Here is an 89,808-nt window from a genome sequence, read left to right as displayed (position 1 = left end):
CGCTGTGCCGCCAGGCCGGGTTCAGCCCCCTGGTGGGCTTCGAGGGCGAGGAGGTCGAGACGCTGCGGGGCCTGGTCACGGCGGGGCTCGGCGTCTCCCTCGTGCCGGCCCCGCCGGACACCACGGCGCCGTCACCGGGCTCGGACCTGCCGATCCGCTACCTCCGGGTGACCGACGTGAAGGCGGTCCGCGACATCGGCGTCGCCTGGCTCGCCTCGCGCACCCTGCCCCCGGCCCCGCGGCGCTTCCTCGACCACGTGCTGAGCGAGTCGGGCGCCGCGGAGCGCGTCCCCGCGGGCCGGGCCTGAGACGGCCCGCCCGTTCCCGAGCCCCGTTCCCGAGCCCCGTTCCGGCGTCAGTGGCGGGCCGGCTGGCCCTCCGCGAAGTAGCGCGCCAGCTCGGGGTCCAGGGGCGGCACGTCGCGCGGGGTGCCTCCGTCACGCAGCGACTCGGTCGCCAGGACGCCGGCGGCGACGGCCATGCGCGCCGCGACCGGCGAGGTGTCGGTGCGGCCGCCATGCCGGGCGAACCGCAGGAACTCGTCGACGAGCAGCGGGTCGGCGCCGCCGTGGCCCGCGTCCGACGCGGCCTCGGGCACGCGGTGCACGGCGTCGGCGTCCGCGCGGTGGCCGGAGCGGCGCGCGTTCCAGACCCGCACCTCCGCGCCGGGGCCGTCGCCGGCGTTCTCCAGCCGGCCGGCGTCACCGATCACCGTGTAGTTGCGCCAGTAGTCGGGGGTGAAGTGGCACTGCTGGTAGGCGGCGAGGACGCCGTTGTCGAGCCGCATGTTGACCAGCGAGACGTCCTCGACGTCGATCACCGGGTTGAGGTCGCGCTGCGTGGCGGGCGGCCAGTGGCCGTCGGCGGTGTACCAGTCGTCGGTCTTCGGGGCGCCGGGCGCGCGCCGGTGCGGCAGGTCCCCGTAGACCATCAGGTCGCCGAGCGCCTGCACCCGAGCGGTCCAGCCGCCGGCCAGCCAGTGCAGGACGTCGATGTCGTGTGCCGCCTTCTGCAGCAGCAGCGAGGTGGTGTACCGGGACTCGGCGTGCCAGTCCTTGAAGTAGAAGTCGCCGCCGTAGCCGACGAAGTGACGCACCCACACCGTCTTGACGGTGCCGATGTCCCCGCGAGCGATGATGTCGCGCATCAGCCGGATCACCGGCATGTGGCGCATGTTGTGGCCCACGTAGAGGCGGCTGCCGGTGTCGCGGGCGGTGCGCAGGATCTCGTCGCAGCGTTCGACGGTGATGTCGAGGGGCTTCTCGACGAACACCGCCTTGCCCGCGGCGAGCGCCTGGCAGGTGAGGTCCGCGTGGGTGTGGTCGGGAGTGAGGACGAGGACGGCGTCGACGTCCGGGTCCTCGACGACCGCGCGGTGGTCCGCGGTCACGGACGCGCCGTGGAACGCCTTCGCGGCCTGCCCGCGGCTCCGTTCGTCGGGATCGGCGACCGCGGTGACGCACGCGCCCGCCCCCGGCCGGTGCGCCGTGCGCGCGAGGTTGCCGCGCATGCCGTAGCCGAGGACGCCGAGGCGGAGGTCGTTCATGGTGGCTGTCTTCCTTTGCTGGACGGGGAGTTCGTGGGGGATGGCGGGGCGGAACGAGGGCGCCCGCGGGCCGGCCGGCGGCCCCGGCCAGCAGCGTAGGCCGCGCCACTCCCCCGGTGACCCGACCGGTGGGCGTGGCGCGGACCCGGACGCCGCGAGGAGCACCGGGTTCGCGACGGCCGGTGCGCAGCGGGGCCGCAACCGCGGTGCGCGGCGCGGGCGCTGCCTCTAAGGTCTGCGCATGCGGCTCTACCTGTCCTCGTTCCGGCTCGGCAACCGTCCCGAGCGGCTCCTCGGCCTGCTGCCCGGTGGGCGCGCGGACGGCCCGGTGGCGGTGATCGGCAACGCGCTCGACGCCGAGAGCAGCGAGGTGCGCGCCGCCGGGGTGGAACGGGAGACGGCGGCGCTGCGCGCCCTGGGCCTGGAGCCGGTGGAGGTCGACCTGCGCGACCACGCCGGCGGCCGCGCGCGGGACCTGGCCGGCCTGCTGAGCGGCCACCCCCTGGTCTGGCTGCGCGGCGGCAACGTCTTCATGCTGCGGCAGGCGATGGCCCACAGCGCGGCGGACGCCGCCTTCACCGCACTGCTGGAAAGCGACGCCCTCGTCTACGCCGGCTACAGCGCCGGGGCGTGCGTCCTCGCACCGTCCCTGCGCGGCCTGGAGCACTGCGACGACGCCACGGCCGTCACCCGCGTCTACGGCGAGGAACCGCTCTGGGACGGACTCGGCGTCCTCGACCGCCCGTTCGTCCCGCATCTCGACTCCCCCGGCCACCCGGAGACGGTGCTGCTGGGCGAGGTCTCCCGGGCGTACGGCGCGGCGGGCGTCGACCACCACCGGATGCGCGACGGCGAGGTCCTCGTCGTCAACGGCGGTGACCTCCACCGGTGAGGTTCAGCACGGCATGAACCGGCCCAACTCCCGCACACGGTCACGGAGGGCGGCGGCCCACGCGTCCCCGCCCGCCGGCCCTGGCCCCAGCCCCGCGGAAGCGGGCACCTGGACATCTCTCGGCGCACCGACGTCAGCCGCCTCTCCGGCGGTCAAGTCGACGGCGAGGCCGGCGCGCTCGGCCAGCACGAGCACCGTGGCGACGAATCCGTCCGACAGCGCGACGATCACCTGGTGGCTGATCCTGCGGTGCCGCGCCACCAGGGCGTTGACGAAGAGGGAGAAGGCGGCGACGTCGATCGCGCACTCGTCGGCCCCCATCGGGCCGATGCCCGACGGCAGGCCGAGTTCGGCCTCGAAGACGGCGACCTGATGCCGGAACAGGCGTGAGGCGCCGTTCGACGGGTTCCACAGCGTCCGGTCACCGACGTCGTAGTACTGGCTCATCGCGCTCCTCCCGCCTTCCGAGGCAGGAGCGTACCCAGGGGTGCCGTGGTCGGGCACTCCTGTTTTCCGTGGGCGGCCGGCCCAGCCCGGCGCACACCGTGCCTCCCGGCCGCTGGCCCAGGGTGGCCGGGCATGAACCACACCGAGGACGAGATCACCGCGGAGCTGATGCGCTCGCTGCTGGAGGACCAGCACCCGGACCTGGCCGGCCGGCCCGTGCAGCTGGGCGCCCACGGCTGGGACAACCAGATGTGGCGGCCCTGCGCCGCCTGACCGCCATCCCCGCGGCCCTGACGGCAACGAGCACTGAAGTCCTGCCTGTTGGGCGACGCGCCCCGGCCAGATGAGGTGCGGGCCAGGGGCAGCGGGCGGCCCGGCGGGCCCGGCCCGATGCCCCTGACCCGCTGATACAGCGTCAGCGGCGCGTCAGCGGTAGACGTGGAGGTCCGCCACGCTCCACCAGTTGCCGGCGGTGCCGGTCTGGGTGACGCGCAGGTAGCGCGCCCGGGTGAGCGGCACGTCGACGGTGGTCAACTGGCCGGTACCGGCACCGGCCCGTACGTCCCGCCACGTGGTCCCGTCGTCGCTGACGGACAGCCGCCAACCGCGGGCGTAGTCGCCGAGGTTGTCGCCGCTGTCCACGGTGACCCGCCGGAAGGAGGTGGCGCGGCCCAGGTCCAGCTGCACGTACTGGCCGGGGGTCTGGGCGGCGCCGCTGCTCCAGCGGGTGCTGCCGTCGTCGTCGGCGGCCAGCTGCGGGGAGCCCTGTCCGGCCGGGGACGCGGTGGCGGTGGCGCCGGTGAGCGGGATCTCGTGCAGCCGGCTGGTGAGCACGCCGGACGCGGGCCACGTGAAGGTGGCGAGCGCCCCGCCGGGCAGCGTGTACGGGAAGCTCTGGTCGCCGACGGCGACGGAGAACGACCGCGGATCGTCGTTCTCGTTGTGCACGACGAGCGCCGTGGATCCGTCGGGGTTGGTGAACGCGACGTCGGTGAGCTGGCCGTTCCAGCCGGTCGTGCCGTAGTTGCTGCTGCCGATGCGGACGGCGCCGGGCTTCACGAACTTCGACAGGTGCCCGATCGTGTAGTACTCGGCGTTGGTGGTGACCGTGTGGTCGGGCGCGACCGTCAGGAAGGCCGAGCAGGTGTCGCAGCCGCCGTTGTGCGGACCGCCCTGCGGGTCCAGCGCGAGGTTCCAGTCGGCCACGGACTTGGCCCAGTTGCGGGTGGTGCCCACCGTGATGGTGCGCGCGTGCCAGGTGAGGGTGCCGCGGAAGATCTGCGGCGGCGTGTCGGTGGCGCCGTGCGAGCCGGAGCACTCGGTGAACCAGATGCCCTTGTCCGGGTGCGCGTCGTGCAGCGCGGTCTGGGCGCTGGGGTCGCCGGAGTAGCAGTGGTAGGCGGTGCCGGCGATCCACTTGGCCGCGGGGCTGTCCAGGACCTCGTACGGGTAGTCCGTCTGCGGGTCCTCGCCCAGTTGCTGCGCGGTCTTGATGTCGTCGGGGTGGGTGGTCCAGTTGTGGTCGTACGCCAGGATCCTGGTGTGCGGGCTGGCCTCGCGCAGCAGCGGGCCGAGCGCCTCGATGACCGCGGTCTCCTGCTGGACCGGCAGGTCGGTGCCGGGGTACGCGTTGGGCCTGCGGTTCTGCGGCTCGTTCTGGACGGTCAGGTAGTCGACCGGGACGCCGGCCGCGGCGTAGGCCTGGACGAACTTCACCAGGTAGCGCGCGTACGCCTGGTAGACCTTCGGATCGTCCTTGAGGTGGCCGCCGACGAGCGAGTCGCCGTCCTTCATCCAGGCCGGCGGGCTCCACGGGGTGGCCATGACGGTGAGCTGCGCGTTGAGCTTCTTCGCCTGGCGCAGCAGGGGCAGGATCTGCCGCTGGTCGTGGGCGACGCTGAAGTGCGTGAGTCCGAAGTCGGTCTGCCCCGCGGGCATGTCGTCGTACGTGTAGTGGGTGGGCGAGGCGGTGAAGTCCGAGGACCCGACGGGCTGCCGCAGGAAGCTCACGCCGATGCCCTGCCGCGGGTCGAACAACTGCCGCATGGCCGCGTCCCGGTCGGCGGCGGGCAGCGAACTCAGCACCGCCGCCGAGGAGTCGGTGAGGGCACCGCCGAAGCCGTCGATGCTCTGGTAGCGCCGGCCGGGGTCGACGGTGATCGTGGTCAGGTCGGATCCGCCGGGACGGAACGCGACGGGCGCCTGCGGCTGCAGGTGCTCGGCGCCGTCGGCGGTGGTGACCCACACCGACGCGGCCGGGGCCGTGACGCCGGGTGCCGCGGCCGCGCCCCGGTGGTCGGCGGCCGGAGTCTGGGCGACGGTCGGGACGGCCGGCACGCAGGTCAGGCCGAGGGCTGCGGCGGTGACCGCCGCAGCGGCGAGTGCGCGTCTCCTCATGGTTCTCCTCGCTCGGATCGGTTGCCGATGAAACATGAAACAACCTGTAACGTTTTCTGCAACGTGACTGCGGGAGTCAGACAAGCGGCCTCCGTGCGGCCTGTCAATATCGGGGTCGCCATCCACGACGAAACCCGTGCCATGACAACGGATGGGCCGGTAGGCTGCCGCTATGAAACGGAAGCGTGTAACACGTGGCTAGGCCGGGGAACCGGGCCACCGTGCGCGCCATCGCCGCCGAGGCCGGTGTGTCGATCGCGACCGTGTCGCGGGTGATGAACGGCCACGCCCACGTCGCACCCGACACGCAGGAGCTGGTGCGCAAGGCGGTGGCACGGCTCGGCGCACCGGCCCCCGCCCGGCGCGGGAGCGCGACCGGCGCGATCTACGTGCGCTGCCCGTACGTGCTGACCGACTACTTCGGGGTGATCGTCTCCTCCGTCGCGGAGACCCTGGACCTGTACGGCAGGCGGCTGGTGCTCAGCGCGGGCGACGCCGCGCGCGACCTCCAGGTGCTGGCGGGCCTGCCCGGCGACCCGGGCATCGCCGGCGCCGTGCTGATCGTCCCGCCGGAGCCGGAGCGGGAGTTGGAGGCGCTGCGGTCGCAGGACTTCCCGTTCGTGGTGGTCGACCCGCGCACCCCCCTCCCCCGCGACATCGCGTCGGTGTCCGCCGCGAACCTCACCGCGGCCCGGAGCGTGACCGCGCACCTGGTGGAGCTGGGCCATCGCCGGATCGGGGTGATCGGCGGCCCGGGCGACTGGCTCGCCAGCCGGTCCCGGCTGGCCGGCCACACCTCCGCGCTGGCCGACGTCGGTGTTCTGCCTTCCCCGGAACTGCTGCGCAGCATCGAACCCACGGCGGACTGGGGCTACGGCGCCGCGTGCGAGCTGCTGGACCTGCCCCAACGGCCCACCGCGCTGGTGGCGTTCAACGACAAGGCGGCGGTGGGCGCGTTGCGGGCGGCGTACGAGCGCGGTCTCAGGGTCCCCGAGGACCTGTCGATCACCGGGTTCGACGACATCGATCTGAGCCGCAGCACCGTGCCGCGGCTGACGACGGTCCGCCAACCGCTCGAGGAGATGGGCCGGATGGCGGTGTCGCTGCTGATGCGGCTGCTGGACCGGCACACCGTGGACACCCTGCACGTGGAGCTGGCCACGCAGTTGGTGCTGCGGGGCTCCACCGGTCCCGTGCCGGGCGACGCGTCGCGGGAGGCCTGAACGGCGGCCCGGCCCGGGCCCGCGCGACGGGCCGGCCCGCTCCGGCCGGCCCGTGACGGCTACTCCAGCGTCCGGATCACTCGCGCCGGGTTGCCGACGGCGACGACGCCGGACGGCAGGTCCCTGGTGACGACCGATCCCGCGCCGACGACGGTGCGCGCGCCGATCGTCACGCCCGGGCACACGATGACCCCGCCGCCGAGCCAGACGTTGTCCCCGATGGTGATCGGCAGCGCCTTCTCCCAGCCCTCCCGGCGCCGGGCCGGATCCAGTTCGTGGGTGGGCGTGAGGAGTTGGACGTTGGGGCCGATCTGGACGTCCTCGCCGATGCTGATCGGCCCGGCGTCCAGGAAGACCGCGCCGAAGTTCACGAAGGTCCGCGCGCCGATGCTGATGTAGGTGCCGTAGTCGCACAGGAACGGCGGCCGGATGCGCACGTCCTCACCGACCGCGCCGAGCAGCTCCTTCAGCACGGCGGCGCGCTCGGCGCGGTCCGGCGTCGTGTTGTAGGTCCGGCACAGCTCCTCGCGCCGCACTGTGGCGGCGCCCAGCTCCTCGTCGTCCGCGATGTACCAGTCGCCGGCCAGCATGCGTTCCTTGTTCTCGCCCATGCCTTCAGTCTGGGGCACACGACAGCCCCTAGGCCCGGGGTTCGGGGGCGCCGATCTCGATCTCCACGTGCTGCGGGTAGAAGGCGACGTGCCCGGCGATCACGTCGACGGCGTCGTACGGCTTGTCGTACGTCCAGACCGCGTCGGCGACCTCGCCGGCGGCCCCGGTCAGCGCGTAGTAGGAGGCGTCGCCCTTGTAGGGGCAGTACGTGGAGGTGTCCGTGCGGCGCAGAGCGCTCTCGGCGACGTCGTCGAGCGGGATGTACTGGACGGCCGGGTAGTCGGCCTCGCGCAGGGTCAGGGCGCGTGACGTGTCGGCGACGACGCGGCCCCCGGCCCGCACGACGACCCGCGTTCCGGTGGGCTCGACGGTGATCGGGTGGTCGGGACCCGGTGTCCTGACGGGACGTGCGGTGCGGTCCATGGGTGCTCTCCCCTGGGAATGGTCGGTCGCGGTGCCCGCGGCGGGTCGCGGGGCGGTGCCGCTCTTCAGTGCAGCACACGCGCCGCGCCGTCCATTCCCCTCCCGGGCCCGTGTCCGGCGCGTGTTTCCGCGACGCGCCGGTCTCACGTCCGCGTCCCCAGCCCGGACAGGCGCCGCTGCACCTGAAGGAGGTACTCCTTGCGGTGCAGCGGGTTGTGGTCGGTGCGGGCCCGCTCCGGCGCCGGCCCGCGCACCTCGTCGTAGTGGTCGAACGCCGTCTCCAGGACGCCCTCGCCACCGGTCAGGGTCGGCAGCTGCTGCTCCAGCGCGTGCACCCGCACGGCGGGGACGTCGCCTTCCACGACGTACCCGTCGCCCTGCGGGACCGTGCCGCGCGGCACCGCCCGCAGCCCGGCGAGCCCGGGCAGGACGGTGCCGAGCAGGCCGGCGGGGATGTCCAGCCGGAAGCGGTGCATCGGCTCGTGCACCCGCGTACCCGCCCTGCGCAGTGCGGTCATCAGCACGAGCGGGGTCAGGTTGCGGAAGTCCCCCGACGTGCTCGACATGCTCTTGTCGAACACCGCGTGGGCGTGGCTCTGGCGGGCGTTGTAGCCGGAGTGCGTCATGGTGACGACGCAGTCGGTGACCTGCCATCCGTGCAGTCCCTGCCGGAGGGTCTGCTCGACGGTCTCCTCGACCGCCTTGAAGAACGCGTAGGGCAGCGAGCCGAGTTCGACCTCGCGCCGGAACTCCACGCCGCTGCCCGCGGGCGCGGGCTCCACGCGCAGGCCGATGGTGGCGAGGAACGGGTTGCCGTCCTTCTCCTTGACCTCGACGGCCTCACCGGTGCCGCACGGGCGCTCGATGTGCAGGGTGGTCGTGCCGTGGAAGACTGCGTCCACCCCGAACTCCTCGGCGAGCGTGGCCTGGATGACCTCCTTCTGCACCTCTCCGTAGAGCGACACCGCGATCTCCTGGCGGACCTCGTCCCGGCCCAGGTCGATGAGCGGGTCCTGCTCGGCGAGCAGGGTGAGGGCCGTGTGCAGGGCGCCGCGGTCGGCGGGATCGCGGGCGGCGACGACGGTCTCCAGGGTCGGCGGCGCGAAGTGGTGCTCGTGCGGCGCGTCGCCGGGCGGAACGCCGAGGATGTCGCCGATGCGGACGTCGCCCAGACCCCACACACGGGCGATGCGTCCCGCGGCGACCTCGCCGGACCGTACCTCGGTGCCGTGGTCGAAGACGCCGAGGGCCGTCACCCTGCCCTCTCCGGCCACCCGGCCGGCCCGCAGCACCGGCAGCCGGTCGCGGGTCCTGACCGTGCCCGACACCAGCCGGAGGTAGGTGATCCGCTCCCCCGCCGGGCCGCGTTCCACCTTGAACACGCTGCCCGAGGCCGGTGCGGCGGGGTCACGGCGGGGGGCGGGCAGCAGTTCCCGCAGCCCGCCGATCAGCTCGTCCACCCCGGCGCCGGTGACGGCGGACCCCGCGTACACCGGGTGCACGAGGCAACGCGCGGTCTGCTCGGCGAGCACGGCGCCCAGCCGGTCGCCGCCGACGGAGGCCTCGTCGCGCACCCATGCGGCGAGCAAGGCCTCGTCGCGCTCCGCCAGGACCGCCAGGAGGTCCGTCCGGAAGGAGTCGTCCGCGAGGGAGCGTGCCGCGGTGCGGGCGTCGCGGCCGCCCTGGTGCGTCGCGGTGACCATGGGGACGACGTCCGGCGTGAGCCGGGCCCGGATCCCGTCCAGCGTGCGGTCGAGGCCGGCTCCGCCGCGGTCGAGCTTGTTGACGAAGACGAGGGTGGGGATGCGCAGCCGGCGCAGGGTCCGCAGGAGGATCCGGGTCTGCGGCTGCACGCCCTCCACGGCGGACACGACGAGGACGGCGCCGTCGAGCACGCCGAGCGCCCGCTCCACCTCGGCGATGAAGTCGGGGTGGCCGGGCGTGTCGATGAGGTTGACGGTGCGCCCGCCGAGCGGGAACGAGACGACCGCGGACTTGATGGTGATGCCGCGCCGGCGTTCCAGGGCGAGCGAGTCGGTGGTGGTGCTGCCGTCGTCGACGCTGCCGACGGCGTCGATGACGCCCGCCGTGTGGAGCAGGCGCTCGGTCAGGCTGGTCTTACCGGCGTCGACGTGGGCGAGGATTCCGAGGTTGAGCGAGCGCACGAAGCGTCATGTCCTTCAGAGAGGGGGGTGATTCCTGTCCGGGGGTTCATGACGGTTCCGCGCATGATCAGCGCTCCTCGGTCGGCGGCGGTTCTCCTCGACTACAGCAGAGCCCGCCGCCGCCCGGCAAAGGGATTTCCGCCCGTGCCGGCCGCCGCGCGCCCGCTCCGGGGCCGGAACGGGGCCGGTGGGTACGGCGCCGGGTGGCGCCGGATGGCGCGAGGCCGCTCAGTTCCGGGAGACCTTGCGGTTCGCCCGCAGCCACTCCTTGTTCATCGAGGTGATCGACATCAGCGGGATGCCCTTGGGGCAGGCGGTGGCGCACTCGCCGGTGAGCGTGCAGCCGCCGAACCCCTCGGCGTCCATCTGCGCGACCATGTCCAGCACCCGCGTCTCGCGCTCGGGCGCGCCCTGCGGGAGGACGTTGAGGTGGTTGACCTTGGCCGAGGTGAAGAGCATGGCCGAGCCGTTGGGGCAGGCCGCCACGCACGCGCCGCAGCCGATGCACTCGGCGTGCTCGAAGGCCAGGTCCGCGGCGGCCTTGGGGACCGGTGTGGCGTGGGCCTCGGGCGCGGCGCCGGTCGGCACGCTGACGTAGCCGCCGGCCTGGATGATCCGGTCGAACGCCGAGCGGTCCACCACCAGGTCGCGGACCACGGGGAACGCGGCGGCGCGCCACGGCTCGACGTCGATGGTGTCGCCGTCGCGGAACGACCGCATGTGCAGCTGGCAGGCGGTGGTGCGCTCCCGGCCGTGGGCGTCGCCGTTGATGACCAGGCTGCACGCGCCGCAGATGCCCTCGCGGCAGTCGTGGTCGAACGCGACGGGGTCCGCGCCCTCCAGCGTCAGCCGTTCGTTGAGCGTGTCGAGCATCTCGAGGAACGACATGTCCGGCGAGACGCCGTCCACGTCGTACTCCTCCATGGCGCCGGGCGCCCGGGTGTCTTTCTGGCGCCAGACGCGCAGGGTGAGCTTCATGCGTAGCTCCGCTGGGTGGGGTGGACGTGGTCGAAGACGAGGTCTTCCTTGTGGAGCACGGGCGGCTGGCCGGTGCCGGTGAACTCCCAGGCGGCGGCGTAGGAGAACGCGTCGTCGTCGCGGGCGGCCTCACCGTCGGGGGTCTGGGACTCCTCGCGGAAGTGGCCGCCGCAGGACTCGGCTCGGTGCAGCGCGTCCAGGCACATCAGCTCGGCGAGTTCGAGGTAGTCGACGACGCGGTTGGCGCGTTCCAGGGACTGGTTGAACTCGGCCTCGGTGCCGGGCACCTTGATGCGCCGCCAGAACTCCTCGCGGATCTGCGGGATGCGGTCGAGCGCCTTGCGCAGGCCCTCCTCGTTCCTGGCCATGCCGCAGTACTCCCACATGAGTGCGCCGATCTCGCGGTGGAAGGAGTCGGCGGTGCGGTCGCCGTCCACGCTGACCAGGCGGTGCAGCCGGTCCCCGGTCTCGGCGAGGGCCGCGGTGACCTCCGGGTGGGTGGGGTCGACGGGGTCCTGGTGCGGATGCCGGGCCAGGTAGTCGTTGATGGTGGCCGGCAGCACGAAGTAGCCGTCGGCCAGGCCCTGCATGAGCGCCGAGGCGCCCAGGCGGTTCGCGCCGTGGTCGGAGAAGTTGGCCTCGCCGATCGCGAACAGGCCGGGGACGGTGGTCTGCAGGTCGTAGTCCACCCACAGGCCGCCCATCGTGTAGTGCACCGCGGGGTAGATCCGCATCGGCACCTCGTAGGGGTCCTCGGCGGTGATCCGCTGGTACATCTCGAAGAGGTTGCCGTACTTCTCCTCGACGGCCCTGCGGCCCATGCGCGCGATGGCGTCGGCGAAGTCCAGGTAGACGCCCTGGCCGCCGGGGCCGACGCCGCGGCCCTCGTCGCAGACGTTCTTCGCGGCACGCGAGGCGATGTCGCGGGGCACCAGGTTGCCGAAGGAGGGGTAGATCCGCTCCAGGTAGTAGTCCCGCTCGGCCTCGGGGATGTCGCCGGGCGCGCGGGTGTCGCCCTCGGCCTTCGGCACCCAGATGCGGCCGTCGTTGCGCAGCGACTCGCTCATCAGCGTCAGCTTCGACTGGTGCTCGCCGGTGCGCGGGATGCACGTCGGGTGGATCTGCGTGAAGCACGGGTTGGCGAACTGGGCGCCGCGGCGGTGGGCCCGCCAGATCGCCGTGGCGTTGGAGTTCATCGCGTTGGTCGACAGGTAGAAGACGTTGCCGTAGCCGCCGGAGGCCAGCACGACGGCGTCCGCGAAGTACGTGCCGATCTCGCCGGTGACCAGGTCGCGGGCGACGATCCCGCGGGCCCGGCCGTCCACCACGATCAGGTCGAGCATCTCGGTGCGCGGGTGCATCTCGACGGTGCCGGCCGCGATCTGCCGGGACAGCGCCTGGTAGGCGCCGAGGAGCAGTTGCTGTCCGGTCTGGCCGCGGGCGTAGAAGGTGCGGGAGACCTGCACGCCGCCGAACGAACGCGTGTCGAGCAGGCCGCCGTACTCGCGGGCGAACGGCACGCCCTGCGCCACGCACTGGTCGATGATCTCCACCGAGATCTGTGCCAGGCGGTGGACGTTGGACTCGCGGGCCCGGAAGTCGCCGCCCTTGACGGTGTCGTAGAAAAGGCGCTGGATGGAGTCGCCGTCGTTGCGGTAGTTCTTCGCCGCGTTGATGCCGCCCTGCGCGGCGATCGAGTGGGCCCGCCGCGGGGAGTCCTGGTAGCAGAACTGCACGACGTGGTAGCCCTGTTCGGCCAGCGTCGCGCCGGCGGATCCGCCGGCCAGGCCGGTGCCGACGACGATCACGGTGTGCTTGCGGCGGTTGGCGGGGTTGACGAGCCTGGCGCCGAAGCGGCGTGCGTCCCAGCGCTCGGCGATCGGCCCGTCGGGGGCCTTGGTGTCGGCGAGCGGGGCACCGGTCTCGTACTGCGTGTAGTGGTCCATGTCTCCTCGCTGGCTCACGGCTCAGCTCACGATGCCGGTCATCACACCGACGGGTACGGCGATGAAGCCGGCGGTCAGCACCAGGGCGAGCCCGTTGGCGGTGGCCTTCAGGACGCGGTCGCGGGTCCGGCTGCCGGCGCCGAGGGTCTGGGCGGCGCTCCAGAACCCGTGACGGATGTGCAGGCCGAGGGCGAGCATCGCCACGATGTAGATGACGTCGCCGTACCAGGTGTGGAAGGTGGCGACGACGTTCTCGTAGGGGTGGCCGGGTTCGGCGTTGCGGTTGACGGTGAGCGTGGTCAGGTCCAGCAGGTGCCAGACGATGAAGAGCCCGAGGATCACCCCGCCCCACCGCATGGTGCGGGTCGCGTAGCTGGCCCTGGCCTTGCGGTGGGCGTATCCGACCGGGCGGGCCCGCAGGTCGCGGCGGCTGAGCTGGTAGGCGCACACCGCGTGCGCGATCACGGCCACCACCAGCCCGGTGCGGATGATCCACAGCGCCCACTCGTAGTGCAGGAACGGCTCCCCGACCGTGCGCAGCCAGTGGGCGTAGCCGTTGAACGTGCCGGGGCCGAAGAAGATCTTCAGGTTGCCGAACATGTGGACGACGAGGAACGACAGCATCACCAGGCCGCTGACCGCCATGATCGTCTTCTTGCCGAGGGTGGAGTCCCAGACGGTCCGCACCACCGTGGGGCGCCGGTCCGGGCGCGTTGCCAGTGCCATGCACACGACCGTAGGACCAGACCCGTCCAGTGGTCCAAGACATGATCAGGCTCGACTCGATAGCTCTCGCCTATGGAGCGGTAGGGTGGGGACGTGCAGTTCCAGCAGCTTGCCTACTTCGTCGCCGTGGCCGACGCCCGGCACTTCACCCGTGCCGCCGAGGCGGTGCACGTCTCTCAGCCGTCGCTCTCGCAGCAGATCAGGACGCTGGAGAACGAGCTGGGCGCGCCGCTGTTCAGCCGCGCGCGGGGCAACATCACGCTCACCGACGCCGGCGAGGCGCTGCTGCCGCTGGCCCGGCGGATCCTCGCGGACGCCGACACCGCGCGCCACGAGGTGATGGAACTGGCGCAGCTGCGCCGCGGCCGGGTCCGGCTGGGCGCGCCGCCGAGCCTGTGCACCGGCCTGCTGCCGGACGTGCTGCGCGAGTTCCACGACCGCCACCCGGGCATCCAGCTGCTGGTCGAGGAGGGCGGCTCGCACGACCTCGTCCGCGAGCTGGCCCGCGGCTCGCTGGACCTGGCGCTGGTCGTGCTGCCGCTGCCCACGCCCTCCCCCGCGCTGACCACGGTCGAGCTGTTCCAGGAGGACCTGGTGGTGGTCTCGTCCGTCGACGCCGAGGTGCCGCCCACGCCGCTGCGGATCAGCGACCTGGCGGGGCGCCCGATGGTGATGTTCCGGCACGGCTACGACCTGCGGGACCTGACGCTGGCCGCGTGCCGCGCGGCGGGCTTCGAGCCGTACTTCACCGTCGAGGGCGGCGAGATGGACGCGGTGCTCGGCTTCGTGCGGGCGGGCCTGGGCCTCGGCGTGGTGCCGACGATGGTCGCCGCGCGGGCCGGCGGCGAACTGCGGGTGACCCCGCTGGCCCGCCCCGGCCTGCGCCGGACCGTCGCCCTCGCCCACCGCAGCGACGTCGCCCCGCCCCGCGCCGCCCGCGTCCTCCAGGACGTGCTGATGACGGCGGCCCGCCGGGCCGTCACCAGCGACGGCTTCCGCCCCGCGGGCCCCGTCACCTGACTCCGCCCGGCGCGGGGCCGGCCGTCACCCGGAGGCCGCGCCGGTGGCGAGCCCGCCGCCCGCGCCGGAAGTGGCGCCCGCGCCCGGGCGGGCGTCCTCACCAGGTGCGGGGTCCTCGTCCGATGCGGCGCCCTCATCCGTCGCGGGTTCCGCGCCCGATGCGGCGTCCGCGCCCGGTGCCGGGTCCGCGGGAGGTTCCGCGGCGGACGCGGGGCGCATCGTGGGGAGGAGCAGCGCCGCCAGCAGGAGGCCGGCGAAGGCGAAGCAGGCCGCCGCGAAGAAGGCGTGGTGGAAGCCGGAGGCGCGGGCCGCGCGCAGTGCGGCCGGGGCCGGGTGCGGTCCTGCGGTGGCCAGCGCGTCGCCGATCCGGGTGAGGGCGAGGGTGGAGACCACCGCGACGCCGAGCGCGCCGCCCGCCTCCTGGCTGGTGTTGATCAGCCCGGCGGCGACGCCCGCCTCGCGTGCCGGCACCCCGAACGCCGCGGCGATCTGCAGCGGCACGAAGGAGATCCCCAGGCCCACCCCGACCATCACGAAGGGCGGCAGCAGACCGTCCGCGTAGCCAGCGTCGACCGGCAGCCGGGCGAGCAGCAACAGGCCGCCGACGGCCATCGCCAGGCCCGCCAGGAGCACCGGCTTGGCCGGGACGCGGGTGATCAGCCCCGACGCGACGCCGGCGCCGATCCCCACGGACACGGCCAGCGGCACGTACGCCAGGCCGGTCCGCAGGGCGTCGTACCCGAGCACCTGCTGCATGGTGAGGCTGGCGTAGAAGAACAGCGTGACCATCGCGCCGAAGGCGAGGACGGCGGTGGCGTTCGCGGTCCGCAGGGCGGGCAGCGCCAGCATCCGCAGCGGCAGCAGGGGCGCCGGGGACCGCAGTTCGACCACCACGAACGCGCCGAGCAGGGCCACCGCGCCGGCCAGCCCGCCGATCGTCCTGGCACTCCCCCAGCCCGCGGTGACGGCTGCGTCGAGGGTGTGGATGAGCAGCAGCAGGCCCGCGGTCAGGGTGACGGCGCCCGCGGTGTCGAAGCGCCGCTCCCGCCCGGCGCCCCGGCTCTCCGGCAGCACCAGAGGTGCGAGCGCCACGGCGACCACGGCGACGGGCACGTTGAGGAGGAACACCCAGCGCCAGCCGGGGCCTTGGGTGAGCAGGCCGCCGAGGACGACGCCGAGGACGGACGCGATGCCGGCCAGGCCGCCCCAGATCCCCAGCGCCTTGGTACGTGCGGCCGGCTCGGTGAAGGTCGTGGTCAGGGTGGACAGCGCGGCGGGCGCGGTCAGCGCCGCGCCCAGGCCCTGCACGGCCCGGCAGGCGATGAGCAGTCCCGCGGCGTGCGAGAGCCCGGCGGCCAGCGACGCGGCCCCGAACAGCACCATGCCGGTCTGCAGCAGGCGGCGGCGCCCGAGGACGTCGGCGAGCCGGCCGCCGAGCATCAGGAAGCCGCCGAGCACGGTGCCGTAGGCGGTGACGACGAACTGGAGGTCGCCGTCGCGCATGTGGAGGCTCGCCTGGATCGAGGGCAGGGCGACGTTCACGATCGTCACGTCGAGGTAGACCATCGACTGGACGACGCACAGGAAGGCCAGGATCAGGCCCGGTCCGGCGGCCGGGCGACGGGGCGAACGGCCCCGGAGTGAATCTGCGACTGAGGTCATGCCGCCGACGCTAACGGCCTGGATATAGTAGGTACCTAGAAGATAGTGACGCACCGGAAGGTAGGGGAGGCGGTCATGGGGAGCACCACGACGGCGAGTTCGGCCACCGCACGCCGGTCGGCCACGGCGGCGGTCGTGCCCGTGGAGTGCACCGTGACGCCGTTGCTGGACGTGGCGTTCAGCCGCTGGACCACTCCGGTGCTGTGGACGCTCAACGAGTTCGGCCGGCAGCGGTTCGTGGAGCTGGAGCGCCGACTGGGCGGCATCACCCCCAAGGTGCTCACCCAGCGCCTGCGCCAACTCGAGCGCGACGGCCTGGTGATCCGCACCTATCACCCGGAGGTGCCGCCCCGCGTCGAGTACGAGATCAGCGAACTCGGCCGCACCCTGGGGCCGTTGTTCGCGACCATGGCGGCCTGGGCGCAGGAGCACATCGGCGAGGTCGAGGCCGCCCGCGTGGTCTACGACGAGGACGGGCGTCCGGGCCCGTGAGGCGCCCCGGGCCGTCAGGCCCGCCCAGGCCCCTCCGCCCCCTCCGCCCCTTCTTCCAAGGCCACGGGTTCCTTGGTGCGCGGGCCGCCGACGTTCCCGGTGTTCCGGGTACCGGCCGGCTCCAGCAGCACGACCGCGGCCTCCTCCTCGGCGCGCGGGCAGTGCTCCACCCCCTTGGGCACCACGTAGAGGTCGCCCGGGCCCAGTTCCACGTCACCGCCGCGCAACTGGATCGTCAGCCGGCCGGACACGACGAGGAACAGCTCGTCGGTGTCGTCGTGCCGGTGCCAGACGAACTCGCCCTGCAGCTTGGCGACCTTGACCTCGTAGTCGTTGAGACGGGCGATCCTGCGCGGCGCCCACTGGTCGGTGAACCGTGCGAAGCACGCGGCGAGGCTGACGGCACCGGCGGAGGCGGCGGGGTGCCCGGCGTTCGGGGAGTCGGTCATGCGTCCGATCGTGCCCTGGACCGCGCGGGCCCGTCTTGTACATTCCTGACGTGAAGGCTTCACGTCCCGGGACCCACGAGGTGCACGCCTGGCAGCCGGCCGTGGCGGGGATCACCGAGGTGCTGCACGCCCGCTTCACCGACCACGCCTATCCGCGGCACACCCACGAGACGTGGGACCTCATGATCCTCGACGACGGCGCGGTGGACTTCGCCCTGGACCGGCGCCGCCACGGCACGTCGGACGCGAGCCGGGTGGTGCTGCTGCCGCCCGGGGTCCCGCACGACGGGCGGACGGTCAACCCGGGAGGCTTCCGCAAGCGGGTGCTGTACCTGACCACCGACGTGCTGCCGGAGCGGCTGGCCGGGCCCGCGGTCGACGGACCCCTGCTGGGCGACGCGCTGCTGCGCCGACGGGTCCACCAGCTGCACGCCGCGCTGGAGTTCGACGACGACGTGCTGGAGGCGCAGTCACGGCTGGCGTTCGTGCGCGAGCGGCTGCTGGTGCGCCTGGACGCCTACCGCGTGCGGCGGCCCGGACGCGAGTCGGACCGGCTCGCGGAGCGCTTGCGGGAACTGCTGGATGCCCGGGTGCGCGGCGGCATCACACTGGACGAGGCCACCGGCCTGCTGCACGCCCATCCCACTCATCTGATCCGCTCGTTCAGCCAGGCCTACGGGCTGCCGCCGCACACCTACCTCACCGGGCGGCGGATCGACCAGGCGCGGCGGCTGCTGCTCGCCGGCGAGCGGCCGGCCGACGTGGCGGCCGCGGTCGGCTTCTACGACCAGGCGCACCTGAGCCGCCACTTCACCCGCCATCTCGGCGTGCCGCCGGCCCGCTACGCCAGGACGGCGCGCGACCGCGCGCGGTGAGCCCTTCCGGACCCACCCCGCGGCGGCCGCGCGCCGCCTTCCGTCCCGCGGTGCTCAGCCGGTGATGATCGCCGGGTCGCTGACGCCGGGCCGGCCGTTCTCCACGTGGCCCGCGAAGCGGCGCGCGAAGGCCGGGTCGTGGTCGGAGGTGACGGTCAGGTCGTACCAGCGGTCGCTGTGCGCGAGATCCACGGTGTGGCTGCCGCGCCGCCCGGCGCGGACCGCGAACGTCTCCTGGTGGCCGTCGTAGGCGCTGCGGACGGTCAGCCGCACGTCCTGGTGGCCGGCGTTGACCAGGGTCAGCTCGAGCCGGCCGGACCCGTCGTGGCGGGCGGTCACCTCCGGGCCCGCCTTGGCGGCGGTTCCGGCGAAGGCGCGCACGAAGCCGTTCGGGCCGTGCACGGTCAGGTCGTAGGCGCCGCCGGACGACGCGGTGTCCCAGCTGCCGGAGATCTTCCTGCCGGCCTCGGTGGTGTACGTCCAGGGGCCGTCGGTGCGGTGGCCCGCGGTGACGTGGAAGGCGGCACCGGCGCCGACCCCGCCGCCGAAGGTGAGGGTGACGGTGCCGGCCGTGGCACTGACGGCCGCGTCGGTGAGCGGGGCGTAGCGCAGCGGGCGGGTGGGCCGGGAGCCCTTCTCCTGCCGGGGCAGGACCGGCTGGGCCGGGGGCACGGGCACGTAGCTGTCGTGCCGCTTGTCGTCGGTGGGCCGGTAGCCGTCGGTGCCGGGCAGGCGGGCCGGCTTGTCGTGCTGGAGGCCGAAGTCGAAGGCGGAGGTCAGGTCGCCGCAGACCGCGCGGCGCCACTCGGAGATGTTGGGCTCGCGCACCCCGAACCGGCGTTCCATGAAGCGCAGGATCGAGGTGTGGTCGAAGGTCTCCGAGCACACGAAACCACCGGTGCTCCACGGGGAGACGACGATCATCGGCACGCGCTGGCCGAGGCCGTAGGGGCCGGCGGCGTAGGTGGAGTTGCCGGCGAACAGCTCGCCGTCGGTGCTCACCGTCGAGGCCCCGCGGCCGGCGGCGGGCGCGAACGGCGGCACGACGTGGTCGAAGTAGCCGTCGTTCTCGTCGTAGGTCAGGAACAGCGCGGTCCTGCTCCACACGTCCGGGTTCGAGGTGAGCGCGTCGAGCACCTGCGAGACGTACCAGGCGCCGTAGTTCGCGGGCCAGTTGGGGTGCTCGGAGAACGCCTCGGGGGCGGCGATCCAGGAGATCTGCGGCAGCTTCCCGGCCTTGACGTCGGCGCGCAGCTCGTCGAAGAAGCCGTCGCCGGCCGCGGCGTTCGTGCCGGTGCGGGCCTTCTCGTAGAGGGCGTCGCCGGGCTTGGCGTTGCGGTAGTTGTCGAAGTACAGCAGCGAGTTGTCGCCGTAGTTGCCGCGGTAGGCGTCCTCGATCCAGCCCCAGGAGTGCGGGCCGTCCAGGCCGTCGCCGATGTCCTGGTAGACCTTCCAGGTCACGCCCGCCTGCTCCAGGCGCTCGGGATACGTCGTCCAGGCGTAGCCGGCCTCGTCGTTGCCGAGGACCGGGCCCTTGCCCTTGCCGTCGTTGCCGGTGTACCCGGTCCACATGTAGTAGCGGTTGGGGTCGGTGGCACCGATGAACGAGCAGTGGTACGCGTCGCAGATGGTGAAGGCGTCGGCGAGCGCGTAGTGGAACGGGATGTCGTCGCGCGTCAGGTGGGCCATCGTGCCGGTGCCCTTGGCGGGGATCCAGCGGTCGTACTTGCCGCCGTTGAAGGCCTGGTGGCCGCCGATCCAGTCGTGGTTGAGGCCCTCGATGAACTGCATGCCGAGGTCCTCGGCGTCCGGGTGGTAGGGCAGCACGTCCTTGGTGCCGTCGCTCTGGTGCCACACGGACTTGCCCGACTCCAGCGTCACCGGGCGCGGGTCGCCGAAGCCCCGCACCCCGCGCAGGGAGCCGAAGTAGTGGTCGAACGACCGGTTCTCCTGCATCAGGACCACGATGTGGTCGACGTCCTTGAGCGAACCGGTGCGGCGGCTGGCCGGGATGGCGGCGGCGCGGGCGATGCTCTGGGACAGGGCCGAGAAGCCCGCGGTGGCGCCCGCGATCTGGAGGAATCGCCGCCGGTTGAGTTCGGACATGTCTGACCAGCCTCTTCGCTTGGTGGGAACGGTGAGTCGGTGGTCCCCACAGCAGCGACAGCAGGCGACCGCCCGGTGTCGGCCGCGTGACCGCCGGCGGTACGCGGCACGAACAGCCTCGGCCCGCACCGCGCGTCCGCCGAACGGGCGCCACGGACACCGGAGTCGAGGGTCCGTGCGGGGCACGCTGACGGCCGGTGCCCCCGCGGCACGGCGGCGGCCCGCACGCCGACTCATCGGCTCCCGATGCCGGACGGTCAGGCGGCGTTCAACTGGGCGTCGCCGACGGGCGGGAGTCTTCACGGGTTCTCACGCCCTGCACCGCCCTTGCACCAAGGAGCAGCGATGGTCGCACAGATGGACACCCCTGAGCAGTCCGGCAGCCGGCAGACGGCAGACGGCCTGAGCCGCCGCACGGCCGTCGGCCTGCTCGGCACCGCCGGCGTGGGCGCGGTCGCCGCGCCGCTGCTGACGGCCGGCACCGCCGCCGCGCAGCCGGCCCCCGCCGCGCCCGCCTTCATCCCCTCGCCCGACACCGGGGGCGCGCCTCCGGTGCAGGGCCTGCACCTGACGTTCGGCAAGGACCCGGCCACCCAGATGGTGGTGTCCTGGATCACCGACGGCCCGGTCAAGCGCCCCCGGGTCATGTACGGCACGCTCGGCCACGGCCTCGGCTCGTCCGCCCAGGCGCAGACCCGGACGTACTCGGACGGCAAGTCCGGCCGCACCGTCTACGTGCACCACGCCCCGCTGAACCGCCTCGCGCCCGGCACCGACTACCTGTACCTGGTGGCCCACGACGGCGCGACGCCGGACAGCGGCACCTTCAGGACCGCGCCGCGCGGCCGGCAGCCGCTGACGTTCACCAGCTTCGGCGACCAGTCCGCGCCGCAGGTGACCTGGACCTCCACCGGCACGGTGGGACTGGACGCCAACTCCACCCCGGCCACCAAGGACATCGTCACCGGGGTCGAGCAGGTCGCGCCGCTGTTCCACCTGCTCAACGGCGACCTGTGCTACGCCAACCTGGACGTCGACCGGGTGCGGACCTGGAACAACTTCTTCACCAACAACACCCGTTCGGCGCGCTTCCGCCCGTGGATGCCGGCCGCCGGCAACCACGAGATCGAGAGCGGCAACGGCCCGATCGGCCTGGGCGCCTACCAGACGTACTTCGCGCTGCCGTCGACCGAGACGGACGACGAACTCGCGGGCCTGTGGTACGCGTTCACCGCCGGCTCGGTGCGCGTGATCGTGCTGCAGAACGACGACAACGCCCTGCAGGACGGCGGCGACGTCTACATCAGCGGCTACTCGGGCGGCCGCCAGCTGGCCTTCCTGGAGCGGGAGCTGAAGGCCGCACGCGCGGACCGCGACGTCGACTGGGTGGTCGTCGCCATGCACCAGGTGATGATCTCCTCCTCCGACGCCAACGGCGCCGACCTGGGCCTGCGGGCCAAGTACGGCCCGCTGTTCGACCGTTACGGCGTGGACCTGGTGGTCTGCGGCCACGAGCACAACTACGAGCGGTCCCTGGCCGTGCGGGGCGTGGTCAGCGGCAGCGAGACCCTCACGCCCAACCCGGCGTCCACCCGCACGGACGACATCGACACCGGCCTCGGCACGGTGCACATGGTGCTCGGCGGGGGCGGCGTCTCGGGCACGACCAACCAGGCGTTCTTCAAGGACGGCAGCGCCAAGGTCATCACGGCGGTGTCGGCCACGCCCGGCTCCAACGGCAAGCGCACCTCGACCTACGTCAAGGAGCAGGCGGTGTGGACGGGCGTGCGCGACCTCGACCACCCGTACGGCTTCGCGGCGTTCACCGTCGACCCCGGCCGTTTCCCCGGCGACACCACCCGCATGCACGTCACCTACTACAACGTGAACAAGCCCGACGGCGACCTCAGCGTCTTCGAGCAGTTCACGCTGCACCGCAAGCGGTCCGACGGCCGCGGCTGACACAACTCCCCCGGAGAAGTTTCGGGTTCAGGGGTTCCCGGTTTATGTATACCGAGTATTGTACCCGGTATACATAAACCGGGGAGGTTCCCATGAGCGTGCGCCACGCCCTGCTGGCCCTGCTGAGCGAGGGCCCGAAGTACGGCCTACAGCTCCGCCAGGAGTTCGAGGCGAGAACCGGCGAGGTCTGGCCGCTGAACGTCGGCCAGGTGTACTCCACCGTGCAGCGCCTGGAGCGCGACGGCCTCGCCGAGTCCGATCCCGGCGACGCGGCCCAGCCCGGCCCGCAGCGCCGCTACCGCATCACGACCGCGGGCGGTGCCGAACTCACCGCATGGCTGCACACCCCGCCCGGCACCGACGCGCCGCCCCGCGACGAACTGCTGATCAAGGTGCTGGTCGCGCTGCGGCTGCCGGAGGTCGACGTGCCCGAACTGCTGCAGGCGCACCGCCGTCACACGATCATGCAGATGCAGCAGTACACCCGTCTCAAGGAGCACGCCGGGGACGACGTGTCGCTGCTCCTCGTGGCGGACGCCCAGCTGTTCCGCCTGGAGTCGCTGGTGCGCTGGCTGGACGTGGCCCAGGCCCGGCTGCGCGACCACGTGCCGCCCGCCCCGGCCGCCGGGGCCGGCACGACCGGCGGCAGCGCATCGCCGGACGACCGTTCCGGGTCGGCTGCGCCGGCTGCGTTCGGGCGGGCGGAGCGGTGACCGGCGTGCCGCCCCTGGAACTGCGGGGCGTCTCCAGGACCTACGGCGAGGGCGCGGCCGCGGTCCACGCGCTCACCGACGTCGACCTGACCGTCTCCGCGGGCGAGTTGGTGGCGGTCATGGGTCCCAGCGGCTCGGGCAAGTCCACCCTGCTGACGATCGCGGGCAGCCTGGAGGAGCCCACGACGGGCGACGTGCTCATCGAGGGCACGCCGCTGTCCGGACTCCGCCGCAACGACCGCGCCCGGCTGCGCCGCCGCCACATCGGCTACGTCTTCCAGGACTTCAACCTGCTGGCCGGGCTCACGGCGGTCGAGAACATCACCATGCCGCTGGAGCTGGACGGCGTGCGGACCCGGCAGGCCCGGGCCGCGGGCCTCAAGGCCCTGGAGGACCTGGGCCTCGCGGACCGCGCCGACGCGTTCCCCGACGAGCTCTCCGGCGGCCAGCGGCAGCGCATCGCACTGGCCCGGGCGCTGGTGGGCGAACGGCGCCTGCTGCTCGCCGACGAGCCGACCGGCGCCCTCGACTCGCACAGCGGCGAGGGCGTGATGCGGCTGATCCGGTCCGCCTGCCGGTCCGGCGCGGCGGCGGTGCTCGTCACGCACGACGCGCAACTCGCCTCCTGGGCCGACCGCGTGGTCTTCGTCCGCGACGGCCGCGTCGTGGACAGCACCCCGCCGCCGCCCGGTCCCGAGTCGCTGCTGCCCGGCGCCACCGGTAGGGAGGCACGATGACCAGGCGCGGAACACGCCCCCTGCGCAACGTGCCGGGCACCGGCCCGGCGACGGCACGGCCCGCCCGCTGCGGGACGGTCCCGGACGATCGGCGGGTGCACTGATGGCCGCCGCGGGACTGGTACTCGAAGGCCGCGGGCGGCACGGGGGACTGCCCGCCCGCCACGCGGTGGTGCGCTGGTCGTGGCGGATGCTGCGACGCGAGTGGCGGCGGCAGGTGCTGCTGCTGACACTGGTGGCCTGCACGGTCGGCGCGGCCGTGTGCGGCCTGTCGGCCACGCACGCGTACAACGCCACCGCCGACGGGACGTTCGGATCGGCCCGGGCCGTGCTCCACATGACCGGCGGCAGTGACCCCGCCCGGCTCGGCTCGCAACTCGGCGCCGCCGCCACCGGCTTGGCGCCGGACCAGATCATCACGCACCGGTCCGTGCCCGTGCCGGGGTCCGTCGCCACGCTGGACGTGCGCGGCCAGGATCCGCACGGCCGGATCGGCTCCCCGCGGCTGAGGCTGCTCGACGGGCGCTACCCCGCGGCGGGTTCCGCGACCGAGATCGCGCTGACCCCCTCCGCCGCACGGGAGTTCCACGCCCGGCTCGGCGGCCCGGTCACCCTCGGCGGCCACGAGCTGACGGTGGTGGGCCTGGTGGAGAACCCCGCCAAGCTGGACGACACGTTCGCGCTGGCGGTGCCGGCCGGCACCGCCGCCACCCTCGTGGCCGGTCAACCCGCCACCACCGTCGACGTGCTGACCGACGCACCGCGCCCGACCGTCCAGACCTTCCGCCCGGGCGGCGACGCCTCGTTGTCGATCCAGTACCGGCAGAGCCTCGACCGGAACGCCAACGACGCGTTCATCCTCGCCGTCGCGACCGTCGCCCTGCTGCTGGTGGCGCTGGTGGCGACGGCCGGCTTCGCGGTCGTCGCCCAGCGGCGGCTGCGGCAGATCGGCATGCTGGGGGCGATGGGCGCGACGGACCGCCAGCTGCGGCTGGTGCTGGTCGGCCACGGCCTGCTGACCGGGCTGGTGGGCACCGCGGCCGGTGCCGTCCTCGGCGCGGCGGCATGGGTGCCGGTGGCCCCGCTGCTCGAACGGCCGGCCGGGCACCGCATCGACCGGCTGGACGTGCCGTGGCTGTTCCTCGCCGTGCTCCTCGTGGTGGCGGTGCTCAGCCCCACCGCGGCCGCGTGGTGGCCCGCCCGGGCCGTGGCCAGGGTGCCGGCGGTGCAGGCGCTGTCGGCCCGCCCGCCCGCACCGGTGAGGGCCCGCCAGTCCGTGGCCGCGGCCGTGGTCCTGCTCGCGGGCGGCGTGGTGAGCCTGGTCGCGTCGCACCGGACGAACGGCCTGCTGGTGTCCCTGGGGATCGTCGGCGTGGTCGGCGGCGTCCTGCTGTTCAGCCCGCTCGTCGTGCGGGCGCTCGCGGCCACCGCGGGCCGGATGCCGTTCACGACCCGGCTGGTGCTGCGCGACCTGGGACGCCATCAGGCCCGATCGGGTGCGGCACTGGCCGCCATCACCCTGGCCATCGGCCTGCCGGTCGCGATCAGCGTGCTCGCCGGCGTGAACCAGAGCACCCCCGCGAGCGGCAACCTGTCCGCACACGAGGTGCTGCTGCGGACGAGCCGGGACCCGTCCGTGGTGCCGTTGCTGTCCGCGGCGGACATGGCCAGGCAGCAGTCCGCCGTCGACGCGTACGCGGCCCGGCTCGGCGCTACGGCCGTCCCCCTGACCATGGCGTACGACCCCGACGTTCGGCCCATGGCCGGCGTCGACGGGAAAACCGGCCGGCTCGTCGTCGACGCCGGGCATCGCACCGGATCGAACTCCTGGTCCGGGTCGTCCGGGCTGTGGGTGGCCACGCCCGCGACGGTCCACGCCTTCGGCCTCGACCCGGCCTCGGCGGCCGGCGCGGCCCTCGTCACCCGCCAGCCCGCGCGGCTCGCCCTCGACCTGCTGGGCTCGGCGAGCCGTCAGGTCCCGATCCGCACGGTGCATGTCGCGGGCGCGTCCGCCTACACCTCCGAGCCGGCCAACTTCCTCACTCCCGAGGCGGTGGCCGCGCACCGCTGGCGGACCGCCGTCACCGGCTGGTACATCTCCGCGCCGCACGACCTGACGGACGCTCAGCGGTCCGCGGCCCGCGACATGGCCGCCACCGCCGGCCTGGTGAGCGAGACCCGGGCCGCGCAAGCCGGTCTGGGCACCCTGCGCTGGGCGTCGGTCGCGGCCGGCGCGGCGCTCGCACTGGGCGTGCTCGCGATGACCGTCGGCACGATCCGCGCGGAGTCGGCGGACGACCTGCGGACCCTCACGGCGACGGGCGCGGGCTCCGGCGCCCGCCGGGCCCTCACCGCGGCGACCGCGGGCGCGCTGGCCCTGGCCGGCACCCTCCTCGGCGCCGCCGGCGCCTACGCCGTCCTCGTCCCCGCCTACGCCCGCGACCTCGGGCTCCTCCGCCACGTCCCCTACCTGCCCCTCACCACCGCCATTCCCGGCGTTCCCCTCCTCGCCCTCGCCACAGGCTGGCTCATCGCCGGCCGCGAACCAGCGGGCATCGCCCGCCGCTTGCTGGAATAGCACCGCACCCGGCGGCCGGACGGCACCCGCTCCCACGCCACCGGCCCCGCCCGGCGTCCCCCGCTCTCGTCCTCACCGCGCGTCCGCTCGCCCACGTCGAGCCGCCAACCACCGGGCACTGTCCCGCCCTTGCCGAAACACTGCCGCCGCCCGACCGCCGAGCCACCCCCGCCCGGCCACCGGGCGGCGGGGGCCGCACGCCGCCCGGCACGGGCTCCGGCGGCCGCCGGGCCCGGACGCGGCGACCACGCACGCGCCGGCCCGGTCCGCACCGGATCGACCGTGTCCGGCGACCCGGTGCGGACGCGCTCGCTGCGCACCCCGAACCACCCGCCGTCGCACGGCAGTTGCCTGAGCGACGCCGTCACCTTTCGGGACCGGCCGCCCCGTCCGGCCGCCGGCCAGGACAGGAACCGCGGACCGCGGGGCGGCCGAGGCCGCGCGTGCCCGGACACCCCCGCGGCGGCCGCACCTGGCTCGCGGGCGGACCGATGTCAGTGGTGCGGGGGAGGATGGCGGGTGTGCTGATCAGTCTCGGCGGGTTGCCCGCCACCGGGAAGACGACGTTGGCCAGGGGTGTGGCGCGGAAGACGGGGGGTGTGCATCTGCGGGTCGACACGATCGAGCAGGCGGTGGTCCGGTCGGGGCTGGCGGACCATCCGGTGGGGCCGGTCGGGTACGCGGTGGGGTACGCGCTGGCGGAGGAGCATCTGGGGCAGGGACTCACGGTGATCGCGGAGTCCGTGAACCCGCTGGCCGTCACCCGTGACGCGTGGCGTGACGTCGCGCTGCGCGCCGGGGCGCGCCTGCTGGAGGTGGAGGTCGTGTGCTCCGACGCGGCCGAGCACCGGCGGCGGGCGGTGGAGCGCATCGTCGACGTCCCGGGGCTGCCGCTGCCCACCTGGGAGGAGATCACGGGCCGGGCCTACGAGCCCTGGGACCGCGGCCACCTCGTGGTCGACACCGCGGTGACCGATCCCGAGGGGGCCGTGCGCAGCATCCTCCGCGCCGCCGCTGTGTGAGCGCCGCGGCCGTCACGGCCGGCCCGCAGCGTCCTCCGCCGGCGGATCGGCGGGCAGGACGACGCGGAACGTCGTCTCCCCGGGGCGGCTGGTGACGTGCGCGGTGCCCCCGTGCGCCGCGGCGACCGCGCTGACGATGGACAGCCCGAGGCCCGACCCGTGGCCGGAGCGTGGCTGCGGGGCGCGGGTGAACCGCTCGAAGACGGTGTCGCGCAGCGCCTCGGGGATGCCGGGGCCGTTGTCGACGACGGCGAGTTCCGTCGCGTCGGGGGTCTGCCGGAGCTGGACGGTGACGCGGGTGCCGGCGGGGGTGTGGGCGCGCGCGTTGGCCAGGAGGTTGGCGGCGATCTGGTGCAGCCGGTGCGCGTCGCCGGTGATCGCGACGGGCTCCTCGGGCAGGTCGAGGTTCCAGCGGTGCCCGGGGCCCGCGGCCCGCGCGTCGTCCACCGCGTCCAGGACGAGCCGGGTCAGGTCGACGGTCTCGCGAGCGAGGGGGCGTCCGGCGTCGAGCCGGGCGAGCAGCAGCAGGTCGTCGACCATGCCGGACATCCGCGCGGACTCGGCGGCGATCCGGTCGAGCGCCCTGGTGACGCCGGCCGGGACGGGCTCGGGGTGCCGCAGCGCGAGTTCGGCGTGCCCGCGGATCGTCGCGACGGGTGTGCGCAGCTCGTGGCTGGCGTCGGCGGCGAACCGGCGCAGCCGCTCCTCTCCGGCCTGCCGCTTGGCGAGCGCGCCCTCCACGTGGCCGAGCATGCGGTTGAGCGCCGCGCCGACCCGGCCGACCTCCGTGCGCGGGTCGGTGTCGGCGGCGGGCACCCGGTCGGGCAGGACCACCTCGCCGCTGTCCAGCGGGAGCGCGGTGACGGACGCGGCGGTGGTGGCCACCCGGCTCAGCGGCCGCAGCGACCAGCGGACCCAGAAGGCGCCGGCCGCGCCGGCGACGACGAGCGCGCCGCCGAACACCGCGGCCTCGATGGCGACGAGCCGGCTGGCGGCGTCCTCGACGCTGCTCATGGGCATGCCGGTGACGAGCACGTCCCCGTCGTCGCCCGCGATGGCGCTGACCCGGTAGTCGCCGAGCGCGGAGAGGTCCAGGGCGTGGCAGTGCCCGTCGACCGGGACCGAGGCGATCGCCCTGAGGTCGGACGGGGCCAGGTCGACGGAGGTGTCGGCGCCGGAGCGGACGACGGCCGCCGACGTGACCTGGCCGTGCAGGAGCCGCGCGCCGAAGGTGCCGGGCGCCTGGCGGCGGGTGTCGACGTGCTGGTTGTCGGCGTCGGGTTCCCTGGGCGTTCCCGGGCTCTTGCTCGCATGCTCCAGGCTCGCCGGGAACCGGCCGCCGGCCTCGGCGAGCTGCTGGTCGAGGCGCTCGGTGAGGAACGCGCGCAGTCCCAGCACGGCCGCGATGCCCACCGCGGCGCAGCTGATCGCCAGCAGCACCACGAGGCCGCAGGTGAGCCTGGCGCGCAGCGTCCGCGGCACCAGGTCGCGCGGGACCGCCCGGAGCAGCCGCCCGGGGGTGGTCCGGGTCACCAAGGTGCCGCCTTCAGCACGTAGCCCGCGCCGCGCACGGTGTGGATCATGGGTTCCCGCCCGGCGTCGATCTTGCGCCGCAGGTAGGAGATGTAGAGCTCGACGATGTGGGCCTGGCCGCCGAAGTCGTACGACCACACGCGGTCGAGGATCTGCCCCTTGCTGAGCACCCGCCTCGGGTTGCGCATGAGGTAGCGCAGCAGCTCGAACTCGGTGGGCGACAGGTCGACCGCCTCGCCGCCGCGGGTCACCTCGCGCGCGTCCTCGTCCATCACCAGGTCACCGACGGTGAGCACGGCGGCGTCGTCGCGGGCCCTGGTCATGCCGGCCCTGCGCAGCAGTCCGCGCAGCCGGGCCAGCACCTCCTCCAGGCTGAACGGCTTGGTGACGTAGTCGTCGCCGCCCGCCGTGATGCCGGCGATGCGGTCCTCGACGGAGTCGCGGGCCGTGAGGAACAGCACGCACACGTCCGGCTGCTCGGCCCGCAGCTCGCGGAGCACGGCGAGCCCGTCGCCGTCGGGCAGCATCACGTCCAGCACCACCGCGTCCGGCCGGAACGTGCGCGCCTCCGCGACCGCGCCGGCGACGTCGCCGGCCGTGCGGACCTGCCAGCCCTCGTAGCCGAGGACACCGGCCAGCACCTCGGCGAGGTCGGGTTCGTCGTCGACGACGAGCACCCGGACCGGGGTGCCGTCGGGGTGGCTGAGGGGGTGGGCGGTGCTGTTCATGGTGCTTCCAGCATCCACGACCGGGCTGGCGGTCAGCCCCGCGGGTCTCTCTGGATCCGCTGTGAATATGCCCTCACGTGGCACTTTCAGAGCCGGCTCAGAGGTTTCCCCCGCACAGTGGTCGGCGAACCACCTGGAAGGAACCCGCCTATGAGCACCACCTCTCCCCCGCGTCCCGCGCGCCACGCGGTCGCTTCCGCCAAGCCCGCCCGGCGGTCACCCGCCCCCGTGGTGCTGGCCCTGGGCTGGCTGGGGGCGGCGGCCGTGGTCGGGCTGTGGTGGCACGACACCGGGTCCGTGGTGGGTCCGGCCGACTGGCTCATCGGCGCGGGCCGGATCGCGGGCCTGCTGGCCGGCTACTGCTGCGCGCTGCTGGTCGTGCTGATGGCCCGGATCCCCGCGCTGGAGCAGGGGGTCGGCAGCGACCGGGTCGCCCGCTGGCACGCGATGGCGGGCCGCTACACGGTGTGCCTGCTGGTGGCGCACATCACGCTGATCCTGTGGGGCTACGCCGTGCAGGCGCACTCCGGGGTGGTCAGCGAGGCCTGGACGGTCGCCCTCACGTATCCCGAGATGATCAAGGGCACGATCGGCGGGCTGCTGCTGCTCCTCGTGGGCGCGGTCTCGGTCGGCGCGGTGCGCCGCAAGGTCTCGTACGAGACCTGGTACTACCTGCACCTGCTCACCTACGCGGCGATCTTCCTGGCCTTCTGGCACCAGCTCGCGCTGGGCGCCGACTTCGCGGGCAACGCCCCGGCGCGGGTGTTCTGGTACGTGCTCTACCTGGGGGCGGCCGCCGCGGTGCTCTGGTACCGGCTGCTGGTCCCGCTGCGGCAGAACACGCGGCACCGGCTGCGCGTGCACGCGGTGGTGCGCGAGGCGCCGGACGTGGTGTCGGTGGTGGTGCGCGGCGAGCGGCTGCCGGATCTCGCGGCGCGGCCCGGCCAGTTCCTGCGCTGGCGGTTCCTGACGCCGGGCCTGTGGTGGACGGCGAGCCCGTACTCGCTGTCGGCGGCGCCCCGCCCGGACCTGCTGCGGATCACGGTGAAGGAGGTCGGCCGGCACAGCGCGGCGCTGGCCCGGCTGCGGCCCGGCACCCGGATCTGGGCGGAGGGGCCGTACGGCGCGCTCACCGCGGACCGCCGCACCCGGCAGAAGGTGCTGCTGCTGGCGGGCGGGGTCGGCGTGACACCGCTGCGGGCGCTGTTCGAGTCGCTGCCGGCGCGTCCCGGCGACCTGACGCTGATCTACCGCGCGCGGTCGGCGGAGGACCTGGCGCTCCGGAGCGAGCTGGAGGCGATCGCGGCCGCCCGCGGGGCCCGGCTGCAGTTCGCGCTCAACACGCCGGACGGCCGGCGGCCGGTGCTCACCGCGCGCGGGCTCACGGCGGCGCTGCCGGACATCGCCCAGCACGACGTGTACCTGTGCGGCCCGCCCGGGCTGATGCGCGCGTCCTACGCCGCGCTGCGCGAGGCCGGAGTGCCGGCCGGCCGCATCCACCACGAGTCCTTCGAGCTGTGAGGGCCTGACCCATGAGCGCACTTCCCTCCCGCCCGCTGCGGCGCATCGTGCTGACCACCGTCTCCACGGCGGCCGGCGGCCTGCTCCTGCTCTCCCTCAAGCCGCACACGACGGCGGGCGCGCTGTCGGTGGACGCGGGATCGACCCCGTCGTCCGGACCGACGTCGGCGCCCGCCGAACCGGGAACCCCGTCGCCGTCCCCGTCCACCGGATCCGGTGGCGGGAGCACGTCGCCGGCGAAACCGTCGCAGCCGTCGGCGTCTCCGAAGTCGCCGGCACCCGCGAAGTCCCCAACGACGCGGACGGTGGACGGCGACGCGGTGCAGACCCGCTACGGACCGGTGCAGCTGCGGATCACCCTGACCGGCGGCAAGATCACCGCGGTGACGGCGATCCAGCTGCCGCAGGACAACCCGCGCGACACCGAGATCTCGGGCTTCGCGGTGCCGCAGCTGACACAGGAGGCGCTCGCGGCGCAGAGCGCGCACATCGACTCCGTCTCCGGGGCGACGTATACGAGCGGCGGCTACGTGCAGTCGCTGCAGAGCGCGCTCGACAAGGCGGGGGCCTGAGATGGCGGAGATCCGCGTCGTCCGCGCCGCCCGCCGCTTCGGCGACCCGTCCGCGGCGTCCTCCCTGCCGGTCACGCCGCCGGCCGCCCCGGAACCGGTGTCCGGACCGGCCGCGGAGGCGGTGACGTCGTCCGTGGCGATCCCCGCCGTCACGGCGCCGGCCGAGGCGACGGGGTCCGCGGCGGCCGGGCAGCAGCGGCTGCGCCGGGTCGAGCACACCATGGGCACCGTGTTCTCCTTCGACGTCCGGGGCGGCGACCCGCGGCGCGTGTGTGCGGCGGTGGACGCCGCGGTGGAGTTCCTGCGGCACGTGGACGAGGTCTTCTCCACGTACCGGCAGGGCAGCCAGATCAGCCGGCTGGCGGCGGGCACGCTCGCGCTGTCCGCCTGCTCGCCGGAGGTGTGGGAGGTGCACCGGCTGTGCGACGCGGCCCGCCGCACCACGGACGGCTGGTTCGACGCCGAGTTCGCGGGCGGCTTCGACCCGACCGGCCTGGTCAAGGGCTGGGCAGTGGAGCGGGCGGCCGCGATGCTGCGCTCGGCGGGCGCCGAGGCGGTCTGCGTCAACGGCGGCGGCGACGTCCAGGTGCACGGCGGGCCGTGGCGGATCGGCGTCACCGACCCGCTGCGCCGCGGCGAACTGGCCACCCTGGTGGAGGCCGACGGTGAGCTGGCGGTCGCCACCTCGGGGGCGGCCGAGCGCGGCGCGCACATACTCGACCCGCGCACCCACCGCCCCGTCGAGCCGGTCTTCGCCTCGGTGACCGTGGTGTGCCGCGGCCTGACCGACGCCGACGTGCTGGCCACCGCGGCGTACGCGAGGGGTGCGTCGGCTCCCGGCTGGCTGCGCGGCCTCCCCGCCACGGAGGCGTTCGCCGTCCGCCCCGACGGCACCACCTGGTCCACCCCGGGCTTCGGCGCCGGCCACGCCTGAGCCGGAGTCGCTTCTCCCTGCGAGGAGCGGACGACCGGGAGCGCCGTCGAACCGCCCCGACGGCGAGCCGGGGCGTCGCTCCTCCTACCGGGCGGCCGCGGCGACCCGCGCGCTCCCGGCCGGCTGGGCGGTGGAGGACGGCGTCGGTGCCCTCTTCACCGACGGCCGGCTGACGGACACGGTGACTCGCGCGCCGCAGGCCCGGTTTTACCGGGTGGAGCCGGCGGGCGGTAACGGGGACAGCGGGGCGACGGGGTGAGGGAGCGGGCCCTGCCGCGCCGTCCGCTCGCCCCGGCGCCCGGGCCCACTCCACCCGGCCGAACGGGCGAGCCGGGGAGCACGGACCGCGGCGGTCCGCCCGGCGACGCGGACGCGCCACCCTCGCAAGGCCGTTGACCCCGGGCGGAACGCGGCCCGCACAGCACCGGGCCACACACCGCGGCCCGGTGCTGTGTGGGCCGCACCCCTCACACGGGACGCGCCGGCTGCCTATCCTGCTGGCGCCGCGCGGGACGGCCGCGGCGGCGGAAAGGCGGAGCGGCGGATGGACGGGCAGGCTCAGCAGCAGGAGCACACGGGGCACGAGGCGGACGCGGACCGGCGTGCGGCGCGGCGGGCGTACGAGGACACGGGCGTGGAGGTCGCGGGCGGGCGGCTCGCCGTGCGGCGCTGGCCCGGGCGGCCCGGGGCGGGCACGGTGCTGGCCGTGCACGGCATCGCGTCCAACGGCCTGGCCTGGACGCGCGTCGCCGAGGAACTGGACGGCGTCGAGGTGCTCGCACCCGACCTGCGCGGGCGCGGCCTGAGCCGGGACGTGGCGGGCACGAGCACGATGGCCCTGCACGCGGACGACCTGCGCGCGGTGCTGGACCACTTCGGCGTGGCGCGGGCGGTGCTCGCCGGGCACTCGATGGGCGGGTTCGCCGCGTGCGTCGCGGCCCGCCGTGATCCGGCGCGCTACTCCGGACTCGTCCTGGTCGACGGCGGGCTGGGCTTCCCGGTGCCGGACGGCGTGGACATCGACGCGGTGCTGCACGCGGTGATCGGCCCGGCCATGAGCAAGCTGGAGATGACGTTCGCCGACCGTGCCGCCTATCACGCCTTCTGGGCCCGGCATCCCGCGTTCGCCGAGCTGCACGGCCCGGACGTCGCCGCGTACCTCGACCGCGACCTGACCGGGAAAGAGCCCGAACTGCGGTCCGCCTGCCGGGCCGAGGCCATCCGCGAGGACGCGGAGGACGAGCTGCGCAACCCCGAGGTGTTCGCCGCCGTCCACGAACTGACGGTGCCCGCACGGTTGTTGTGGGCCGAACGCGGCCTGCAGGACGAGCCGGTGGGCCTGTACGCGCCCGACGTGATCGCCGCGAGCGGCTTGGCGGGCGAGGGCGTGCCGCCGCACTTCGTCCCCGGCACCAACCACTACTCGCTGGTGCTGGGCCATGCCGGCGCCCGGGTCGTCGCCGCCCACGTGCGGGACGCGGTGGGCGCCGCGCTCGCCGAGCACGGCTGAACGGCACGGCGTCCGGACGGTTCGAGGGCTCGGCAGCTCCCTGCCGCAACGGCCCGGTGAGCCCCGACCGCGGCCCGGGCCCGGGCCCGCGGATCGTCCGCGATGCCCGGGCCCGGTGCCCTGCTCCCGCGGCGGCCGCCGCCGCTCAGGCCGCGGCGTTCCGCGGCACCAGCAGTTCGGTCCCGGTGGCGGCGCGCACCTGCTCCACGCTGACGCCCGGGGCCAGTTCGGCCAGCCGCAGCCCGTCCGGCGTCACGTCGATGACGGCGAGGTCGGTGACGACGCGGTCGACGACCCGGCGGCCGGTGGCGGGCAGCGTGAGCTCATCGACGATCTTCGGCGAGCCGTCGCGGGCGGTGTGCTCCATCACCACGACCACCCGGCGCGCGCCGTGCACGAGGTCCATGGCGCCGCCCATGCCCTTCACCATCTTGCCGGGGATCATCCAGTTGGCCAGGTCGCCGTGTGCCGACACCTGCATGGCGCCGAGCACCGACACGTCGATCCGGCCGGCGCGGACCATGCCGAAGGACAGCGCCGAGTCGAAGAACGCGGCGCCGGGGGCCGTGGTCACGGTCTCCTTGCCCGCGTTGATCAGGTCGGGATGCTCGTGCCCCGCGACCGGAAAGGGACCGGTGCCGAGGATGCCGTTCTCGGAGTGCAGCACGACGTGGACGCCGGCCGGCAGGTGGTCGGGGATGAGGGTCGGCAGGCCGATCCCGAGGTTGACGTACTCGCCGTCACGCAGTTCGCGGGCGGCCCGGGCGGCGAGCTGCTCGCGGTCGAGGGGCACGGTCACTTCTCCTCCTGGGCGCCCCGGGCGGGCACGGTGTCACGGACGGCGGGGCGGACGGTCCGGCGTTCGATGCGCTTGTCCTGCGGGTCGGCGGCCACCACGCGGTCCACGTAGACGCCGGGCAGGTGGACCGCGTCGGGCGGCAACTCGCCCGGTTCCACAATGCGTTCGGCCTCGACGACGGTGGTCCGGGCGGCGGCCGCGCACAGCGGGTTGAAGTTGCGGGCCGCGGCGTGGAACGCGCAGTTGCCGTGCCGGTCGGCGACGTCGGCCCGCACGAGCGCGAAGTCGGTGCTGATGGCCTCCTCCAGCAGGTACCGGACGCCGCCGAACTCCCGTACCTCCTTGGGTGGTGAGGCCAGGGCGACGGTTCCGTCGGGGGCGTACCGCCAGGGCAGTCCGCCCTCCTCGACCTGGGTGCCGACGCCCGCGGGGGTGAAGAACGCGGGGATGCCGGCGCCGCCGGCCCGCAGCCGTTCGGCGAGGGTGCCCTGCGGGGTGAGTTCCACCTCCAGCTCGCCGGACAGGTAGCGGCGCGCGAACTCCTTGTTCTCGCCGACGTACGAGGAGGTCATGCGGGTGATCCGGCCGAGGCCGAGCAGCAGTCCCAGCCCCCAGTCGTCGACACCGCAGTTGTTGGACACCACCCGCAGGCCGCCGGTTCCCGACCGGACCAGGGCGGCGATCAGCGTCGAGGGGATGCCGCAGAGCCCGAAGCCGCCGACGGCGAGCGTCGCGCCGTCCGGGATGTCCGCCACCGCGTGGTCGGCCGAGGCCACCACCTTGTCCATGCGTCCGCCTTCCCCGAGGGGTCCGAAGTGAGGGTGCCGGTCCGCGCGTTGGGCGCCGGGACCGTGCCGCGGGCCCGTCGGTGGCGACGGCGCCCGGTCCTGCCACCCTTTCCGAGCGCTCCGGGCGCCCGCCATGGTCCCCGCCGACACCGGGCCACGGCGCAGAGCGTGTGCCGCCCACATGTCCGGTTCACCTGGGCGCTTCTACGGTTCACCCAACCATCCACCTCTCCGGGAGCCGGTCGCCATGCGTCGCATCGTCACGTCCACCACTTCGGGGCCCTCGGCTCCGCACAGGAGCAGATCCCTCACCGTGCTCGCGCTGCTGGCCGCAGGCGTGCTGCTGACCGGGTGCAGCAAGGCGGGCCAGGCCGGCAGTGCCCCGCAGGACGGCGCGGGCAGCACCGCCACCGCGCCGGTGAAGGTGGGCCTGGTGTACTCGCGCAGCGGGCCGCTGGCGGCCTACGGCAAGCAGTACCTCGACGGCTTCCACGCCGGCCTGGCGTACGCCACGCACGACACCGGCAAGGTGGCCGGCCACAAGGTGGACGTCACCGAGCAGGACGACGCGGGCGATCCGGCGAAGGCGGTCGCCGAGACCAAGTCCCTGATCGGCAAGGGCACCCGGATCATCGCGGGCACCACCGACTCCGGCGTCGCGCTCCAACTGGCCCCGCTGGCCGCGCAGAACAAGGTGCTCTACATCTCGGGTCCGGCCGCGACCGACGCGCTGACCGGTGTGAACGCCTACACGTTCCGCTCCGGCCGGCAGTCCTACCAGGACATCCTCACGGCGGGGACGCTGCTCGGCGACTCCAAGGGCAAGAAGGTCACGGTGCTGGCCCAGAACTCCGCGTTCGGGCAGGCCAACGTGGCGGCGGTGAAGCAGGTGCTGGGCGGCCAGGGGGCCGTGGTGGACTCGGTGCTCGCGCCGCCGAGCGCCGGCGACCTGACGCCGTTCGCCCGGCAGGTGAAGGCGCACAAGCCCGATCTGGTCTTCGTCGCCTGGGCCGGGGCCAGCGCACCCGCCCTGTGGACGGCCCTCGACCAGCAGGGCGTCGTGATGTCGACGAAGGTCGTCACGGGTCTGGCCGGCGTCGCCTCCTACCCGCTGTTCGGGACCGCCGGTTCGAAGGTGTCGTTCCTGGCGCACTACTTCCCCGGCGCGGCCGGCACCCCCGTCGAGAAGGCGATGCTGGACGGCATCACCGCGGCGGGCGGCACCCCCGACCTGTTCAGCCCGGACGGGTTCACCGCGGCGCAGATGATCGTGCACGCCATCGAGGCGGGCAGCGCGACCGACCCGACGGCCATGGCGAAGGCGCTGGAGGGCTGGTCGTTCCAGGGGCCGAAGGGCGACGAGCAGATCCGGGCCGCCGACCACGCGCTGCTGCAGCCGATGTTCACCGCGAAGCTCACCGGCAGCGGCGCCGCCGCCAAGCCCCAGCTCGTCGGCCGGCTGCCGATGGCCTCGGTCACGCCGCCCCCGCACCCGATGGCGGGCTGACCGTGGCACCGGTTCTGCGGCTGGACGGCGTCGGCTGGTCGGTGGGCGGCGCGACGATCGTCGACGACGTGTCCTTCGCCGTCCGGGAGGGCGAGTTCCTGGCCTTCATCGGTCCCAACGGCGCCGGCAAGACCTCCTTGTTCAACCTGATCAGCGGCCTGGTGCCGGCGGTCCGCGGATCGATCGCGCTGGACGGCGCGGACGTGACGGCCGACGGCGTGGCGGCCCGCGCGCGCCGCGGCCTCGGCCGGACGTTCCAGACGTCCAGCCTGTGGCCCGCGATGTCGGTCGCGGAGCACGTACGGCTGGCCGCGCAGGCCGCGGGCGGCGGCTCGTACCGGCTGTGGCGGCGGGCCGCCGCGTACGCCGGGCAGGTCACCGGCGTGCTGGAGCGCACGGGGTTGGCGCACCGCGCCGGCGCGGCCGCCGGGTCGCTCTCGCACGGTGAGAAGCGGAAGCTCGAACTGGCCGTGCTGCTCGTCGGCGAGCCGCGGCTGATGCTGCTGGACGAGCCGATGGCGGGGGTGAGCGCCGAGGAGGTCCCTGCGCTCACCGCGCTGATCCGCTCGCTGCACCGCGACGAGGGGCGCACGGTGCTGATGGTCGAGCACCACATGGACGTGCTGCTGGGCCTGGCGGACCGCCTGGCGGTGATGCACCACGGCACGCTGCTGGCCCTGGACACCCCGCAGGCCGTCATGGCGGACGCCACCGTGCAGTCCGCCTACCTCGGGGAGGCGTTGTGACCACGGCATCCGAACCACTGCTTTCCGTCCGGGGGTTGCGGGTCGTGCTCGGCGGCCGGCACATCCTGCACGGCGTGGACCTGGACGTGGCGCCGGCCGGCGTCACGGCGCTGCTCGGCCGCAACGGCGCGGGCAAGACCACCACCGTCCGCGGGGTGCTCGGGCTGGTGCCGCGCACCGGCAGCGTCCGGTTCGCCGGCACGGAGACGGTCCGGCTCGCCACCCACGACCTGGTGCGCCGCGGCATCGGCTACGCGCCGGAGGACCGCGGGGTGTTCGCCGGTCTCACCGTGGCGGAGAACCTGCGCCTGGCGGAGCGGCCGGGCGCGGGCACCCCCGACTACCCGCTGGTCCACGAGCTGTTCCCCGAACTCAAGGCGCGGGCACGGCAGTCGGCGGGCACCCTGTCCGGCGGCCAGCAGCAGATGGTGGCGATCGCCCGCACCCTGCTCAACGGCAACCGGCTGATCATCGCCGACGAGCCGACGAAGGGGCTGGCGCCGCGCGTCGTCACCGAGGTCGCGCTGGTGCTGGAGCGCGCGGCGCGGGCGGTGCCGGTGCTGCTCGTCGAGCAGAACCTCGCCCTGGTACGGCGGCTGGCGGACTCCTGCGTCGTGCTGGCCGACGGCCGCACCGCGCACCGCGGACCCGCCGCGGACCTCCTGGCCGACACCGGGGCGACCCGCCGGCTGCTCGGTGTCGGCTCGAACTCCCCCGCGCACGAGGAGGCGGACGCCTGATGTCCACCGTCGTTCTGCTCGCCGTCACCGGACTCGGCCTGGGCGCCCTGTACTTCCTGGTGGCCTCCGGGCTGTCGCTGATCTTCGGCCTGATGGACGTCCTGAACTTCGCGCACGGCGCGCTGCTGTCCATCGGCGCGTACGGCAGCTGGTGGGCCGCCTCCGGGCACCTGCCGGGCGCCGGTTCCTCGGGGGCGGGGTTCGTCCTGGCGGTCGCCTTCGGCACCGCGGTGGGCACGCTCGCCGCCGTCGTCCTCGAACTGGCCCTGATCAGGCCGCTGTACGACCGGCCGCGGGAACAGGTGCTGGCCACCGTCGGGGTGGGTCTGGCGGTGCCGGCGCTGCTCTCGGCGATCTGGGGCGCCGACGCGCGCCCCTTCCCCGGCCCGCACGCGCTGTCGGGCACGTTCGGGCTGCTGGGCGCGCGGATCCCGGTCAACCGGCTGGTGCTGCTGGCGGCCGCCCTGCTGGTGCTCGCCGCCCTGCGGCTGTTCCTCGGCCGCACCCGGCACGGCTTGGTGGTACGGGCCGGGGTCGAGGACCGGGCCATGGTCACCGCCCTCGGCGTGGACGTACGGCGCGCGTTCACGCTGGTGTTCGCGATCGGCGGGGCCGCGGCCGCGCTCGGCGGCGCCCTCGGCGGGCTCTACTACGGCTCCGTCGATCCCGGGCAGGGCACGTCGCTGCTGATCTTCGCGTTCGTGGTCGTGGTGATGGGCGGCATGGGCTCGGTGGCCGGTGCCGCGCTGGCCGCCGCCGGGGTCGGGCTGGTCCAGCAGTTCGCCAACTACTACACCGCGTCAGGCCTCGGCGACCTCGCCGTGGTCGTTCTGCTCGCCGCCCTGCTGCTCCTGCGGCCGAGCGGTCTCACCGGGAGGCTCGCATGACCACCGCCACTCCGGTCCGCGAGGCGGCCCCCGACGCGGCGGCGGTACCGCCGGGTGCCCGGCGGTGGACCCGCTGGTGGCCCGCGGCGGCCCTCGCGGTCCTCGTCGTCGTGCCGTACAGCGCGATGCCGCTGCCGGGCCTGCTCGACGGCCCGATCGGCTCCGCGGGCAGCCTGCAACTCCTCGCGCTGTGTCTGGTGTTCGGGGCGCTCGCCACCGGCTACGACCTGCTGCTCGGACGGACCGGCCTGCTGTCGTTCGGGCATGCCCTGTACTTCGCCGCGGGCAGCTACCTGACGAACGCCTTCATGACGGAGGCCGGGCTGCCGTTCGTGCCGTCGGTGGTGCTCGGCCTGCTGTCCGGGACCGCGCTGGCCGCGCTCCTCGGTTCGGTCTCGCTGCGGGTGTCCGGCATCGCCTTCTCGATGGTCACGCTGGCGTTCGCGCAGGCCGGGTCGCTGCTCGTGGAGCGCGACCCCGGGGGCGTGACCGGCGGCGAGGAGGGCCGCGCGATCCCCGCGGACGCCCTGCCGTCGTCGCTGACCGGCATCGGCAACACCGCGAACCTGTACTGGATCGCCCTGGCCTACCTGGTGGTGACGCTCGCCGTCGTGCAGTGGGCGGTGCGCTCCCCCACCGGCCGGGTGTGGGAGGGCATCAAGGAGAACGAGCGCCGGGTGGAGGTGCTGGGCCTGCGTCCCTACGGCTTCAAGCTCGTCGCGTTCGTCCTCGCGGGCGCGCTGGCGGCGGCCGGCGGCGTCGTGCACCTGCTCCTCACCGGCGGCGCGACCCCGCAGACGACCACCTCCGACTTCACCCTGTCCCTCCTGGTCATGGTGGTGCTGGGCGGGTCGGGTTCGCGCTGGGGCCCCCTCATCGGCGGTGTCGCGTACACCTGGGCCGACCAGCGCCTGGGCGACCTCGCGGGCTCCGGAGCCGTGGCCGGCCTCCCCTCGGTCCTGCGCGTCCCGCTGTCCCAGCCGCTGTTCCTGCTGGGCACCCTGTTCGTCATCGCGGTCTACGTCCTCCCCGGCGGCATGGCCCGCCTCCCGCACCGCGTACGGACGGCCCGCACCCGGGCCGTAGCCTCACGGCGGCCGCCGGACGAGGTCGGGAAGGCGGGGGCCGACGGGGCTACGCGCACCGGCTGAGCAACTCCGCGAGCCGGTCGGCGAGCACGGTGAGGTCGTCCAGCCGCGGACCACCGCACGCGGTCCGGAACCCCTGCCTGCGCCCCCAGAAGGACGCCTGCACGGCGTGGAACTGCGCCCACCGCCGGACGCGTTCGCGGTCGAGCTCGGCGGCCTCGGCGAACACCTCGAGGACGCGGTCCGCTGCCTTGCCGAGGTCGTCGGCCGCGAGCAGCGTCAGCGCGCGCGACGTGAGCAGCGTGCCGCCGTCGTAGGCGGGATCCCCGGCGTACCCCTTGGGGTCGACGGCCAGCCACGACTCCCGGTCGGCCCGGAGGATGTTCCGGCCGTGCAGGTCTCCGTGGACGAGGGTGTCGGGCTGGTCGCGGCCCAACTCCCGTAGCGTCGCCACGGCGGCGGCCAGCGCGCGGCGCGGCAGCGGATGCCCCAACTCCTCGGACTCCGCGAGCAGTTCCCTCTCCCAGGCGTCGGTCTGTTCGCTCATCCGGGGCAGGCCGGCCGGCGCCGGCACGGCCAGGCGGCGGCTGAGCCGCCCGGCCACCGCCACCACCTCGTCACCGTCCTCGACCTGCGTCAGGTCCACCGCGTGCGCCCGCTCCAGCAGCATCGCGAACCGCCCGTCGTCACGCTCGTACAGCACGACGGCCCCGCGCCCGCCCCACGCGACGAAGGCGTCCGGCTCGTGCACGTTCCCCGGATGCGGAAACGACACCTTGAGCACCGCGCTCCGCCCGTCCCCGTGCACCGGCACGACGACGCCCACACCCCCGTGCGTGACATCCCCGTCCGGGACGCACCCCCAGCACTCCAGCAACTCCGCGACGATACGCGGAAGTTCACGGACCCACGCCGCCCCCGCCTCCCCCTCCCGCGCCACGGTCGCGCGCACGAACGCCTCAGGTATCACGATCATCCGCGCACGATACGGGCCACGGGGTGCCCGCGCCGGACCGACCTGCTCCACCGCGGGCGGTCCTCCCGCACGAGCGGACGGTCCGGCGCCAGGGCTCAGGAGGCGGACAGCAGGTGGAGGCGGAGGGCGAGTTGGAGTTCCAGGGCGCGCTCCGGGTCGTTCCAGCCCGCGCCGAGCAGCGCCTGGATGCGGTCGAGGCGCTGGACCACGGTGTTGACGTGGAGGTGCAGCTCGTCCTTGGTGCGGGTCAGCGTGCCGCCGCACGCGAAGTACGCGCCGAGGGTGCGGACGAGTTCGGTGCCGCGGCGGGCGTCGTAGTCGAGCAGGGGGCCGAGCGTGGCCGCGACGAAGGACGCGACGTCGCGGTCGTTGCCCAGCAGCACGCCGAGGAAGCCGAGTTCGGCGGCGCTGGCGCCGTCGCCGCTCCGGCCGAGCGACTGCAGCGCCCGCAGGCAGCGCACGGCCTCGGCGTGCGCGTCGGCGATGGCGCGCGGGCCCGCGGCCGGGCCCCCCGCGGCGACCGTGACCGGCACGCCGACAAGCGGCGCCAGCTGGGCGACGGCCGCGCGGGCCGCGTCGCCGGGCCGCGACCCGTCGTGCGGCAGGAGCAGCACGACCGTGCCGGACTGCTCCGCGCTGATCCCGTCGCTGCCGAACAGGCAGCGGCCCGCGGCTGCCACGAGCTTGTCGTGGTGGCCCGGCGCGGTCTCGGCCACGAGCAGCAGGCACGGCCGTCCGAGGTCGATGCCGAGCCGGCGACCGCGGACGACCAGGCCCGCGGGGTCGCGGTCGGGCGCGGTGAGCAGGTCCGCGACGAGTTCGCCGCGCACCCGGTTCTCCGTCTCGGCGACGGAACGGCTGAGCAGCAGCAGGAGTGCGGTGACCACGCCGGCCCGCTCGAACAGCCGCCGGTCGGAGTCGTCGAGCCGGCCGCGGCCGTACAGCACGAGGCTGCCCAGCAGTTCCTGGCCGGCGAGCACCGCGCAGGTCCAGCGGCTGTCGCGGAACACCGCGCGGGCCGCGGCGTGCGAGTCGGCGGCGTGCCGTACGAGCGAGGCGGTCTCGGGCACGGGTCCCGCGAACTCCTCGCCGCGCCGCCCGACCGCGGCCAGCGTCCGGCCCTCCGGGTCGTGGATGGTGATCGGCCCTTCCAGCAGCCCGGCGACGGCGGCGGCCACCTCCGAGAGGTCGCCGCCGCGCAGCACCAGGTCGGTGAGCCGGTCGTGGGCCTCCTCGGCCCGCTGCATGGCGGCGGCGTGCTCGCGGATCACCGCGCCGGCCTCGGCGAGTTCGGTGATGGCCTTCGCGGTGTCGATGGCGATGGCGGCGTGCGCGGCGAGCGAGCACAGCAGCGCCACCTCGTCCGGTGTGAACGGGCGCGGCGTGCGGTCCGCGGCGAACAGCACGCCGATGACGTCGCCGTCGCCCGAGCCCGGGGCGGTGACGGCGGCTCGCGAGCCCTTCGCCCCCGAGCCGTTCACGACTGTGCCCTTGCCGGACCCGATCGCCCCCGACCCGTTCGCCGCGGACCCGATCGCCCCCGACCCGTTCGCCGCGGACCCCTTCGCCCCCGCCCCGTTCGCCGCGGGTCCCCCCGCCCGCACCGCTCCTCCGCGCCCGCCCAGCAGCAGCGGCACTCCGAGGATGCCGACCAGTCCCTCGTCGAGCACGCCCTCGTCGATCGAGCCGGTGTGCCGGAAACGCTGGTCGGTGCGGTAGTCGGGGCTGGCGTAGGGGCGGGCGGTCTGCGCGACGAGACCGCCCAGGCCGTCGCCGTAGCTGAGCCGCAGCGTCTGGAACAGCGGGGACACCGACCCGTCGGTGACCCGCATGTACGTGTCGCCGGCCTCGTCGTCGCGCAGCGTCAGGTAGGCGGTGTCGGTGCCCAGCAGCATCCGGGCCCTGCGGACGATGGACTGCAGCACCGCGTCGAGGTCGCGCAGCGCGGCCAGGTCGCCCGCGGTGTCGAAGAGCGCGGCCAGCTCGGTCTCACGCCGGCGGTGCTGGCGCAGCACCCGGCGCACGCGCAGCGCGGTCCCGACGGCCCGCTCCAGTTCGGCGAGGTCGGCCGGGCCCGCGCCCGCGGACCTGGCCTCCACCGAGACCGCACCGTACTCCTCGGCGGGCGCGTCCTCGGCGATCAGGTCGAGCAGCCGGCGCAGGAACGGCGCTATGGGTGCGGCAGGTTCGGGCATCGGGACCACCGGGCGGCTGGGAACGGGCCCGGTGAGGAGCCGCGGCTGCGGCTCCTCACCGGGAGTACGGACGGGTCGTCGCACGTCACGCGGGTGACGTGGGCATTTCCGTGGACGCAGAGACTACCGAGGTGGACCCCTCCCCGTCGCCGGCCGCGTCGTCCGCCGGGTTCCGCAGGTCCGTGAGGGTGCGGCCCCTGGTCTCGCGGGCGAAGAGCAGCGCGATGACGGTGACGACGGCGGCCAGCGACACGTACACCGACACCGGCGTGGCGTCGCCGTACGACTTGAGCAGCGCGACCGCGATGAGCGGCGCGGGGGCGCCCGCCGCGACGGAGGCGAACTGGGCGCCGAACGAGGCCCCGGAGTAGCGCATCCGGGTCGCGAACAGTTCGGAGAAGAACGCCGCCTGGGGTGCGTACATCGCGCTGTGGAAGACGAGGCCCACGGTCACCGCCAGCACCAGCGACGGGAAGTCCTTGGTGTCGAGGAGGGTGAAGAAGGCCCAGGCCCACGCTCCGGTGCCGACGGCGCCCACCAGGTAGACCGGCTTGCGGCCGACCCGGTCGGAGAGCGCGCCGAACAGCGGGATCAGGCAGAACTGGACGGCCGAGCCGATCAGCACGGCGTTGAGGGCGGTCTGCTTGCCGATCTCGAGGTGCTCGACGCAGTAGGCGAGGACGAACGTGGTGATCACGTAGTACGAGATGTTCTCCGCCATGCGGGCGCCCATCGCGACGAGCACGTCCCGCCAGTGGTCGCGCAGCACCGCGAGGCCCGGGATGCGGTCGACGGCACCCTGCTGCCCGGGCTCCTCGGCCTTGCGCTGCTCCGCCTTGGCCAGCGCGTCCTTGAACAGCGGCGACTCGTCGACCGACAGCCGGATCCACAGGCCGATGCCGACCAGGACCGCGGACAGCAGGAACGGGATGCGCCAGCCCCACGCGGTGAACGTCGCGTCGCTCTGCACGGTGGTCATCAGCGACAGCACGCCGACCGCGATGAGGTTCCCGGCGGGTGCCCCGCCCTGGGGCCACGACGCCCAGAAGCCGCGCCGCTTGTCGTCGCCGTGTTCGGACACCAGCAGCACCGCGCCGCCCCACTCGCCGCCGAGCGCGAAGCCCTGGATGACGCGGAGCAGGGTCAGCAGGACGGGCGCGGCGACGCCTATGCTCGCGTAGCTGGGCACGCAGCCGATCAGGGTGGTCGCGCCGCCCATCATCAGCAGGCTGAGCACCAGCAGCTTCTTGCGGCCGACGCGGTCGCCGTAGTGCCCGAAGACCATGGCGCCGACGGGCCGGGCGGCGAATCCGATCGCGTAGGTGAGGAACGACAGGAGCGTGCCCGTCAGCGGATCGGAGTCGGGGAAGAAGACCTTCCCGAAGACGAGCGCGGCGGCTGATCCGTACAGGAAGTAGTCGTACCACTCCACCGTCGTGCCGATGAGGCTGGCCGCGACCACGCGGCGCAGGTCGGCGGGTCGGGTGCGGGCGGGCCGGGCGGCGCCGGGCGGCCCGGCGGGTTGCGGTCCGTTCACGCCGGTGTGAGGGGCCATGGGGTTCACCGTTCTCTGGAGGTCGAGCGGGGGGACGGAAGGGACGGGACGGGTGGGGGCCGTCGGGCATGCGCGGGGGGATCGGGTGTCGCGGGAGTTCGGGCCGAAGGAGTCCGTTCGTGGGGCGCGTGGGCGGTGCGGGACCGGACGGGGACTAGTGCGCGGTCCATCCGCCGTCGAGGGGCAGCGAGGCGCCGGTGAGATAGCCGGTGTGCGGCGAGCACAGCCACAGCGCGGCGGCCGCCACCTCGCCCGGCTCGATCAGCCGCTTGATCGCGGTGCGTTCGAGCATCACGCGTGCCACGACCTCCGCCTCGGGGATCCCGCGGGTGGCGGCCTGCCCGGCGATCTGGTCCTCGACCAGGGGGGTCCGCACGTACCCGGGGTTGATGCAGTTGCTGGTGACGCCGTACTCGGCGGCTTCGAGAGCGACGGTCTTGCTGAGCCCTTCGAGGGCGTGCTTCGCCGCGACGTACGCCGACTTGAAGGGGCTGGCCCGCAGGCCGTGCACGGACGAGATGTTGACGACCCGCCCCCACCCCTGGTCGTACATGTGCGGCAGGGTGCGGCGCAGGATCCGGAACGGCGCCTCGACCATGACCCGCTGGATCAGCTGGAACCGTTCCGGCGGGAACTCGTGGACCGGGGCGATGTGCTGCAGCCCCGCGTTGTTGACGACGATGTCCGCGTCGGCGGGCAGCGCGTCCACCGCGTCGGGGTCGGACAGGTCGGCGACCAGGCAGGTGCCGCCGATCTCGGCGGCCACCTCCTTGGCCGCGTCGGCGGCCCGGTCCACCACGTAGACGGCGGCGCCCGCCTCGGCGAACGCCACCGCGCAGGCCCGCCCGATGCCGCTGGCGGCCCCGGTGACCAGGGCCGTGCGCCCGGCCAGGAAGCGCGCGCCGCCCGGCGCGCCCTCCGTGGCCCCGCCGGGACCGGGGCTCTGAGTGCTCTCCATGGCCGCCACGCTAGGAAGGTTGGGGAGGCCCGCACACGTGGGCCGCGGCCATACTTCGCGGCGCGGCCATGGTGGTTCGCCCCATGCCGCGCGCGGACCGCACCGGGCCACGCGGGCGCGCGGGCGTCGCCGGCCCGGACCCGGAGGGCGACAACGCCCAGGACCCGGACCGGCCGCACCGGTTCGCCCGGGGCCGCCCGCGGGGAGCGGACGCGGGCCAGGCGCGGGGCGGGCGCGGCCGCGTGATCACCGCCGGTGCCCTCCCGCAATGGCGGCGGCCACCATTCACCGGTCCCGGAGGTGGCGGTCTGTCACGTGTCCGGCGTCCCGGCCCGGTCCTAGCGTCCACGCCAGCCGGACGACCGGATCCCCCCATGGAGCCGACCATGCCTCTTCCCTCCCGTGCCCCCACGCCCCTCCGTGACCACCGCGCCTCTCCCCCGACCCCCCGTCCCGCTCCCCGGCGGGCGCCGGCCAGGCGCCCCGCGCTGGCCGCGGTGCTGGCCGTCCTCGCGCTGCTGGCCGCGGGCCTCGGCGTGTTCGCCTCCGCGGCCCCGGCGAGCGCCGCCGGCCTGACACAGGTCTCGTCGTTCGGGTCCAACCCGGGCAACCTCGCGATGTACGAGTACGCGCCCGCCAACCTGCCGGCCGGCGCGCCGCTGGTCGTGGCCATGCACGGCTGCACGCAGAGCGCGAGCGACTACTTCGCCAACTCGGGCTGGCAGAAGTACGCCGATCTGTGGGGCTTCGCGCTCGTCCTCCCGCAGACCAGCGCCACGAACAACTCGCTGTCCTGCTTCAGCTGGTTCGACTCCACCAAGGACACCCGCGGCAAGGGCGAGGCCGCGTCGGTGGTGTCGATGGTGTCGGCCGCCGCGTCCCAGTACGGCTCGGACACCCACCGGGTGTACGTCACCGGCCTGTCGGCGGGCGCCGGCATGACCGCGGACCTGCTCGCCGACTACCCGGACGTCTTCGCGGGCGGCTCGGTCGACTCCGGCCTGCCCGCGCAGTGCGCCACCACCCAGACCGCCGCCTCGCAGTGCCAGTACGGCAGCCTCAACCTGACGCCGGCGCAGTGGGGCGACAAGGTCCGCGCCTCCGACCCGGGGTACGGCGGGCCCTGGCCGCGCGTCGCGATCTGGCAGGGCACCTCGGACACGACCGTGCAGCCGGTCAACGCCACCGAACTGCGCGACCAGTGGACGAACGCGTGGGGCATCGGCCAGACCGCGTCCAGCACCCAGTCCCTGCCGGGCGGCACCTCGCTGAGCGTCTACAACGACCCGCAGGGCAAGCCCGCGGTGGAGCTGTACCAGATCTCGGGAATGAGCCACGGCCTGGCGGTCGACCCGGGCTCGGCCACCGACCAGTGCGGCAGCACCGGCACGTACTACATCGACACCATCTGCTCCAGCTACTACACCGCGCGCTTCTGGGGCCTCGACGGCTCGGGCGGCACCGGTGGCGGCGGCACCGGCAGCCTTCCCGCGCCGGCCGGCCTCGCGGTCACCGGGACGACGGGCACGACGGCGTCGCTGAGCTGGTCCGCGGTCAGCGGCGCCGCGTCGTACACGGTGTACCGGGGCGGTACCGCGGTGGGCTCGCCCACCGGCACCTCCTTCACCGACAGCGGTCTGACGGCCGGCACGTCGTACACGTACACGGTGGCCGCCGTCGACTCCTCGGGGAAGGCGGGACCGGTCTCGTCCGCGGTGACCGCCACGACCACCGGCGGCGGCAGCGGGGCGTGCTTCACCGACAACAACTACAACCAGGTCGCGGCGGGACGCGCCCACCAGAGCGGCGGCTACGCGTACGCCGACGGCTCGAACCAGAACATGGGCCTGTGGAACGTGTACACCGTCCACACCCTCAAGCAGACCGGGGCGGACTCCTATGTGATCGCCGACGGCACCTGCTGACGGGCAGCCATCGTTCAGGACCGGATTCCGGTGTCAACTCCGGGCGCCCGCAGGGACCGTGAGCTCCGGGCGCGACGGGCGGGCGCCGGACTCCGGCCTCCTCAGAGGGAGTCCGGCCGACGGGCCAGCACGAGGCGGCAGCGCGGGCTGCCGTCGGCCCGGCGGCCGAACCCCTCCAGGGGCACCGACCCCGCGTCGAACCCGGCCCGCCGCAGGTCCCGCAGCACGGCGGCCAGCGGGAAGGTGCGGTAGTACATCACGAACGGCGGCCGCCACAGCAGGTTGCGCACCCGCATCCCCGCGTCGAACCCGGCGAGCATCCAGTGCCAGGGCGAGGTCACCGGCGGCGGCGCGCCGATGGGGAAGGCGAACAGGCCGCCGGGCCGCAGCGAGCGCCGCACCCCGGCGAACAGGCCCGGCCGCTCGGACGGCAGGAAGTGCCCGAACGCCCCGAAGCTGACGGCCAGATCGAAGGCAGCGGTGAACGGCATGGCCCGCACGTCCGCCTGGACCCAGTGCACGTCTCCGGACGGGAGGGCGGAACCCGCGGTCTCCTTGCGGGCGGCCTCCAGCATCCCGCCGCTGAAGTCGACGCCGGTGACGCCCGAGCGGCACAGCGGCTCCAGCACGCGCAGTCCCGCGCCGGTCCCGCAGCACACGTCCAGACCGTCGCCGAACGGGCCGAGCGGGGCGAGCGTTTCGGCGACGGCGTCCAGCACGCGGTCGGGGGTGCGGAACGGCGTGTGGTCGAACTTCGGTGCCAGCAGGTCGTATCCGTGCTCGACGGACGACAGCGCCTGGACGGCCAGTTCGCGCAGCGAGGGGCCCTGGGGTGAGAACACCCGCCCAGAGTAGGCGGATCAGCTCCCGTGACGCCGTTCGCGCGCCGAGTAGCTGCGCAGCGCCCGCAGGAAGTCGATCTCCCGGAACGCCGGCCAGTACGCGTCGCAGAAGTACAGCTCGGAGTACGCGCTCTGCCACAGCAGGAAGTTGGACATCCGCTGCTCGCCGCTGGTGCGGATGACCAGGTCGGGATCGGGCCGCCCGGCGGTGTACAGGTGGCGGGCGATGTCGTCGACGTCGAGCGAGGCGGCGAGGTCGGCGAGGGTCTCCCCCGCCTCGGCGCGCTCGGTCATCAGCTCGCGGAGCGCGTCGATCACCTCCTGGCGGCCGCCGTACCCGATGGCCAGGGTGACGTGGCAGCCGGTCGTGGAGCCCCGGGTGGCCTCGACCGCCCGCTTGAGCGCGTGCGCGGTGGAGTCCGGGAGCACGTCGAGGGTGCCCGCGATGTGGACCTGCCAGCGGGCGTCCGGCCGCGCCAGCTTGTCGGTGACGACCTGTTCGATGAGCTGCATCAGAAACGCGACCTCGCGGTCGCCGCGGCGCGTCAGGTTCTCGGTGGAGCAGACGAACACGGTCACGTGCCGGATGTCCAGGGCGTCGCACCACCCCAGCACGTCGTCGACGTGCTCGGCCCCGAACTTGTGGCCCAGGCTCGGGTTGGCCATTCCCATCTGGCGTGCCCACCGCCGGTTGCCGTCCATGATCAGGCCGACGTGCCGGGGCAGCGCCCCGCCGTGCACCTGCCGCCGCAACCGGCGGGTGTACACGGCGTACAGAGGATCGGAGATCCGCACGACTCGCTCCTTTCGCCACCCTGAGCTTACGGGCGGCCACGCTCGGCGTCCGGGACCGACGGCGGGGACGCGCCACGTGAACCCGGCCTGCCGCCGGTGCGGGGAAAGGAAAGGGCGCGGCAGGCCGGGTGGCTGGTGGTGCGGGCGGTGCGTATCGTGGGAGCGCTCCCACAGGTGCAAGTTAGCGCGCCGGGGACCGCGTGTAAACCTCGCCGGAAATCGACCGGCGCGGGTGTCGATCCGGCGGGACCCCGTTCGTGTAGAAGGTGGGACACCGGCGAAGGGCCGGTGGCCGAACCGAGGAGCACACCATGAAGCAGTACCTGCTGAGCGTGGTCACCCCCACCGGCGCGACGCCGCCCGCCCCCGACGAGCTCGAGGCCATCATGAAGGGCGTCTCGGCCTTCCACGACGAGCTGAAGGCGGCGGGGGCCTGGGTCTTCGCCGGCGGCCTGCACGCGCCGGACACCGCCACCGTGGTGCGGGTGACCGACGGCGAGACGGTCATGACGGACGGCCCCTTCATCGAGGGCAAGGAGTACCTCGGCGGCATCTGCATCGTGAAAGCCGCCGACCTGGACGAGGCCCTGGAGTGGGGCCGCAGGGCCGCGACGGCGATCCCGCTGCCGATCGAGGTCCGCCCGTTCGTGGACGGCTGACACGACGGCACCGAAGTGGCCGGATCCCGCTCCTCCCGCCCGGGCGGCGGGGACGGAGCGCCCGGCCGCGCGGGGGACCGGCAGGGCGGGAAGGACGGAAAGGGGCGATGACGCTGGCTGCGCGCGGGCGGCGGGACGGCCGGGACGAGCAGGTGCCGGGCCGGCGGATCGAGGAGGTCTTCCGGGCGGAGTACGGGCGCGCCGTGTCCGTCCTGGTCGGCGTCTTCGGCGACATCGACGTGGCCGAGGAGGCCGTCCAGGACGCGTTCACCGTGGCCGTGGCGCGCTGGCCGTGGGCCGGACTGCCGCCGAGCCCGGCCGGGTGGATCATCACCACCGCGCGCAACCGCGCCCTCGACCGGCTGCGGCGCGAGGCCACCAGGGGCGAACGGCAGGCCGAGGCGGCCGCGTTGATGGCGGCCAGGGCCGGGGACGGCCGCGACACGGGAGAGGACGGGGGCGCCGTGCGGGACGACCGGCTGCGGCTGATCTTCACCTGCTGCCACCCGTCCCTGTCCCCCGGCGCCCGGGTGGCCCTGACGCTGCGGCTGCTGGGCGGCCTCACCACGGCCGAGATCGCCCGCGCGTTCCTGGTGCCCGAACCGACCATGGCCCAGCGCCTGGTGCGGGCCAAGGCCAAGATCCGCAAGGCCGGCATCCCGTACCGGGTGCCGCGCGAGAGTGAACTGCCCGACCGGCTGCGGGCGGTGCTGGCGGTGGTCTACCTGGTCTTCAACGAGGGCTACGCGGCGAGTTCGGGCGACCGGCTGGTCCGCGAGCCGCTGTGCGCGGAGGCGGTCCGGCTGGGGCGGCTGCTGGTGGCGCTGATGCCGGACGAGCCCGAGGCGCTGGGGCTGCTGGCACTGATGCTGCTGTCGGACGCACGGCGAGCGGCCCGGGTCGCCGCGGACGGCGGGCTGGTGCTGCTCGCCGACCAGGACCGCGGCCGCTGGGACGCGGCGGAGATCGCCGAGGGCCGGGAACTGGTGCGCCGCTGCCTGCGGCTGGGCAGGCCCGGCCCCTACCAGATCCAGGCGGCGATCAACGCGGTGCACAGCGAAGCGCCCTCCGCGGAGCAGACCGACTGGCGCCAGATCGTGGTGCTGTACGACCAGTTGGCCGCGATCGCGCCGAGTCCGGTCGTGGCGCTGCACCGGGCCGTGGCGGTCGCCGAGGTCGAGGGCCCGGCCGCGGGGCTGGCGCTGGTGAACGCGCTGGCGACCCAACTCGGCGGCTACTACCTGCTGCACGCGGTGCGGGCGGACCTGCTGCGCCGGCTCGGCAGGAGCGCGGAGGCGGCGGACGCCTACGCGGAGGCGCTCAGCCGGACCGGCAACGCCGCCGAGCAGGACTTCCTGCGCGGGCGGCGCCGGGAGTCCGGGGCCGGCGGCTGAACGCCGGCGTGCGCCTCCGGTTTGTTCCCGCTTCAGATGTGCTCTTTCCCGCACCCGGCGGGGCCGCCACGAAGCGGAATCGGCATTCCAGATGGGCTAGCCTGGAGCGGTTAACGGAATCACAGTTCCGCTTCAGCTTCTCACGGGAAAGGAGTGCCATGGCGTCCGAGACACGGCGCACCCACCACCAGGTGACCTTTGTGGTCCTGGCGGCGAGTGTCACCGCGTACGCGTTGCTGCAGTCCCTGGTCACCCCGGTGCTTCCGACCATCCAGGCCGATCTGCACACCACGCAGAACACCGTGACCTGGGTGCTGACCGCGTACCTGCTGTCGGCCTCGATATTCACCCCGATCATGGGCCGCATCGGCGACATGGTCGGCAAGGAGCGGGTCTTCGTCGCCACCCTCGGCGCGCTGGCCGCCGGCTCGCTGCTGGCGGCGCTCGCCAGCAACGTGCAGGTCATGATCATCGCGCGGGTCATCCAGGGCATCGGCGGCGGCGTGCTGCCACTGGCCTTCGGCATCGTCCGCGACGAGTTCCCGCGCGAGAAGCTGAGCAGCGCCGTCGGCGCCATCGCCTCGCTGAGCGCGGTCGGCGCGGGCCTGGGCATCGTGCTGGCCGGCCCCATCGTCAACGCGCTCGACTACCACTGGCTGTTCTGGCTGCCGATGATCCTCACGATCGTGGCCGCCGTGGCCGCGGCCGTGGTCATCCCGCGGTCCCCGGTGACCACGCCCGGCCGGATCAACTGGGCGCCCGCGCTGCTGCTGTCCGCGTGGCTGGTGGCCCTGCTGGTCGCGCTGAGCCAGGCTCCCGTGTGGGGCTGGGGCTCCGGCCGGATCATCGGCCTGTTCACCGCCGCGGCCGTGCTGGCCGTGGGCTGGGTCGAGGTCGAGCGCCGGTCCGCGACGCCACTGATCGACATGCGGATGATGCGCCGCCCGGCGGTGTGGACCAACAACCTGGTGGCACTGCTGTTCGGCGTCGGGATGTACGCGGTCTTCGCGTTCCTGCCCGAGTTCGTGCAGTCGCCCAAGTCCACCGGTTACGGCTTCGGCGCGAGCATCACGCAGTCCGGCCTGATCCTGCTCCCGATGAGCGTGACGATGTTCCTGGTGGGCATGGTCTCCAACCGCTTCGCCGCCCGTTTCGGCGGCAAGATCGTGGTGCTGCTCGGCGCCCTGGTCGGCGCCGTGTCGATGGCCCTGCTGGCGTTCGCCCACACCCAGACCTGGGAGCTGTACCTGGCCACCGCGATCATGGGCGCCGGCTTCGGCCTGGCCTTCGCCGCGATGTCCAGTCTCATCGTGAGCGCCGTGCCGGCCGAGCAGACCGGCGTGGCCAGCGGCATGAACGCCAACATCCGCACCATCGGCGGCTCCATCGGCGCCGCGCTGATGGCCAGCGTCGTGACGGCGAGCCCGGCGGCCGACGGCCTGCCGCGCGAGGCGGGCTACACCCACGGCTTCGCGATGCTCGGCGGAGCGCTGCTGGTGGCCGCCTTCGCCGCCACGCTGATCCCGGTGGCACGGCACTCCACGCGGATCGCGGTCAGCGGCGACGCCGAGCAGCTCGCGGTCGGCACGGACCGGCCCGGCGCCCCCGTAGGGGCCACCGCCGGAACGGAGACGGCACCGGCCGCGCGCGGTACGGTCGTGGGCGAGAGCGCCGAATGACAGCGCGCGGGTGGACGGACCGGGGAATCCGCCACCCGCGCGGCCGCACAGGGACGATCGGAGTGAGCATGGCCGCCACCGACGCGCAGGCCCGGCCGTTGCGCCGGGACGCGGTGCGCAACCACCAGCTGGTGGTGGCGGCCGCCCGGGAGGTGCTGGCGGAGTTCGGCACGGACGCCAGCATGGAGCTGATCGCCTCCCGCGCGGGAGTCGGGGTCGGCACCGTCTACCGGCGCTTCCCCAACAAGCAGGCCCTGGTCGACGAGATCGCCGCGGAGATGCTCCGCGAGCTGGTGGTGGAGGCGCGCACCGCGCTGGAACTGCCGGACGGGGCGGGCCTGGACGCGTTCGTGCGGGTCGTCGGCCGGTCCCTCAGCACGCACCGCGGCTACGCCGACAAGCTGGTCGGCCACTCGAAGGCGTCGTGCGTGGAGCAGTTGCGGGACCTGATCACCGAACTGCTGGTGGCGGCCCAGGCGTCGGGCCGGGTGGCGCCGGAGATCGAACTGGGCGACGTGATGGCCCTGTTCTGGGGGATGCGCGGCGTGGTGGAGACCGGCGGCGAGGTCGTGCCCGACGCGTGGCAGCGCTACCTCGACATCCAGCTGGCCGGCCTGCGCTCCCCGGGGGCCGCGGCCTCCGGGCCCGCGGTCACGCGCGCGCAGTTGCGGGAGATCAGCGGGACCGGTGAACCGGAGGACGGCGGCGCGTGCGGCGCCGCCTCCACCTGACCGACCGGGCCACACCGGACCTGCCGGGCCCGCCCCTGGCCTGGTGCTCAGGCCGAAGCGGGCGAGCGGGTCAGCCCTGGCGGGCCTTGGAGCGGGGGTCCTTGCGGTTGATCACGTAGACCTTGCCGCGCCGGCGCACGATCTGGGCCCCCGGGCGGTTCTTCAGGGAGCGAAGCGAGTTGCGTACCTTCATCGGGATGCCATGCCTTTCTCCTCATGAGGTCCCTCGCGAGGGAGACGCGACGGCCTCGGATCGGCCCGCGTGGCGGGGCCGCGGGAGGCGTCCCCGGCCGTGCCGGCCGTTTTTCGGTGCACGTCCCGCACGCCCTGGTCAGGCCGTACTGTTCGTGCTGGCAGGTTAACGGCGGCGGTGCCGCGTTCATTCCTGCGCAGCCGGCGGGCCGGCAGGGGCGGCAGAGGCGGAGGGGTCAGCGATGAACGACGCAGCGGGAACAGCGGACGGCGGGGAGTCCCAGGACCACGGCGGGGACTTCTCCAGCCCCGGCTTCTCCAGTCCCGACTTCTCCAGCCCGGACTTCACCGGCCCCGACGACACCATCGGCGACTTCAAGGTGCCGGACTACGTGGTGCCGCCGTTCGAAGGCCCGGACTACGAGGCCGAGGACGCGGGGGACCTGGTGCCCGAGGAGGCCGGCTTCTCCAGCCCCGGCTTCAGCAGCCCCGACTTCACCGGCCCCGACGATGTCGACCCGGACGAGGACGGCCCGGACTCCGGCCGCTGATCCCCGGGGCCTCCGCCCCGCTCCCCCGCCGGCCACGCCGCATCTCGGCGCCGGCACATCACGAGACACCACACCACGTGGCATCGCTCGACATGCCACCGCACCACCGGCGCCCCGCTCCGCCCACCGGCGAGCGGGGCGTCCTCGTGTCCGGACGGCCTCGCGGTCGCGGCCGCAGATGTACAGGCTGGGCTGTCCAGTTTCAGTTGCGCAGTCCAGACTGCATAACCTAGGGTGACGGTATGAGCGATTCGACGGAGGGCGTGGCGGAGTCGGCCGTGCGGGCCGCGCGCGACGTGCGCGTGGCATTGAGCCGGCTGCGCCGGAGACTGCGGACGACGTACGACACCAGCGACCTCACGCCGTCGCAGCTGTCGGTGCTCAGCCGCCTGGACAAGGAGGGCGACGCCTCGGTGAGCGAGCTGGCCGCGGCCGAGCGGGTCCGCCACCAGTCGGTGGCGGCCGCCGTCGCCGTCCTGGAGGAGCGGCGGCTGGTGACGCGCCGTCCCGATCCGGACGACGGGCGACGCCAGGTGGTCTCGGTCGCCGAGGCGGGCCTGGCGTTCCTCGCGGACTCCCGCAGGATCGGCGAGGAGTGGCTGACCCGGGTCCTGCAGGAGCGCCTGACCGAGGCGGAACGCGGGACCGTCATCGAGGCCATGGCACTGCTCGACCGGCTCGCGCAGTCGTGAGCACCAGGCCGATACGCCTGGCCCGCCTCGCACGCCTGACCGGCGGCGGCCGCGGCGGGCCCGCGAACGGGGCCTTCGACCGGCGGCTGCTGGCCCCCATGATGCTCGGGTCGATCCTCAACCCGGTCAACTCCTCCATCATCTCGGTGTCGTTGGTGCCGATCGGCGCGGCCTTCGGGGCACCGCCCTCCCGCACCGCCTGGCTGATCTCGGCGCTCTACCTCGCCACGGCGATCGGCCAGCCCGTCGTCGGACGGCTGATCGACCTCTTCGGGCCGCGCCGCCTGTTCCTGGCCGGGACGGCGCTCACCGGCATCGCCGGCGTCGTCGGCTCGCTCGCGCCCGGCCTCGGCGTCCTCATCGCCGCACGCGTGCTGCTCGGCTTCGGCACCTGCGCCGGCTACCCGGCCGCGATGTACCTGATCCGCAGCGAGGCCAGGCGCACCGGGCAGCAGAGCCCGGCCGGGGTGCTGGCCGGGCTCGCGGTCGCGACGCAGACCATCGCCGTGGTCGGCCCGAGCCTCGGCGGTCTGCTCATCGGCCTGGGCGGCTGGCGCGCGACCCTGGCCGTCAACATCCCCCTCGCAGCGGCCGGACTGGTGCTCGGCGCCACCCGCCTGCCCAGGACGGCGCCGCCCCCGCCGGCGGCGTCAGCGGACGGTCCGCGACGCGCGGCCCGCCTCGACCTGCCCGGCATGGTGCTGTTCGCGGTGCCGCTGGTCAGCCTGCTGCTGTTCCTGATGAACCCCGACGCCGGGCACGCCTGGCTGCTGGCGCCGGTCGCCGCGGTCGGCGGCGCCTTCGTGTGGCGCGAACTGCGCGCGCCGGAACCGTTCATCGACGTGCGGGTGCTCGGCGGCAACCGCCCGCTGCTCACCACGTACGCGCGGGCCCTGCTGGCGTACGTGGTCTCGTACGCCTTCCTGTACGGCTACACCCAGTGGATGGAGGAGGGACGCGGCCTGTCCGCCTCGCAGGCGGGCCTCGCCCAGCTCCCGCTGTTCGCCACGGCGATCGTCGTCTCCTCCGTCACCGGGCGGCGGCGCGGCCTGCGCGCCAAGTTCCTGGTCGGGGCCGGGGGCCAGGTCGTGGCCTGCGCCCTGCTGCTGATCCTGCACTCCGGGACCAGCGTGTGGCTGCTCGCGGGCGTGGCGGTCGTCTTCGGCGTGCCGCAGGGCCTCAACAGCCTCGCCCTGCAGAACGCCGTGTTCCACCAGGCCGATCCGGAGCGCATGGGCTCGTCCGCGGGACTGCTGCGCACGTTCGGCTACCTCGGCGCGATCGTCGCGTCCGCCGCGAGCGGCGTCGTCTTCGGGCAGCGCGCGGACACCGTCGGGCTGCACCACCTCGCGTGGTTCCTGCTCGCCGTCGCCGTGCTGTACCTGGCCGTCACCGTCGCGGACCGTTCACTCGGCCGCCTCGAGCCCGCATCGCCGCCCGGCGGCAGCGCGCCGGCGGCCGGGGACGACGGCCGGGGCGCGCGGTGAGCGCGCCGTGCCGTCCCGTGACCGCTCCCACCACCGCCGCGGCACCCGCCGGGCGCCGCGGAACTCCCCACCGATCCCGCGAGGTTCACGCACCATGCCCAAGTCCGCTCTCCTCCTGATGGACGTCCAGCAGAACATCGTCGGCCGCGTCTCCGACCCCGAGCTGGTGCCGCGGATGGCACGAGCGGTCGCCGCGGCCCGCGACGCGGGGGTCCCCGTGATGCACGTGGTGGTCGGCTTCCGCGCCGGGCACCCCGAGATCAATCCGGCCAACCGGTCGTTCGGCGCCCTGCCGCCCGGCGCGTTCGGGCCCGGCGACCCGGGTGCGGCCATCGACCCGGCGGTCGCGCCGCGCGACGGCGAGACGGTCGTCGTCAAGAAGCGGGTCAGCGCGTTCGCGGGCAGCGACCTGGAGATGCTGCTGCGGGCCGCCGGCATCGACCACCTGGTGCTGTCCGGAATCTCCACCAGCGGCGTGGTGCTGTCCACCGTCCGGCAGGCGGCCGACCTCGACTACCGCCTGACGGTCCTGTCCGACGCGTGCTTCGACCCGGATCCCGAGACGCACCGGTTCCTCACCGAGCGGCTCTTCCCCCGCCAGGCCGACGTCACCACCATCGGAGACTGGGCGAAGACGCTGGGCTGACCGTCCGCATCAGCCGCGCGGCGGTCGGCGCCCGGTCCGGGCGGTGACCGGCCCGGGCGCCGCCGCCGTCAGCGCGGCGGGTGGAGGGCGCGCGCGGCGGCGCGGGCCACCGCGTCGGCCACGGCGCCGAGCGCGGGCGAGTCGAGTTTCCACTGCTGCCAGTACAGGGGCACGTCGACGGGACGGCCGTACGGGAGGTCGACGAGGGTGCCGGCCTCCCGGTGCGGCCCGGACTGGACGTCCGGGATCATGCCCCAGCCCAGGCCGGCGGCGACGGCCTCCACGAACGCCTCGGAGGACGGGACGTGGTGCCGGGTCCGTCCCCCGGCCCCGCGCTGACGGGTGCCGGATGTACCGGGCGCACCGGGCGTGCTGGGCGTGCCGTCGGCGGGCGCCCGGTCCTGTGTGCCGCCGCGCGCCGCGCCCGGCCCCGCGAGCGCGCGCAGGAAGCGGTCCTGGAGGTCGTCCTTGCGGTCGAACACCACGACCGGGGCGGCGGCCAGGGTCCGGGCCGGCGCGCCTGCCGGCAGATGGCGCCCGGCGAAGGCCGGCGCGGCCATCGCCCGGTAGCGCATCGTCCCCAGGCGCCGCACCGAGCAGCCCTGCACGGCTTCCGGCGAGGAGGTCACCGCGGCCATGACGAGCCCCTGCCGCAGCAGCACCGTCGTGTGGTCCTGGTCCTCGCGGTGCAGGTCGAAGGTGACGTCGTGGCCGTCGGCGACCTCGGCGAGCGCGGGCAGGAACCAGGTGGACAGCGAGTCGGCGTTGACCGCGATCGGCAGCGCCGTGGGTCCCGCCGCCGCGCCGAGCCCCAACTCCGCACCGGCGTCCCGCTCCAGGCGGGCCAGCTGGCGGCCGAACCGGACCACGATCTCGCCCGACGGCGTGGGCCTGACGGGCTTGGTACGCAGCAGCAGGACGCGTCCGGTGCGCTGTTCCAGCCCCTTGATGCGCTGGCTGACCGCGGACGGCGTGAGGTGCAGGGCCTCGGCCGCGGCCTCGAAGGTCCCCTCGTCGACGGCGGCGAGCAGCGTCCGCACCTGGTCCAGCGGCAGGTCGAGCATGACGGCCCCCTCGGTCACAGCCCCTGTTCACGGCCCCTGCTCGCGCCGCCAGGACGCCGACGCGTCTTGACGCCATCTTAAGCTCTGCTGATGTCGCGTAAGAATCATTAGCTGGTCTGATGTTCGCCCGGCTTCTAGCCTCGAGGCATGCGTGAGGCTTTCATCGCGGCCCTGGCCGGGCTCGGCACCGGACTGTCGCTCATCGTCGCCATCGGGGCCCAGAACGCCTTCGTGCTCCGCCAGGGCATCCGGCGCGAACACGTGCCCGCGGTGGTGGCGATCTGCGCCGCGTCGGACGCGTTGCTCATCGCGCTGGGCATCGGCGGGATCGGTACGGTCGTCGGCCGCTGGCCGTCCGCGGTGACGGTCATCTCCTGGGCGGGTGGGGCGTTCCTCATCGGCTACGGGCTGCTGGCGGCCCGCCGGGCCCTGCACCCGTCGTCCATGACGGCCGACGGCGCGGCGGTGGGCAGTTCGCTGCGCGGCGCGGTGCTCACCTGCCTCGCGATGACCTGGCTGAACCCGCACGTCTACCTCGACACGCTGCTGCTGCTCGGCTCCGTGGCGAACGGCTACGGCGCCGGGCGGTGGCCGTTCGGGGTGGGTGCCGCGGCCGGGAGCGTGCTGTGGTTCAGCGGCCTCGGCTTCGGCGCGCGGCTGCTGCGCCGGCCGTTCTCCCGGCCCGCGGCCTGGCAGGTGCTGGACGCGTGCATCGCCTGCACGATGGTGGCGCTCGGCCTGGTGATGCTGGGCCGCGCCTGACGCCCGCCCCGGAGCCGGCGGCCTCCTCCACGTGCGCCGGCCCCGGCTCGGGCCTTCGCGTCACAGCAGGCGGGCGATCCGTGCCTCGGACACCTCCGGTGCCCTCGGGACCGGCCGGAAGCCGATCACCGCGGCGTCGTCCCGCCGCTCAAGGACCCCGGCCAGCAGCAACGCGCAGAGGTCGGCCAGCGACAGGCCGCGCAGGGCGGCGGCCGCGGCCGCCTCGGCGAGGTCGGCCATGCCGTCGGCCAGGTCGGTGCCGGGGACCTCGATCAGGCCGTCCGTGTAGAGCAGCAGCGTGTCGCCGGGCGCCAGGTCGTGATGGCAGGTCACGCGCGACTCGGCCGGCGCCACGCACAGCGGCAGGTCGGGACCCGAGCCCTCCAGGAAGCGTGGGGCGCCCACGGCGGGCAACAGCAGCGGCGGCGGATGGCCGGCGTTCGACCAGGCGGCGTGCCAGCCACCGCCCGGCGAGGGCGTCAGGCTCATGTGCACGGCGGTGACCAGCGGCGCGATGTCCAGGCCGTCGACCACCCGGTCCAGCTGGGCCAGGCTCTCGGCGGGGGTGTGCGGCCGCGACTGGTCGTAGGCGATGACCCGCAGCATGCTGCGCAGCTGGCTCATCGAGGTGGCCGCGTCCAGGTCGTGCCCGGCGATGTCGCCGATGGTGAGGGTGACCGAGCCGTCGGGGAGCAGCAGCGCGTCGTACCAGTCGCCGCCGATCTCCGCGTCCTTGCTGGCCGGCTGGTAGTGGGCGGCCAGCTCCGCGCCGGGCACCTGCGGCGTCGGGGTGAGCAGGGCCCGTTGCAGGGTGAGCGCGGTGTGCCGGGTGCGCTGCAGCTCCAGCGCCTGCCGCAGCGGCTCGCGCACCTCGTGCAGCACCTCGCCGAGCAGGGCCAGGTCGCCGGAGCCCGGCGGCGGGCTGTCGGCGCATCCCGCGGCGCAGGCGAAGGCCACGACGGCGGAGTCGATGACGATCGGCACCAGCGTCAGGCTGGTGGCACGGGCCGCACGCAGCCACTCCAGCGACACCTCGGGCAGGATCCCGGCCGGCGGGTCGCCGGCCGGGAAGACCAGCAGCTTGGGCCGGCGGCTGTCGATGACGTGCCGGGCCACCGGCCCGACGGCGTAGCTCTCGTTGCGCAGCGGCGGCAGCTCGGGCAGACCGGGCCGGGCGGTGGTCGCCACGCGGACCGCGGTGACCGTCTCCCCCTCGCTGATCACCCCGGGCGTCGGCAGCAGGAAGACGGCGCAGGCGTCGGTCAGCTCCGGCACGACCGCGGCGGCCACCGCCCCGAACGCCTGCGGCACGTCGGCGGCCGCGGTCACGGTGGCGACCCGGGCGAGCAGCCGCTCGCGCAGCCGGTTGCGCCACTGGTCCTCGATGTCGGCGGTGGCACCGATCCACTCGACGATCACGCCGTCGCGCACGATCGGCACCGCGCGGGACTGCACGTGCCGGTACTCGCCCGAGGGGATGCGCAGCCGGAAGGTGCAGACGAACATCGACGGGTCGCCCTCGGCCGCCTGCTGCCACTCCCGCAGCAGGTGTCCCCGGTCGTGCGGGTGGACATAGGACAGCCACTCCTCGTCGATCACCGGGCGCCACTCCTCGCCGGTGAAGTCCTCGAAGTCGCCGACCAGCTCGCTGATCGCCCCGTCGGGCTTCATCAGCCAGACCGTCTGGGTGACGGCCCCCATCAGCGCCTCGTACCGGTGCAGCGCCTCCTGCCGGTCCTGCGACAGCTGCTCGGCCCGCTCGACGGCGTCGACCTGCGCGGTGGTGTCGACGCAGACGGTGAGGACGCCGGGGCCGAACCGCGAGACGACGGGCGAGCAGCTGTAGATGAAGTGCCGCCGGCCGGGCGCGCCGGGGAAGATCCCCTCGGTGGTGCGCGGACCGGTGACCTGACGGCCTCTGCGGTCGTGGAAGACCTCGTCGAGCATCTGCACGTACCGGGCGGCCTTCTCCTCGGTGAAGGCGTCGGCGGCGCGGGCGCCCAGCTCGCGCGGGCCGAACAGGTCGCGGAAGGCGTCGTTGTAGTAGACGAGCCGGTGCTCCGCACCGGAGGTGAGCGCGACGGCCACGATGGCGTCGTCGAACACCTCGGGCTCGAGCTGCGGCACAGCCAGGTCGCCGCGGGTCCGCGTCATCCTCCGATCATCGCTCGCCGGGGCGCCGCGGGCGCGGTGGAGGGGCCCGGCGGGCCGACGGGCCGGTCCGGCACACCGGGCTTACGGTGGCCACAGAGCCAGGCGCAGGGGGGACCCGAGCAAGGAAGTCGCGGTCATGACCTCAGTTCCCACCGTCACCCTCAACAACGGCGTCTCCATCCCGCAGCTCGGCTTCGGGGTGTTCCAGATCGAGCCCGAGAACACCAGGGAAGCGGTGCGGGTCGCCCTGGAGACCGGGTACCGCCACATCGACACCGCCGAGATGTACGGCAACGAGAAGGAGGTCGGCCAGGCGGTCAGGGAGTCCGGGCTGCCGCGCGCGGAGGTCTTCGTCACCAGCAAGCTCAACAACGGGTACCACGCGTACGGCGACGCGCTCGCCGCGTTCGCCCGCTCGCTGGAGGACCTGGACCTGGAGTACCTGGACCTGTTCCTGGTCCACTGGCCGCTGCCCGGGGTGGGCGACTTCGTCGAGACGTGGAAGGCGATGGAGGAGATCTACCGGTCCGGCCGCTGCAAGGCGATCGGCGTGTCCAACTTCCAGCCGGCCCATCTGGAGCGGCTGCTCCGGGAGACCGACGTGGTGCCGGTGGTGAACCAGGTCGAGGCCCACCCGTACCTGACGCAGGAGGCCGTGCGGACGTTCGGCCGGGAGAACGGCATCGCCACCGAGGCGTGGTCGCCGATCGCGCAGGGCAAGGTGCTGGACGACACGGTGATCACCGCGATCGCGGACCGGGTGAAGCGTTCGCCGGCCCAGGTGACGCTGCGCTGGCACCTGCAGCGCGGCGACATCGTCTTCCCGAAGTCGGTGACGCCGGCACGCGTCGCCGAGAACTTCCGGCTGTTCGACTTCGAGCTGACCGATGAGGACATGGCGGCGATCACCGGGCTGAACCGGGACGAGCGCATCGGACCCGACCCGGACACCTTCAACTGGATCCCCTGACCGGGCCCTTCAGCCGGGCGGGCCGGGCGTCCCGGAGGGTGCCCCGCCCGCGCCGCGCGCGACGAACCGGGTGAGCAGCACCACCGAGCGCGGAGCCGAGCGGTCGCCGTCGATCCGGGAGAACAGCAGGGTGGCGGCGGTGCCGCCGAGAGCCACCGGGTCCTGGCTGACCACGGTCAGCGGCGGGTCGAGCCGCTCCCCCAGCGGCAAGTCGTCGAAGCCGACGACGGCGACGTGCCCGGGGCCGCCGGCGCCGTCGAGCACGCCGAGGGTGATCACGTCGTTGCTGGTGAACGCCGCGGTCGGCGGCTGCGGCAGTTCCCGCAGCGCGTCCAGTGCCGCCCGCGCCTGGGTGCGGGAGCGCAGGCCGTGGCGGGCGAGGGCGGTGTCGACGGCCAGCCCGCGGGCCGGCCGGTCCACGCACACCACACGGGTGCCCGCCCGCATGGGCTGTCTGAGGAATCCGTGCCCGCCGACGGTGGGCACCAGGATCAGCCCGTCGACCTGCCGCGCGGTGAACGCGGCGATCACCTCGCGCTCCCGCCGCGGCTCGTCGTTGGTGCTGCCGACCAGCACCACGTAGCCGCGGCGGTGCGCCTCGTCCTCGACCGAGCGGGCCATGAACGCGTAGAAGGGGTTCGCGAGGTCGTCGACCACGAGGCCGATGGTGGCGGTGCCGGGGTCCTTCTGCCGTAGATGGCGCGCGTTGTCGTTGCCCTGGTAGCCGAGCCTGCGCACGGCCTGCTCGACGCGCGCGGCGGTGCCCGGTGCCACCCCCGCCTCGCCGGACACCACGCGGGAGACGGTCATCGGACTGACACCCGCGGCGCGGGCGACGTCCTTCATCGTCGGTCGCTTCACGGGCCTCCTCGTCGCGGGACCGCCGGAGCCGGCTCCCGGCTGCGTCGATGATGGCAGGCGCGGCACACCGGGTCGGAGCGATTGCGCGTGAACACTCAGCGTGATGCGTGTTCGCCCGACACGGGGAATCACCGGTGCCGAACGACATCGCCGAACAGCCGGCTCACCTACCCGGTGGGAACTCTGAGGTGGCAGCACGTCCGTACTGACCACACACTCGAAGAGCTCGCTGGAGCTCATGTTGACGAGAAGGGCATGGCATGACTCAACCCGGCCGCGGCACACCCATCGGCTTCGAGCAGGACATCAGGCCCATGTTCCGTACGAAGGACCGCGAGTCCATGCTCAAGGCATTCGACCTGTTCGACCACGCGGACGTCGTCAAGCACGCCGACGCCATCGTCGGGGCCCTGCGCAGCGGGCAGATGCCCTGCGACGACCCGTGGCCCGCCGCGCAGGTGGACCTGCTGCAGCGCTGGATCGACGCCGGTAAGCCCGCCTAGCCCTCCCGTCCGATCCGACGCCCGGGGTGCTGTCGTGGAACTGAACGTGAACGGTGCCGACGTCGGGGGCGACGACCGGTACGAGGCGCGAACGCTGCCGTGGGTACTGCGGGATGTGCTGGGGCTGCGAGGAACGAAGCGCGGCTGCGGTGACCGATGTTGATGGCCGGGAGATCCCGCGCCAGGACCCGATGTCCCTCTGCCGTTGCGGACAGTCCTGCGAACAGGCCCTGATGCGACGGAACCCGCCTCACCACCGACTTCGACGGCACGCTGAGCGACGGAAAGCTGCCGGGACAAGGAGATCGACATGCGCGACCAGACAGAGATCGCGGACGTTTTGATCGTCGGTGGCGGTTCGGCCGGCGCCGTCCTCGCCGCCCGCCTCAGCCAGGACCCCGCCCGCACGGTGGTGCTCCTGGAGGCCGGCCCCGTCTACGCCCCCGGTGCCTATCCTCCCGCTCTGAAGGACGCGGACACGATCGCGGACCCCGACCATGACTGGGGCTACACCTCGCGAGGCACGGCTCAGGCGCAAGAGCTGCCGACCCCGCGCGGCAAGGTGCTCGGCGGCAGCTCGGCCGTCAACGCCGGAGTCGCCCTGCGCTCACGCGCCGCCGACTTCGCCAGCTGGAGCGAACACGGGGTCGAGGGCTGGACGTTCGAGGACGTGCTGCCGGTGTTCAAGCGGCTGGAGAACACCCCGACCGGCGACGACGCCTTCCACGGGCGCTCGGGTCCACTGTCGCTCCGGCAACGCACGGAGTCGGAGTTGACACCGTCCCTGTGGGCCTTCGTCGAGGCCTCTGTCGCGCGGGGTTACAAGCTTGTGCACGACTTCAACGGTGCCGAACAGAGCGGTGCCGGCGGCTACCCCGTCGACGTCGTCGAGGGGGTCCGGCAGAACACGGGGCTGGCCTACCTCACCGAGGAGGTCAGGAAGCGCCCGAACCTCGCCATCCACGGCGACGTCAACGTCGACCGCGTGCTGTTCGACGGCACCACCACCACCGGCGTCCTCACAGCGGACGGCACGGTCCATGCGGCCCGCGAGGTGGTGCTCTGCGGAGGGACGTACGGCAGCCCGGCCGTCCTGCTGCGCTCCGGCATCGGACCGGCCGCCGATCTGACCGGCCTCGGCATCGACGTCGTCGCCGACCTGCCGGTCGGACGGCGGCTTCAGGACCAGTTGGGCTACTTCAACGCCTACGCGCTGGCGCCCGACCACCTGGAGATGACCCCCGCGGTCGGCACCCTGCTGTGGACGGCCTCAAGCGAGGCGGCGGACGGCGAACTCGACCTGCACATCACCGCCACGCACCTGATGCCCGGTGACGCCAGCCCCACCGGAGGAGCGATCGTGCTGCAGGCCGCCCTGACGCGGCCGGAGTCCATCGGCACCCTCACCCTGGCCAGCACGGATCCCGCGGACCAACCCGTCATCGACTCGAACTTCCTCGGCACCGAACGGGACGCCCGCCGGATTCTGGAGGCCGTGAAGATCAGCCGCGCCATTGCCCGCGATCCTGCCTTCGCCCCCTTCGTCGCACAGGAGCTCTCCCCAGGTGACGCGGTGACCAACGACGCGGACCTGGCGCGGATCATCGCCGAGAACCCGGCGATCTACGGCCATCCCACGTCCACGGCGCCGATGGGCGGGGCGGACGACCCCTGGGCCGTCGTCGACTCCGTCGGGGCAGTCAAGGGCGTCAACGGGCTGCGAGTCGTGGACGCCTCGATCATCCCCGAAGTCACCTCCTCCACCACCAACGTCACCGTCATCATGCTCGCCGAACACATCTACCAGCGCGCGTGGGCCCGTTGACGTCCGAGCGGCCATGAGGTCCACCGCGGATGCAAGCCACTGCGCGCCGGCCGACTACCCGCAGCCCACCGACGAAGACGACGCCAGGTTGGGGTGCCCCCCCAGGGCGAGCACCGCCAACCGGAGCCCCACGGCCCCACCGGGTCGGAGAGAACCTGGTGCCGGGCAGACTGCGAAGGACTGAGATGACCACCGGTTCCGCCCTCCAGACCCTGGCCCTCGCCCCGGACCTGATCATCACCCGCATGGGATACGGCGCCATGCAGCTGACCGGTCCGGGCGTCCTCGGGCCGCCCGAGGACCGCGACCAGGCCGTCGCCGTGCTGCGCGAGGCGGTCAGGCTCGGCCTCACCCACATCGACACCAGCGACTTCTACGGCCCGGCCGTCGTCAACGAACTGATCAGGGAGGCGCTGCACCCCTACCCCGACGACCTGCACATCGTCACCAAGGTCGGCGGCCGGCGCGACGACCGGGGCGGCTGGATCCCCTCCCACGACCGCGCGGCCCTCCGGGCCCAGGTACACGACAACCTGCGGCACCTCGGCCTCGAGACGCTGGACGTGGTCAACCTGCGCACCCCCACCCAGGACGGCACCAGCGACGACGACGTCGCGGAGTGGTTCGGCACCCTCGCGGAAATGCGCGACGAGGGTCTCATCCGCCATCTCGGCCTCAGCGGGGTCACCGCCGGCCAGCTCACCGCGGCTCAGGCCGTCGCCCCGGTGGTCACCTTGCAGAACCTGTACAACCTGACCAACCGCGCCGACGACGCCCTGGTCGATCGCTGCGCAGCGGAGAACATCGCCTACGCGGCGTTCTTCCCCCTCGGCGGCTTCACCCCGCTGCAGTCGCAGACCCTGAGCGACGTCGCCGAACGGGTCGGGGCCTCCGGCCAGCAGGTGGCCCTGGCGTGGTTGCTGCAGCGCTCACCCACCATGGTCCTCATCCCCGGCACCTCGTCGCCGGCCCACCTGCGCGAGAACGTCGCAGCCGCCGGACTGACGCTGCCGCCCGACGCGATCGCCGCACTCGACGCCATGGCCGGCTGAGCCGCCGCCCCGTCAGGAGTGACGGTCGAGGCCCATAGAGCTCCACGTTCTGCCGCGGAGGGCGTTGCGGTAGTTGCCGCGCTCGGCGCCGATGATCTCGACCATCTTGCCGATCATGTCCTGCGGGTCGTACTGGTCGCCAGGATCTCCGCGAAGCAGGCCTTCACGTCCTTGGTCCTGTTGAAGTTGTCCGTGTCGTCAAGCCAGCGGAATCACTCCAGGATTTCAGCCGAGCGATACCGCGTTCGACCCGTGTCCGCGCCGTGGCCAGGGCCCGGTCGACGGTCTTCTCGGTGGCGCCACAGCGGTCACCGACGAGACGGTGACAGCGGAAGTTGCGTCGGGTGAATGATGTGCACGGGTATACCGGCCGCGCGGATACACTCGGAGTCGGGCGACTTGATTCTATTGAGGCCGAATTGCACCAGGTAAGAATGTTCTCCGTGATCCTCTACGGGAACGTAGGTCACTTCCAGAGTGTCACCAGCCGGGATCTCGTTGAGCCGGATCGTTGCCGTGCTGACGCCATCGCGACGCTGGCCTTGCACGGCCTTAAGGAAGATGCTTTCGGGTTCGTAATCGGGAATGGGGCCGTAGTGCTCCGTGCAGGTGGTACTGGCCATGTAGACACGTGCCTTGACACCCATGCGCTGCAGGTCGTTTCGCAGCCGAGTCGGCATAGGCACCCCCTTCTTGAGAAAAATGACCTTGACGACCTGGCCCGGCTTGCGGCTCAGCGTGTATGCCGCAGTGGTGATCTGCATCGACGAGCCATCCGCGGACGCACGGCTGGTCGCAGGGGCTGGGGACGCCGGCCCACCGGTGGCCTGGTTGATGGCCAGCACTGTTCCAGTCAATGCGGCCGCCAGGGCGGCGGGAACCGCCAGACGCACAGCCATGCGGCGGCGCGAGCGAACGCGATGCACGTTGTCCACTGTCAACTTGCTCATCAGGAAGTCCTCAAGTAGGCGTTGGCGGCCTTCCGAGAGAACCGGATCGCCGGGCGCCGGAAGCAGCTGCGCCAACTCCGCGTGATCCAGCGGTTTCACCCGCCGCCACGGATTGATGATCATCGGTTCCTCTCCTCACTCGACCGAGCCGCTTCGCTGCGACCACCCTGTACTTGTCCGCTCCCAGACTTCGGTTCCGTTCTTCTTCGATCGGCCTGTCTTTTCTTCAGCTCCTCCTCTGCCAGTTTGCGCAACCTCGACCGAGCCCGGGCAAGCCTGGAGCGGACCGTTCCCACGGGAACGCCCAGGGCCTGGGCTGCGTCGTGATAGCTGAGTCCGGACCAGACGCAGAGCGTGAACACGTCACGCTCGGACTGGCGAAGCCTCGCCAATCCTGCCTGAGCCGCGGATAGTTCCTCAGCGTCCCCTATCCGACCGATCAGCTCGTCGGCGAAGTCGGGCACGGCCTGTGTCGCCGGCAGACGGGCCAGCGCCCGTTCGTGCCGTCGTGCGGCGCGCGCCCTGTTACGCAGGACGTTCGTCGCAATGCCCATCAACCATGGCCGCAGGGAATCCCCTTCGTCCCGAAGCTTGCCTCGCAGTCGCCACGCCTCCAAGAACGTCAGCGAGACGACATCCTCAGCCAGAGCCCAGTCAGCGGTAACCCGCACGGCATGGCGGTAGACCATCTGAGCATGGCTCTGGAATATCTCCCTGAACGCGTCAGGGTCTCCTGCCCGGATCCGGGCGTGCACAGAAGGGTCCATGTCTTGTGTTGTCCGATCGGAGACCGCAGTCTCAGTGATCCGCATCACATCATCCCGAGGATCTGCGGACCGAGGGAGGTTTCGGCTTCCAACGTGCCGTGACGTTCCCAGCCGATCGGGCCGCGAGCGCAAGCTGACGCTCACTCAGAACAGGTCGCCGAGAAGGGACTTCGGGAGTCCGTCAAGACGTCGCGCACCGAGGTTCGGACCCGCTGTCCACCCCCTCTCCCACGGTTGCCGCAGACCGGTTCCGCGCCCTTGACAGGGCGTCAGGTACACCTCAACAATTCGCACGCGCTTGGTAACGTTCACACGCTTCGAGCAGCCCCGTGCCCCGAGGCCGCCCGGTGTCACGACGCCGCGCCGCCTCCGCGAGAAGGTGGTTCCCCCCATGCTCCCTGCCTTGCTCCGCTCTCGAACCGCGGGCGCGCTGAGCGCCTTGTTACTCGCCGTCCTCGGCGTCGGCGGCCTGACCTCGGCCCCGGCGCACGCCGCCACCCTCAACCTCACCCAGTACGCGGACCCGTTCGTCGGCACCGACGACAGTTCGGCGCCCAATCCGGTGCCCGGCGGGGCGGGCGGCAGCACCTACCCCGGCGCCGTGGTCCCCTTCGGCGGCGTGCAGTTCAGCCCGGACACCCCGACCGCCTCGCCGTCCGGCTACCGCTACTCCGACACGTCCGTCGAGGACTTCAGCCTCACCCACTTCGACGGCGCCGGCTGCGCCAACAACGAGGACCTGCCGCTGATGCCGATCACCGGCGCGGTGAGCACCTCCCCCGGCACCAACTGGACGGCGTACGCGTCGCCGTACACCAAGTCCAACGAGTCGGCGTCGCCCGGCTACTACAAGAACCGCCTCGACAAGTACGGCACCGGGGTGGAGCTGACCGCGACCACGCGGACCGGCATGGCCCGTCTGACGTATCCGGCGTCCACCAGCGCCGGGCTCCTGATCAACACCAGCCGCAGCGCCACCGGCAGCCGCAGCGGATCGGTCAAGGTCAGTGGGTCCGAGGTGACCGGCAGCGTGACGGCCGGCGGGTTCTGCGGCTCGTCCAAGACGTACCAGATCTACTTCGACATCCGCTTCGACCGCGCGCCGACCGGGTTCGGCACCTGGTCCGGTGGCACCGTCTCGGCCGGCTCGTCGTCCGTGACCGGCACCAACACCGGCGCGTACGTCACGTTCGACACCACCGCCACCCCGACGGTGCAGGCCAAGGTCGGGCTCAGTTACGTCAGCGTGGCCGGGGCGCAGGCCAACGTGACGGCGGAGAACAGCGGCTGGGACTTCTCGGGCGTGCGCACCGCCGCGGACACCTCGTGGAACCAGGTCCTCAACCGCGTCCAGGTGACCGGCGGCGCGACCGACGACCTCAAGAAGTTCTACACGTCGCTGTACCACGTCTTCCAGAGCCCGAACGTCGCCAGCGACGCCAACGGCGACTACCGCGGGTTCGACAACGCCGTGCACAACTCGGCCCGCCCGGTGTACCAGAACTACTCCGGCTGGGACATCTACCGCTCGTGGGCGGCGCTCGTCGCACTGGTCGCGCCCACGGAGGCCGCGGACATCGCCAAGTCCATGGTGCTGGACGGCCAGCAGGGCGGACTGCTGCCGAAATGGTCGCAGCAGACCAACGAGGACTTCGTGATGACCGGCGACCCCGGACCGATCATCGTCAGCAGCATGTACGCCTTCGGCGCCCGGGACTTCGACACCGCGGCGGCGCTGTCCCTGATGGAGAAGGCGTCCAACGGCGGCACCACGCAGGGGTCCGCGATCCGCGGCCGCCAGTCGACGTACACCAGCCTCCACTACCTCAACGGCGCGCCGTCCGACTCCCTGGAGTACTCGGCCTCGGACTTCGCCGTCGCCCAGTTCGCCAAGGCCCTCGGCGACACGGCCAGTTACAGCACCCACATGGCGCGGGCGCAGTACTGGCGGAACACCTTCAGCACCGAGTCGGGATACGTCCAGCCGCGCAACACCGACGGCACCTACGTCTGGCCGCTGGACCCCGCGAGCCAGACCGGCTTCACCGAGGGCAACGCCTCCCAGTACACCTGGATGGTGCCCTACGACTTCGCCGACCTGATCAACGACATGGGCGGCCGGCCGACCGCGGTCCAGCGGCTCGACCACCACTTCACCGAGGTCAACGCGGGCCAGAGCCGCCCCTACTACTACATCGGCAACGAGCCCGAGCACGGCGTGCCGTGGGCCTACGACTTCGCCGGCGACCCGGCGGGCGCCTCCGACGCGGTGCACAAGGTGATGACGCAGTCCTACACCACCGGCCCCGGCGGCCTGCCCGGCAACGACGACCTGGGGGCGACCTCGGCGTGGTACGTGTGGGCGGCGCTGGGCCTGTACCCGGCGACGCCGGGCGCCGACACGCTCGCGGTCAACGGGCCCTCGTTCCCCTCGGTGCTGCTGCAGCGGCCCGGCGGCGACATCACCCTGACGTCGTCGGGCAGCGGCGCGTACGTGCAGAGCATGAGGGTCAACGGGACTTCCACGACGCACAGTTACCTGCGCTACCCGGACATCGCGGCGGGCGGCACCGTCGACTTCACCATGGGCGCGACGCCGAGCACGACGTACGGCACCGCGGCCTCCGACGCGCCGCCGTCCTTCCAGGACGGCGCCACCCCGGTCCCGGCCGCGCCGGACCTCGGCCCGAACCTGGCCCAGGGCCGGCCGGTGACCGCGTCCACGGCCTGCGCCACGGCCGAGAGCGGCGACAAGGCCGTCGACGGCAGCCTGACGAACAACAGCAAGTGGTGCTCGAAGACCGCGGGCGCGAGCCTGCAGGTCGACCTGGGCTCGGCGCAGACCGTCTCGTCGTTCGTGGTCAAGCACGCGGCGCTCGGCGGCGAGACCACGGACTGGAACACCGCGACCTTCCAGCTCCAGACCAGCACCGACGGCTCGACCTGGACCACGGCGGCGACCGTCACCGGCTCACGCTCCAGCCGCACCTACAGTCCCGTCTCGGCGCGCCAGGCACGTTACGTGCGGCTCAACGTGACGACGCCGACGCAGACCTCGGACACCGCGAGCCGGATCTACGAACTGGAGGTGTACGGCGGCGGACCCCGCGACCTGGTGCTGGGCGGCACCGCCACCGGCTCGGACTCGTGCGCCACGACGGAGACGCCGGACAAGGCGATCAACGGCAGCTACACCGGCGGCACCAGCGACAAGTGGTGCTCCAAGGCGGCGGGCACCAAGACGCTGACCGTCGACCTGGGCGCGTCGCACGCGCTGACCTCGCTCGTGGTGCGGCACGCCGGCGCGGGCGGTGAGGACGCCGGCTGGGACACCAAGGACTTCGACCTCGCGGTGTCCGCCGACAACGCCACCTGGACCACCGTCGCCCAGGTCCGCGGCAACACCGCCGACTCCACCACCAACGCAGTGAGCGCCACCGGGCGTTACGTCCGGCTCAGCGTGATCACCCCGACGCAGACCACCGATCCCGCCGCGCGCATCTACGAACTGGAGGTGTACGGCAGCTAGTTCGTGTCCGTCCTGGCGCGACCAGGGCGACGCGGCGGCCGTTCCCGGGGGGACCGGGGCGGCCGCCGCGGCCGGTGGCCGTCATTCGACGCGCTGTCCCTTGCCCAGCGCGATCACCCCGCCGAGCGAGACGGTGTACAGCTCGCGGTCCCGGTCCGGGTTGACGCCGATCGTCGCGCCCGGCGGCACGTCCACGTTCTTGTCGAGCACCGCGCCGCGCACGATCGCGCCGCGCCCGACACGGACGTTGTCGTGCAGCACCGAGCCCTGGACGACGGCCCCGGAGTCCACGACCACCCCGGGCGACAGCACCGACCTGGTGACCTGGCCGCGGATCACGCAGCCGGGGCTGACCACCGACTCGCCGACGATGCCGCCGGCCGCGATCTTGGCGGGCGGCAGCTGCCCGGGGTGCGTGTAGATCGGCCAGCGGCGGTTGTCCAGGTTGAACGCGGGCTGGTCCGACACCAGGTCCATGTGCGCCTCGTAGTAGGCCTCCAGGGTGCCGACGTCGCGCCAGTAGCCGTGGTCGCGGACGGTCTCGCCCGGTACGTGGTTGGTGTCGAAGTCGTAGACCTGCGCGACGCCCTCGGCGGTGAGCCGCGGCAGGATGCTGCCGCCCATGTCGTGCACCGACTGGGTGTCCTCGGCGTCCTCCTGGAGCGCGTCCAGCAGCGTCTTGGTGCTGAACAGGTAGTTGCCCATGGAGGCGAACACCTTGGTCGGGTCGTCGGGCAGGCCCGGCGGGTCGGCCGGCTTCTCCAGGAAGCGCTCGACCCGGATGCCGTCGCCGCCCGGGGTGATCACCCCGAACGAGGACGCCTCGGCCCTGGGCACCTTGATGCCGGCGACGGTCACCCCGGCGCCGTGCTCGACGTGCTGGGCGAGCATCTGCCGGGGGTCCATCCGGTAGACGTGGTCGGCGCCGAACACCGCGATGTAGTCGGGCCGTTCGTCGTGCACCAGGTTCAGCGACTGCAGGATCGCGTCGGCGCTGCCCAGGTACCAGCGCGGGCCGAGCCGCTGCTGGGCCGGCACCGGCGTCACGTAGTTGCCGAGCAGGCTGGACATCCGCCAGGTGGTCGTGACGTGCCGGTCGAGCGAGTGCGACTTGTACTGCGTGAGCACGCACACCTTCATGACGTCGCCGTTGACCAGGTTGGACAGCACGAAGTCCACCAGCCGGTAGGTGCCGCCGAAGGTCACGGCGGGTTTGGCCCGGTCCGCGGTGAGCGGCATCAGCCGCTTGCCCGCGCCCCCGGCCAGCACTATGCCGAGCACCGAAGGTCCACCGCGCATCGAGGCCCCCTCCATCGTCTCCGTCTGAGCATGCCGTACGGCCCCTGCCGCACGACGCCGCCGTCCGTCAGCTGCCGCCGAGGACCGCGGAGTACAGGTCGGCGGTGCGGCGCGCCACGGTCTCCCATCCGAACTCCCGCACGGCCCGGTCGCGTCCGGCCGCTCCCATCCGGGCGGCGGTCGCCGGATCGCCGGCGAGCCGGTCCAGGGCCTCCGCCAGCGCGCTCTCGAACGCCTCGGGCCGCTGCTCGTCGTAGGGCACCAGCAGCCCGGTGGTGCCGTCGTCCACCACCTCGGGGATGCCGCCGACCGCCGAGGCCACCACGGCGGTGCCGCACGCCATCGCCTCCAGGTTGACGATGCCGAGCGGCTCGTAGACCGAGGGGCACACGAACACCGCCGCGTGCGTGAGGAGTTGCACGACGACCGGGCGCGGCAGCATCGCCGGGATCCAGTGCACGCCGTCGCGTACCGCGTTCAGTTCGTCGAACAGCCCACGGAACTCCCGGTCCAGGGCGGGCGTGTCGGGCGCGCCGGCGCAGAGCACCAGCTGCACCGACGGGTCGAGACCGCGGGCCGCCCGCAGCAGGTGGGGCACGCCCTTCTGCCGGGTGATGCGGCCGACGAACAGCACGTAGGGGCGCTGCGGGTCCACGCCGATGCGGGAGAGCGCGTCGGTCCGCGGGTCGGGCCGGTACGTGGCGGTGTCGATGCCGTTGCGGATGACGTGCACCCGGTCGGGGTCGAGGCCGGGATAGCAGCCGAGGATGTCGCGGCGCATCCCGTCGGAGACGGCGACGACCGCGTCGGCGCTCTCCATCGCGCCGCGCTCGGCCCAGGAGGACAGTGCGTACCCGCCGCCGAGTTGCTCGGCCTTCCATGGGCGCAGCGGCTCCAGCGAGTGGGCGGTGAGGACGTGCGGGATGCCGTACAGCATCTTGGCGACGTGTCCGCCGAGGTTGGCGTACCAGGTGTGGGAGTGCACCAGGTCCCGTCCCTGGACGGCGCCGGCCATCGCCAGGTCGACGGCGAAGGTGCGCAGCGCGTCGTTGGCGCCGTCGAGGGTCGCCGGGGCGCGGTGGCGGATCACTCCGTCGTCCGCGCCCTCGCCCCAGCAGTGCACTTCCAGATCGACCAGGGCACGCAGCTCGCGGGCGAGGAACTCCACGTGGACCCCGGCACCGCCGTACACGTCCGGCGGATACTCCCGGGTCAGCAGCCCGACCTTCACCGCGCCCTCCCTGCCCTCGACAACCGCGTGCCTCTTGCCTTCCCCGGTTGGCGGGCCCGCTACCGCGTCAGGAGGTGATCAGATCGAACTGCTCCCAGCCGCCGATCGCGGCGCGGCTGGCGATCAGCGGCGACGCACAGGTTGAGCCATGCACACGCCCGAATCCCCGGGGCGGGAACGGCCGTTCCGGCGTCCGGCCATCCTCCGCGGATTGACCATTTGTGGACGGCTGCACCGCCCGTGCCCGGGAAGACGGAGGAGAGACCGAATGTGATGACCGACCCCCGCCCCACCGCACCCGTACCGCTGCGTACGGGAAGGCGGTTGGCACTGGCGCTCGCGAGGGAAGAAATGATGCAGGAGTACCACCGGTGGGAGACGGACCCGGCGACCGTCGTCGGCTTCGGTGCCCGCTGGCCGGTGCCCTGGGACGTGTTCCGGGCACGTTTCCGCAGCAGTCACACCTCGGACCACTACCAGCTCTTCGAACTGATCACCGCGGAAGGCGCGGTCCCGGTCGGGACCGCGTCCCTGAGCGTCGACCAGGCCGTCAACAGCGCCGAGTTCACCCTCGTCATCGCCCCGGAGCACCGCGGCCGGGGCTACGCGACCGAAGCCACCGCACTCACTCTCGACTGGGCGTTCGGCATCGCGTCGCTCAGCGCGGTGTGGCTGGAGGTGCTCGCTCCCCACACCGCGGCCGTGAACGCCTACCTCAAGGCCGGTTTCCGGACGGCCGGACGGCTGCGCAGCGCCGCCCTGTGGCAGGGCCGGCGCGTCGACAAGCTGCTGCTGGACTGCGTCCCCGCCGACCTGGACCCGCCGCCCCCTCTCGCACCGCGCCCCGCACCGCACTCCGCCACCCCGCCGCATCCCGAACGGAAGCCGGCCGGCTCAGAAGAGGTGATCGACATGTCCTGCCCCGACATCAACTGCCGCAAGGGCGGCTGCACCACCGGCCCCGAGAGCGGCCGTCCGGCCGACACGGCCAAGGGGAGATGAGGGAGCGGCCGGCGGCCCCGTGCCGCCGGCCGCCGCCCCGCTCCCCGCGCCGGACCGCTCAGCCGTCCAGCATGTCCGCGGAGACCTGCCACAGCCGGGCCGCGGCCTCGGGGTCGACGGCGTACGGCGCGTAGCCGCGGCGCGGGCCGCCCTCCACGTGCGGAGCGGCCTCCTCGCAGTCCTCGAAGTAGCGGCCGCCGACGCCTTCGAGCAGCGGGGACGTCGCGACCAGCACGGAGGTGGCCGCGCCCTGCTCCGGCGTCTTCCACTGCGGACCGCCGCCGCCGGCCCGGGCGCGCGCGGCGTCCAGTTCCTCCTGCGTGATGTGGCGCTGCAGGTTGGTACGGATGGCGCCCGGCATCAGGGCGTTGACGGTGATGCCGTCGGACGCCCAGCGCTTGCTGCCCTCGACACCGAACAGGACGTTGGCGGTCTTGGACTGCCCGTAGGCCAGCCACGGGTCGTAGGCCCGCCGCTCGAAGTGGATGTCCTCGAAGACCACCGGGGACTGCAGGTGCGCGCTGGAGCTGACCGAGACGATCCGCGCGCCGCCGGCCGTCGCCAGCGCCGTGCGCAGTCCGCGGGCCAGCCCGAAGTGCCCGAGGTGGTTGGTGGCGAACTGCAGCTCCCAGCCCCGCGCGGTACGGGTTTCGGGCGCCGCCATCACGCCGGCGTTGTTGACGAGGATGTGCAGCGGCCCGTACCAGGCGGCGCTGAACGCGGCGACGGAGGCGGGGTCGGCCAGGTCCAGGAGTGCGACGCGCACCTGCTGGTTGCCGGTGCTCGCGGTGATGTCCCGGGCCGCCTCCTCGCCGGCCTGGGCGGCACGCACCGCGAGCGTCACCTCGGCGCCGGCGCCGGCCAGCGCCCGGGCGGTCTCGACGCCGATGCCCGAGCCGCCGCCGGTCACGATGGCGCGCTTGCCGGACAGCGAGATCCCGTCCACCACCTCCGCGGCGGTGGACTGCTGGTCGAAAGGCGTGGTGATGCGTGCGCCGTCAGTCATGTCGTCCGCTCCCTCCGGTCCCGGCGCCTCACGCGCCCGGGAACTGCGCAGCGGGGTCCGCAGCCGGGTACGATGGATATCCGGAGGTTCCTCCGCTACGTCGCCGAGCGTAAACGGAGGAGACTCCGGTTGCAACCGGAGCAGGCTCCGTATCAGTGGGCGACCGAGGAGGCACACATCGTGGCGGACACCGCACCCCGTCCGCTGCGCGCGGACGCGCAGCGCAACCGGGACCGGCTACTGGCGGTCGCCGTGCGCGCGTTCTCCGAGGACGGCCCCGACGTGACGCTCGACGCCATCGCCAAGGAGGCGGGCGTCGGCATCGGCACGCTCTACCGGCACTTCCCCACCCGCGAGGCGCTCGTCGAGGCCGCCTACCGCAACGAGCTGGACCGGCTGTGCGACTCCGCCCGGCAGTTGCTGGCGGCGGCGCCCGCCGAAGAGGCGCTGCGGACGTGGATGGACAACTTCGTCGACTACCTGGCGGCCAAACGGGGCATGGGCGAGGCGCTCAAGGCCGTGATCGCCTCCGGCGGCAACCCGTTCGCGCACAGCCGCGACCGGCTGACCGGCGCGGTCGGCGCGCTGCTCGACGCCGGGGCCGCCGAGGGCGCACTGCGCGGTGATGTCGACGCCGGGGACGTGGTGACCGCCCTCAGCGGCATCTGCCTGGCCACGGGCACCCCCGAGCAGCGCGACCAGGCGGGCCGGCTGATCGACCTGCTGGTGGCCGGCCTGCGCCGGTACCCCGCGCCCACCGCCTGAGCCCCGGCGGGCACGCCGGGCCCGGCACGCACCGCACCGTCCCAGCTGGTGGGACTCCTCTGCGGCAGGTCGTGGGCACGGCCGTACGGTGTGGGAGATCACCAGCCGGCCGACCGCGAAGGATCCCGATGGCTCTGTTCGACCTGCCCCTGGAGAAGCTCCGCGCCTACCGCTCCACCGCGCCCGAGCCGTCCGGATTCGACCCCTTCTGGTCGCAGACGCTGGCCGAGGCGCGCGGGCACGACCTGGACGCCGTGTTCACCCCCGTGCGGACCGGCCTCGCCACCCTGGACACCTACGACGTGACGTTCTCCGGATTCGGCGGCCACCGGGTCAAGGGCTGGCTGGTGCTGCCCGCCGGCACCGCGGAACCGCTGCCGCTGCTGGTCGAGTTCATCGGCTACGGCGGCGGCCGCGGCCTGGCCCACACCCATCTGCTGTGGGCCTCCGCCGGGTTCGCGCACTTCGTGATGGACACCCGTGGCCAGGGCGGCGGATGGTCGACCGGCGACACCGAGGACCCGGTGGGCAGCACGCCCGCCTCCCCCGGCTTCCTCACCCGGGGCATCGAGGACCCGCAGGACTTCTACTACCGGCGGGTCTTCACCGACGCCGTGCGGGCCGTCGAGGCGGCACGCTCGCACCCGCTCACCGACAGCGCCCGCACCGCCGTGACCGGCATAAGCCAGGGCGGCGGCATCACGCTCGCGGTGGCCGGACTGGTGCCGGACCTCGTCGCGGTCGCGCCCGACGTGCCCTTCCTGTGCGACTTCCCGCGCGCGGCCACCCTCACCGACGCGCTGCCGTACCGCGAGATCGGCCGCTACCTGTCGGTCCACCGGGACCGCCGGGAGCGGGTGTTCGAGACGCTCTCCTACTTCGACGGCGTGCACTTCGCCGCCCGCGCCACCGCTCCGGCGCTGTTCTCGACCGCCCTGGAGGACGACGTCTGCCCGCCGTCCACGGTCTTCGCGGCGTACAACGCCTACGCCGGACATGGCAAGCACATCGAGGTGTACGACTTCAACGGCCATGACGGCGGAGGCCCGTTCCAGCAGGTCAGCCAGCTGCGATGGTTCGCCGAGCGGCTGGCGGAGGACTCCGCCGGCACCCCTTCCGTGAAAGAGCCGGCATACCCGTCGGGTTCGAGGGCAGGTGGGCGTCGAACAGTCGGATGAGTGCGAGGCGATGACGTGACCACAATGGTTGAGCAGTCGGAGAGCACAGACGTGGCGACGGCCGGTGCGAGCCGGCCGGCGGTGGTGGACGACCCCACCGGCGGCCTCCCCTGGATCGACGACGCGACAGGAGTGGCTCCCAAGGACGCCCGGGAACTGTCGAGGATCTTCTTCGACCGGCTCCAGGAGCTGGAGGAGGGCACCCATGCCCATGCCTATGCCCGCAACACCCTGATCGAGATGAACCTGGCGCTGGTGCACTTCGCCGCCGCCCGGTACCGCAACCGCCCGGCCACCGACCACGAGGAGATCGTGCAGGTCGGCACCATCGGGCTGATCAAGGCGATCGACCGGTTCGACCTGGCGCGGGAGACCGAGTTCACCACGTTCGCGATCCCGTACATCGTCGGCGAGATGAAGCGCTTCTTCCGCGACACCTCGTGGGCGGTTCATGTGCCGCGCCGCCTGCAGGAGTTGAGGGTCGAGCTGAGCAAGGCCAAGGAGCACCTGTCGGTGCTGCTGGACCGCGACCCCACGGTGCCGGAACTGGCCGCGCACCTGGAACTCACCGAGGCGGAGGTGCTGGAGGGCCTCGTCGCGGCGAACGGCTACACCGCCGGCTCGCTGGACACCCCGTACAACGACGCGGAGAGCACCGCCGAGGGCGAGGGCCGCACCCTCGCCGACGCGATGGGCGAGTGCGACCCGGCGCTGGAGCTCGTCGAGGACTTCCACAGCCTGGCGCCGCTGATCGAGCAGCTGCCGGAGCGGGACCGGATCCTGCTGCAGCTGCGGTTCGGCGAGGAGCTGACGCAGGCCCAGATCGGCGAGCGGCTCGGGTACTCGCAGATGCACGTGTCGCGGCTGCTCAACAGGACCCTGAGCAGACTGCGCACCGGCCTGCTCGCGCAGGGCTGACCGGCACCCGGCACACGCCACCGCCGTACGGCACGAGGGCCGCCGCCCCCACCCTGACGTGGGATGCGGCGGCCCCGGTGCGTCCGGCACGGGAGGCCGCCCCGGGCAGCCGGGACGCGCCTCGCGCGGCGCCCCGGACACGCGTCACCGGTCGCGCATGATGGACCGCGTGCAGACCACGCTCCGCGAAGCACGTGACACGCTCGTCCCCGACCTGGCCGGACCCCAGGGTCCGCTGCCCCTGCTGCTGCTCGTACTCACGGTCGTCAGCGGGCTGGTCGACGCCTTCAGCTACCTCGCACTGGGCCGGGTCTTCGTGGCGAACATGACCGGCAACGTGCTGTTCCTCGGGTTCTCGCTCGCGGGGGCGGGCGGCTTCTCGGTCACCGATTCCCTGCTGTCGCTGGCCGCGTTCCTGGCCGGCGCGGTGTCGGGCGGCCGGCTCGGCCGGCTCGTGCCCGGGCGCCGCGGACGGCTGCTGCTGACCGGCACCGCCGTGCAGCTGGCGCTGGTGGTGGTGGCCGTCGCCGTGGACGCGTCGGGCGGCGGGCCGGCCACCGGTGCCGAGCGCGGCGTCCTCATCGTGCTGCTGGCGCTGGCCATGGGCTGGCAGAACGCGGTGGCACGGAGCCTGAAGGTGCCCGATCTCACCACCACCGTGCAGACGATGACGCTCACGCGGATGGCCGCCGACTCCTGGCTCGCCGGCGGCACCACCGGGAGGGCGGGGGTCCGGCTGCTGTCCGCGCTGGCCCTGTTCGTCGGCGCCGTGGCCGGTGCGGGATTCCTGGCGCACGGCCACCGGGACGCCCCGCTGGCGTGCGCGGCGGCCCTGCTCGTGCTGGTCGGCGGCGTGCTGGCCCCGTTCCGCGGGACCGCCGCCGCCTGGGCGAGCTGACCCCCGCCGCCCCGCGCCGGTCCCCTCTCGCGGAAGCCTTGCGAACCCGCCGAAACAATTCTCGCCCGGCGTGTAGATGTGGCAGGGTCCCGTTCGTCGTAGGGGTGACCGCGCGGGGCACGGACCCGGGCGGCACCGGACACAAGGAGATGTGCCATGAAGTACCTGCTGTTGATCTGCAGCGAGGGCCAGGGCTTCGACGCCTCCCCGGAGGAGATGGACGCGCAGCCCTGGGTCGACGAGATGACCGCCCGCGGCGTGCGGCTGACCGGAAGCCGCACCCGGGACGCCGAGGACGCCACCACGGTCCGGGTCAGGGACGGCGCGCTGCTCACCACGGACGGCCCGTACGCGGAGACCAAGGAGCAGATGGCCGGCTTCGACATCATCGAGTGCGCGGACCTGGACGAGGCGATCGAGGTGGCCTCGAAGCACCCCGTGGCCCGCCACGGCATGATCGAGGTGCGGCCGTTCTGGACGGAGTGAACCGCCGATGAGCCACGGGGGCGGAGCGGGCCGGCGGGGCGGCGGGGGCGCCACGCCGGCCGCCGGCCGGGGCGCGGACGGCGCGGCACCGGCCGCCGGGGCGTCCGGTGACCGGGTCAAGGAGGCCGTCGCGGCCGCCTGGTCCGAGGAGTGGGGCCGGGTGGTGGCCGCGGTCATCGCGCTGACCGGCGACTGGGACCTGGCCGAGGAGTGCGCGCAGGACGCGTTCGAGCGCGCGCTGGAACGATGGCCCGGGGACGGCGTGCCGCGCAGCCCCGGCGCCTGGCTGACCACCACCGCCCGCAACCGCGCCCTGGACCGGCTGCGCCGGGCGGCGAACGAGGCCGTGAAGCTGCGTCAGGCGGCCCGTCTCGCCCCGGAGCCGGCCGTGTCCCCGCCCGCCGTGCACGAGGACGGCGACGACGCGGTGCCGGACGACCGGCTGCGGCTGATCTTCACCTGCTGCCACCCCGCCCTCCCGCTGCCCGCGCAGGTGGCCCTGACGCTCCGCTCGCTCACCGGGCTGACCACGGCGGAGATCGCCCGGGCGTTCCTGGTGCCCGAGAAGACGATGGCACAACGGCTGACCCGGGCGAAGAACAAGATCCGGCACGCGGCCATCCCGTTCCGGGTGCCGCGGCGCGAGGTGCTGCCGGAGCGCACGGCGGCCGTTCTGGCCGTGCTGTACCTGCTGTTCAACGCCGGCTACGCGCCCGGCGCCGCGGGCCCCGACCAGCGGCGGGTCACCGGGGAGGCGATCCGGCTGGCCCGGTTGCTGGCGCGGCTGATGCCCGCCGAGCCGGAGGCCGCGGGGCTGCTGGCGCTGATGCTGCTGCACGACGCCCGGTCGGCGGCGCGCACCGACCGGGCCGGCGACCTGGTGCCGCTGGAGGACCAGGACCGCACGCTGTGGGACCGGGCGCGCATCGCCGAGGGTGTCGAGATCCTCGACCGGGCGCTGGCCCGGCGCCGCCCCGGGCCGTACCAGGTGCAGGCGGCGATCGCGGCCTGCCATGCCGACGCGCCCGGTCCTCAGGAGACCGACTGGAAGCAGATCGCCCTGCTGTACGGGGAGTTGGCGCGCCGGGCGCCCAGCCCCGTCGTGGAGCTGAACCGGGCGGTCGCCGTCGCGATGGACGAGGGTCCGGCGTGCGGCCTCGCACTGGTCGAGGCACTGGCCGCGGCGGGCGAGCTGGCCGGATACCACCTGCTGCCGGCCACGCGCGCGGACCTGCTGCGGCGGCTCGGCGACCGGGCACCGGCCGCCGCGGCCTACCGGGAGGCACTGGAGCTGGCTCCGACCGAGGCGGAACGGCGCTTCCTGGCCCGCCGCCTCGCCGAGGTCGAGGGACCCGGCACCGATGGCCGTGCCGGGGAGGGTGCCGAGGAAGGCACCGCCGGTGAAGGCACCGCCGGGGAGGACAGGACGGCCGAGCGGTCCTGAGGCAGGTGGGGCTGACGTGACCGGAGCGCCGACGACGGACCCGCCCCGGCAGGCGCCGGGCGCCGGAAGGGGCGATTCCCGGCCACACACCGTGACCCGGTCGGCCCCCCGCCCGTGACGGCCCTCACACCCGCTCCGAACAGGGCGGAAATACCATCGCACCAGTGTGGAAATCATCCTCCGGGGATGCGCGGAACCCCGTGGAGGAGGCATCCTGGCCCTCTCACGGGGTTCCCCGTGTCACAGGGGGTGACGAGCACCTCATGCGGCCCGGAGAGCATGGGAACGCACCCCCGTTCCCGCCCAGAAGGACTGACCGACCTTCCGACCGTCCCGACCCTTCGACGAGGTGCGAGGTCCCCAGTGCGCAAGACGACCGTCCAAGCCAGGACATCACGGCGCCGAGCCGCCCAGGCCCGAGGCGGCCAGGCGGCCGTGGCGCTCGGAGTGCTCATCGCGGTGGCCGCCTGCGGCAACGACCACACCGCCTCGCCGGGGACCTCCTCCGCGTCCGGCGAGTCCACCTCCGCCTCCGTCTCCGCGTCGGCCACCTCGCCCTCTGGCAGCCCCTCGGCGTCCCCGAGCGCGACGGTGCCCCCGCCGGCCCACCCCTCCCCGACCTCCAAGGCGACGCAGAGCTGCGTGAGCCGGGTCTACGACGGGATGACGCAGGCGCAGCGCGTGGGCCAGCTGTTCATGTCGGCGGTCTCCACGTCAGGTCTGACCTCCGCCGAGTCCACGGCCATCACCCAGGGCAGGACGGGCGCCGTCATCCTGATGGGCCACAGCTCGGCCGGGACCTCCGCGATCAGGTCGGTGACCGGCCGGGTGCAGAACCTGTCGCCGAACGTCCGCGGGGTCACCGTGCGGATGCTGGTCTCCACCGACCAGGAGGGCGGCAAGGTCCAGGTCCTCAGCGGTCCGGGCTTCAGCACCATGCCCAGCGGAGTCGCGCAGGGACAGATGAGCCCCGCGACGCTGCAGCAGAACGCGACGGCGTGGGGACGCCAGCTCAAGGCGGCGGGCGTCAACATGAACCTGGCGCCGGTCGCGGACACCGTCCCGCCGAACCTGGTGAACGTCAACGCGCCGATCGGCAAGCTGCAGCGGGAGTACGGCAACGACCCGGCCACCGTCGCCACGCACAGCACCGCGTTCCTGCGCGGCATGCAGCTGGCCGGCGTCCTGCCCACCGCCAAGCACTTCCCGGGCCTGGGACGGGTGACCGGCAACACCGACACGACCGCGAACGTCAAGGACACCGTCACCACCAGCAACGACCCGTACCTCGCGCCCTTCCGCAGCGCGGTGCAGGCCGGCAGCCCGTTCATCATGGTCTCGTCGGCGATCTACACCAAGATCGACCCGGCCACCCAGGCGGCCTTCTCCTCCACCGTGATCCGCGGCATGCTGCGCGGCTCCCTCGGCTTCAACGGCGTCGTGATCTCCGACGACCTCGGCAACGCGGTCGCGGTCAAGGACCACACGCCCGCCCAGCGTGCGGTGGACTTCGTCGCCGCCGGCGGCGACATCGTCCTGACCGTCGACCCCGCGGACATCGCTCCCATGACGTCCGCGGTGCTGGCCCGCATCCCGCAGAACTCCGCGTTCGCCAAGGACGTCCACGACGCGGTCGTGCGGGTGCTCGACGAGAAGCACAACGCGGGGCTGCTCAGCTGCACCTGACGCACGCCGGCGGTCATCGCCGCACGTGACATCCGGCCGGGGTGGCGAGAGCCGCACCGGCCGGACGTCTTTCGCGGCCCGCATCACGGCGCCCGGCCGGCGGAACTCGGCGCCGTGGAACGGTCCGAGGGCCGGCGCGCGATCCCGCACCGCCCGGCCTCCGGTCACGTCCAGCGCCTCGACCAGCGGTGCGGCCGGAACGCCGGCGCGGCGATCTTCCGGCCCGGAAACCCTGGTGAGGGTGCCCTAACAGTGTCGAGCGGGTGAACTGCGCCGGAATTGTGGGCCGCCTCCCCCTGAGCGGGTGGGTTCGCGGAGGGCCGCGTGCTTAGCATGAGCGGCGCCAACGAACCACTGCAACGTCACCCGGAGGCCGGCGTGTCCGCCGAATCCGACAGCGATCCCTCGGCCACGGCCGCCGCACCCGACCCCGCCCGGGCGGCGGAGGCGGACGGGGAGCCGGGCGCCATAACCGCCGCCGCGCCGCCCCGCACCCGCGTGCCGCGCACGATCGGGCTGGCGGCCGGCGCCGTGGTCGCGGTCGCCGCCGTGGTCACCGTGGCCGTGCTGGCCGGCGGCGGGCACGACGGGGACGGCGACGGCAAGGGGGGTCAGGGCGGCACGGCCACGCCCGCCGCCGACGGACTGCCGCACACCGCCGTGGAGGTCTCGACCGGGTCCTGCGGCCGTGGCTGGACCAGCCCGCACCCCGGAACGCAGGTCTTCGACCTGCACAACTCCGGTTCCGGCGCGAGCGAGGTCTACCTCGCCGACCCCGCGTCCGGCCGGCTGTTCGGCGAGCTGGAGGGCCTGGCGCCGGGTACCACCCGGCAGATGCTGGTCGACCTCGGCAGCGGCACGTACGCCTTCAAGTGCCTGCAGGAGGACACCGACGCCATCACCGGGCCCAAGGTCACCGTGCCCGGCAGCACCCCACGCGGCCCGTCGACCCTGCCGGTCACCGAGCACGACCTGATCCCGCCCACCCTGGCCTACCAGCAGTGGATCGGCGCCAGAGCCGGCGACCTGGCCCGCGGCACGGCCGCGCTCGAGGCCGACATCGACGGCGGCGACCTCGCCGCCGCCAAGCGCGACTGGCTCTCCGCACACCTGGTCTACGAGCGGATGGGCGCCGCCTACGGGACGTTCGGCGACGCCGACGGCGTCATCAACGGCACCGCGGCCCGCACCCCGGGCGCCGTGCGGGACCCGTCGTTCACCGGCTTCCACCGGGTCGAGTACGGGTTGTGGCACGGCGAGTCCGCCGCGTCGCTCAAGGCACCGGCCGCCGGACTCGACAGCGCCGCCAGGGCGTTGCGCGACGGATGGTCGCAGGCCCGGATGGATCCGGCCGACATGGGACTGCGCGCCCACGAGATCATCGAGAACACCGAGCAGTTCGAACTGACCGGCCGGACCGACTACGGCAGCGGGACCAGCCTGGCGACCGCCCGGGCGAACCTCGACGGCACGCGCGAGATCCTCTCCCGGCTGCGCCCGCTGCTCACCCCGCGCGACCCCGCGGTGCCGCAACTGGACGCCGCGCTCGACCGGCTGCAGCACGCGCTGGACGCCGCCGGCAAGGGCGGCACGTGGACCCCGCTGGACCGGCTGGGACAGGCCCAGCGCGAGCGGATCAACGCCGACACCGGCGATCTCCTGGAACAACTCGCCCCGGTGGCGGCGATCTTCGACGTACGGAGGACGGCATGAGCGACACCCCTGACGCGGTGGGCGACCTGCGCAGGCGCGGGTTCCTGCGCGGAGCGGCGCTGGGTGTCGGCACGGTGGGCGCGGTCGCCGGGGCCGGCGCCGCGGCTGCGGCCCTCACCGGCGGGCCCGCGCAGGCGGCGACGCCCACGCCGTCCGCGACGCCGGGCCCGGCACAGGACGCGCAGTTCCACGGCGCTCACCAGGCCGGGATCACCCGGCCCGCGCAGCAGGCCACCGCGTTCCTGTCGTTCGACGTGACCGCGGCGGACCGGCGCGAACTGACCGAACTCCTGCACACCCTCACCGAGCGGGCGCGGTTCCTGACCTCGGGCGGCACGCCGAAGGCGCTGGGCATCACCGGGCCGCCCTCCGACAGCGGCACGCTGGGCCCCCAGGTGCCCGGTGACGCGCTGACCGCGACCGTCGGCGTCGGCGCGTCGCTGTTCGACGACCGGTTCGGCCTGAAGGACCGCAAGCCGCTGCGGCTGAGCACCATGCCGGCGTTCGCCGACGACGACCTCGACCCGTCCTGGTGCCACGGCGACCTGAGCCTCCAGCTGACCGCGCCGCACCAGGACGCCGTGCTGCACGCCCTCCGGGACATCGCCCGGCACACCCGCGGCGGCATGCAGGTGCGCTGGCGGCTCGACGGCTTCTCCAGCCCGCCCCGGCCCAGCGGCACCCCGCGCAACCACCTGGGGTTCAAGGACGGCATCGCCAACCCGGACGTCGCCGACCCCGCGACCGCCGACCGCCTGCTGTGGGTGTCCGGCGGCGGCGAGCCCGCATGGACGACCGGCGGTTCGTACCAGGTCGTGCGGCTGATCCGGATGCTGGTGGAGTTCTGGGACCGGGTCTCGATCACCGAGCAGGAACGGATGTTCGGCCGCGCCAAGGACACCGGAGCGCCGCTGGACGGCTCGAAGGAGTTCGACACCCCGAAGTACCCGCAGGACCCGATGGGCGACGTCATCCCGCTGGACAGCCACATACGGATGGCCAACCCGCGCACCGCGCAGACCGACAACTCCCGCCTGCTGCGCCGGGGATACAACTACGACCGCGGCATGGACGGCAACGGCAACCTCGACGTCGGCCTGATCTTCGTGTGCTACCAGCAGGACCTGGCACGGCAGTTCGAGACGGTGCAGAAGCGGCTGGCCGGCGAGCCGCTGGTCGACTACGTGTCGCCGTTCGGCGGCGGCTACTTCTTCGCCCTGCCGGGCGTGCGCGACCGGAGCGACTGGCTGGGCCGCACGCTGCTGTCATGACCGGGTGGTGGCCCGCACCTCACGTTCGGCCACCACGACAGTAAAGGACGGGTCAAGACTTGTCCTGGATTATCTGACCCGCTGTTCACCCGGACGCCACCACGGGGCCGAAGCCCTGTTGCGAACCACCCCGACGATCGCGTTCGACACGTGCACGATTTACACGCAGCACGCTGAAAAGCACCACTTGAGCGTCACGTAGCGGAGGCTGACACAGCATGAGCACCACGAGCGGTACGGGCAGGAGAGGGAAGGCGGGCGCGCGCATGCGCGCCGCGCGCTGGGGGGCGTACGCCGGCACGGCCGCGCTCGTACTGCTGGGCGGCACGGCGCCGGCCAACGCGGACTCCCCCGCGCACCACGGGGGCACCGAGACGACGACCCCGATCAAGCACGTGGTCGTCATCTACGACGAGAACGTCTCGTTCGACCACTACTTCGGCACGTACCCGCAGGCCGCCAACACCGACGGCACGACGTTCACGGCGGACAAGCACACGCCGAAGAACATCGACACCGTCGCGCACGCGGGCCTGCTGAAGACCAACCCGAACCAGTACGCCCCCAAGCGTCTGACGCCCTCCCAGGCCGTCACCTGCGACCAGAACCACGGCTACGGCCCGGAGCAGTACGCGGCGGACGGCGGCAAGGCCGACGCCTACGTGCAGAACACCGAGACCAGCAAGTGCTCCGGCGGCCTCTTCGGCGAGCCGGGCCTGGTCATGGACTACTACGACGGCAACACCGTCACGGGTCTGTGGAACTACGCCCAGCACTACTCGCTCGGCGACAACTCGTGGAGCAGCACGTACGGCCCCTCCACCCCGGGCGCGCTGAACCTGATCTCCGGTCAGACGCACGGCGTGATCTCGGTCGACCCGAAGACCGGTACCGAGAACCCCACGCAGACGGCGACCCCGGACCCGTACACGGTCCTGTCCCCGAACGCGCAGGGCGTCGGCACGGTCATCAACGACCCCGACCCGGCCTACGACGACTGCTCGGACAACAGCCACAGCAGCACCAACGCGCTGGCCTCGATGCAGGGCAAGAACATCGGTGACCTGCTCAACGCCAAGAACGTGACCTGGGGCTGGTTCCAGGGCGGCTTCCGTCCCTCCACCGCGTGGGACGGCAAGCAGGGCGACTACGCCAGCTGCGCGGGCAGCACGCACACCAACATCGCCGGCGCGTCCTCGGTGGACTACAGCCCGCACCACTCGCCGTTCCAGTACTACAAGTCCACGGCGAACCCGCACCACCTCGCGCCGAAGACCACGGCCGAGATCGGCCACAACGGCCAGGCCAACCACAACTACGACCTGACCGACTTCGACGCGGCGCTCAAGTCGGGCAACCTGCCGGCCGTCAGCTTCCTGAAGGCCGCCGAGTACCAGGACGGCCACGCCGCCTACTCGGACCCGACCGACGAGCAGAACTTCCTCGTCAAGGAGATCAACGCGATCCAGTCCTCCTACGCCTGGAAGGACACCGCGGTCGTCGTCGCGTACGACGACTCGGACGGCTGGTACGACCACGCCTACGCCGCCCCGCAGACCGGCTCGAAGGACAGCACGGTCGGCTCCAACGGCAAGGCCATCGACAGCCCGGCCTGCCAGGCCGGTCCCGCCGCGGCCGGCGGCTACGCCGACCGCTGCGGACCGGGCACCCGCCAGCCGCTGCTGGTCATCTCGCCCTACAGCAAGGTGAACTCGGTCGACCACACCCGCACCGAGCAGGCCTCGGTCACCAAGTTCATCGAGGACAACTGGCGGACCGGCCGCGTCGGCGACGCGTCGTTCGACCAGCGGGCCAACTCCCTCTACGGCGCGTTCGACTTCCGGCACCCGAACAACGAGCAGGTGCTGCTGAACGACAACGGCTCCGTGAAGTCGGTCAAGCACATCTCCAAGCACACCAACCCGGCCGCGCCGGCCTCCTCCACCACGGGCGGCGGCACCGGTTCGGGCAACAACCCCAGCACCCAGACCCTGGCGGAGACCGGCAGCTCGTCCCCGGCCCTGCCGCTCGGGATCACCGCGGGTGTGCTCGTCGTCGGCGCCGGCAGCCTGTACTACGCCCGCCGTCACCGTCGCCAGGCGTCGGCCACCGCCGCCGCCTGACGCATCCCCGCTCCGGCCGCTCCGGCGGCCTGACGTGAGGCCCTGAGGGGGCCGCTCCGGCACATGCCGGGGCGGCCCCCTTCGCGTTGCCCGGCCCGCTTCGGACTTGAACGCCGCCCACTTGTCAAGACCGCCACGGCGTTCATGAGTTGGAGACAATTCCGGCCCGGCCGAGTCGGGGCACCGCCACAGGCACCGGAGGCACGGGTCCTGTGCACAACTCTTGACATGGATGAAACACAGGGAGAAACATTCCGGAGTGCACCGGGAGAGCGCTCTCACCCGTCAACGGACGGGCGCCCGACCGGACTTCGCGTTGTTCAGGCATCTCATCGCCGTCCGGCCGGGTACGACCGGACGGCCCTCACCCTGCCCCCCACTGTGGAACCAGGAGAGTTGCTCATGCTCGCTCCCCCCACCGGCACGACGGCGCTGAGACCAGCGGCTCCGTGGCGCCGGCGCAACATCGTCGCCGCGGTGGTCACCGCCCTCCTCGCCTCGCTCCTGCTCGTGGTGCCGCTGCGCTCGGCGCACGCGGCCGACACCCTGCTGTCGCAGGGCAAGACCGCCACTGCCTCGTCCACCGAGAACGCCGGCACCCCCGCCTCCGCGGCCGTCGACGGCAACACCGGCACCCGCTGGTCGTCCGCCGCCTCCGACCCCCAGTGGCTGCAGGTCGACCTCGGCGCGTCGGCCACCATCAGCTCCGTCACCCTCAACTGGGAGACGGCCTACGGCACCGCCTTCAAG

General features: G+C 73.5%; 79 protein-coding genes and 1 pseudogene. 49 read left to right on the top strand and 31 right to left on the bottom strand.

Annotated elements, in window-relative coordinates; all coding sequences use genetic code 11:
- On the top strand, positions 1-308 hold a 308-nt coding region (locus BMW99_RS29915), incomplete at its 5' end, for a LysR substrate-binding domain-containing protein (RefSeq protein ID WP_245791681.1).
- Positions 309-355: 47 nt separating this feature from the next.
- Here BMW99_RS29915 and BMW99_RS29910 read toward each other — a convergent pair.
- Complete coding sequence (locus BMW99_RS29910) at positions 356-1,546, bottom strand: Gfo/Idh/MocA family protein (RefSeq protein WP_075017910.1); 1,191 nt, start codon at positions 1,544-1,546, stop codon at positions 356-358.
- Between the two features lie 241 nt (positions 1,547-1,787).
- On the opposite strand from BMW99_RS29910, the gene BMW99_RS29905 reads away from it, so the two are divergent.
- Positions 1,788-2,438: a Type 1 glutamine amidotransferase-like domain-containing protein gene (locus BMW99_RS29905; protein WP_075017909.1), complete on the top strand. Its 651-nt coding sequence runs from the start codon at positions 1,788-1,790 to the stop codon at positions 2,436-2,438.
- A 3-nt stretch (positions 2,439-2,441) separates the two neighbouring features.
- Here the strand turns inward: BMW99_RS29905 and BMW99_RS29900 are convergent, their stop codons facing one another.
- Entirely contained in the window at positions 2,442-2,885 is a 444-nt protein-coding gene (locus BMW99_RS29900; RefSeq protein WP_075017908.1) for a DUF6086 family protein, read from the bottom strand.
- Positions 2,886-3,017: 132 nt separating this feature from the next.
- On the opposite strand from BMW99_RS29900, the gene BMW99_RS40345 reads away from it, so the two are divergent.
- On the top strand, positions 3,018-3,158 hold the full coding sequence (locus tag BMW99_RS40345) for a hypothetical protein (RefSeq protein WP_407640335.1): 141 nt from the start codon (positions 3,018-3,020) through the stop codon (positions 3,156-3,158).
- Between the two features lie 153 nt (positions 3,159-3,311).
- Here the strand turns inward: BMW99_RS40345 and BMW99_RS29895 are convergent, their stop codons facing one another.
- The gene (locus tag BMW99_RS29895) at positions 3,312-5,282 is read right to left on the bottom strand and encodes a discoidin domain-containing protein (protein ID WP_075017907.1); all 1,971 of its coding nucleotides are present in this window, start codon (positions 5,280-5,282) and stop codon (positions 3,312-3,314) included.
- Between the two features lie 194 nt (positions 5,283-5,476).
- Between BMW99_RS29895 and BMW99_RS29890 the strand changes: the two genes are divergently transcribed.
- Positions 5,477-6,505 (top strand): LacI family DNA-binding transcriptional regulator, encoded by a 1,029-nt coding sequence (locus BMW99_RS29890; RefSeq protein WP_069464601.1) that lies wholly within the window; start codon positions 5,477-5,479, stop codon positions 6,503-6,505.
- Positions 6,506-6,564: 59 nt separating this feature from the next.
- On the opposite strand, the gene BMW99_RS29885 is transcribed toward BMW99_RS29890, so the two are convergent.
- The 6 genes from BMW99_RS29885 to BMW99_RS29860 all read right to left on the bottom strand — a co-directional run bounded on the left by BMW99_RS29885 (position 6,565) and on the right by BMW99_RS29860 (position 13,355).
- Positions 6,565-7,116, bottom strand: a complete 552-nt coding sequence (locus tag BMW99_RS29885) for a sugar O-acetyltransferase (RefSeq protein WP_069464602.1) — start codon at positions 7,114-7,116, stop codon at positions 6,565-6,567.
- A gap of 28 nt (positions 7,117-7,144) precedes the next feature.
- On the bottom strand, positions 7,145-7,540 hold the full coding sequence (locus BMW99_RS29880; RefSeq protein WP_069464603.1) for a DUF427 domain-containing protein: 396 nt from the start codon (positions 7,538-7,540) through the stop codon (positions 7,145-7,147).
- A gap of 143 nt (positions 7,541-7,683) precedes the next feature.
- Positions 7,684-9,705: an elongation factor G gene (locus BMW99_RS29875; protein ID WP_069464604.1), complete on the bottom strand. Its 2,022-nt coding sequence runs from the start codon at positions 9,703-9,705 to the stop codon at positions 7,684-7,686.
- Positions 9,706-9,933: 228 nt separating this feature from the next.
- A complete protein-coding gene (locus BMW99_RS29870) occupies positions 9,934-10,683 on the bottom strand; it encodes a succinate dehydrogenase/fumarate reductase iron-sulfur subunit (RefSeq protein WP_069464605.1) in 750 nt (249 codons plus the stop codon).
- Positions 10,680-12,629 carry a fumarate reductase/succinate dehydrogenase flavoprotein subunit gene (locus BMW99_RS29865; RefSeq protein WP_069464606.1) on the bottom strand — a complete coding sequence of 650 codons (1,950 nt, stop codon included), beginning with the start codon at positions 12,627-12,629 and terminating at the stop codon, positions 10,680-10,682. Before BMW99_RS29865 ends, BMW99_RS29870 begins: the two co-directional genes overlap by 4 nt.
- 21 nt (positions 12,630-12,650) lie before the next feature.
- Positions 12,651-13,355: a succinate dehydrogenase cytochrome b subunit gene (locus BMW99_RS29860; RefSeq protein ID WP_075017906.1), complete on the bottom strand. Its 705-nt coding sequence runs from the start codon at positions 13,353-13,355 to the stop codon at positions 12,651-12,653.
- Between the two features lie 93 nt (positions 13,356-13,448).
- Between BMW99_RS29860 and BMW99_RS29855 the strand changes: the two genes are divergently transcribed.
- Entirely contained in the window at positions 13,449-14,375 is a 927-nt protein-coding gene (locus BMW99_RS29855) for a LysR family transcriptional regulator (protein WP_075017905.1), read from the top strand.
- A 24-nt stretch (positions 14,376-14,399) separates the two neighbouring features.
- On the opposite strand, the gene BMW99_RS29850 is transcribed toward BMW99_RS29855, so the two are convergent.
- Positions 14,400-16,037 carry an MFS transporter gene (locus BMW99_RS29850; RefSeq protein WP_079176230.1) on the bottom strand — a complete coding sequence of 546 codons (1,638 nt, stop codon included), beginning with the start codon at positions 16,035-16,037 and terminating at the stop codon, positions 14,400-14,402.
- A 75-nt stretch (positions 16,038-16,112) separates the two neighbouring features.
- Here BMW99_RS29850 and BMW99_RS29845 point away from each other — a divergent pair, with 75 nt between their 5' ends.
- Complete coding sequence (locus tag BMW99_RS29845; protein ID WP_079176229.1) at positions 16,113-16,529, top strand: winged helix-turn-helix transcriptional regulator; 417 nt, start codon at positions 16,113-16,115, stop codon at positions 16,527-16,529.
- Between the two features lie 14 nt (positions 16,530-16,543).
- Here BMW99_RS29845 and BMW99_RS29840 read toward each other — a convergent pair whose 3' ends face one another.
- Complete coding sequence (locus BMW99_RS29840) at positions 16,544-16,978, bottom strand: cupin domain-containing protein (protein ID WP_075017903.1); 435 nt, start codon at positions 16,976-16,978, stop codon at positions 16,544-16,546.
- A gap of 50 nt (positions 16,979-17,028) precedes the next feature.
- On the opposite strand from BMW99_RS29840, the gene BMW99_RS29835 reads away from it, so the two are divergent.
- On the top strand, positions 17,029-17,853 hold the full coding sequence (locus BMW99_RS29835) for a helix-turn-helix transcriptional regulator (protein ID WP_069467671.1): 825 nt from the start codon (positions 17,029-17,031) through the stop codon (positions 17,851-17,853).
- A gap of 54 nt (positions 17,854-17,907) precedes the next feature.
- Here BMW99_RS29835 and BMW99_RS29830 read toward each other — a convergent pair whose 3' ends face one another.
- Positions 17,908-19,959 (bottom strand): phosphocholine-specific phospholipase C, encoded by a 2,052-nt coding sequence (locus BMW99_RS29830; protein WP_075017902.1) that lies wholly within the window; start codon positions 19,957-19,959, stop codon positions 17,908-17,910.
- A gap of 345 nt (positions 19,960-20,304) precedes the next feature.
- Between BMW99_RS29830 and BMW99_RS29825 the strand changes: the two genes are divergently transcribed.
- The 5 genes from BMW99_RS29825 (at position 20,305) to BMW99_RS29805 (ending at position 26,971) form a co-directional block, all read left to right on the top strand.
- Complete coding sequence (locus BMW99_RS29825; protein ID WP_069464815.1) at positions 20,305-21,921, top strand: purple acid phosphatase family protein; 1,617 nt, start codon at positions 20,305-20,307, stop codon at positions 21,919-21,921.
- 92 nt (positions 21,922-22,013) lie between these two features.
- A complete protein-coding gene (locus BMW99_RS29820) occupies positions 22,014-22,634 on the top strand; it encodes a PadR family transcriptional regulator (protein WP_069464816.1) in 621 nt (206 codons plus the stop codon).
- Positions 22,631-23,371, top strand: coding sequence for an ABC transporter ATP-binding protein (locus BMW99_RS29815; protein ID WP_069464817.1), 741 nt, complete (start codon positions 22,631-22,633; stop codon positions 23,369-23,371). The genes BMW99_RS29820 and BMW99_RS29815 overlap by 4 nt, the downstream gene beginning before the upstream one ends.
- Before the next feature lie 103 nt (positions 23,372-23,474).
- Positions 23,475-25,949: an FtsX-like permease family protein gene (locus BMW99_RS29810; protein WP_075017901.1), complete on the top strand. Its 2,475-nt coding sequence runs from the start codon at positions 23,475-23,477 to the stop codon at positions 25,947-25,949.
- 521 nt (positions 25,950-26,470) lie between these two features.
- Positions 26,471-26,971 (top strand): AAA family ATPase, encoded by a 501-nt coding sequence (locus BMW99_RS29805; protein ID WP_075017900.1) that lies wholly within the window; start codon positions 26,471-26,473, stop codon positions 26,969-26,971.
- A 12-nt stretch (positions 26,972-26,983) separates the two neighbouring features.
- On the opposite strand, the gene BMW99_RS29800 is transcribed toward BMW99_RS29805, so the two are convergent.
- Positions 26,984-28,504 carry a sensor histidine kinase gene (locus BMW99_RS29800; RefSeq protein ID WP_245791680.1) on the bottom strand — a complete coding sequence of 507 codons (1,521 nt, stop codon included), beginning with the start codon at positions 28,502-28,504 and terminating at the stop codon, positions 26,984-26,986.
- Positions 28,501-29,232 carry a response regulator transcription factor gene (locus BMW99_RS29795; RefSeq protein ID WP_075017899.1) on the bottom strand — a complete coding sequence of 244 codons (732 nt, stop codon included), beginning with the start codon at positions 29,230-29,232 and terminating at the stop codon, positions 28,501-28,503. Before BMW99_RS29795 ends, BMW99_RS29800 begins: the two co-directional genes overlap by 4 nt.
- A 150-nt stretch (positions 29,233-29,382) precedes the next feature.
- Between BMW99_RS29795 and BMW99_RS29790 the strand changes: the two genes are divergently transcribed.
- The 5 genes and pseudogenes from BMW99_RS29790 (at position 29,383) to BMW99_RS29770 (ending at position 33,769) form a co-directional block, all read left to right on the top strand.
- On the top strand, positions 29,383-30,753 hold the full coding sequence (locus BMW99_RS29790; protein ID WP_075017898.1) for a ferredoxin reductase family protein: 1,371 nt from the start codon (positions 29,383-29,385) through the stop codon (positions 30,751-30,753).
- Between the two features lie 11 nt (positions 30,754-30,764).
- The gene (locus BMW99_RS29785) at positions 30,765-31,325 is read left to right on the top strand and encodes an FMN-binding protein (protein ID WP_069467573.1); all 561 of its coding nucleotides are present in this window, start codon (positions 30,765-30,767) and stop codon (positions 31,323-31,325) included.
- A gap of 220 nt (positions 31,326-31,545) precedes the next feature.
- On the top strand, positions 31,546-32,259 hold the full coding sequence (locus BMW99_RS29780; RefSeq protein WP_069467575.1) for an FAD:protein FMN transferase: 714 nt from the start codon (positions 31,546-31,548) through the stop codon (positions 32,257-32,259).
- Positions 32,260-32,317: 58 nt separating this feature from the next.
- Positions 32,318-32,518: pseudogene (locus BMW99_RS42325) on the top strand (peptidase E); the annotation flags it as partial.
- 285 nt (positions 32,519-32,803) lie between these two features.
- Positions 32,804-33,769, top strand: a complete 966-nt coding sequence (locus tag BMW99_RS29770) for an alpha/beta fold hydrolase (protein WP_079176227.1) — start codon at positions 32,804-32,806, stop codon at positions 33,767-33,769.
- Positions 33,770-33,914: 145 nt separating this feature from the next.
- Here the strand turns inward: BMW99_RS29770 and BMW99_RS29765 are convergent, their stop codons facing one another.
- Both BMW99_RS29765 and BMW99_RS29760 read right to left on the bottom strand, forming a co-directional pair.
- Positions 33,915-34,562, bottom strand: coding sequence for a 3-oxoacid CoA-transferase subunit B (locus BMW99_RS29765; protein ID WP_069462847.1), 648 nt, complete (start codon positions 34,560-34,562; stop codon positions 33,915-33,917).
- A 2-nt stretch (positions 34,563-34,564) separates the two neighbouring features.
- A complete protein-coding gene (locus tag BMW99_RS29760) occupies positions 34,565-35,356 on the bottom strand; it encodes a CoA transferase subunit A (protein ID WP_069462843.1) in 792 nt (263 codons plus the stop codon).
- Between the two features lie 247 nt (positions 35,357-35,603).
- Between BMW99_RS29760 and BMW99_RS29755 the strand changes: the two genes are divergently transcribed.
- Genes BMW99_RS29755 through BMW99_RS29735 form a run of 5 tightly spaced genes read left to right on the top strand, consistent with a single transcriptional unit; the run spans position 35,604 to position 40,387 of the window.
- Positions 35,604-36,863, top strand: a complete 1,260-nt coding sequence (locus BMW99_RS29755) for a substrate-binding domain-containing protein (protein WP_079138296.1) — start codon at positions 35,604-35,606, stop codon at positions 36,861-36,863.
- A gap of 2 nt (positions 36,864-36,865) precedes the next feature.
- Positions 36,866-37,609 carry an ABC transporter ATP-binding protein gene (locus tag BMW99_RS29750; protein WP_069462844.1) on the top strand — a complete coding sequence of 248 codons (744 nt, stop codon included), beginning with the start codon at positions 36,866-36,868 and terminating at the stop codon, positions 37,607-37,609.
- Positions 37,606-38,349 (top strand): ABC transporter ATP-binding protein, encoded by a 744-nt coding sequence (locus tag BMW99_RS29745; RefSeq protein WP_069462845.1) that lies wholly within the window; start codon positions 37,606-37,608, stop codon positions 38,347-38,349. Before BMW99_RS29750 ends, BMW99_RS29745 begins: the two co-directional genes overlap by 4 nt.
- Entirely contained in the window at positions 38,349-39,236 is an 888-nt protein-coding gene (locus BMW99_RS29740) for a branched-chain amino acid ABC transporter permease (protein ID WP_069462846.1), read from the top strand. The genes BMW99_RS29745 and BMW99_RS29740 overlap by 1 nt, the downstream gene beginning before the upstream one ends.
- Positions 39,233-40,387 (top strand): branched-chain amino acid ABC transporter permease, encoded by a 1,155-nt coding sequence (locus tag BMW99_RS29735; protein ID WP_079138297.1) that lies wholly within the window; start codon positions 39,233-39,235, stop codon positions 40,385-40,387. Before BMW99_RS29740 ends, BMW99_RS29735 begins: the two co-directional genes overlap by 4 nt.
- Here BMW99_RS29735 and BMW99_RS29730 read toward each other — a convergent pair.
- The 4 genes from BMW99_RS29730 to BMW99_RS29710 form a co-directional block, all read right to left on the bottom strand.
- Entirely contained in the window at positions 40,371-41,300 is a 930-nt protein-coding gene (locus tag BMW99_RS29730) for an aminoglycoside phosphotransferase family protein (protein WP_075017897.1), read from the bottom strand. The two genes, BMW99_RS29735 and BMW99_RS29730, sit on opposite strands and share 17 nt — an antisense overlap.
- A 95-nt stretch (positions 41,301-41,395) precedes the next feature.
- A complete protein-coding gene (locus tag BMW99_RS41815) occupies positions 41,396-43,495 on the bottom strand; it encodes a helix-turn-helix domain-containing protein (protein WP_245791679.1) in 2,100 nt (699 codons plus the stop codon).
- A gap of 85 nt (positions 43,496-43,580) precedes the next feature.
- The gene (locus tag BMW99_RS29715; protein WP_075017896.1) at positions 43,581-45,050 is read right to left on the bottom strand and encodes an MFS transporter; all 1,470 of its coding nucleotides are present in this window, start codon (positions 45,048-45,050) and stop codon (positions 43,581-43,583) included.
- A 154-nt stretch (positions 45,051-45,204) separates the two neighbouring features.
- Positions 45,205-46,008: a 3-hydroxybutyrate dehydrogenase gene (locus tag BMW99_RS29710; protein WP_075017895.1), complete on the bottom strand. Its 804-nt coding sequence runs from the start codon at positions 46,006-46,008 to the stop codon at positions 45,205-45,207.
- Positions 46,009-46,394: 386 nt separating this feature from the next.
- Here BMW99_RS29710 and BMW99_RS29700 point away from each other — a divergent pair, with 386 nt between their 5' ends.
- Positions 46,395-47,933 (top strand): extracellular catalytic domain type 1 short-chain-length polyhydroxyalkanoate depolymerase, encoded by a 1,539-nt coding sequence (locus tag BMW99_RS29700; protein WP_079176226.1) that lies wholly within the window; start codon positions 46,395-46,397, stop codon positions 47,931-47,933.
- Between the two features lie 101 nt (positions 47,934-48,034).
- Here the strand turns inward: BMW99_RS29700 and BMW99_RS29695 are convergent, their stop codons facing one another.
- Both BMW99_RS29695 and BMW99_RS29690 read right to left on the bottom strand, forming a co-directional pair.
- The gene (locus tag BMW99_RS29695; RefSeq protein WP_069464054.1) at positions 48,035-48,775 is read right to left on the bottom strand and encodes a class I SAM-dependent methyltransferase; all 741 of its coding nucleotides are present in this window, start codon (positions 48,773-48,775) and stop codon (positions 48,035-48,037) included.
- An 18-nt stretch (positions 48,776-48,793) separates the two neighbouring features.
- On the bottom strand, positions 48,794-49,570 hold the full coding sequence (locus BMW99_RS29690; RefSeq protein ID WP_069464055.1) for an isoprenyl transferase: 777 nt from the start codon (positions 49,568-49,570) through the stop codon (positions 48,794-48,796).
- A gap of 311 nt (positions 49,571-49,881) precedes the next feature.
- Here BMW99_RS29690 and BMW99_RS29685 point away from each other — a divergent pair, with 311 nt between their 5' ends.
- From BMW99_RS29685 to BMW99_RS29670, 4 genes are all read left to right on the top strand, one after another.
- Complete coding sequence (locus BMW99_RS29685) at positions 49,882-50,229, top strand: YciI family protein (RefSeq protein WP_069464056.1); 348 nt, start codon at positions 49,882-49,884, stop codon at positions 50,227-50,229.
- A gap of 107 nt (positions 50,230-50,336) precedes the next feature.
- The gene (locus BMW99_RS29680) at positions 50,337-51,623 is read left to right on the top strand and encodes an RNA polymerase sigma factor (protein ID WP_069464057.1); all 1,287 of its coding nucleotides are present in this window, start codon (positions 50,337-50,339) and stop codon (positions 51,621-51,623) included.
- A gap of 158 nt (positions 51,624-51,781) precedes the next feature.
- Positions 51,782-53,302: an MFS transporter gene (locus BMW99_RS29675; RefSeq protein WP_075017893.1), complete on the top strand. Its 1,521-nt coding sequence runs from the start codon at positions 51,782-51,784 to the stop codon at positions 53,300-53,302.
- 68 nt (positions 53,303-53,370) lie between these two features.
- Positions 53,371-54,033: a TetR/AcrR family transcriptional regulator gene (locus BMW99_RS29670; protein ID WP_075017892.1), complete on the top strand. Its 663-nt coding sequence runs from the start codon at positions 53,371-53,373 to the stop codon at positions 54,031-54,033.
- Between the two features lie 70 nt (positions 54,034-54,103).
- On the opposite strand, the gene ykgO is transcribed toward BMW99_RS29670, so the two are convergent.
- Positions 54,104-54,226 carry a type B 50S ribosomal protein L36 gene (gene ykgO / locus BMW99_RS29665; protein WP_033172643.1) on the bottom strand — a complete coding sequence of 41 codons (123 nt, stop codon included), beginning with the start codon at positions 54,224-54,226 and terminating at the stop codon, positions 54,104-54,106.
- A 241-nt stretch (positions 54,227-54,467) separates the two neighbouring features.
- On the opposite strand from ykgO, the gene BMW99_RS29660 reads away from it, so the two are divergent.
- The 4 genes from BMW99_RS29660 to BMW99_RS29645 all read left to right on the top strand — a co-directional run bounded on the left by BMW99_RS29660 (position 54,468) and on the right by BMW99_RS29645 (position 57,601).
- The gene (locus BMW99_RS29660; protein ID WP_069464059.1) at positions 54,468-54,776 is read left to right on the top strand and encodes a hypothetical protein; all 309 of its coding nucleotides are present in this window, start codon (positions 54,468-54,470) and stop codon (positions 54,774-54,776) included.
- Between the two features lie 242 nt (positions 54,777-55,018).
- Entirely contained in the window at positions 55,019-55,468 is a 450-nt protein-coding gene (locus BMW99_RS29655; protein ID WP_069464060.1) for a MarR family winged helix-turn-helix transcriptional regulator, read from the top strand.
- Positions 55,469-55,566: 98 nt separating this feature from the next.
- Positions 55,567-56,955, top strand: a complete 1,389-nt coding sequence (locus tag BMW99_RS29650; protein ID WP_079138495.1) for an MFS transporter — start codon at positions 55,567-55,569, stop codon at positions 56,953-56,955.
- 94 nt (positions 56,956-57,049) lie between these two features.
- A complete protein-coding gene (locus BMW99_RS29645) occupies positions 57,050-57,601 on the top strand; it encodes a cysteine hydrolase family protein (protein WP_069464062.1) in 552 nt (183 codons plus the stop codon).
- A gap of 68 nt (positions 57,602-57,669) precedes the next feature.
- Here the strand turns inward: BMW99_RS29645 and BMW99_RS29640 are convergent, their stop codons facing one another.
- Entirely contained in the window at positions 57,670-58,665 is a 996-nt protein-coding gene (locus BMW99_RS29640; protein WP_069464064.1) for a LysR family transcriptional regulator ArgP, read from the bottom strand.
- Positions 58,666-58,812: 147 nt separating this feature from the next.
- Between BMW99_RS29640 and BMW99_RS29635 the strand changes: the two genes are divergently transcribed.
- Positions 58,813-59,427: a LysE/ArgO family amino acid transporter gene (locus tag BMW99_RS29635; RefSeq protein WP_075017891.1), complete on the top strand. Its 615-nt coding sequence runs from the start codon at positions 58,813-58,815 to the stop codon at positions 59,425-59,427.
- A gap of 60 nt (positions 59,428-59,487) precedes the next feature.
- Here BMW99_RS29635 and BMW99_RS29630 read toward each other — a convergent pair whose 3' ends face one another.
- A complete protein-coding gene (locus BMW99_RS29630; protein ID WP_069462135.1) occupies positions 59,488-61,581 on the bottom strand; it encodes a SpoIIE family protein phosphatase in 2,094 nt (697 codons plus the stop codon).
- Between the two features lie 136 nt (positions 61,582-61,717).
- On the opposite strand from BMW99_RS29630, the gene BMW99_RS29625 reads away from it, so the two are divergent.
- Positions 61,718-62,551, top strand: a complete 834-nt coding sequence (locus BMW99_RS29625) for an aldo/keto reductase (RefSeq protein WP_069462134.1) — start codon at positions 61,718-61,720, stop codon at positions 62,549-62,551.
- 9 nt (positions 62,552-62,560) lie between these two features.
- Here the strand turns inward: BMW99_RS29625 and BMW99_RS29620 are convergent, their stop codons facing one another.
- The gene (locus BMW99_RS29620) at positions 62,561-63,412 is read right to left on the bottom strand and encodes a LacI family DNA-binding transcriptional regulator (protein ID WP_245791678.1); all 852 of its coding nucleotides are present in this window, start codon (positions 63,410-63,412) and stop codon (positions 62,561-62,563) included.
- Between the two features lie 260 nt (positions 63,413-63,672).
- Here BMW99_RS29620 and BMW99_RS29615 point away from each other — a divergent pair, with 260 nt between their 5' ends.
- The 3 genes from BMW99_RS29615 (at position 63,673) to BMW99_RS29605 (ending at position 66,792) form a co-directional block, all read left to right on the top strand.
- Positions 63,673-63,915 (top strand): hypothetical protein, encoded by a 243-nt coding sequence (locus BMW99_RS29615; protein WP_069462132.1) that lies wholly within the window; start codon positions 63,673-63,675, stop codon positions 63,913-63,915.
- A gap of 310 nt (positions 63,916-64,225) precedes the next feature.
- Positions 64,226-65,740 (top strand): GMC family oxidoreductase, encoded by a 1,515-nt coding sequence (locus tag BMW99_RS29610; RefSeq protein WP_069462131.1) that lies wholly within the window; start codon positions 64,226-64,228, stop codon positions 65,738-65,740.
- 185 nt (positions 65,741-65,925) lie between these two features.
- A complete protein-coding gene (locus tag BMW99_RS29605; RefSeq protein ID WP_069462130.1) occupies positions 65,926-66,792 on the top strand; it encodes an oxidoreductase in 867 nt (288 codons plus the stop codon).
- Positions 66,793-67,100: 308 nt separating this feature from the next.
- Here BMW99_RS29605 and BMW99_RS29600 read toward each other — a convergent pair whose 3' ends face one another.
- Both BMW99_RS29600 and BMW99_RS29595 read right to left on the bottom strand, forming a co-directional pair.
- Positions 67,101-67,865, bottom strand: coding sequence for a hypothetical protein (locus BMW99_RS29600; protein ID WP_069462129.1), 765 nt, complete (start codon positions 67,863-67,865; stop codon positions 67,101-67,103).
- Positions 67,862-68,509 (bottom strand): RNA polymerase sigma factor, encoded by a 648-nt coding sequence (locus tag BMW99_RS29595; protein ID WP_075017912.1) that lies wholly within the window; start codon positions 68,507-68,509, stop codon positions 67,862-67,864. The genes BMW99_RS29600 and BMW99_RS29595 overlap by 4 nt, the downstream gene beginning before the upstream one ends.
- A 403-nt stretch (positions 68,510-68,912) precedes the next feature.
- Between BMW99_RS29595 and BMW99_RS29590 the strand changes: the two genes are divergently transcribed.
- The gene (locus BMW99_RS29590) at positions 68,913-72,038 is read left to right on the top strand and encodes a GH92 family glycosyl hydrolase (protein WP_218108378.1); all 3,126 of its coding nucleotides are present in this window, start codon (positions 68,913-68,915) and stop codon (positions 72,036-72,038) included.
- A gap of 81 nt (positions 72,039-72,119) precedes the next feature.
- On the opposite strand, the gene glgC is transcribed toward BMW99_RS29590, so the two are convergent.
- Entirely contained in the window at positions 72,120-73,337 is a 1,218-nt protein-coding gene (gene glgC / locus BMW99_RS29585; protein WP_069462136.1) for a glucose-1-phosphate adenylyltransferase, read from the bottom strand.
- A 67-nt stretch (positions 73,338-73,404) separates the two neighbouring features.
- Entirely contained in the window at positions 73,405-74,568 is a 1,164-nt protein-coding gene (glgA, locus tag BMW99_RS29580) for a glycogen synthase (protein ID WP_075017890.1), read from the bottom strand.
- 273 nt (positions 74,569-74,841) lie between these two features.
- Here glgA and BMW99_RS29575 point away from each other — a divergent pair, with 273 nt between their 5' ends.
- Positions 74,842-75,570 (top strand): GNAT family N-acetyltransferase, encoded by a 729-nt coding sequence (locus BMW99_RS29575; RefSeq protein WP_075017889.1) that lies wholly within the window; start codon positions 74,842-74,844, stop codon positions 75,568-75,570.
- A 58-nt stretch (positions 75,571-75,628) separates the two neighbouring features.
- On the opposite strand, the gene BMW99_RS29570 is transcribed toward BMW99_RS29575, so the two are convergent.
- Positions 75,629-76,576: an SDR family NAD(P)-dependent oxidoreductase gene (locus tag BMW99_RS29570; protein WP_075017888.1), complete on the bottom strand. Its 948-nt coding sequence runs from the start codon at positions 76,574-76,576 to the stop codon at positions 75,629-75,631.
- 180 nt (positions 76,577-76,756) lie between these two features.
- Here BMW99_RS29570 and BMW99_RS29565 point away from each other — a divergent pair, with 180 nt between their 5' ends.
- The 11 genes from BMW99_RS29565 to BMW99_RS29515 all read left to right on the top strand — a co-directional run.
- Complete coding sequence (locus BMW99_RS29565) at positions 76,757-77,341, top strand: TetR/AcrR family transcriptional regulator (RefSeq protein ID WP_069466011.1); 585 nt, start codon at positions 76,757-76,759, stop codon at positions 77,339-77,341.
- 128 nt (positions 77,342-77,469) lie between these two features.
- Positions 77,470-78,519 (top strand): acetylxylan esterase, encoded by a 1,050-nt coding sequence (locus BMW99_RS29560; protein WP_079138827.1) that lies wholly within the window; start codon positions 77,470-77,472, stop codon positions 78,517-78,519.
- A gap of 15 nt (positions 78,520-78,534) precedes the next feature.
- Positions 78,535-79,437 carry a SigB/SigF/SigG family RNA polymerase sigma factor gene (locus tag BMW99_RS29555; RefSeq protein WP_407640334.1) on the top strand — a complete coding sequence of 301 codons (903 nt, stop codon included), beginning with the start codon at positions 78,535-78,537 and terminating at the stop codon, positions 79,435-79,437.
- Between the two features lie 160 nt (positions 79,438-79,597).
- Complete coding sequence (locus BMW99_RS29550) at positions 79,598-80,335, top strand: YoaK family protein (protein WP_069466013.1); 738 nt, start codon at positions 79,598-79,600, stop codon at positions 80,333-80,335.
- 156 nt (positions 80,336-80,491) lie between these two features.
- A complete protein-coding gene (locus BMW99_RS29545) occupies positions 80,492-80,821 on the top strand; it encodes a YciI family protein (protein ID WP_075017887.1) in 330 nt (109 codons plus the stop codon).
- 7 nt (positions 80,822-80,828) lie between these two features.
- Positions 80,829-82,265 carry an RNA polymerase sigma factor gene (locus tag BMW99_RS29540; RefSeq protein WP_075017886.1) on the top strand — a complete coding sequence of 479 codons (1,437 nt, stop codon included), beginning with the start codon at positions 80,829-80,831 and terminating at the stop codon, positions 82,263-82,265.
- 363 nt (positions 82,266-82,628) lie between these two features.
- Positions 82,629-83,951 (top strand): glycoside hydrolase family 3 N-terminal domain-containing protein, encoded by a 1,323-nt coding sequence (locus BMW99_RS29535; protein ID WP_075017885.1) that lies wholly within the window; start codon positions 82,629-82,631, stop codon positions 83,949-83,951.
- 378 nt (positions 83,952-84,329) lie between these two features.
- A complete protein-coding gene (locus BMW99_RS29530; protein ID WP_245791676.1) occupies positions 84,330-85,664 on the top strand; it encodes an EfeM/EfeO family lipoprotein in 1,335 nt (444 codons plus the stop codon).
- Complete coding sequence (gene efeB, locus BMW99_RS29525) at positions 85,661-86,935, top strand: iron uptake transporter deferrochelatase/peroxidase subunit (RefSeq protein ID WP_069465557.1); 1,275 nt, start codon at positions 85,661-85,663, stop codon at positions 86,933-86,935. Before BMW99_RS29530 ends, efeB begins: the two co-directional genes overlap by 4 nt.
- Before the next feature lie 266 nt (positions 86,936-87,201).
- Positions 87,202-89,058: an alkaline phosphatase family protein gene (locus tag BMW99_RS29520; RefSeq protein ID WP_407640336.1), complete on the top strand. Its 1,857-nt coding sequence runs from the start codon at positions 87,202-87,204 to the stop codon at positions 89,056-89,058.
- 402 nt (positions 89,059-89,460) lie between these two features.
- On the top strand, positions 89,461-89,808 hold a 348-nt coding region (locus BMW99_RS29515), incomplete at its 3' end, for a discoidin domain-containing protein (protein WP_143080581.1).

It is taken from the genome of Actinacidiphila rubida (assembly GCF_900110255.1).
GTDB lineage: Bacteria > Actinomycetota > Actinomycetes > Streptomycetales > Streptomycetaceae > Actinacidiphila > Actinacidiphila rubida.
Note: the sequence above shows the minus strand (reverse complement) of the source record. Positions and strands in the feature narration are given on the sequence as shown.

Excerpts from the sequence above, each read along its gene's own strand:
- BMW99_RS29910 (WP_075017910.1), bottom strand. The coding sequence starts at position 1,546 with ATGAACGACCTCCGCCTCGGCGTCCTCGGCTACGGCATGCGCGGCAAC.
- BMW99_RS29905 (WP_075017909.1), top strand. The coding sequence starts at position 1,788 with ATGCGGCTCTACCTGTCCTCGTTCCGGCTCGGCAACCGTCCCGAGCGG.
- BMW99_RS29900 (WP_075017908.1), bottom strand. The coding sequence starts at position 2,885 with ATGAGCCAGTACTACGACGTCGGTGACCGGACGCTGTGGAACCCGTCG.
- BMW99_RS40345 (WP_407640335.1), top strand. The coding sequence starts at position 3,018 with ATGAACCACACCGAGGACGAGATCACCGCGGAGCTGATGCGCTCGCTG.
- BMW99_RS29895 (WP_075017907.1), bottom strand. The coding sequence starts at position 5,282 with ATGAGGAGACGCGCACTCGCCGCTGCGGCGGTCACCGCCGCAGCCCTC.
- BMW99_RS29885 (WP_069464602.1), bottom strand. The coding sequence starts at position 7,116 with ATGGGCGAGAACAAGGAACGCATGCTGGCCGGCGACTGGTACATCGCG.
- BMW99_RS29880 (WP_069464603.1), bottom strand. The coding sequence starts at position 7,540 with ATGGACCGCACCGCACGTCCCGTCAGGACACCGGGTCCCGACCACCCG.
- BMW99_RS29870 (WP_069464605.1), bottom strand. The coding sequence starts at position 10,683 with ATGAAGCTCACCCTGCGCGTCTGGCGCCAGAAAGACACCCGGGCGCCC.
- BMW99_RS29865 (WP_069464606.1), bottom strand. The coding sequence starts at position 12,629 with ATGGACCACTACACGCAGTACGAGACCGGTGCCCCGCTCGCCGACACC.
- BMW99_RS29860 (WP_075017906.1), bottom strand. The coding sequence starts at position 13,355 with ATGGCACTGGCAACGCGCCCGGACCGGCGCCCCACGGTGGTGCGGACC.
- BMW99_RS29850 (WP_079176230.1), bottom strand. The coding sequence starts at position 16,037 with ATGACCTCAGTCGCAGATTCACTCCGGGGCCGTTCGCCCCGTCGCCCG.
- BMW99_RS29845 (WP_079176229.1), top strand. The coding sequence starts at position 16,113 with ATGGGGAGCACCACGACGGCGAGTTCGGCCACCGCACGCCGGTCGGCC.
- BMW99_RS29840 (WP_075017903.1), bottom strand. The coding sequence starts at position 16,978 with ATGACCGACTCCCCGAACGCCGGGCACCCCGCCGCCTCCGCCGGTGCC.
- BMW99_RS29830 (WP_075017902.1), bottom strand. The coding sequence starts at position 19,959 with ATGTCCGAACTCAACCGGCGGCGATTCCTCCAGATCGCGGGCGCCACC.
- BMW99_RS29825 (WP_069464815.1), top strand. The coding sequence starts at position 20,305 with ATGGTCGCACAGATGGACACCCCTGAGCAGTCCGGCAGCCGGCAGACG.
- BMW99_RS29820 (WP_069464816.1), top strand. The coding sequence starts at position 22,014 with ATGAGCGTGCGCCACGCCCTGCTGGCCCTGCTGAGCGAGGGCCCGAAG.
- BMW99_RS29810 (WP_075017901.1), top strand. The coding sequence starts at position 23,475 with ATGGCCGCCGCGGGACTGGTACTCGAAGGCCGCGGGCGGCACGGGGGA.
- BMW99_RS29795 (WP_075017899.1), bottom strand. The coding sequence starts at position 29,232 with ATGAACAGCACCGCCCACCCCCTCAGCCACCCCGACGGCACCCCGGTC.
- BMW99_RS29790 (WP_075017898.1), top strand. The coding sequence starts at position 29,383 with ATGAGCACCACCTCTCCCCCGCGTCCCGCGCGCCACGCGGTCGCTTCC.
- BMW99_RS29785 (WP_069467573.1), top strand. The coding sequence starts at position 30,765 with ATGAGCGCACTTCCCTCCCGCCCGCTGCGGCGCATCGTGCTGACCACC.
- BMW99_RS29780 (WP_069467575.1), top strand. The coding sequence starts at position 31,546 with ATGGGCACCGTGTTCTCCTTCGACGTCCGGGGCGGCGACCCGCGGCGC.
- BMW99_RS29770 (WP_079176227.1), top strand. The coding sequence starts at position 32,804 with ATGGACGGGCAGGCTCAGCAGCAGGAGCACACGGGGCACGAGGCGGAC.
- BMW99_RS29760 (WP_069462843.1), bottom strand. The coding sequence starts at position 35,356 with ATGGACAAGGTGGTGGCCTCGGCCGACCACGCGGTGGCGGACATCCCG.
- BMW99_RS29755 (WP_079138296.1), top strand. The coding sequence starts at position 35,604 with ATGCGTCGCATCGTCACGTCCACCACTTCGGGGCCCTCGGCTCCGCAC.
- BMW99_RS29740 (WP_069462846.1), top strand. The coding sequence starts at position 38,349 with ATGTCCACCGTCGTTCTGCTCGCCGTCACCGGACTCGGCCTGGGCGCC.
- BMW99_RS29735 (WP_079138297.1), top strand. The coding sequence starts at position 39,233 with ATGACCACCGCCACTCCGGTCCGCGAGGCGGCCCCCGACGCGGCGGCG.
- BMW99_RS29730 (WP_075017897.1), bottom strand. The coding sequence starts at position 41,300 with ATGATCGTGATACCTGAGGCGTTCGTGCGCGCGACCGTGGCGCGGGAG.
- BMW99_RS41815 (WP_245791679.1), bottom strand. The coding sequence starts at position 43,495 with ATGCCCGAACCTGCCGCACCCATAGCGCCGTTCCTGCGCCGGCTGCTC.
- BMW99_RS29715 (WP_075017896.1), bottom strand. The coding sequence starts at position 45,050 with ATGGCCCCTCACACCGGCGTGAACGGACCGCAACCCGCCGGGCCGCCC.
- BMW99_RS29710 (WP_075017895.1), bottom strand. The coding sequence starts at position 46,008 with ATGGAGAGCACTCAGAGCCCCGGTCCCGGCGGGGCCACGGAGGGCGCG.
- BMW99_RS29700 (WP_079176226.1), top strand. The coding sequence starts at position 46,395 with ATGCCTCTTCCCTCCCGTGCCCCCACGCCCCTCCGTGACCACCGCGCC.
- BMW99_RS29685 (WP_069464056.1), top strand. The coding sequence starts at position 49,882 with ATGAAGCAGTACCTGCTGAGCGTGGTCACCCCCACCGGCGCGACGCCG.
- BMW99_RS29680 (WP_069464057.1), top strand. The coding sequence starts at position 50,337 with ATGACGCTGGCTGCGCGCGGGCGGCGGGACGGCCGGGACGAGCAGGTG.
- BMW99_RS29675 (WP_075017893.1), top strand. The coding sequence starts at position 51,782 with ATGGCGTCCGAGACACGGCGCACCCACCACCAGGTGACCTTTGTGGTC.
- BMW99_RS29670 (WP_075017892.1), top strand. The coding sequence starts at position 53,371 with ATGGCCGCCACCGACGCGCAGGCCCGGCCGTTGCGCCGGGACGCGGTG.
- ykgO (WP_033172643.1), bottom strand. The coding sequence starts at position 54,226 with ATGAAGGTACGCAACTCGCTTCGCTCCCTGAAGAACCGCCCGGGGGCC.
- BMW99_RS29660 (WP_069464059.1), top strand. The coding sequence starts at position 54,468 with ATGAACGACGCAGCGGGAACAGCGGACGGCGGGGAGTCCCAGGACCAC.
- BMW99_RS29655 (WP_069464060.1), top strand. The coding sequence starts at position 55,019 with ATGAGCGATTCGACGGAGGGCGTGGCGGAGTCGGCCGTGCGGGCCGCG.
- BMW99_RS29650 (WP_079138495.1), top strand. The coding sequence starts at position 55,567 with ATGATGCTCGGGTCGATCCTCAACCCGGTCAACTCCTCCATCATCTCG.
- BMW99_RS29645 (WP_069464062.1), top strand. The coding sequence starts at position 57,050 with ATGCCCAAGTCCGCTCTCCTCCTGATGGACGTCCAGCAGAACATCGTC.
- BMW99_RS29640 (WP_069464064.1), bottom strand. The coding sequence starts at position 58,665 with ATGCTCGACCTGCCGCTGGACCAGGTGCGGACGCTGCTCGCCGCCGTC.
- BMW99_RS29635 (WP_075017891.1), top strand. The coding sequence starts at position 58,813 with ATGCGTGAGGCTTTCATCGCGGCCCTGGCCGGGCTCGGCACCGGACTG.
- BMW99_RS29630 (WP_069462135.1), bottom strand. The coding sequence starts at position 61,581 with ATGACGCGGACCCGCGGCGACCTGGCTGTGCCGCAGCTCGAGCCCGAG.
- BMW99_RS29625 (WP_069462134.1), top strand. The coding sequence starts at position 61,718 with ATGACCTCAGTTCCCACCGTCACCCTCAACAACGGCGTCTCCATCCCG.
- BMW99_RS29615 (WP_069462132.1), top strand. The coding sequence starts at position 63,673 with ATGACTCAACCCGGCCGCGGCACACCCATCGGCTTCGAGCAGGACATC.
- BMW99_RS29610 (WP_069462131.1), top strand. The coding sequence starts at position 64,226 with ATGCGCGACCAGACAGAGATCGCGGACGTTTTGATCGTCGGTGGCGGT.
- BMW99_RS29605 (WP_069462130.1), top strand. The coding sequence starts at position 65,926 with ATGACCACCGGTTCCGCCCTCCAGACCCTGGCCCTCGCCCCGGACCTG.
- BMW99_RS29600 (WP_069462129.1), bottom strand. The coding sequence starts at position 67,865 with ATGATCATCAATCCGTGGCGGCGGGTGAAACCGCTGGATCACGCGGAG.
- BMW99_RS29595 (WP_075017912.1), bottom strand. The coding sequence starts at position 68,509 with ATGGACCCTTCTGTGCACGCCCGGATCCGGGCAGGAGACCCTGACGCG.
- glgC (WP_069462136.1), bottom strand. The coding sequence starts at position 73,337 with ATGCGCGGTGGACCTTCGGTGCTCGGCATAGTGCTGGCCGGGGGCGCG.
- BMW99_RS29575 (WP_075017889.1), top strand. The coding sequence starts at position 74,842 with ATGACCGACCCCCGCCCCACCGCACCCGTACCGCTGCGTACGGGAAGG.
- BMW99_RS29570 (WP_075017888.1), bottom strand. The coding sequence starts at position 76,576 with ATGACTGACGGCGCACGCATCACCACGCCTTTCGACCAGCAGTCCACC.
- BMW99_RS29560 (WP_079138827.1), top strand. The coding sequence starts at position 77,470 with ATGGCTCTGTTCGACCTGCCCCTGGAGAAGCTCCGCGCCTACCGCTCC.
- BMW99_RS29550 (WP_069466013.1), top strand. The coding sequence starts at position 79,598 with ATGGACCGCGTGCAGACCACGCTCCGCGAAGCACGTGACACGCTCGTC.
- BMW99_RS29545 (WP_075017887.1), top strand. The coding sequence starts at position 80,492 with ATGAAGTACCTGCTGTTGATCTGCAGCGAGGGCCAGGGCTTCGACGCC.
- BMW99_RS29540 (WP_075017886.1), top strand. The coding sequence starts at position 80,829 with ATGAGCCACGGGGGCGGAGCGGGCCGGCGGGGCGGCGGGGGCGCCACG.
- efeB (WP_069465557.1), top strand. The coding sequence starts at position 85,661 with ATGAGCGACACCCCTGACGCGGTGGGCGACCTGCGCAGGCGCGGGTTC.
- BMW99_RS29520 (WP_407640336.1), top strand. The coding sequence starts at position 87,202 with ATGCGCGCCGCGCGCTGGGGGGCGTACGCCGGCACGGCCGCGCTCGTA.